Origin of the sequence: Allobrachymonas chironomi DSM 19884, from assembly GCF_000374625.1 — a bacterium.
In the GTDB taxonomy this organism is placed as follows: Bacteria; Pseudomonadota; Gammaproteobacteria; order Burkholderiales; family Burkholderiaceae_C; genus Brachymonas; species Brachymonas chironomi.
Window position 1 is genome coordinate 1 of sequence record NZ_KB894766.1, and the last position, 113,139, is coordinate 113,139.

General features: G+C 64.8%; 105 protein-coding genes, 4 tRNA genes and 2 pseudogenes (1 of these 111 only partly in view). 47 read left to right on the top strand and 64 right to left on the bottom strand.

Annotation, left to right across the window (positions count from 1 at the left end; translation table 11 throughout):
* From C513_RS0102525 to fahA, 4 genes and pseudogenes are all read left to right on the top strand, one after another.
* The coding region (locus C513_RS0102525; RefSeq protein WP_018714459.1) for an integrase core domain-containing protein at positions 1-253 on the top strand (253 nt) is incomplete at its 5' end.
* A gap of 66 nt (positions 254-319) precedes the next feature.
* Positions 320-559, top strand: coding sequence for a hypothetical protein (locus C513_RS0102530; RefSeq protein ID WP_026320470.1), 240 nt, complete (start codon positions 320-322; stop codon positions 557-559).
* Positions 560-570: 11 nt separating this feature from the next.
* On the top strand, positions 571-765 hold the full coding sequence (locus C513_RS0102535) for a hypothetical protein (RefSeq protein WP_018714461.1): 195 nt from the start codon (positions 571-573) through the stop codon (positions 763-765).
* Between the two features lie 147 nt (positions 766-912).
* A pseudogene (fahA, locus tag C513_RS0102540) lies at positions 913-2,234 on the top strand (fumarylacetoacetase).
* A gap of 170 nt (positions 2,235-2,404) precedes the next feature.
* Here fahA and C513_RS0102545 read toward each other — a convergent pair.
* Positions 2,405-2,479: transfer RNA gene (locus C513_RS0102545), tRNA-Arg, on the bottom strand.
* Positions 2,480-2,644: 165 nt separating this feature from the next.
* Entirely contained in the window at positions 2,645-4,780 is a 2,136-nt protein-coding gene (locus C513_RS0102550) for a heavy metal translocating P-type ATPase (RefSeq protein ID WP_018714463.1), read from the bottom strand.
* A gap of 346 nt (positions 4,781-5,126) precedes the next feature.
* Here C513_RS0102550 and C513_RS0102555 point away from each other — a divergent pair, with 346 nt between their 5' ends.
* Positions 5,127-6,323, top strand: a complete 1,197-nt coding sequence (locus tag C513_RS0102555; protein WP_018714464.1) for a YbfB/YjiJ family MFS transporter — start codon at positions 5,127-5,129, stop codon at positions 6,321-6,323.
* A 9-nt stretch (positions 6,324-6,332) separates the two neighbouring features.
* Here C513_RS0102555 and C513_RS0102560 read toward each other — a convergent pair whose 3' ends face one another.
* Entirely contained in the window at positions 6,333-6,644 is a 312-nt protein-coding gene (locus tag C513_RS0102560) for a YdhR family protein (RefSeq protein WP_018714465.1), read from the bottom strand.
* Positions 6,645-6,815: 171 nt separating this feature from the next.
* On the opposite strand from C513_RS0102560, the gene C513_RS0102565 reads away from it, so the two are divergent.
* On the top strand, positions 6,816-7,298 hold the full coding sequence (locus tag C513_RS0102565) for a DUF411 domain-containing protein (protein ID WP_018714466.1): 483 nt from the start codon (positions 6,816-6,818) through the stop codon (positions 7,296-7,298).
* A gap of 3 nt (positions 7,299-7,301) precedes the next feature.
* Here the strand turns inward: C513_RS0102565 and arsB are convergent, their stop codons facing one another.
* From arsB to C513_RS0102590, 5 genes are all read right to left on the bottom strand, one after another.
* Positions 7,302-8,321 (bottom strand): ACR3 family arsenite efflux transporter, encoded by a 1,020-nt coding sequence (arsB, locus tag C513_RS0102570; protein ID WP_018714467.1) that lies wholly within the window; start codon positions 8,319-8,321, stop codon positions 7,302-7,304.
* A gap of 108 nt (positions 8,322-8,429) precedes the next feature.
* A complete protein-coding gene (locus C513_RS0102575; RefSeq protein WP_018714468.1) occupies positions 8,430-8,951 on the bottom strand; it encodes an arsenate reductase ArsC in 522 nt (173 codons plus the stop codon).
* Entirely contained in the window at positions 8,948-10,717 is a 1,770-nt protein-coding gene (arsA, locus tag C513_RS0102580) for an arsenical pump-driving ATPase (protein ID WP_018714469.1), read from the bottom strand. Before arsA ends, C513_RS0102575 begins: the two co-directional genes overlap by 4 nt.
* A 9-nt stretch (positions 10,718-10,726) precedes the next feature.
* The gene (gene arsD / locus C513_RS0102585; protein ID WP_018714470.1) at positions 10,727-11,092 is read right to left on the bottom strand and encodes an arsenite efflux transporter metallochaperone ArsD; all 366 of its coding nucleotides are present in this window, start codon (positions 11,090-11,092) and stop codon (positions 10,727-10,729) included.
* 51 nt (positions 11,093-11,143) lie between these two features.
* The gene (locus C513_RS0102590) at positions 11,144-11,506 is read right to left on the bottom strand and encodes an ArsR/SmtB family transcription factor (protein ID WP_026320473.1); all 363 of its coding nucleotides are present in this window, start codon (positions 11,504-11,506) and stop codon (positions 11,144-11,146) included.
* 208 nt (positions 11,507-11,714) lie between these two features.
* Here C513_RS0102590 and C513_RS0102595 point away from each other — a divergent pair, with 208 nt between their 5' ends.
* Positions 11,715-14,453 carry a cation-transporting P-type ATPase gene (locus C513_RS0102595; protein ID WP_026320474.1) on the top strand — a complete coding sequence of 913 codons (2,739 nt, stop codon included), beginning with the start codon at positions 11,715-11,717 and terminating at the stop codon, positions 14,451-14,453.
* Positions 14,454-14,479: 26 nt separating this feature from the next.
* On the opposite strand, the gene C513_RS0102600 is transcribed toward C513_RS0102595, so the two are convergent.
* The 12 genes from C513_RS0102600 to pilM form a co-directional block, all read right to left on the bottom strand.
* On the bottom strand, positions 14,480-14,743 hold the full coding sequence (locus tag C513_RS0102600) for a DUF2789 domain-containing protein (protein WP_018714473.1): 264 nt from the start codon (positions 14,741-14,743) through the stop codon (positions 14,480-14,482).
* A 132-nt stretch (positions 14,744-14,875) separates the two neighbouring features.
* Positions 14,876-15,790, bottom strand: coding sequence for a class I SAM-dependent methyltransferase (locus C513_RS0102605; RefSeq protein ID WP_018714474.1), 915 nt, complete (start codon positions 15,788-15,790; stop codon positions 14,876-14,878).
* Entirely contained in the window at positions 15,771-16,430 is a 660-nt protein-coding gene (locus tag C513_RS0102610) for a DUF1415 family protein (protein ID WP_156816018.1), read from the bottom strand. Before C513_RS0102610 ends, C513_RS0102605 begins: the two co-directional genes overlap by 20 nt.
* A 25-nt stretch (positions 16,431-16,455) precedes the next feature.
* Entirely contained in the window at positions 16,456-17,640 is a 1,185-nt protein-coding gene (locus tag C513_RS0102615) for an MFS transporter (RefSeq protein ID WP_018714476.1), read from the bottom strand.
* Positions 17,641-17,663: 23 nt separating this feature from the next.
* Positions 17,664-18,842, bottom strand: coding sequence for a deoxyguanosinetriphosphate triphosphohydrolase (locus C513_RS0102620; protein ID WP_018714477.1), 1,179 nt, complete (start codon positions 18,840-18,842; stop codon positions 17,664-17,666).
* 1 nt (position 18,843) lies between these two features.
* The gene (gene aroB / locus C513_RS0102625) at positions 18,844-20,019 is read right to left on the bottom strand and encodes a 3-dehydroquinate synthase (protein ID WP_156816019.1); all 1,176 of its coding nucleotides are present in this window, start codon (positions 20,017-20,019) and stop codon (positions 18,844-18,846) included.
* A 73-nt stretch (positions 20,020-20,092) separates the two neighbouring features.
* The gene (locus C513_RS0102630) at positions 20,093-20,650 is read right to left on the bottom strand and encodes a shikimate kinase (protein WP_281167654.1); all 558 of its coding nucleotides are present in this window, start codon (positions 20,648-20,650) and stop codon (positions 20,093-20,095) included.
* A gap of 19 nt (positions 20,651-20,669) precedes the next feature.
* Entirely contained in the window at positions 20,670-22,223 is a 1,554-nt protein-coding gene (locus C513_RS12530) for a type IV pilus secretin PilQ (protein WP_018714480.1), read from the bottom strand.
* Positions 22,220-22,714 carry a pilus assembly protein PilP gene (locus C513_RS0102640; protein ID WP_018714481.1) on the bottom strand — a complete coding sequence of 165 codons (495 nt, stop codon included), beginning with the start codon at positions 22,712-22,714 and terminating at the stop codon, positions 22,220-22,222. Before C513_RS0102640 ends, C513_RS12530 begins: the two co-directional genes overlap by 4 nt.
* On the bottom strand, positions 22,711-23,367 hold the full coding sequence (locus tag C513_RS0102645) for a type 4a pilus biogenesis protein PilO (protein ID WP_018714482.1): 657 nt from the start codon (positions 23,365-23,367) through the stop codon (positions 22,711-22,713). Before C513_RS0102645 ends, C513_RS0102640 begins: the two co-directional genes overlap by 4 nt.
* Positions 23,364-23,984 carry a hypothetical protein gene (locus C513_RS14395; RefSeq protein ID WP_018714483.1) on the bottom strand — a complete coding sequence of 207 codons (621 nt, stop codon included), beginning with the start codon at positions 23,982-23,984 and terminating at the stop codon, positions 23,364-23,366. Before C513_RS14395 ends, C513_RS0102645 begins: the two co-directional genes overlap by 4 nt.
* Positions 23,972-24,901, bottom strand: a complete 930-nt coding sequence (gene pilM, locus C513_RS0102655) for a pilus assembly protein PilM (protein WP_018714484.1) — start codon at positions 24,899-24,901, stop codon at positions 23,972-23,974. Before pilM ends, C513_RS14395 begins: the two co-directional genes overlap by 13 nt.
* Before the next feature lie 192 nt (positions 24,902-25,093).
* Between pilM and C513_RS12535 the strand changes: the two genes are divergently transcribed.
* Positions 25,094-27,508, top strand: a complete 2,415-nt coding sequence (locus tag C513_RS12535) for a penicillin-binding protein 1A (protein WP_018714485.1) — start codon at positions 25,094-25,096, stop codon at positions 27,506-27,508.
* A gap of 45 nt (positions 27,509-27,553) precedes the next feature.
* On the opposite strand, the gene cyaY is transcribed toward C513_RS12535, so the two are convergent.
* Positions 27,554-27,880 carry an iron donor protein CyaY gene (gene cyaY / locus C513_RS0102665; protein WP_018714486.1) on the bottom strand — a complete coding sequence of 109 codons (327 nt, stop codon included), beginning with the start codon at positions 27,878-27,880 and terminating at the stop codon, positions 27,554-27,556.
* A gap of 49 nt (positions 27,881-27,929) precedes the next feature.
* Between cyaY and lptM the strand changes: the two genes are divergently transcribed.
* Positions 27,930-28,154 carry an LPS translocon maturation chaperone LptM gene (gene lptM / locus C513_RS0102670; RefSeq protein WP_245552799.1) on the top strand — a complete coding sequence of 75 codons (225 nt, stop codon included), beginning with the start codon at positions 27,930-27,932 and terminating at the stop codon, positions 28,152-28,154.
* Between the two features lie 26 nt (positions 28,155-28,180).
* Positions 28,181-29,452 (top strand): diaminopimelate decarboxylase, encoded by a 1,272-nt coding sequence (gene lysA / locus C513_RS0102675; protein ID WP_026320477.1) that lies wholly within the window; start codon positions 28,181-28,183, stop codon positions 29,450-29,452.
* A gap of 89 nt (positions 29,453-29,541) precedes the next feature.
* Here lysA and C513_RS0102680 read toward each other — a convergent pair whose 3' ends face one another.
* From C513_RS0102680 to C513_RS0102700, 5 genes are all read right to left on the bottom strand, one after another.
* Positions 29,542-30,171 carry a ferric reductase-like transmembrane domain-containing protein gene (locus C513_RS0102680; RefSeq protein ID WP_018714489.1) on the bottom strand — a complete coding sequence of 210 codons (630 nt, stop codon included), beginning with the start codon at positions 30,169-30,171 and terminating at the stop codon, positions 29,542-29,544.
* Positions 30,172-30,217: 46 nt separating this feature from the next.
* Positions 30,218-31,213 (bottom strand): protein-methionine-sulfoxide reductase catalytic subunit MsrP, encoded by a 996-nt coding sequence (gene msrP, locus C513_RS0102685; RefSeq protein ID WP_018714490.1) that lies wholly within the window; start codon positions 31,211-31,213, stop codon positions 30,218-30,220.
* 145 nt (positions 31,214-31,358) lie between these two features.
* Complete coding sequence (gene ccsB, locus C513_RS0102690) at positions 31,359-32,720, bottom strand: c-type cytochrome biogenesis protein CcsB (protein WP_018714491.1); 1,362 nt, start codon at positions 32,718-32,720, stop codon at positions 31,359-31,361.
* Between the two features lie 8 nt (positions 32,721-32,728).
* The gene (locus C513_RS0102695) at positions 32,729-34,894 is read right to left on the bottom strand and encodes a cytochrome c biogenesis protein ResB (RefSeq protein WP_026320479.1); all 2,166 of its coding nucleotides are present in this window, start codon (positions 34,892-34,894) and stop codon (positions 32,729-32,731) included.
* 172 nt (positions 34,895-35,066) lie between these two features.
* The gene (locus C513_RS0102700; RefSeq protein WP_018714493.1) at positions 35,067-35,702 is read right to left on the bottom strand and encodes a c-type cytochrome; all 636 of its coding nucleotides are present in this window, start codon (positions 35,700-35,702) and stop codon (positions 35,067-35,069) included.
* Positions 35,703-35,895: 193 nt separating this feature from the next.
* Here C513_RS0102700 and yihA point away from each other — a divergent pair, with 193 nt between their 5' ends.
* Positions 35,896-36,654, top strand: coding sequence for a ribosome biogenesis GTP-binding protein YihA/YsxC (gene yihA / locus C513_RS0102705; protein ID WP_018714494.1), 759 nt, complete (start codon positions 35,896-35,898; stop codon positions 36,652-36,654).
* Here yihA and C513_RS0102710 read toward each other — a convergent pair.
* Positions 36,617-37,453: a lysophospholipid acyltransferase family protein gene (locus C513_RS0102710; RefSeq protein ID WP_033394822.1), complete on the bottom strand. Its 837-nt coding sequence runs from the start codon at positions 37,451-37,453 to the stop codon at positions 36,617-36,619. The two genes, yihA and C513_RS0102710, sit on opposite strands and share 38 nt — an antisense overlap.
* Positions 37,454-37,536: 83 nt before the next feature.
* Positions 37,537-38,409: a lysophospholipid acyltransferase family protein gene (locus tag C513_RS0102715; RefSeq protein WP_018714496.1), complete on the bottom strand. Its 873-nt coding sequence runs from the start codon at positions 38,407-38,409 to the stop codon at positions 37,537-37,539.
* A gap of 250 nt (positions 38,410-38,659) precedes the next feature.
* Here C513_RS0102715 and metK point away from each other — a divergent pair, with 250 nt between their 5' ends.
* Entirely contained in the window at positions 38,660-39,841 is a 1,182-nt protein-coding gene (metK, locus tag C513_RS0102720; protein ID WP_018714497.1) for a methionine adenosyltransferase, read from the top strand.
* A gap of 124 nt (positions 39,842-39,965) precedes the next feature.
* On the opposite strand, the gene C513_RS0102725 is transcribed toward metK, so the two are convergent.
* Both C513_RS0102725 and C513_RS0102730 read right to left on the bottom strand, forming a co-directional pair.
* Positions 39,966-41,357 (bottom strand): OmpP1/FadL family transporter, encoded by a 1,392-nt coding sequence (locus C513_RS0102725; RefSeq protein WP_018714498.1) that lies wholly within the window; start codon positions 41,355-41,357, stop codon positions 39,966-39,968.
* Positions 41,358-41,670: 313 nt separating this feature from the next.
* Positions 41,671-42,645: a porin gene (locus C513_RS0102730; protein WP_018714499.1), complete on the bottom strand. Its 975-nt coding sequence runs from the start codon at positions 42,643-42,645 to the stop codon at positions 41,671-41,673.
* A gap of 543 nt (positions 42,646-43,188) precedes the next feature.
* Here C513_RS0102730 and coq7 point away from each other — a divergent pair.
* A complete protein-coding gene (gene coq7 / locus C513_RS0102735) occupies positions 43,189-43,845 on the top strand; it encodes a 2-polyprenyl-3-methyl-6-methoxy-1,4-benzoquinone monooxygenase (protein ID WP_018714500.1) in 657 nt (218 codons plus the stop codon).
* Between the two features lie 102 nt (positions 43,846-43,947).
* Here coq7 and C513_RS0102740 read toward each other — a convergent pair whose 3' ends face one another.
* The 7 genes from C513_RS0102740 to C513_RS0102770 all read right to left on the bottom strand — a co-directional run bounded on the left by C513_RS0102740 (position 43,948) and on the right by C513_RS0102770 (position 53,218).
* Entirely contained in the window at positions 43,948-45,144 is a 1,197-nt protein-coding gene (locus C513_RS0102740) for an acetyl-CoA C-acyltransferase (RefSeq protein ID WP_018714501.1), read from the bottom strand.
* 20 nt (positions 45,145-45,164) lie between these two features.
* Positions 45,165-47,564: a 3-hydroxyacyl-CoA dehydrogenase/enoyl-CoA hydratase family protein gene (locus C513_RS0102745; protein ID WP_026320481.1), complete on the bottom strand. Its 2,400-nt coding sequence runs from the start codon at positions 47,562-47,564 to the stop codon at positions 45,165-45,167.
* A gap of 54 nt (positions 47,565-47,618) precedes the next feature.
* Positions 47,619-48,056: a DUF2147 domain-containing protein gene (locus tag C513_RS0102750; protein ID WP_018714503.1), complete on the bottom strand. Its 438-nt coding sequence runs from the start codon at positions 48,054-48,056 to the stop codon at positions 47,619-47,621.
* A 106-nt stretch (positions 48,057-48,162) separates the two neighbouring features.
* Positions 48,163-49,956, bottom strand: a complete 1,794-nt coding sequence (locus C513_RS0102755) for an acyl-CoA dehydrogenase C-terminal domain-containing protein (RefSeq protein ID WP_018714504.1) — start codon at positions 49,954-49,956, stop codon at positions 48,163-48,165.
* Positions 49,957-50,008: 52 nt separating this feature from the next.
* Positions 50,009-50,683, bottom strand: a complete 675-nt coding sequence (locus C513_RS0102760; protein WP_018714505.1) for a TetR/AcrR family transcriptional regulator — start codon at positions 50,681-50,683, stop codon at positions 50,009-50,011.
* A gap of 196 nt (positions 50,684-50,879) precedes the next feature.
* Complete coding sequence (locus tag C513_RS12540; protein ID WP_083927340.1) at positions 50,880-52,547, bottom strand: sensor histidine kinase; 1,668 nt, start codon at positions 52,545-52,547, stop codon at positions 50,880-50,882.
* Positions 52,544-53,218, bottom strand: a complete 675-nt coding sequence (locus C513_RS0102770; RefSeq protein WP_018714507.1) for a response regulator — start codon at positions 53,216-53,218, stop codon at positions 52,544-52,546. Before C513_RS0102770 ends, C513_RS12540 begins: the two co-directional genes overlap by 4 nt.
* A 128-nt stretch (positions 53,219-53,346) precedes the next feature.
* Here C513_RS0102770 and C513_RS0102775 point away from each other — a divergent pair, with 128 nt between their 5' ends.
* The gene (locus C513_RS0102775; RefSeq protein ID WP_026320482.1) at positions 53,347-53,799 is read left to right on the top strand and encodes an OsmC family protein; all 453 of its coding nucleotides are present in this window, start codon (positions 53,347-53,349) and stop codon (positions 53,797-53,799) included.
* Between the two features lie 290 nt (positions 53,800-54,089).
* Here C513_RS0102775 and C513_RS0102780 read toward each other — a convergent pair whose 3' ends face one another.
* On the bottom strand, positions 54,090-54,341 hold the full coding sequence (locus C513_RS0102780; RefSeq protein WP_425386759.1) for a sulfurtransferase TusA family protein: 252 nt from the start codon (positions 54,339-54,341) through the stop codon (positions 54,090-54,092).
* Entirely contained in the window at positions 54,338-55,240 is a 903-nt protein-coding gene (cysM, locus tag C513_RS0102785) for a cysteine synthase CysM (protein ID WP_018714510.1), read from the bottom strand. The genes C513_RS0102780 and cysM overlap by 4 nt, the downstream gene beginning before the upstream one ends.
* A 165-nt stretch (positions 55,241-55,405) precedes the next feature.
* Here cysM and C513_RS0102790 point away from each other — a divergent pair.
* The 5 genes from C513_RS0102790 (at position 55,406) to C513_RS14230 (ending at position 59,562) form a co-directional block, all read left to right on the top strand.
* Positions 55,406-55,492, top strand: a tRNA-Leu gene (locus C513_RS0102790).
* A 180-nt stretch (positions 55,493-55,672) separates the two neighbouring features.
* Positions 55,673-57,553 carry an ATP-binding cassette domain-containing protein gene (locus tag C513_RS0102795; RefSeq protein ID WP_018714511.1) on the top strand — a complete coding sequence of 627 codons (1,881 nt, stop codon included), beginning with the start codon at positions 55,673-55,675 and terminating at the stop codon, positions 57,551-57,553.
* A 16-nt stretch (positions 57,554-57,569) separates the two neighbouring features.
* On the top strand, positions 57,570-59,165 hold the full coding sequence (locus tag C513_RS0102800; protein ID WP_018714512.1) for a phospholipase D-like domain-containing protein: 1,596 nt from the start codon (positions 57,570-57,572) through the stop codon (positions 59,163-59,165).
* A 63-nt stretch (positions 59,166-59,228) separates the two neighbouring features.
* Positions 59,229-59,304 (top strand) — tRNA-Thr (locus tag C513_RS0102805).
* A gap of 93 nt (positions 59,305-59,397) precedes the next feature.
* Positions 59,398-59,562 (top strand): hypothetical protein, encoded by a 165-nt coding sequence (locus C513_RS14230; RefSeq protein ID WP_018714513.1) that lies wholly within the window; start codon positions 59,398-59,400, stop codon positions 59,560-59,562.
* 97 nt (positions 59,563-59,659) lie between these two features.
* Here C513_RS14230 and C513_RS0102815 read toward each other — a convergent pair whose 3' ends face one another.
* Together C513_RS0102815 and C513_RS0102820 are read right to left on the bottom strand one after the other, a co-directional pair.
* Positions 59,660-60,121: a helix-turn-helix domain-containing protein gene (locus tag C513_RS0102815; protein WP_018714514.1), complete on the bottom strand. Its 462-nt coding sequence runs from the start codon at positions 60,119-60,121 to the stop codon at positions 59,660-59,662.
* 2 nt (positions 60,122-60,123) lie between these two features.
* The gene (locus tag C513_RS0102820; protein ID WP_156816021.1) at positions 60,124-60,432 is read right to left on the bottom strand and encodes a DUF4258 domain-containing protein; all 309 of its coding nucleotides are present in this window, start codon (positions 60,430-60,432) and stop codon (positions 60,124-60,126) included.
* Positions 60,433-60,901: 469 nt separating this feature from the next.
* Here C513_RS0102820 and C513_RS0102825 point away from each other — a divergent pair, with 469 nt between their 5' ends.
* On the top strand, positions 60,902-62,095 hold the full coding sequence (locus C513_RS0102825; RefSeq protein ID WP_018714516.1) for an aminotransferase-like domain-containing protein: 1,194 nt from the start codon (positions 60,902-60,904) through the stop codon (positions 62,093-62,095).
* Here the strand turns inward: C513_RS0102825 and C513_RS0102830 are convergent.
* Complete coding sequence (locus C513_RS0102830; RefSeq protein ID WP_018714517.1) at positions 62,084-62,911, bottom strand: creatininase family protein; 828 nt, start codon at positions 62,909-62,911, stop codon at positions 62,084-62,086. The two genes, C513_RS0102825 and C513_RS0102830, sit on opposite strands and share 12 nt — an antisense overlap.
* 134 nt (positions 62,912-63,045) lie before the next feature.
* On the opposite strand from C513_RS0102830, the gene C513_RS0102835 reads away from it, so the two are divergent.
* From C513_RS0102835 to C513_RS14565, 4 genes are all read left to right on the top strand, one after another.
* Positions 63,046-65,250, top strand: coding sequence for a protein-disulfide reductase DsbD family protein (locus C513_RS0102835; RefSeq protein WP_018714518.1), 2,205 nt, complete (start codon positions 63,046-63,048; stop codon positions 65,248-65,250).
* Between the two features lie 27 nt (positions 65,251-65,277).
* Positions 65,278-65,703: a CoA-binding protein gene (locus tag C513_RS0102840; protein WP_018714519.1), complete on the top strand. Its 426-nt coding sequence runs from the start codon at positions 65,278-65,280 to the stop codon at positions 65,701-65,703.
* Positions 65,704-65,705: 2 nt separating this feature from the next.
* The gene (locus C513_RS0102845; protein ID WP_018714520.1) at positions 65,706-66,398 is read left to right on the top strand and encodes a hypothetical protein; all 693 of its coding nucleotides are present in this window, start codon (positions 65,706-65,708) and stop codon (positions 66,396-66,398) included.
* 219 nt (positions 66,399-66,617) lie between these two features.
* Positions 66,618-67,058, top strand: coding sequence for a hypothetical protein (locus C513_RS14565; RefSeq protein ID WP_018714521.1), 441 nt, complete (start codon positions 66,618-66,620; stop codon positions 67,056-67,058).
* Positions 67,059-67,153: 95 nt separating this feature from the next.
* Here C513_RS14565 and C513_RS0102855 read toward each other — a convergent pair whose 3' ends face one another.
* The 7 genes from C513_RS0102855 to miaB all read right to left on the bottom strand — a co-directional run bounded on the left by C513_RS0102855 (position 67,154) and on the right by miaB (position 72,960).
* Entirely contained in the window at positions 67,154-67,432 is a 279-nt protein-coding gene (locus tag C513_RS0102855; RefSeq protein WP_026320483.1) for an STAS domain-containing protein, read from the bottom strand.
* A 25-nt stretch (positions 67,433-67,457) separates the two neighbouring features.
* Positions 67,458-68,102 (bottom strand): MlaC/ttg2D family ABC transporter substrate-binding protein, encoded by a 645-nt coding sequence (locus C513_RS0102860; protein ID WP_018714523.1) that lies wholly within the window; start codon positions 68,100-68,102, stop codon positions 67,458-67,460.
* Between the two features lie 186 nt (positions 68,103-68,288).
* A complete protein-coding gene (locus tag C513_RS12550; protein WP_018714524.1) occupies positions 68,289-69,287 on the bottom strand; it encodes an MlaA family lipoprotein in 999 nt (332 codons plus the stop codon).
* Positions 69,284-69,826, bottom strand: a complete 543-nt coding sequence (gene mlaD / locus C513_RS0102870) for an outer membrane lipid asymmetry maintenance protein MlaD (protein WP_018714525.1) — start codon at positions 69,824-69,826, stop codon at positions 69,284-69,286. The genes C513_RS12550 and mlaD overlap by 4 nt, the downstream gene beginning before the upstream one ends.
* 30 nt (positions 69,827-69,856) lie before the next feature.
* Positions 69,857-70,636 (bottom strand): lipid asymmetry maintenance ABC transporter permease subunit MlaE, encoded by a 780-nt coding sequence (mlaE, locus tag C513_RS0102875; RefSeq protein ID WP_018714526.1) that lies wholly within the window; start codon positions 70,634-70,636, stop codon positions 69,857-69,859.
* Complete coding sequence (locus tag C513_RS0102880) at positions 70,633-71,502, bottom strand: ABC transporter ATP-binding protein (protein ID WP_018714527.1); 870 nt, start codon at positions 71,500-71,502, stop codon at positions 70,633-70,635. The genes mlaE and C513_RS0102880 overlap by 4 nt, the downstream gene beginning before the upstream one ends.
* A gap of 105 nt (positions 71,503-71,607) precedes the next feature.
* Positions 71,608-72,960: a tRNA (N6-isopentenyl adenosine(37)-C2)-methylthiotransferase MiaB gene (gene miaB, locus C513_RS0102885; protein WP_018714528.1), complete on the bottom strand. Its 1,353-nt coding sequence runs from the start codon at positions 72,958-72,960 to the stop codon at positions 71,608-71,610.
* 142 nt (positions 72,961-73,102) lie between these two features.
* Here miaB and C513_RS12555 point away from each other — a divergent pair, with 142 nt between their 5' ends.
* Positions 73,103-74,050 carry an acyl-CoA thioesterase gene (locus C513_RS12555; RefSeq protein ID WP_018714529.1) on the top strand — a complete coding sequence of 316 codons (948 nt, stop codon included), beginning with the start codon at positions 73,103-73,105 and terminating at the stop codon, positions 74,048-74,050.
* Positions 74,051-74,071: 21 nt separating this feature from the next.
* On the opposite strand, the pseudogene C513_RS0102895 reads toward C513_RS12555, so the two are convergent.
* A pseudogene (locus C513_RS0102895) lies at positions 74,072-74,362 on the bottom strand (hypothetical protein); the annotation flags it as partial.
* Here C513_RS0102895 and C513_RS0102900 point away from each other — a divergent pair.
* On the top strand, positions 74,322-74,516 hold the full coding sequence (locus C513_RS0102900) for a LuxR C-terminal-related transcriptional regulator (protein WP_018714531.1): 195 nt from the start codon (positions 74,322-74,324) through the stop codon (positions 74,514-74,516). The pseudogene C513_RS0102895 and the gene C513_RS0102900 sit on opposite strands and share 41 nt — an antisense overlap.
* Before the next feature lie 529 nt (positions 74,517-75,045).
* Here C513_RS0102900 and C513_RS0102905 read toward each other — a convergent pair.
* Both C513_RS0102905 and C513_RS0102910 read right to left on the bottom strand, forming a co-directional pair.
* Positions 75,046-75,122: transfer RNA gene (locus C513_RS0102905), tRNA-Met, on the bottom strand.
* 67 nt (positions 75,123-75,189) lie between these two features.
* A complete protein-coding gene (locus tag C513_RS0102910) occupies positions 75,190-75,969 on the bottom strand; it encodes an enoyl-CoA hydratase (RefSeq protein ID WP_018714532.1) in 780 nt (259 codons plus the stop codon).
* Positions 75,970-76,097: 128 nt separating this feature from the next.
* Here C513_RS0102910 and rodA point away from each other — a divergent pair, with 128 nt between their 5' ends.
* The 15 genes from rodA (at position 76,098) to C513_RS0102990 (ending at position 91,269) form a co-directional block, all read left to right on the top strand.
* A complete protein-coding gene (rodA, locus tag C513_RS0102915) occupies positions 76,098-77,252 on the top strand; it encodes a rod shape-determining protein RodA (RefSeq protein WP_018714533.1) in 1,155 nt (384 codons plus the stop codon).
* Between the two features lie 141 nt (positions 77,253-77,393).
* Positions 77,394-77,735, top strand: a complete 342-nt coding sequence (locus tag C513_RS0102920; protein WP_018714534.1) for a YegP family protein — start codon at positions 77,394-77,396, stop codon at positions 77,733-77,735.
* 123 nt (positions 77,736-77,858) lie between these two features.
* On the top strand, positions 77,859-79,349 hold the full coding sequence (gene tldD / locus C513_RS0102925) for a metalloprotease TldD (RefSeq protein WP_026320485.1): 1,491 nt from the start codon (positions 77,859-77,861) through the stop codon (positions 79,347-79,349).
* Between the two features lie 248 nt (positions 79,350-79,597).
* The gene (locus C513_RS0102930) at positions 79,598-80,725 is read left to right on the top strand and encodes a 3-deoxy-7-phosphoheptulonate synthase (RefSeq protein WP_018714536.1); all 1,128 of its coding nucleotides are present in this window, start codon (positions 79,598-79,600) and stop codon (positions 80,723-80,725) included.
* Positions 80,726-80,833: 108 nt separating this feature from the next.
* Positions 80,834-81,145 (top strand): hypothetical protein, encoded by a 312-nt coding sequence (locus tag C513_RS12560; RefSeq protein WP_018714537.1) that lies wholly within the window; start codon positions 80,834-80,836, stop codon positions 81,143-81,145.
* Positions 81,146-81,302: 157 nt separating this feature from the next.
* Positions 81,303-82,823 carry an acetaldehyde dehydrogenase ExaC gene (exaC, locus tag C513_RS0102945; RefSeq protein WP_018714538.1) on the top strand — a complete coding sequence of 507 codons (1,521 nt, stop codon included), beginning with the start codon at positions 81,303-81,305 and terminating at the stop codon, positions 82,821-82,823.
* A 54-nt stretch (positions 82,824-82,877) separates the two neighbouring features.
* Positions 82,878-83,255: a DUF779 domain-containing protein gene (locus C513_RS0102950; RefSeq protein WP_026320487.1), complete on the top strand. Its 378-nt coding sequence runs from the start codon at positions 82,878-82,880 to the stop codon at positions 83,253-83,255.
* A gap of 53 nt (positions 83,256-83,308) precedes the next feature.
* A complete protein-coding gene (locus C513_RS0102955; RefSeq protein ID WP_026320488.1) occupies positions 83,309-84,529 on the top strand; it encodes a YbfB/YjiJ family MFS transporter in 1,221 nt (406 codons plus the stop codon).
* A gap of 35 nt (positions 84,530-84,564) precedes the next feature.
* The gene (gene mpl / locus C513_RS0102960; RefSeq protein ID WP_018714541.1) at positions 84,565-85,983 is read left to right on the top strand and encodes a UDP-N-acetylmuramate:L-alanyl-gamma-D-glutamyl-meso-diaminopimelate ligase; all 1,419 of its coding nucleotides are present in this window, start codon (positions 84,565-84,567) and stop codon (positions 85,981-85,983) included.
* A 3-nt stretch (positions 85,984-85,986) separates the two neighbouring features.
* Positions 85,987-86,577 carry a hypothetical protein gene (locus C513_RS0102965; protein ID WP_018714542.1) on the top strand — a complete coding sequence of 197 codons (591 nt, stop codon included), beginning with the start codon at positions 85,987-85,989 and terminating at the stop codon, positions 86,575-86,577.
* Positions 86,578-86,622: 45 nt separating this feature from the next.
* The gene (locus C513_RS12565; protein WP_076342700.1) at positions 86,623-87,210 is read left to right on the top strand and encodes a TlpA disulfide reductase family protein; all 588 of its coding nucleotides are present in this window, start codon (positions 86,623-86,625) and stop codon (positions 87,208-87,210) included.
* Positions 87,211-87,410: 200 nt separating this feature from the next.
* Positions 87,411-87,878 carry an acetyl-CoA carboxylase biotin carboxyl carrier protein gene (accB, locus tag C513_RS0102975; protein WP_018714544.1) on the top strand — a complete coding sequence of 156 codons (468 nt, stop codon included), beginning with the start codon at positions 87,411-87,413 and terminating at the stop codon, positions 87,876-87,878.
* Between the two features lie 93 nt (positions 87,879-87,971).
* The gene (gene accC / locus C513_RS0102980; RefSeq protein ID WP_018714545.1) at positions 87,972-89,321 is read left to right on the top strand and encodes an acetyl-CoA carboxylase biotin carboxylase subunit; all 1,350 of its coding nucleotides are present in this window, start codon (positions 87,972-87,974) and stop codon (positions 89,319-89,321) included.
* Positions 89,322-89,381: 60 nt separating this feature from the next.
* Complete coding sequence (prmA, locus tag C513_RS0102985) at positions 89,382-90,293, top strand: 50S ribosomal protein L11 methyltransferase (RefSeq protein ID WP_018714546.1); 912 nt, start codon at positions 89,382-89,384, stop codon at positions 90,291-90,293.
* 70 nt (positions 90,294-90,363) lie between these two features.
* Positions 90,364-91,269: a carbohydrate kinase family protein gene (locus C513_RS0102990; protein WP_018714547.1), complete on the top strand. Its 906-nt coding sequence runs from the start codon at positions 90,364-90,366 to the stop codon at positions 91,267-91,269.
* Between the two features lie 6 nt (positions 91,270-91,275).
* On the opposite strand, the gene C513_RS12570 is transcribed toward C513_RS0102990, so the two are convergent.
* The 4 genes from C513_RS12570 to C513_RS0103010 all read right to left on the bottom strand — a co-directional run bounded on the left by C513_RS12570 (position 91,276) and on the right by C513_RS0103010 (position 93,531).
* Entirely contained in the window at positions 91,276-91,713 is a 438-nt protein-coding gene (locus C513_RS12570) for a hypothetical protein (RefSeq protein ID WP_033394805.1), read from the bottom strand.
* Between the two features lie 133 nt (positions 91,714-91,846).
* Positions 91,847-92,440: a 1,6-anhydro-N-acetylmuramyl-L-alanine amidase AmpD gene (gene ampD, locus C513_RS0103000; RefSeq protein WP_018714549.1), complete on the bottom strand. Its 594-nt coding sequence runs from the start codon at positions 92,438-92,440 to the stop codon at positions 91,847-91,849.
* On the bottom strand, positions 92,437-92,685 hold the full coding sequence (locus tag C513_RS0103005; RefSeq protein WP_018714550.1) for a PP0621 family protein: 249 nt from the start codon (positions 92,683-92,685) through the stop codon (positions 92,437-92,439). The genes ampD and C513_RS0103005 overlap by 4 nt, the downstream gene beginning before the upstream one ends.
* Before the next feature lie 15 nt (positions 92,686-92,700).
* Positions 92,701-93,531 (bottom strand): cytochrome C assembly family protein, encoded by an 831-nt coding sequence (locus C513_RS0103010; protein ID WP_018714551.1) that lies wholly within the window; start codon positions 93,529-93,531, stop codon positions 92,701-92,703.
* Positions 93,532-93,641: 110 nt separating this feature from the next.
* Between C513_RS0103010 and ffh the strand changes: the two genes are divergently transcribed.
* On the top strand, positions 93,642-95,075 hold the full coding sequence (ffh, locus tag C513_RS12575) for a signal recognition particle protein (RefSeq protein WP_051084380.1): 1,434 nt from the start codon (positions 93,642-93,644) through the stop codon (positions 95,073-95,075).
* A 112-nt stretch (positions 95,076-95,187) separates the two neighbouring features.
* Here the strand turns inward: ffh and C513_RS14400 are convergent, their stop codons facing one another.
* The 4 genes from C513_RS14400 to C513_RS0103035 all read right to left on the bottom strand — a co-directional run bounded on the left by C513_RS14400 (position 95,188) and on the right by C513_RS0103035 (position 102,819).
* Positions 95,188-95,358 (bottom strand): hypothetical protein, encoded by a 171-nt coding sequence (locus C513_RS14400; RefSeq protein ID WP_018714553.1) that lies wholly within the window; start codon positions 95,356-95,358, stop codon positions 95,188-95,190.
* Between the two features lie 174 nt (positions 95,359-95,532).
* Positions 95,533-97,011, bottom strand: a complete 1,479-nt coding sequence (locus C513_RS0103025; RefSeq protein ID WP_026320489.1) for a glutamate synthase subunit beta — start codon at positions 97,009-97,011, stop codon at positions 95,533-95,535.
* Positions 97,012-97,046: 35 nt separating this feature from the next.
* The gene (locus C513_RS0103030; RefSeq protein WP_018714555.1) at positions 97,047-101,912 is read right to left on the bottom strand and encodes a glutamate synthase-related protein; all 4,866 of its coding nucleotides are present in this window, start codon (positions 101,910-101,912) and stop codon (positions 97,047-97,049) included.
* 208 nt (positions 101,913-102,120) lie between these two features.
* Positions 102,121-102,819 carry a transposase gene (locus C513_RS0103035; RefSeq protein WP_026320490.1) on the bottom strand — a complete coding sequence of 233 codons (699 nt, stop codon included), beginning with the start codon at positions 102,817-102,819 and terminating at the stop codon, positions 102,121-102,123.
* Positions 102,820-102,886: 67 nt separating this feature from the next.
* On the opposite strand from C513_RS0103035, the gene C513_RS12580 reads away from it, so the two are divergent.
* From C513_RS12580 to C513_RS12585, 3 genes are read left to right on the top strand one after another with little or no spacing between them, the layout of a single operon-like run.
* The gene (locus tag C513_RS12580; RefSeq protein ID WP_211215716.1) at positions 102,887-103,921 is read left to right on the top strand and encodes a diacylglycerol/lipid kinase family protein; all 1,035 of its coding nucleotides are present in this window, start codon (positions 102,887-102,889) and stop codon (positions 103,919-103,921) included.
* Complete coding sequence (locus C513_RS0103045; protein ID WP_018714558.1) at positions 103,918-104,763, top strand: metallophosphoesterase family protein; 846 nt, start codon at positions 103,918-103,920, stop codon at positions 104,761-104,763. Before C513_RS12580 ends, C513_RS0103045 begins: the two co-directional genes overlap by 4 nt.
* Complete coding sequence (locus C513_RS12585) at positions 104,760-105,587, top strand: phosphatase PAP2 family protein (protein WP_018714559.1); 828 nt, start codon at positions 104,760-104,762, stop codon at positions 105,585-105,587. Before C513_RS0103045 ends, C513_RS12585 begins: the two co-directional genes overlap by 4 nt.
* A 14-nt stretch (positions 105,588-105,601) precedes the next feature.
* Here C513_RS12585 and C513_RS0103055 read toward each other — a convergent pair whose 3' ends face one another.
* Complete coding sequence (locus C513_RS0103055; RefSeq protein WP_018714560.1) at positions 105,602-107,641, bottom strand: sigma-54-dependent Fis family transcriptional regulator; 2,040 nt, start codon at positions 107,639-107,641, stop codon at positions 105,602-105,604.
* 334 nt (positions 107,642-107,975) lie between these two features.
* On the opposite strand from C513_RS0103055, the gene exaC (C513_RS0103060) reads away from it, so the two are divergent.
* Together exaC (C513_RS0103060) and C513_RS0103065 are read left to right on the top strand one after the other, a co-directional pair.
* Positions 107,976-109,496, top strand: a complete 1,521-nt coding sequence (gene exaC, locus C513_RS0103060) for an acetaldehyde dehydrogenase ExaC (protein WP_018714561.1) — start codon at positions 107,976-107,978, stop codon at positions 109,494-109,496.
* A 52-nt stretch (positions 109,497-109,548) separates the two neighbouring features.
* Positions 109,549-110,697: an iron-containing alcohol dehydrogenase gene (locus C513_RS0103065; RefSeq protein ID WP_018714562.1), complete on the top strand. Its 1,149-nt coding sequence runs from the start codon at positions 109,549-109,551 to the stop codon at positions 110,695-110,697.
* Positions 110,698-110,819: 122 nt separating this feature from the next.
* Here C513_RS0103065 and C513_RS0103070 read toward each other — a convergent pair whose 3' ends face one another.
* The 3 genes in view from C513_RS0103070 to C513_RS0103080 are tightly spaced (at most 30 nt apart) and all read right to left on the bottom strand, a layout consistent with a single transcriptional unit that may run on beyond the window.
* The gene (locus C513_RS0103070; RefSeq protein WP_018714563.1) at positions 110,820-111,563 is read right to left on the bottom strand and encodes a lysophospholipid acyltransferase family protein; all 744 of its coding nucleotides are present in this window, start codon (positions 111,561-111,563) and stop codon (positions 110,820-110,822) included.
* A 30-nt stretch (positions 111,564-111,593) separates the two neighbouring features.
* Positions 111,594-112,913 carry a dihydroorotase gene (locus C513_RS0103075; RefSeq protein WP_018714564.1) on the bottom strand — a complete coding sequence of 440 codons (1,320 nt, stop codon included), beginning with the start codon at positions 112,911-112,913 and terminating at the stop codon, positions 111,594-111,596.
* A 12-nt stretch (positions 112,914-112,925) separates the two neighbouring features.
* A protein-coding gene (locus tag C513_RS0103080; RefSeq protein ID WP_018714565.1) for an aspartate carbamoyltransferase catalytic subunit crosses the window boundary here: on the bottom strand, positions 112,926-113,139 show its 3' end. Its footprint extends 749 nt past the window's final position; 214 of the gene's 963 nt are visible here — the last part of the coding sequence; the start codon falls outside the window, past its right edge; its stop codon occupies positions 112,926-112,928.

Genomic DNA, 113,139 nt, shown 5'->3' on the forward strand with positions numbered 1-113,139 from the left:
GGCACAGACCAAGGGCATCAGGCTCAATCACATCCAGCCCGGGAAACCCACCCAGAATGCCTATGTCGAGCGATTCAACAAGACCTATCGCACCGAAGTGCTGGACTGCTATGTGTTCGACTCACTGCATGAAGTACGGCAGATGACGCAGGACTGGCTGCACCGGTACAACCACCACCGGCCACACGAATCATTGGGTCGAATCCCGCCCGTCGAATACCGTGTGTCACAATTCCCCAACCTCTACTTCTGACTGGCTCAAGAATTCGAGGAGGCTACAACCACCGCCGATGCCGTTCCCGCCGCCCTGCAGGAAGTGGTGGCCAACTTCCGCGCCCGTGGTGCCCAATTGCGCGTCACGGCCATCGGTGCCGCCCAACCGGTGGCCGGTGCCGACCAGACCCTGGCCGATGCCGATGGCCACTTCCGCCAGCGCTACGGCGTGCGTGCCGATGGCGGCGCCTACCTGCTGCGCCCCGACCAGCACGTGTGCGCCCGCTGGGTCACGCTGGACGCCGTCCGCCTGCAAGCCGCCCTTGACACTGCCCTGCCCCAATAAGGAGATTCCCCATGACAACACCACAAGCCACCCTCACCAGCGGCGGTCTGGAAACCGTGTACGACCAGTTGGCCCAGGCCATCGACCAGGCCGGCAGCGACAAGACCGAGCTGTTTCTGGTCAAGCTGGCGCTGCTGAATGCCAACGCCCTGGCCGATGCCGAACAGTTTGGCCGCCACATCGCTGCCGCCCTGCAGGATCTGTAAGTCCCCTGCTGCGCGCGGGTATAAGTTGCATATGCAACTTGTTTCCGGGCGCGGCACTATGCTTGCCCATGGGCTGCCCGGTGCAGCCATGGACACCCTGCCGCTGCCCCACCGGTAGCCCCACCCATTGCAAGGAACCCCATCGACATGTATACCCTGAACGAAACCCAGACCCCGCCCTGCGCAGCTGGGTCAGCAGCGCCCAGGCCGAAGGCGCCGATTTCACCCTGCAGAACCTGCCGTTTGCCGCCTTCCGCCGCCAGGGCAGTGACGAAGCCTACCGGGGCGGCGTGGCGATTGGCGACCAGATCGTCGATCTGGCTGCCGTGGCACAAGCCGGCATCTTCAGCGGCCTGGCTGCCGAAGCCGTCCAGGCCGGCGCCCGGGAGCAGCTGAACGCGCTGATGGCCATGGGCCAGCCGGCCTGGTCGGCCCTGCGCCTGGCGCTGTCGCGCCCCCTGCGCGAAGGCGCTGCCGAACAGGCCGCGCTGCAGGCCTGTCTGGTAGCGCAAGCCGATGCCGAATACACCGTGCCGGCCCGCATCGGCGACTACACCGACTTCTATACCTCGGTCTACCATGCCACCAACATTGGCGCGCAATTCCGCCCGGACAACCCGCTGCTGCCCAACTACAAGTGGATTCCGATCGGCTACCACGGCCGTGCTTCCTGCATGAACGTGTCGGGCACCGATTTCCGCCGTCCGCAAGGCCAGACCCGCCCGCCCGAAGGCAGCCACACTCCCGGCTTCGGCCCCAGCCAGCGCCTGGACATCGAGCTGGAGCTGGGCATCTTCATCGGCAGCGGCAATGCCCAGGGCGAGCCCATCGCCATGGCCGATGCCGAACAGCACGTGTTTGGCCTGTGCCGGCTGAACGACTGGTCGGCACGCGACATCCAGCCCTGGGAATACCAGCCGCTGGGCCCTTTGCTGTCCAAGAACTTTGCCACCACCATCTCGCCGTGGATCGTGACCCTGGAAGCACTGGCCCACTACCGCACGGCCTTCACGCGCCCGGCGGACGATCCGCAGCCTCTGCCCTATCTGGACTCCCCGCAACTGTGGACCGAAGGTGCCGTGGATGTACAACTGGAAGTGCTGCTGCAGACGCCGCAGATGCGCGACCAGGGCGTGCCTGCCGAATCGCTGATCCAGACCAACTACCGCCACGCCTACTGGACGATTGCCCAGATGGTGGCGCACCACACGGTCAACGGCTGCAACCTGCAGTCGGGCGACCTGTTCGGCAGCGGCACCCTGTCCGGCCCCACGCTGGACCAGGCCGGTGCCCTGATCGAGCTGACCACCGGTGGCAAGCACCCGGTCACGCTGGCCAACGGCGAAAGCCGTACCTGGCTGCTGGACGGTGACAGCATCGTGCTGCGTGGCTGGTGCCAGAAGGCCGGCGCCGCCCGCATCGGCTTTGGCGAATGCGAGGCGACCATCCTGCCAGCACGCCAGGGCTAAAGTCCTTGACATCCTTCCAGATCACCGCTGTTCCAGCCTGTTCATGGAACAGCGGTGGCCCCTGGAAGTGAGGAAGCAGTACCCTGAAAACGACAACAGGTAGCATGTGGCTACCTGTTTTTTTATGCGCTGATGGATGCAGCGAGACTATCACCAGGAGCTGGCGATAGTGGCGTCCCCACCAGGAATCGAACCTGGATCTGATTCTTAGGAGGAACCTGTTCTATCCATTGAACTACAGGGACGCAAGCCCACAACTATAGCAGCAGCACAAGTTCCTGGACAAGAAAACGGCCATGAGATGCTGATCAGCAACTGTCTGATGATGTGCAGGAAAGCGCCAAAGGCAAGTTGTGGATGCCACCTGGACAGCTTGGCTGAAGACATGGGCATCCCCTCAAGACAACAGGTTAGCGGCCCCAGCGCAACATCCGCAAGCCGTTGAACACCACCAGCAGCGCCGCGCCCACATCGGCAAATACGGCCATCCACATGCTGGCATTGCCAAATACCGCCAGCAGCAGGAATACCGCCTTGATGCCCAGCGCCAGCGTGATGTTCTGCCAGAGCACGCCATGGGCGCGGCGTGACAGGCGGATGGTTTCGGGGACACGGCGCAAGTCGTCGTTCATGATGACGACATCGGCGGCTTCGGTGGCGGTATGGGTGCCGGCCTGGCCCATGGCAAAGCCGATGCGGGCCGCTGCCAGTGCCGGCGCATCGTTGATACCGTCTCCGACCATGCCGACCACCTGCTGCTGCTGTGCCGCCATGGCCCGGATCGCATCCAGCTTCTGCTGCGGCAACAGGCCGGCCTGCACTTGATCGATACCGGCTTCGGCGGCAATCGCCTGCGCCGTGGCCGGGTTGTCGCCGGTCAGCATCACCGGGGTGATGTCCAGATCACGCAGCTCCCGGATCGCCTGCCGTGCACCGGGCTTGATCGCGTCAGCCACGGCAAACAGGCCCAGCACGCCCTCCTCATCGGCCAGCAGGCTGATGCTGCGGCCCTGCTGCTCATGCAGCGCCAGCCGCCCGGCCAGTGCCGGCGTGAGCTGGCCGCGCTCCTCGATCCAGCGGCGGTTGCCCAGCACCAGCGCCCGGCCGTCGATCCGGCCCTGTGTGCCACGGCCCGGCTCGGCCGCAAAATCAGTCACCTCGGGCAGCCCGCCCGACAGCGCCAATCCCTGCACCAACGCTTTCGATACCGGATGGTCGGAGCGCGCCGCCATGGCCGCTGCCAGCCGCCAGACCTGCTCGGCATCGGTAGCAGCGCGCAGGTTTTCCTGCGCCACCAGCCGTGGCTTGCCTTCGGTGATGGTGCCGGTCTTGTCCAGCGCCATGTGCGTGATCTGGCGTGCCTCTTCCAGCCAGACACCGCCCTTGATCAGGATGCCGCGCCGTGCCGCCGCCGCCAGGCCGCTCACCACCGTCACCGGCGTGGAAATCACCAGCGCACACGGGCAGGCAATCACCAGCAGCACCAGCGCCTTGTAGAGCCCGGTCAGCCAGCTCCAGCCGGCCAGCCAGGGGCCGAGCAGCGCCACCAGAAGCGCGATGATGAACACCGCCGGCGTATACACCGCCGCAAAGCGGTCGACAAAACGCTGTGTCGGCGCACGCGAGCCCTGCGCCTGTTCCACGGCGTGGATGATGCGTGCCAGCACGGTATTGGTCGCCGGCGCCGTGACTTCAAATTCCAGCGCGCCATGCTGGTTGATGGTGCCGGCAAACACCTCGTCACCCGGGCCTTTTTCCACCGGCACGCTTTCGCCGGTCACGGGAGCCTGATCGATGGCGCTGTGGCCGGCCAGCACGCGGCCGTCCAGCGCCAGCCGCTCGCCCGGTTTCACGCGCACGATCGCGCCCACGCGGATCACGGCGGCCGGCTGGCTGTGCCAGCTGCCATCCGGCTGGCGCACCTCGGCAACGGACGGCGCCAGCTCCAGCAGGCTCTTGATGGCGTTGCGCGCCCGGTCCACCGCGCGCACCTCGATCAGTTCGGCCATCGCGTAGAGCGCCATCACCATCGCTGCCTCGGCCCACTGGCCGATCAGGAAGGCCCCCGTCACCGCCACCGTCATCAGCGCGGTGATATTGAGCTGGCCACGCAGCAGCGCTGCCAGCCCCTTGCGATACACGGCAAAGCCGGACAACGCAATCGCCAGGGCAGCCACCACCATGCTGGCGATTTCCCAACCCAACATCTCGGGCGCAAGAAAGTGGATCAGCTCGGCGGCCAGCGCCAACACCAGCGCCGCGCCCAGTTTCAGCATCTCGCGCTGCTGGCGACGCTGCGTCTCTTGCACCGATACCGCCTGGCTCAGGCGTTCGGTTTTCAGGCCAGCAGCCTGAATCGCCTGTTCGATACCGCCCCAGGCGCTTTCCGCAGCCTGCACCGTGACGGTGCGCGCCGACAGGTCAAAACGCAGGCTGCCGACCGCCATGCCCTCCAGGGCGCGGCGGATCATCGCCTCTTCGCTCGGGCAGTCCATGTCGGGGATGCGCAACTGCAGCGTGTCCGCCGCGTTGGTGCCAGGCTGCATCGGCGTGGCAGAACTGCTGCCACAACAGTCGGTTACGGTTGCCGCCGGACTCGCACACGGTGTGGCTGCGGCCGCCTCATGACCGCAGCAGCTGGCGGTTTCCGCAGCTGCCGCAGAACCGCGGCAAGCCGCCGTCGTGCTCACCGGCACCTCGGGTTTGGCCGCAGCGCAGCCACAGGCATGGCTCTGGCAGCCACCCACAACGTCATGGGAATGGGAATCATGCTTCATGCCCATCATGATGAACCCTGAAGTCACTTCAGGGTCAAACCCCTGTAACAACCAGGGTTGTCACCCGGGCCAGCTCCTCTGGCATGATCGTTGCGATCCCGCTTCTGGAGCCTCCATGCCCCACAGTTCCCGTCCTGCTTCCGACTTGCCCGACTGGCTGATCCTCGTGCTCGGCGCCATGGCCTTGGCGCTGGCCATGGGCATCGGCCGATTCGCCTTTACCCCGCTGATGCCACTGAAGTTGCGCGACGGCACACTGACCGCTGCCCAGGGAGCCGAATGGGCCATGCTCAACTATGTCGGCTATCTGCTGGGGGCCCTGACGGCAGCCCGGTTTTCGGCACAGCCGCTGCGCGGTCTGCAACTGGCCTTGTATGGCGTGGCCGCAACCACGCTGGCCGTCGCCTGGGTGGGCCAGGGCCTGCCCGTCTGGTCCGGCGCACTGCTGCGCACCGTGGCCGGCGTGTTCAGCGCCTGGGCGCTGGTATGTACCAGCAGCTGGTGCCTGGGAGAAATGGCGCGTCGGCATCTTTCGCACCGTGGCGCCTGGATTTACGTGGGCGTGGGTAAGGGGATTGCACTGGCCGGGGTGGTGGCCTGGCTCGGCGGCCACCAGCGCGCGCAGGCCTTGTGGCTGGAGTTTGGTGTGGTCACACTGCTGGGCGCACTGTTGCTGCACTTTCTGGCCAGGCCCTCGCCACCCGGCACCAGCACCACTGCCGCCCCGGCCACACCAAGCCAGACCACGCCGCCCGGCACGCTGGGCCTGATCGTCTGCTACGGCATTTTCGGTTTCGGCTACATCATGCCGGCCACTTTTCTGCCCACGCTGGCACGGCAGCAGATCAGCGATCCGATGGTGTTCGGCCTGACCTGGCCGCTGTTTGGTGCAGCCGCCGCGATCTCGGTCGCCGTGGCGGCGCTCTGGATGTCCGGCTGGAGCCGTCACCGGCTATGGGCCGTGGCGCAGGCCATCATGGCCATCGGCACACTGATGCCGCTGCTGCATCCGGCACTGTGGTCGCTGGCACTGTCGGCGGTGCTGGTCGGCGGCACTTTCCTGCTCACCAACATGGGCGGCCTGCAACTGGCGCGCGCCTACGCGCCCGACAACCCGACGCCCTTGCTGGCGCGCATGACGGTGGCTTTCGCCGCCGGCCAGATCCTGGGCCCGCTGCTGGTCCGGGCCATTGGCGAGCAGCGCTGGCTGGGCTGGGATGCGCTGGCCTGGGGCCACGCCTCGGCCACCGTGTTGCTGCTGCTCACCGCCGCCTGGCTGTGGCAGGCGTCGCGCCAGCCTGGTGCCGCCTGAGACAGCCGCTCAATCGGTCTCGATCCGGCCGCTCAGGTTATCAACCGATACCGGCACCTCGTAAAAGCGGATCTCCGGCGGCGCACCGTACTTGGCCGTGACCATCTCCTTCCAGGCATCGCTGTAGCAGGCCTCGGCAGCGGCGCGGCTGTCCCAGAAGTAGATGCCGCCAGCGCGATCGCCCTGCTCGGACAGGAAATAGTGCTTGCGGCGCAGGCCGGGCAGCTGCACATACTTGGGCGCGGTGGACTGGAACACGGCTGCGGCCTGCTCCACGGTCCAGGGCCGGGCCAGATGAAAGGTCACCATCGATACGAACATGGGGGTCTCCTGGTAAGGCAGGATCATGGCCTGCCGTTGGGTATGCGCCTATGCTAACCCCTGAGCCGCGCGCGACGCCGCACCGGGCTGCCACAGCGTAGTCGACAGTGCAGCATGGTCTTGCGCCGCATGGTAAGCTATCGTCTTTCACCACCCTGTTCCGAACACGCCATGCGATTCCCGCTCTCCTCCCGCCGCCACGCCCTGCGCCTGCTGGCGGCCGGCAGCGCCGCTGCCCTGAGTACCCCACTGTGGGCCCGCCCTGCTGCCAGCCCGATCCCGCTACAGGTCTGGAAAGACCCCAGCTGCGGCTGCTGCAAGGACTGGATCGCGCACATGGAAGCCAACGGTTTCCGCGTCACCAGCCACGACAGCGGCAACACCACGATGCGCGCGCGCCTGGGCTTGGCCAGCAAGTTCGGCTCCTGCCACACCGCCGTGGTGGGCGGCTACGTGATCGAGGGCCATGTGCATGCCGATGACGTCAAGCGTCTGCTGCGCGACAAGCCCAAGGCGCTGGGCCTGGCCGTACCCGGCATGCCGATCGGCTCGCCGGGCATGGACGGCCCGGTCTATGGCGGCCGCCGCGACCGCTACGACACCCTGCTGGTACAGCGCGACGGCAGCAGCCAGGTGTTCCGCCGCCACGCCTGATACTCAGGCCGCCCGCTGCCTCGGCGCCATGCGATTGAGCAGCGCGCACAATGACAGCATCACCGGCACTTCCACCAGCACCCCCACCACGGTCGCCAGTGCCGCGCCGGAATGCAGGCCGAACAGCGAAATCGCCACCGCCACGGCCAGTTCAAAGAAGTTGGAGGTGCCGATCAGGCAGGCCGGGCCGGCCACCTCATGCGGCAGCTTCAGCAGGCGCGCGCCAGCCAGGCTGAGGAAGAAGATGCCATACGTCTGCAGCAGCAGCGGAATCGCGATCAGCACGATCACCAGCGGCTTGGCCACGATGGTCTGTGCCTGCAGGCCGAACAGCAGCACCACGGTGCCAATCAGGCCGATCATGGACCAGGGCTTGAGCCTGGCCGTGAAGTCGGCTACGGCTGTGGGCGAGCGGCGCAGCAGCGCATGGCGCGTCAGCACGCCGGCCAGCAGCGGCAGGATCACGTACAGCACGGTCGACAGCAGCAAGGTCTCCCAGGGCACCGTCACGTCGGTCACGCCCAGCAGAAAGGCGGCAATCGGGGCAAAGGCAAAAATCATCACGATGTCGTTCACCGACACCTGCACCAGCGTGTAGTTGGCATCGCCCCTGACCAGCTGGCTCCAGACAAACACCATGGCGGTACACGGTGCCACGCCCAGCAGAATCATGCCGGCAATGTATTCGCTGGCCGATTGCGGATCGACCCAGTCGGCAAACAGGTACTTGAAAAACAGCACGCCCAGCGCCGCCATGGTGAACGGCTTGATCAGCCAGTTGATCACCAGCGTCAGCATCAGGCCCTTCGGCTTCTTGCCCACATCCCTGACCGATGACCAGTCCACCTGGATCATCATCGGATAAATCATGACCCAGATCAGCACCGCCACCACCAGGTTGACGTGGGCATACTCCAGCGCCGCCACCGCGGCAAACAGATCCGGCACCACCATGCCCAGCGCCACGCCGGCGGCAATTCCCAGACCCACCCAGAGGGTCAGATAACGTTCAAACAGTCCCATCTTGCTTCCAGAAAAACAAGGCCTGCCGTGGCAGGCCATGACAATGGCCGGAACCCTTCCGGCCACCGGGTTCAGGCGCGGGCGATTGAGGCCGCCGCGCCCGTTGGCTCAGCGCCTGTCAGTAGTATCGATGGCCTGCTGGCCGATCTTGTCCATCTCGTGCTTGAGTGCCAGCGCGTCCAGCGACGCCAACGGCAGGCTGGCAAATTCGCGGATGCGGTTGGCCATGCCATGCAGCGTGCTGTTGAAGGCGCGGCGCTTGTCGGCATCGCTACCCTCGACCGCCGCCGGATCCGGGAAGCCCCAATGGGCACTCACCGGAGAACCAGGCCAATACGGGCAGACTTCACCAGCTGCCTGGTCACACACGGTGATGATGAAATCCATTTTGGGCGCATCCGGGCCGGCAAATTCGTCCCAGCTCTTGCTGCGCAAGCCCTCTACCGGCAGATGTGAGGCCTGCAGCAGCTCCAGCGCAAACGGGTTCACCTGGCCCGCCGGATGGCTGCCGGCGCTGTAGGCCTTGAACTTGCCCTTGCCAATAAAGTTGAACAGGGCCTCGCCCATGATGCTGCGGGCAGAGTTGCCGGTGCACAGCACCAGCACATTGAAAACACGGTCGACGGTCATGGGAGATTCTCCTTGTGGGTATGGGATAGGGGCAACAGGCGCGCAATGCCCACCGGCTCCTGCGCCAGCAGGGGCACCACGGCATGGCGCTGGGCGTGACACTGGGCCACAGTGGCAATTTCGCGCATTTCGTTGACAGCACGTTGACGCAACAGCGGCGAGCGGGTCTGGCTGGCAGCCACACTGTTGTTCACCACCCAGGCCCAGGGCGTGATGCCGGCGCGCTGCAAGTCGGCCTGCAGGGCGGCCGCCTCCAGCACGGGCGTGGTTTCCGCCAGCGTGACAATCAGTACCTTGGTCTGTGCCGGATCCTGCAACTGCATCATGGGGGTGGTGTAGCGCATGCCACCGCCCCCCATCTGCCGCACGATATCGCGGTGATAGGCACCCGTGGCATCCAGCAGCAACAAGGTGTGGCCGGTCGGTGCCGTATCCATCACCACGAACTTGCGGCCAGCCTCGCGGATGGCACGCGAAAAAGCCTGGAATACGGCAATTTCCTCGGTACAGGGCGAGCGCAGGTCTTCCTCCAGCAGGGCACGGCCTTCCGCATCCAGCCCGGCCCCCCTGGTGGCCAGCACGTGCTGGCGGTAGCGTTCGGTTTCGGCATGCGAATCGATGCGGCCCAGCGTCAGGTGCTCCAGCGTGCCATCGAGCGTTTCTGCCAGATGTGCCGCCGGGTCCGAGGTGGTCAGGTGTACCGGCAACCCGCGTTGCGCCAGTTCCACCGCCACCGCGGCAGCCAGCGTGGTCTTGCCTACCCCGCCCTTGCCCATCAGCATGATCAGGCCGTGGCCTGCTGCTGCGATGTCATCCACCAGACTCGACAGGCTGGGAGCCTGCAGTCCAGGCAGCTCCGGCACCTCGGCCTTTGTCGCAGATCCTGATTGCAGCAACTGGCGCAGCGTCTCCAGTCCGACCAGGTTGAAGGGCTTGAGCGCCACTTGGTCGGTGGGCAGCGTATGCAGGGCATCGGGCCGGGCAGACAGTGCGGCTTGCTCGCGCTGCCGGATCGCGGCGGCCAGCGTGTCCTGCTCCGCCTCGGAAGCCGGAAGCACGCCATTGACCACCAGGTACTGCTGCGTCAGGCCGATATCAGCCAATTCCTGATGCGTGCGAGCCGCCTCGCGCAAGGCCGCCTGCTGGGCACGCGCCACCAGCACCAGCCGGGTCCGCTGCGGATCGGCCAGCGCATCGACCGCGGCCTTGTACTGGGTGCGCTGCTTGTCCAGCCCGGCCAACGGCCCCAGGCAGGAAGCATCGCCCTTGCCGGCTTCCAGAAAACCGGACCACGCCCCGGGCAATTGCAGCAGACGGATGGTGTGGCCGGTCGGGGCTGTATCAAACACGATGTGCGCAAAATCCTCCGTCAACGCGGCATCGGTCAACAGGGCGGTAAACTCGTCAAAGGCGGCAATCTCTGTGGTACAGGCACCGGACAACTGCTCCTCGATGCCCTTCACCACGGCATCCGGCAGCACCCCGCGCACCGGCCCGACAATGCGGTCCCGGTAACCTTGTGCCGCCTGTTGCGGATCGATTTCCAGGGCGGACAGGCCCGGCACGGCAGGTACCGGCACCACCCGGTTGCCAATCTCCAGGCCAAACACCTGCCCCACATTGGAAGCAGGATCAGTGCTCACCAGCAGCACGGAGCGGCCGCTCTCGGCCAGCTGCAGCGCCGTGGCACAGGCCAGCGAGGTCTTGCCCACCCCGCCCTTGCCGGTAAAGAACAGGTAGCGTGGTACGTCTTGCAGGAACTTCATGCTGCCCTCTCAGCAACAACGGCTGCCGGAGCAGCAGCCGGAGCCGGTATCCGTGGCAGGCGCTGCAGGCTGCGCCAGACCGGCCCAGCGCGCCAGCTCGGCACGCGCCGGATAGCGACCGGCCAGCGCCACTTCGCCACCCACCAGAATCAGTGGCAGCCCTTCCTGGCCGGAACGCTCCAGAAACGCCTTGACCACGGGCTGGCTGGCAAAAGCCAAGGGCTCCTGCGCCAGGTTGAAGCGGGTGATCTGCGCGCCCTGCTGCTGCGCCCACTCCACATCAGCCGCCAGGTTGACCAGCGTCTGGTCCACTTCGATACCACACACGCCACTGCTGCAGCACATGGCAGGATCATAAATCTGGATGGTTTTCATTTTAACTATTGATCTAAAGTTGAAATATTGATGCCAAAAATACCTGTCTCATTAGCAGGCCTTGTCCAGCGATGGCAGCAAAACCGCTGCGCAACCAGCCGCCTGCCGCATGTCGGCACACTGCTCGGGATGACCCGCACAGCACTCCTCGGTCAGATAGGCAATCAGATCCAGCATCAGCGGAATATTCGCCCGGTAGCGCTGAAAGCGCCCCTCCTGCTCCACGGTCAGCAAGCCGGACTGCAGCAAGGCCTTGAAATGAAAGGACAGATTGGCCGGCGGGATATCCAGCGCGGTGGCGATTTCACCCGCTACCATACCCTCCGGTCCGCGCTCCACCAGCAGGCGGAACACATCCAGCCGGACGCCGGATGACAGGGATTCGAAGATGGCCAGGGCAGAAGCTTGCAACATGCTTGAACTATACAACAACTCTCTAAACAATACACCTCTTCATCACCGCCGGCTGCAACAAACATGCAAATCTGCCTCTGATCACCGGAACCGGCCCGCTAGAATGGGATGAGCACATCCGCTTATCAGCCCCATGACAGCTGTCTTTCCCATTACATCCTGACCCGGCTGCCTCCTGCCGCCGGGCGGCATGGCATCGCATACCGGCATGAAGGATTCCCGCAGTACCTCCACCCCCACACCCCGCCCGTCCTGGCACACCCACAGCCCTGAACAGGTCTGCCAGCAACTCGACACCAGCCCGCAGGGTCTGGACAGCACGCAGGCCGACGCACGGCTGCAGCTCCATGGCCCCAACCGCCTGACGCCGCCCAAGCGGCGCAGCGCCCTGCAGCGCTTCCTGCTGCAATTCCACAACATCCTGCTCTACGTGATGATGGGCTCGGCCCTGATCACGGCCCTGCTGGGGCATTGGGTGGATACCGGCGTGCTGCTGGGCGCGGTGCTGATCAACGCCATCATCGGCTACATCCAGGAGGGCAAGGCCGAAAAGGCGCTGAATGCCATCCGCAACATGCTGTCGCCGCACTGCATCGTGCTGCGCGACGGCAGCTACCGCGAACTGGAAGCCGACCAGCTGGTGCCCGGCGATGTGGTGCTGCTGGCCTCGGGCGATCGCGTACCGGCCGATCTGCGCCTGTTGCAGGTGCACGAACTGCGGGTCGAAGAGGCAGCCCTGACCGGCGAATCGCTGCCGGTAGACAAGTCCCCCGAGGCCGTGGCCACCGATGCCCCGCTGGGTGATCGCTTCTGCATGGCCTATGCCGGCACCCTGGTGCTGTACGGCCAGGCCACCGGCGTGGTAGTGGCCACCGGCAGCCAGACCGAGCTGGGCCAGATCAACCAGATGCTGTCCGACATGGAGGCGCAGACTACACCGCTGCTGCGCCAGATCGACCGCTTTGGCAAGACGCTGGCCATCGGCGTGCTGACCATCTCGGCACTGACTTTTGCCCTCGGCACGCTGTGGCGTGGCCATCCGGCATCGGACATGTTCATGATGGTGGTGGCGCTGACCGCCTCTGCCATTCCGGAAGGGCTGCCCGCCATCATCACCGTGGCGTTGGCGCTGGGCGTGCAGCGCATGGCCAGGCGCAAGGCCATCGTGCGTCGCCTGCCGGCGGTGGAGGCGCTGGGCGCCGTCACCGTGATCTGCTCCGACAAGACCGGCACCCTGACCCGCAACGAAATGACGGTACAGCGCGTGGTCTGCGCCGACCACACGGTATTCCAGGTCACCGGCGTCGGCTATGCCCCGCAAGGGCACTTGCAGCTGGACGATGCCCCGGTGCAGGCCAACGACTTTCCGCCCCTGCAACTGGCCATCCAGGCCGGCGTGCTGTGCAACGATGCCAGCCTGATCGAGGAAGATGGCCAATGGCAGCTCACCGGCGATCCGACCGAAGGGGCCTTGCTGGCGCTGGGGGGCAAGACCGGCCTGCCCCAGTCGCAAGCCCGTGCCCGCTGGCCCCGCATGGACTCCATCCCCTTCGAGTCCGAGCACCGCTTCATGGCCAGCTTTCATGAAGATGCCGATGCGCAACCCTGGATCTTCGTCAAGGGCGCACCCGAGCGCATCCTGGACATGTGCGCCCACGAGATGGCGCTGGACGGCAGCCTGCAACCACTGCAGGTAGACACCTGGCGCCGCATGGCGACCGACACCGCCGCCCATGGCCTGCGCCTGCTGGGCTTGGCCATGCGCCGCGCCCGGCCACAGGGCGAACGCCTCACGCACGACGACCTGACGCAGGACTTTGTCATGCTGGCCCTGGTCGGCATCATCGATCCGCCGCGCACCGAAGCGATCCGCGCCGTGGCCGAATGCCATCAGGCCGGCATCCGCGTCAAGATGATCACTGGCGACCATGCCGAAACCGCGCGTGCCATCGGTGCCCAGCTCGGCATTGGCGTGGGCAAGCCCTCGCTCACCGGCAACGAAGTGGCGCTGCTGGACGACAGGGAGCTGCGCCGCGTGGTGATGGAAGTGGACGTGTTTGCCCGCGCCAGCCCCGAACACAAGTTGCGGCTGGTGCAGGCGCTGCAGGACAGCGGCCAGGTGGTGGCCATGACCGGCGATGGCGTCAACGATGCGCCCGCGCTCAAGCGCGCCGATGTCGGCGTGGCCATGGGCCTGAAAGGCACCGAAGCGGCCAAGGACGCCGCCTCGGTGGTGCTGGCCGATGACCACTTTGCCACCATTGCCGCCGCCGTGCGCGAAGGCCGCGCCGTCTACGACAACATCCGCAAGTTCATCCTGTTCATGCTGCCCACCAATGGCGGTGAGGCGCTGATCGTGATCGCCGCCATCCTGTTCCAGCTGGCCTTGCCGCTGACACCGGCACAGGTGCTGTGGATCAACATGGTCACCTCCAGTGCGCTGGGCATGGCGCTGGCGTTCGAGAAGGCCGAACCCGGCATCATGCAACGCGCGCCACGGCCGGCGCACCAGCCGCTGCTGTCAGGCTTCTTCATCTGGCGCCTGCTGCTGGTATCGGTACTGTTCATGATCGGCGGACTCGGCCTGTTCCTGTGGGAACTGCGCGCCGGCACCTCGCTGGAAGTGGCACGCACCATGACCGTGAATGCGGTAGTGGCCTGCGAGATGTTCTACCTGCTCAACAGCCGTTTCATCCTCAAGCCGGTGCTGACCCGCGAAGGCCTGACCGGCAATCCCTATGTGCTGGCTGCGCTGCTGGCCTGCATTCCACTGCAGCTGGCCTACACCTACCTGCCCTGGATGCAGGGCATTTTCGGCTCTGCCGGCCTGAGCGCAGGCGAATGGCTCAAGGTGCTGGCGGCCGGCCTGCTGGTGTTTCTGGGAGCCGAACTGGAAAAATGGCTGCTGCGCGTCACCGGGCTGGCCCGGCGCCTGCGACTGGGCTGAACGACCGCCGTGCCCGGACACTCCCCTCAGGGCACCGGGCAGGCATCCGGCGGATCGCCCTGCAGCCGCGCCGCCAGGTCATCCACCACCACGGCCCAGTTGGCATCGCGTGCCAGCTCCTCCTTCAGGAAGTGCGCCTGGCTTTCGTTCCAGAACGGCGCATCGCACAGGTTCACACAGCTGGCATCCAGACGGTGGGTTTTCACGAACTCGGCGATCGCCTGCTCGTCATTGGGCAGACCGAGCTGGCTGAACAGCTCTTCCATGGTGTAGCCGGAAGTGGGATACATGATGCTTTCCTCCTTGCAAGTCGATGGCATGTCGTCATGCCTGCAACCATTCTGGCCTGCCGCACAGCACTTGCGTGTAGGCATTGTTCCCTAGTTGCCAGCTGGCAGCCTCTGCCGCCCGGCACGGCCCGTTCAGGCAGCCACCAGCGGATAGCGCAGTGCCAGCAGCTCCTGCAAGCCGAATTCGGCAGCCATGGCCTGCATGCGCTCGGTCGCGCTGCGCTTTTTCTGGCCGGTATGACGCGCCAGAATCAACTCGTTCTTCAGGCTGTGCTCCCAGCCCACCAGTTCGGTCACGGTAACGCTGTAGCCTTGCGACTCCAGATACAGGCAGCGCAGCACATTGGTGATCTGGCTGCCCATTTCGCGCGTATGCAGCGGATGGCGCCACAGCTCGGCCAGGGGCGTGCGCGACAGGTTGAAGGCCTTGTTCTGACGCAAAAAACCGGCCGTTTCCGCCTGGCAGCACGGCACCAGCACCATGTGGCCGGCCTGCTTCTGCAGGCCGAAGGCGATGGCATCGTCGGTGGCGGTATCGCAGGCGTGCAGCGCGGTCACCACATCGATGCGTTGCGGCAAGTCGGCGCTGTGCGCCGATTCCGCCACGGTCAACGGCAGGAATTGCATGCGATCAAAACCCAGCTGCTGCGCCAGCGCCCGCGAGCGCTGCACCAGCTCCTCGCGGGTTTCGATGCCGAAAATCGTGCCCTCGGCACGCTGGCGGAAAAACAGGTCGTAGATGATGAAGCCCAGATAGGACTTGCCCGCACCGTGGTCGGCCAGCGTGATGTTGCTGCGGCCTGCGGCTTCCAGCTCCAGCAGAATCTTCTCGATAAAGCCGAACAGGTGGTAGACCTGCTTGAGCTTGCGCCGCGAATCCTGGTTGAGTGCGCCATCACGCGTCAGGATGTGCAGCTCCTTGAGCAGTGCGATTGACTGGCCGGGGCGGATGGCTTCCTGCACCTGGCGTGCCATGGCCTCGGCTTTGGACGGGCCGCGTGCCGGGCGTTCGCGGCGGCCAGCCGGCTTATTCGCCGCCGTCGCCATCGCCAGCCTCGTCGCGCTCACCGCCATCGCCAGGCTGCGGCTTGCGCCCGCCGGCCGGGCAGCGGCGCACCCATTCTTCGCCGCTGACACGGGTCTGGATGCCCAGCTGTTCCCAGCCGGCACGGCCCATGGCCTCCAGCCGCTCGATATTGTGTTCGGGAATGGCATCCACATCCGGATAGCTCTCGACCGCACGGTCGATGCTGGCCTCGCGCAGCAGGTGCAGCGTGGGGTACGGTGCCCAGTTGGTGGCGTTGCTGATGTCGTCCGGCTCGGTGTCCAGGAACTGGTAGCGCGGGTGGAAGCTGGCAATCTGCAGCTCGCCCTCCAGCCCCAGATCGGCCAGGATGTCCTCGGCGGCACCGGCAAAGTCGTTGAAATACAGGAAATCGTCGAACATGGCCGGGAACATCAGCAGCGTGGTTTCGCGCTCGTCCATGGGGCGCTCGGCCAGTGCCACCAGCTCGTCGTGCACCGCCTGCAAGGCGTCGTCCTCGGTCAGCGCGCCGGCCACGGCATAGTGCACCAGCTCCTTGGTGTAGGTCGCCTTGGCAAAGGGGCACAGGTTCAGGCCGATCACGGCCTGCTCCAGCCAGTGGCGGGTATCGGCCACGACGGTGTTTGCAAGATCTGTAGTCATGCGCGCCATTGTGCCACGCAGGGCCTCAGCGGGCTACGGCATGCGTGGTCTGCAGGCGGGCAAGCTGCAGCGCCAGCACGCAGCCCAGCACACAGGCCATGCCGGTGGCAACCCAGGTCCAGTGCCAGCCGCCCGCCACGCCGGACAGCCAGGCGACCGCGGGCGGACCAAAGAACTGGCCGATCGACGAGCCCTGCTGCATCCAGCCCACGGTGGTGGAAATCAGGCCGGCATTGGGTGCCAGGCGCGGCACCAGCACGAACATGGTGCCCGGAATCAGCCCGCCCACCAGCGAGAACAGCAACATGCCGGCATAACGCAGCTGCGGCGCAAAGTCGAAGGCGGCAAATGCCAGAAAACCGCCTATCGCCATCGCGACAAAGCCGGTGATCAGCAGCCCGGTCGGGCGCGCACCACGGTGCAGCAGGTTGCCCGCCACGATGTTGCCGATGATGTTCATCGCCGGCACGAGCGCCGTCAGCGCTCCCAGCAGCCAGCCGCTGATGCCGGCCTGGGCATAGATCGAGGGCAGGAAGCCGATCACCGCCAGCCACTGCGCGGAGTAGGCGCAAAAGGTCAGGAACAGCAACCAGGGCCCGGCGCTGGTCAGCGTCAGGCGCAGCTTGTCCACCCAGCCGCCCGACGCCGCTGCCGCTGCGGCATGTGGCGGATCTGCCGGCACCCAGAGCCAGGCCGCCAGCAGGCACAACGCGCACAGCAGGCCGATCAGCCACCACCAGCCGGCCCAGCCGCTGGCCTGCATCACGACCGGGCCGAACAGCATCGCCAGCGCCGTGCCAAACGGCATGTACGAGCCCCAGACTCCCATCATCCGGGTGACCTGGCTTGGCGGCACGACGCGCCGGATCAGCGCCGGCGCCGCCAGCGTGGTCAGCAGAAAGCCCAGGCCCTCGACCGCGCGCAGCACCAGCAGCAGGGATGCGCTGTCTGCCCAGCCGCCCGCCAGGCTGGCTCCCGTCATCAAAGCCAGACCGCAGAGCATGGCACGGCGCAGGCCGAAGCGGTCTGTCGCCAGCCCCAGAAACAGGCCCGTGGTCAGCGTGGCCACCTGCACCAGCGACAGCAGAAAGCCGGCCTCTACCAGCGTCACGCCCAGATCACGTTGCAACACCGGCAGCGCCGGTGGCAGCTTGCCCACGATCAGCGCCGCGCACACGCCGGCCGCCATGACGATCCACGCGGCACGCATGCCGCCCTCCGGTCCGCTCACATTCACATCAGCACCTGCCGGCCGGTCAGACGCACATGCTCGCGCAGCGCGAAGCGGTCCGTCATGCCGGCAATATAGTCGGCCACGGCACGCTCGGTATCGGCACGCGTGGCGAAATCGGGTTTCATCTGCTGCGGCTGCTGCAGGTAGATGGCAAACAGATCACGCACCACCTGCTGCGCCAGCTCCATGGTCTGCATCACCTGCGGATGGCGGTACAGCGCCTTCAGCAACAGCTGCTTGAGCTGCAGCGATTCGGCCCGCATGGCGGCACTGAAGCTCACCAGCGGCGGGCACTGCCGCACCTCGTCCACGCTCTGCGGTTGCTGCTGCTCCAGCGCCGCGCGCGTTGCCGCGATCACGTCGTAGACCTGCTCGCTCAGCATGCGGCGAATGGTTTCGTAAATCACGCGCCGGCCGGTCAGCTGCGGCCAGTCGCGCAGTGTGCCGGCATGGTGGCGCGCCACCAGCGGCACGCTCAGCACCTGCTCCCACTGCAGCAGACCGGAGCGCAGGCCATCATCGATATCGTGTGCGTTATAGGCAATCTCGTCGGCGATATTGCACAGCTGCGCCTCCAGGCTGGGCTGCTGCCCGAGCAGAAAGCGCCGGCCGACACCGCCCGGCTCCTGCTGCTCCAGCCAGTGGGCGTTGCGCGCCGAGCAGTGCTTGAGAATGCCTTCGCGCGTCTCGAAACACAGGTTCAGGCCATCAAACGCCGGATAGCGCTGCTCCAGCACATCCACCACACGCAGGCTCTGCAGGTTGTGCTCGAAGCCGCCGTGCTCCTGCATGCAGCCGTTGAGCGCATCCTGCCCGGCATGGCCGAACGGCGTGTGGCCCAGATCGTGTGCCAGCGCAATCGCTTCCACCAGATCCTCATCCAGCCCCAGCGCACGCGCCACGCTGCAGCCGAGCTGTGCCACCTCCAGCGAATGCGTCAGCCGGGTGCGGTACAAATCGCCCTCGTGGTTCAGGAACACCTGCGTCTTGTAGACCAGCCGACGGAACGCCGAGCTGTGCACGATGCGATCACGGTCGCGCTGAAACGATCCGCGCGTGGGGGCATCCGCCTCCGGATGACGCCGACCGCGCGACTGCCAGGGCAAGGCGGCCCAGGCGGCGTGGCTGTGCTGGCCGCTGTCCGGAACGCCTGGCAGCGGTGCGCTGTAGATCGCCATCTCAGCCCTGGCTGCAGGCGGTGATCACCTCGGCCACCAGACTGTCCGGGGCCCTGGCCAGCGCCGCTTCGCCCGCTTGTGCAATCACCACGAAGCGGATCTCGCCGGCTTCGGCCTTCTTGTCCACGCGCATGTGGTGCAGCCATTCTTCCACATTGGCCGCATCGTCTGCGGCCAGGCGCGGTGCCACCACCGGCAGGCCGGCGCGCTGCACCAGCGCGCGCACCCGTTGCACGAAAGCGCCATCGACCAGTTCGAGCCGCGCCGACAGCTCGGACGCCATCACCATGCCGCAACCAACCGCCTCGCCATGCAGCCAGCTGCCGAAGCCCAGACCGGCCTCGATCGCGTGACCAAAGGTATGACCATAGTTGAGGATGGCGCGCATGCCACTTTCCTGCTCGTCCTGTCCCACCACCCAGGCCTTGATCTGGCAGCTGCGGCGCACCGCCACCGCCAGTGCCTGCGGATCACGCGCACGCAGGGCATCGACATGCTGTTCCAGCCAGTCAAAAAAGCCCATATCGGCAATCGGACCGTACTTGATGACCTCGGCCAGACCGGCGCTGAGTTCGCGATCCGGCAGCGTGGCAAAGGTATCCATGTCACAGACCACGCGGCGCGGCTGGTAGAAGGCCCCGATCATGTTCTTGCCCAGCGGGTGGTTGATCGCGGTCTTGCCACCCACCGAGGAATCCACCTGCGCCAGCAGCGTCGTCGGCACCTGCACGAAAGGCACGCCGCGCATGTAGCAGGCGGCGGCAAAGCCGGTCATGTCGCCGATCACGCCACCACCGAGCGCGTACAGCACGGTCTTGCGGTCGCACTGCCGGCCCAGCAGGCCATCAAAAATCAGATTCAGCGATTCCCAGGTCTTGTACTCCTCGCCGTCGGGCAAGGCCACCACATGCACCTGGGGGTAAAGCGGCTGCAAGGCCTGCTGCAGCTGCGCTGCGTAAAGCGGCTGCACCGTGGTGTTGGTCACGATCACGGCACTGCGCGCAGCCGGCAGACCCTGCCAGCTGCTCCCCTGCGCCAGCAGACCACTGCCGATATGGATGTCGTAGCTGCGCGTATCCAGCGCAATGGACACACGCTCCTCGCCGTCCGCCGGCACGGCGTCAAACGGAACCAGGGGAGCGGTGATATCGAATCGGGTCAGGGCAGTGGCATTCATGTCCGTATTGTCGCCCAAGTCGGAAAACTGCATGGCCTGCAGGCCCGCTTGCCGACTCCCGCCAGCAGCGCCATCAGGAGCCCGGATGTTTCCTGGCCGGACGCTGTGGCGACGGCTGCACCAGCCCGGCCATCTCCAGCTGCATGGCAATATGGCTGACCAGCACCTGGATCGAGGAACGGCCGGTATCGATCACGTAGTGCGCGGCTTTCAGGTAAAGCGGATCACGCGTCTGAAACAGCTCCTGCAGCTTCTGCCGCGGGTCCGCCACCTGCAGCAGCGGACGCTTGGTGTCATGGCGCAGGCGACGGTAGATTTCCTCGGGCGAGGCACGCAGGTAGAGCACCGTGCCGTGCTGGCGCAGGATCTCGCGGTTTTCCTCGCGCAGCAGCGCACCGCCGCCGGTGGACAGCACGATCTGCTCGCCGCTTTCGGCCACGCGGCGCAGCAGCGCCGTTTCCAGATCGCGGAAGGCCTGCTCGCCCTGCGTCTCGAAGTATTCCCGGATGCTCATGCCGATCTGCTGCTCGATTTCATGGTCGCTGTCCACGAAGGGCAAGCCGAAACGGCGCGCCACCTGGCGCCCTGCCGACGATTTGCCCGAGCCGGGCATGCCTACCAATACGATCACCTTGCTGTCTCCTGTGTGCTCAGCGCAGGGCCATGCGCCGGCTTTCCACGATTGTAGGCGTGATGAAGACCAGCATCTCCTTCTTTTCCGTCACCTGGCTGCGCGAGCGGAACAGCCCTCCCAGCCAGGGAATATCGCCCAGCAGCGGTACTCTGGTCACGTCCTCGCGCTCGCTGATCTCGAAAATCCCGCCAATCACCAGCGTGCCGCCGTTTTCCACCTCCACCTGGGTCTGGATGTGCTTGGTATCAACGGCAAAGCCATTCAGCGTGGTGCGCCCGACCGAATCCTTGTTCACATCCAGCTCCAGCGCAATCTGGCCCTCGGGCGTGATCTGCGGTGTCACCTCCAGCTTCAGATTGGCCTTGCGGAACGCCAGCGAAGTCGCCCCGCTGGCGGTGGCCACCTGGTAGGGCAGTTCGGTGCCCTGCTCGATCAGCGCCCGGGTCTGGTCCGCCGTAACCACACGCGGGCTGGACACCAACCGCCCCTTGCCATCGGCCTGCAGCGCCGAAATCTCCAGTGTCACCAAGCGCGAGGCACCGGCACTGAACAGCGACAGGCCCAGGGCTGCCGGCGCAAAGCCGTTCTGTCCCAGGGCTGGCAGCTGGTACAGCGGGGTGGCGGCCTGCCCCGGAGCCGCCGCCACGCCCAGCCGGTGGTCGTGGCCCAGCGCCATGCCCGACGGCCCGTTCGGCTGCCCCAGCACCGACAGCCGCGCGCCCAGGGACTGGCCCCAGTTCTCGCCGGCCTCGACGATGCGCGCCTCGATCATCACCTGCCGCACCGGAATATCCAGCCGCTGGATCAGATCCCCGATCTGTGCCTGCACCGCCGCCACATCCTGCACCACCAGCTGGTTGGTGCGGGCATCGGCAAATGCCGAGCCACGTGCACTCAGCATACGCCCGGTCTGGGTACCACCACCATGCACCTGCTGCGCCAGATCGGTGGCACGCGCATAGCTGAGCCGGTAGCTGCGCGATTCGAGCACGCCATCGGCAGGTTCCGATTGCGCCTGCTGCTGCAGCGTCGTCAGCTCCTGCTGCGGCGCCACCCAGATCACCAGGCCATTGCGCTGCATCGCCAGCCCGCGCGTCTGCAGGATCACATCGAGCGCCTGCTCCCAGGGCACGTCCTTCAGGCGCAGGCTCATGCGCCCCTGCACGCTATCAGCCGCGACGATATTGATGCCGGTGAAGTCGGCCAGCACCTGCAGCAGCGCCCGCACCTCGATGTCCTGGAACTGCAGCGACAGGCGCTTGCCGCGATAGCGCACCGGGTTGCGTGGCGTGGGCGATCCCGGCTGCGCGTAGCGGGTTGCCTCGGCAGGTGCCTGCACCGCGGCCGGCTTCAGCACATCGGCAGCGGCCGCCACGGGGGGCGTCGCGCTTCCCGCCACCACGGTAGCGAGTCGCTGCGGCGGCAGCACGGCATTTCCGGCGGTGCCTACCAGCGCCCCGGTCTGCGGCGGCGGCATGGCCGGGGCCGGTTGCAGCAGCTGTGCGCCACACCACACGGGCCACAGCAGCCCGGCCGGCAGCAAGCGTCGGATCAACCCATCGGCCTTCATGGCTGCTCCTGCTGCAGTGCCAGGCGCTGCACGCCCGCTCCGTCGGGCAGGCGCAACAGCAATTGCGTGTCATCCATGGACAGCACCCTGGCCTGTTCAGCCCCAAGCGCCTCGCCGGCGCGCACCAGATGCAGCAGACTGCCGGCCTGCACCAGCGCCACCCGCCGCGAGTCCTGCTGCATCCAGCCCTGGTAACGCATCTGCTCCAGCGGCAGCGCCTGCGCATCGCCCGTGCTGGCCACGGCATGCCCCGACAGCGGCCGGAACGGATCACGCCCCACCGTCCCTCGCTCTGTTGCCGATGCCGATGCCGCCAGCTCGGCCTGCAGCAGCCCGGCATATTGCTGCGCCGGCTCCTGTAGCGCCAGGCCTTGCTGCGGCACCGCGGCACTGGCCGGCAACTGCGGCAATTCCCCTGCCACCGGCTCGCTGCACCCCTGCAGGCACAGCACCAGCAGCGCCCCGCCCCATCCTGTCTGACCCCTGTTCATGCTGCCTCTCCCTGATTGCGCTTGCTCTTGCCGCGCTTGCCCTGTTGTTGTTCCTGCGGGCTGGCCAGCCGATAGCCCACCAGACGCAGCTTCAGCCGCAGTTCGCCTGTCGCCGTTCTGCTCCTGCCGGTTTCGGCTGCCAGCTGCCAGCGCCGCACCACCGTCACCGGCTCCAGTTGCGCCAGCGCAACGGCCAGTGCCTGCATCGCGGCGAAGCTGCCACTGCACTCCAGCTCCACTGGCTGCTCCATCAGCCCGCCTTCCAGCCGCTTCGGCTTCATCGGCTTGAAGCGTCGCAGCTGCAGTCCCGGCACGGCAAACTGCAAGCGCGCCTGCCAGACCGATTCCTGCCAATCCTGCGGCAGCTCACGCTGCAGCTGCTCCTGCAGGCCGGTCAGCTGCTGGCGGATGCGGACAACCTCCGGCTGACGCTGCAACTGGCGCTGCAAGCTCTCGCGCTGCTGCTGCAGGCTCAGCTGCTCTGCCATGGCCAGCTGGCGCTGCTGCTCCAGCGGCTGCAACAACAGCAGCCAGCCCGCTCCCGCGGTCAACACCGCCGCCAGCAAGCAGGACAGCAGGCGCAGCTGCCAGGACCAGTCCTGCGGCGGGCGCGAGCGCCATCCACTCCAGTCGATCGCTGACAGGCGGCTCATGGCATGTCCTCCGTCGCAGCCGATGCCGATGACGACGCCCCGGCCGGCATGGCCGGCAACGGACGCAAATCCGGCAGCATGCGCTGACCCCACTCCCAGCGCAGCAGCCAGGTTCCCTGCCCACCGGATCCTGGCGTCACGCCATGCTCCTGCTGCAACAGCCGTCCATCGAGCCCGGCCTCGGCCACCGCATCCCCGAGTGCCGGCAAGGCATCGGCACGGGCGGTTTCTCCCTGCAGGCTCCAGCCCGCCTCCTGCCATTCGAGTTGCCGCAGTTGCACGCCTTCCGGCATGCCGGTCGCCAGCCATTGCATCAGCAGCTGCGGCCATTCACGCAAGGGCTGCAAGGCCTGCCGCCATTGCCATTGCTGTTGCAACTGGTGCAGCGCTGCTTCCTCGGTGTGCAACTGCTGCATCGCCTGCCGGGCCTGTTGCAGCTGCTGTCGTTCCTGCTCCGCGCGCGTCTGTTCGCGCTGCAAGGCCTGCTGCAAGCCGGTATACACCATGACATTCAGCGCCAGCCCGGACAGCACGGCCAGCGCCAACCCCAGTTGCCAGAAGCGCAAGCGCCGTTGCCGTGCCTGCGCGCGCCAGGGCAGAAAGTTCAGGGCGTCCATGTCGGCTCCTGCTGCCAGGCCAGACCATAGGCCGTCAGCCAAGCGGGCGACAAACCGGCGGCCGGCTCCAGACAACGCCAGGCCCTGCCAGTCTGTGCCTGTAGCGATGACAGGACATGCTCCGCATCCACATCCGTACCCGCCACCCAGGCCTCGGCCGCCAGCAGCCAGCCTGGATCCGGCAAGGCCGACAACAAGGCCGGCACCAGATCCAGCCAGGCTCCGTCCGTACCTGCACGCTGCTGTGGCAGGCGCTGCTGCCACCAGGGCCGCCCCTGCTGCAACACCTGCAGCAGCAACTGGCCCGATCCCGCATGCAACAGCAGCAACTGCAAGGCGGCCGGCTGTTGCCGCAGGCCATGTATCGCCGCCCGGTGCGCGGCATGCGAGGCGGCATCGACCGACAACAGTTGCAATCCCGCCACACGTGCAGCCTGCTGCAGCTGTTCCAGCCGCTGCCGGTCTGCCGCCACCACCAGCACCTCCTGCCGCGTGGCACCAGCTTCGCCCGGCAGCAGCTGGAAGTCCAGCGCCGGCAGCTCCAGCTGATCCGCCCCGGCCTGGCGTTGCCATTCGGCCTGCACCAGCGCCTCCAGCTCGGAGGCGGACACGCCCGCCGGCAGGCGCAGCCAGCGCCGTTGCAACATCGATTCCGGCAATGCCGCACGCACACGGCGCGGCAACCCGTCCCCCTGCTGCCAGAGCTGCTGCAGGCAATCTGCCAGTTGCTGCGCCCCGGCACTACCGGCCGGCATGGCTGTCAGCGGCCAGTCCAGCTGATGGTGCTGCACTGTCTGCCGGCCGGCAGCGGCCTGCACCAGACGCAAGCCGGCATCGGACCAGTCCAGTCCGACATGGGCCTGTGCGCGCCGGAAACGGCCCGCCAGAGGCCGGGAGGAGAAAAAAGGATATCGCATGATTTAGTATTTTAGTATTAAATCGTGCGGTTTGCATCCAGACGATCCCGTTGCTGCCGCGCAGCCTTGTTACAGCCTTTGCACGCCCGGATCACCCCACAAGCGCCGCCTTGATGCACAATGCGGGATGACTTTTTTGGGGCAAGGGGTGGTTGCGCCTGCAGCCGGCTCCTGCCCGTACCCGTGTCCGCCATGAGCCCATCCAACGATTCTTCCCAGACCCCTGCCCAGCCGCCCCGGCAGAAACGCCACTGGCTGGTCCGCCTGTTCCTGTGGCTGATCGGCCTGCTGGCTGCCGGTGCCGCCACCGTGGCCCTGCTGGCCGCCGTGGCCCTGTCCGTCGCCTACCCCAACCTGCCGGATGTCTCCAGCCTGCAGAACTACCAGCCCAAGCTGCCGCTGCGCATCTACTCGTCCGAAGGCAATCTGATCAACGAATTCGGTGAAGAACGCCGCAGTTACGTGCCGTTCGACGAAATTCCGGCCATCATGAAGAACGCCGTGCTGGCGATCGAGGACGCCCGCTTCTACGAACACAACGGCATCGACTATGTCGGCGTGATGCGTGCCGGCCTGGCCAACTTCAGCAAGGCACGCAGTCAGGGCGCTTCCACCATCACCATGCAGGTGGCGCGCAACGTCTACCTCTCTTCCGAAAAGACCTTCACGCGCAAGATCTACGAGATGATGCTGGCGTTCAAGCTGGAGCGCAATCTCAGCAAGGACCAGATCCTCGAGATCTACATGAACCAGATCTTCCTGGGCAACCGCGCCTACGGCTTTGCTGCCGCTTCCGAAGCCTACTTCGGCAAGCCGCTGCAGCAGATCAACCTGGCCGAAGCCGCCATGCTGGCCGGCCTGCCCAAGGCCCCCTCGCTCTACAACCCGATCGTGAACCCGAGCCGGGCCCGCGTGCGCCAGCTCTACATCCTGGACCGCATGGTCGAGACCGGCTTCATCACGCAGCAACAGGCTGACGAAGCCAAAAACACCGAACTCGTGCTGCAGCGCGCCACCTACGGTGACAACGTGCACGCCGAATACGTGGGGGAAATGGTGCGCCAGCTGATTTATGACCAGTACGGTGCCGATACCTACACGCGCGGCCTGAACGTTTACACCACCATCTCCACCGAAGAGCAGCACGCCGCCTACAAGGCGGTGCGCACCGGCATCCTGAACTACGATACAGGCCGCAGCTACCGCGGCCCCGAGCACTTCATCACCCTGCCGACCGATCCGGACCTGCTCGAGGAAGCGATTTCCGATGCGCTGATCGAATACCCGGATGCCGGTGAAATGAAGGCCGCCGTCGTCACCGAGGCCTCGCCCCGCAAGGTCGTGGTACGCCGCAGCGACAACGATCCCATCAGCATCACCGGCAACGGCCTGCGCTTCGTCAGCTTCTCGCTGTCGAACAAGGCCAACGACAAGCAGAAGATCCGCCCCGGTGCCATCGTGCGCGTGGTCGAGAACAAGGGCAGCTGGACCATCCGCCAACTGCCTGAAGTGGAAGCCGCGCTGGTGTCCCTGGATCCGCAAAGCGGTGCCATCAAGGCCCTGGTCGGCGGTTTCGACTTCAACAAGAGCAAGTTCAACCACGTGACGCAGGCCTTCCGCCAGCCGGGCTCCAGCTTCAAGCCCTTCATCTACTCGGCCGGTCTGGAAGAAGGCATCATGCCGAGCACCGTGGTGAGCGACTCCGAGCTGGTGTTCGATTCCAGCGTCACCGGTGGCAAGCCCTGGTCGCCGAAAAACTATGATGGCCGCTTCGGCCCGCCGCTGACGGTACGCCAGGCCCTGGCCAAGTCGCGCAACATGGTCTCGATCCGCATCCTGCAGTCGGTCGGCACCCAGAAGACCCAGGACTGGGTGGGCCGCTTCGGCTTCCCGGCAGACCGCACACCGCCCTATCTGACGATGGCGCTCGGCGCCAACTCCACCACACCGCTGGAAATGGCGGTCGGCATGTCGGTGTTCGCCAATGGCGGTCATGGTGTCAGCCCCTACGTGATCTCGATGATCAAGGACCAGCGCGGCAACGTGCTGTCCGAGGTGCAGCCGGCCGAGCTGACCGAGCAGCGCCGCGTGATCCCGGCGCGCAACGCCTTCATCATGAACAGCCTGCTGAACGAGGTCACCACCACCGGTACCGCGGCCAAGGCCAGTGGCCAGCTCGGCCGCCGTGACCTGTTCGGCAAGACCGGTACCACCAACGACTCCAAGGACGCCTGGTTCGCCGGCTACCAGCCGACCCGCACCGCCGTGGTCTGGATGGGCTTCGACAACCCGCGCAACCTGGGCGACCGCGAAACCGGTGGCGGCCTGAGCCTGCCGATCTGGATCGATTACATGAAGGTCGCACTCAAGGGCGTGCCGCTGGCCAAGGCGCCCAACCCGCCGGAAGGCGTGACGCGCCAGGGCGACTGGGTCTACACCGAATATGCCGGTGGTCGCGGCATTGCACGCATTGGCGTGGCCAGCAACTACAGCGCGGCACCGGCAGCACGCAGGAACGGCGGCAGTCCCAGTGGCGGCAGCGACAGCGCTCCGCCACCTGCCGACAATGTCGGCGCACACTCCACCGATCCGTTCGGCGGCAACTAAACGTCATCAGCGGCAGGCATCCCCTGCCGCTGCCGGTTTTCAGGGTCAGGCAAACTGCAGTGGCAGACCGGACTGCTCGCTGGCCAGCTGGCTCAGGTGGGCAAAAAACTCGCCATGGCCCTTGGTGTCCTGCCAGGCCTGGCCATCAAAGGTATAGTGGTAACCACCCGCCTTGGCCGCCATCCAGATTTCGTGCAGGGGCTTTTGCAGGTTGATCACGATCTGGCTGCGGTTCGGAAACACCAGCGTGATCATGCCGCCCACGCGCTGGTTGTCGATATCGGCATCGGTCTCGTCATTGATACGGTCGCAGCAGGCCTCGACGCGGCGCAATACCTGCTCGGCAGCCTCAAGATATTCCAGGTCAGTCATTACAATTCCAGCTATGGTGAAAGTCCGAAACATTGTACGCATCGCCCTGTTGCCCTTGACTGCAGCAGTGCTATCGGCCTGCGGCCAAACCGGCGATCTCTACCTGCCCACGGAACCCGGGGCAGCGCAGCGCGCACGCCTGCACGAGCTGATCATTCCGGGGCTGAAGCGCGGCAACCCGGCTGCCGTTGCAGATACGGAACCCGCACCGCCACCAGTCCCCACCGAAGCGGACCGCATCCAGAGCACCATTCCCTCCAACCCCGGCCTGTAAACCGGCCGGCACTGCCCTTTCTGCCCATGACCTCCCTCCCCGGATCCCCTTTCCTGGCCCGTGACGCCGCCGGCTCCCTGACTGTCGATGGCGTCTCCGTGGCCGAGCTGGCACGCGAACACGCGACCCCGCTGTTCATCTACTCTAGGGCCGCCATGCTGCACGCGCTGGCCGCCTACCAGCGTGGCTTCGAGGGCCGCAACGCCCAGATCTGCTACGCCATGAAGGCCAACTCCACGCTGGCCGTGCTGCAGGTATTCGCCCAGGCCGGCTGCGGCTTCGACATCGTTTCCGGTGGCGAGCTGGAGCGTGCGCTGGCCGCCGGTGGCGATCCGGCCAAAATCATTTTCTCCGGCGTCGGCAAGACACGCGCCGAGATGCGCCAGGCGCTGCAGGCCGGCATCGGCTGCTTCAACATCGAAAGCCTGCCCGAGCTGGACGTGCTGTCCGAAGTTGCCGCCGGCATGGGCCTGCGCGCCCCCATCAGCATCCGCGTCAACCCCAACGTCGATGCCAAAACCCACCCCTACATCTCCACCGGCCTCAAGGGCAACAAGTTCGGCATCGCGCACGAAGATGCGCTGCAGGCCTACCAGCACGCCGCCAGCCTGCCCGGCCTGCGCGTGGTCGGCATCGACTGCCACATCGGCTCGCAGATCACCGAGATGGATCCCTATCTCGATGCCATGGAGCGCATGCTGGACCTGTTCCAGCAGATCGAGGCTGCCGGCATCCCGCTGGAGCATTTCGACTTTGGCGGCGGTCTGGGCATCACCTACACCGACGAGCAGCCGCCGGCCGCCGATGCACTGTGGCAGCAGTTGCTGGCACGCATGGACGCACGCGGCCTGGGCCAGCGCAAGCTGATGATCGAACCCGGCCGCTCGCTGGTCGGCAACGCCGGCATCTGCCTGACCGAAGTGCTCTATCTCAAGGATGGCGAAGAGAAGAACTTCTGCGTCGTCGATGCCGCCATGAACGACCTGCCGCGCCCCGCCATGTACGAAGCCTTCCACCAGATCGTGCCGGTGCAGCAGCGCCCTGCCAGCCCGGTCACCTACGACGTGGTCGGACCGATCTGCGAAAGCGGTGACTGGCTGGGCCGCGACCGCGATCTGGCCGTGCAGCCGGGCGATCTGCTGGCAGTACTGTCTGCCGGCGCCTACTGCATGAGCATGGCCAGCACCTACAACAGCCGTGGCCGCGCCGCCGAAGTGCTGATCGCTGACGGCCAGGCGCACCTGGTAGCGCCGCGCGAATCGGTCCGGGACATCTACCAGCGCGAACGCCTGCTGTAAGCCGCTGCCGGGCCGGGTGCCCTACCCGACTTTCCCGACACACAGGGGCTGCCACGGCAGCCCCTGTTGCATGCATGCTGCCGGCGCGCTCAGTGGTGACCGCAGGAGCCGCCGCTGCTGCCGCGGTTCCAGTACCACAGCCGCCAGCCCAGCAAAGCCGTCAGGATCAGCGCATAGATCCAGACCTCCAGCACATCATTCTTGCTGCCACGCATCCACAGGAAATGCACGATGGCAAAGCCTGCCGCCAGATAAATAATGCGATGCAGCGCCTGCCAGTTGGCACCGCCCAGCCGGCGAATCGCGGCATTGTTCGACGTCAGCGCCAGCGGCAGCAACAGCGCATAGGCCAACATTCCCATCAGGATGAAGGCGCGATCCGCCACGTCCGCCAGCAGCTCCGACAGGCTGAAGCCCATTTGCAGCCAGACATACAGCAGCAGGTGCACGCTGGCATAAAGGAAAACCGACAGACCGAACACGCGCCGGAAACGCAGCAGCTGCGGCAAGCTGAAGGTGACGCGCAGCGGCGTGACCGCCAGTGTCAGGCACAGCATGCGCAAGGCCCAGTCGCCGGCACCACGCACCAGCGCCTCCTCCGGGTTCACATAGGCTCCGCTGGCGGCCTGCCACCACAGCCACAGCAGGGGCAGCAGGCACAGCAGCCAGACCAGGGGACGGGTCCAGGACTGGACCAGCAGGCGTTTCAGCGATTCCATTTTCTTTCCGTTCTGCCCCGCAGGGCGGTTTGTCATCGATTCCGTTTCAGTAATAGGTGGCCAGATCCATGCCCTGGTACAGGCTGGCGACCTGCTCGCCATAGCCATTGAACAGCTGCGTCTGGCGACGCGGGCTGCGCAGACTGTCGCCAATGCGACGCTCAGTTGCCTGGCTCCAGCGCGGATGCGCCACCTCCGGGTTCACATTGGCATAAAAGCCGTATTCGTTGGGTACGGCGCGCATCCAGGCCGAGACCGGCAGCTGCTCGGTCAGGCGAATGCGTACCAGGGACTTGGCACTCTTGAAGCCGTATTTCCAGGGCACTACCAGCCGCAGCGGCGCGCCGTTCTGCTTCGGCAGCACCTCGTCATACATGCCAAACGCCAGCAGGGTCAGCGGGTGCATGGCCTCGTCCAGCCGCAGACCTTCCACATAGGGCCAGTCCAGGATCCGGCTGCGCAAACCGGGCATCTGCTGCGCATCGGCCAGCGTGCTGAACTCGACATAGCGCGCACTGCCCATCGGTTCCACCTGCTTCAGCAGCGCCGACAGCGAATAGCCGATCCAGGGAATCACCATGCTCCAGCCCTCGACACAGCGCAAGCGGTAGACGCGCTGCTCCATCGGGGCCAGTTGCAGCAGCTCCTCCAGCCCGAGCGTGACAGGCTTGTGCACCAGACCTTCGATGCGCACGCTCCAGGGCGTGGTCTGCAGGCTGCCGGCATGCTGGACCGGATCACTCTTGCCGGTACCGAACTCGTAGAAATTATTGTAATGCGTGGCATCGTGCTGCGTGGTCAGCACCTCCTCGCTCGTGGCACCGGCAACGTCCGATGGCACGGCCGACAGCGCCACGCCCGGCTGCGGCTGCAGCGCCGGCTGCTGCCAGCGCCGGTACAGGGGGAACGCCGCCACGCCGGCCGCTCCTGCCGCCGCCAGCCCCATCAGCTGCAGCCAGCGTCGCCGAGCCGCGTAGGCCTGCGGCGGCGTGATCTCGCTCGGGACAGGATGTTCATAGCCGCGATCGCGGTGGTGGTGCATGGTGCGTGCCTCTCCAGACAGGGCCGGAATGCCCCTGCAACGATCCTAACGCAAAGCGCATATCCCCGGGCCGGTCAGTGCCGTCCACGAAAAAGGCGCATGACCGGTTGGCCATGCGCCTCATGCGGGCGATCCCGCCGGGGGATCAAAGCGTACCGTAGCTGTGCAGGCCGCTCAGGAACATGTTCACGCCGATAAAGGCGAAGGTGGTGATGGCCAGACCCACCAGCGCCCACCAGGCCGCCACGGTACCGCGCAGCCCCTTCATCAGGCGCATGTGCAGCCAGGCCGCATAGTTCAACCAGACGATCAGCGCCCAGGTCTCCTTCGGGTCCCAGCTCCAGTAGCCACCCCAGGCCTCGGCGGCCCACAGCGCCCCCAGCACGGTGGCAATGGTGAAGAAGGCAAAGCCGACCGCAATCGACTTGTACATCACGTCATCCAGCACTTCCAGGGCCGGCAGGCGTGCGGCAATCGTCTTGCGGCCCAGGATGATGGTGGCCACGATCAGCGCCGAGACGCCAAAGTACACCGCCCAGTAGCTGCTCATGCCGCTTACGCTGCTGCGGAACACGATCGGCTCGAAACACAGCACGATACCCAGCAGCCACAACGGAGCCAGCTTGTACCACCTGGTCTCGGTCGCCTGCTTCTTGATCAGGTAGGCAAAAGCCACCATGGCGGCCAGCGCAAACGTTCCGTAGCCGACGAAGTTGGCCGGCACGTGCAGCTTCATCCACCAGCTCTGCAGCGCCGGTACCAGCGGCTGGATCGCCTGCGCCTCGCGTACCAGCGTGTACCAGAGCAGGAAGCCGACTGCGGCACTCACCACCAGCATCACGAACGCGCCCAGGGCACGCGTGCGGTACTGCATCTCGTAGTACAGGTAGAACAGCGCCGTCATCCAGCAGAACAGCACGAACACCTCGTACAGGTTGCTTACCGGAATGTGGCCAATGCCGGCGCCGATATGGTGACTCTCGTACCAGCGCACCATGGTGCCGATCAGCGCCAGCGCCACACCGGCCCAGGCCAGACGCGATCCCAGCAGCTCCAGCGCATTGCCGCTGTAACGGTCGGCCTCGTCCTTGCCGCCCGTGAACATGCCGATCCAGTAGAACAGCGTGCTCATGAAGAACAGCATGCACATCCAGAGGATGGCCGACTGGCTGGAGATGAAGTACTTCAGCAGGAACACATCCTCGGAACGCTGCAGGTCGCCGCCATACAGCCAGATCGCCAGCAGCGAAACGACCGCCACGCCCAGCATCAGGCGTGCCGCCGGACGCCAGAACCAGCCCAGCCAGATCACGCAGGGAATGGTGCCGATCAGGATCGCCTTTTCATAAACGTCCATGGCGTGGTTGTAATGCATCAGCGCATACACCCCGCCCACCACGGCGAGCAGCGCAAACAGCCAGTCGAACAGGCTGCGCCGGCTGAAGAAACCCTCGTTCAGGGTGATGTTCTGCACCTCGTGCGAGGGCAGCTTGGTAGTGGAACTCATGGACGTGCTCATGACGGGCGTTCTCCCAGCAGGTACTGCTTCAATGCGTCAAATTCCTTGTCGCTGTCCAGGTTGCGACGATTGCTCGAAAGCGCCATGGTAGCGCCCGAGGCCTCCGGCTGTCCATCTTCGTGTGCGGCCGGACGCACCCAGACCCAGATGCGGCGCTCGGTGATGTACAACATGGCAAACACGCCCAGGATCAGGAACAGGCAGCCCAGATAGACCACCCACTTGCCCGGCGCGCGCGTGACCTGGAACACGCTGGCCTGCACCTGGGTGAAGGTCTCCAGCTGGAACAGCACCGGCTCCGGGTACAGCGGGGCATCGCTCAATGCCACCACGGCCTGGGCCAGCCAGGCACGATGCCGCTCCTCGTCCATGTCCAGCGCCGGCAGCTTGCTGCGTTCGCGCGACAGTTGCAGCAGCTCCACCATGGAACCATTCAGCATGCGCAGCAGCACATCGCCAAAACGCTGCTGGTCTTCCGGCGGGATGGTCTGCTCGATAAAGCGGGCCACCGCCTGCAGGCCGAAGCTGCGCGCCGCCTCGCTATTGCTGTCGCGGCGAGCCGCGTCCAGGTTGGCCGGATCACCGGCAAACAGGTCCAGCACACGGCCGGCCGACAGGGCCAGCTGTTCCTGCACCTGCTGGTTCGCCACCCCGGTGGCCTGTGTCACATAGCGGCGCACCGCCTCGGCACGCAGCGCCGGATCATTCAGGGCCAGGCGCAAACGCTGGAATTCGTCGAGCGATCCGTTGTCATCGGCCGGAATGCGCAGGTAGCGGAAGTTCTCGTCCGTGTCATTGCGCACGCCGAACAGGAATTCGGCCGGGCTGCCATCCCCTGCCGCAACCGGCAGCATGTAGTTGACAAATTCACGCGCCTGTCCGGCACTGTCGCGCAGCTTGTAGACCACGCTCGGGCCAACGTTGCGCAGCTCATGCGCCTTGCGGTTCTGCGCCGATCCCAGGTTGTCGTGCAGCTTCTGCTGCAGATCCACGCCACGCACATCGACAGCACCGGAATTCAGGTTGCTGAAGTTCTCGACGTTGATGGTGCGCAGATCCGTCACTTCCAGCGTGCGCTTGTCCTGGCCATTGGTGATCTCCACGGCGCGGCCGACCGCCGTATCCACCGAGAACGGAGCAACCTGCCCCCCCATGGCCACGGCCTTCAGCTTCACCGGCGAACCGCCATCCTCGAAACTGGACTGGTAGATCTGGATGCCCTTGTAGCTGGCCGGGTGGTTGACCTCGATGCGCTGCGGAATCGCTTCGCCGGTTTCCTTGTCGTGGATGACGACTTCACTGGCAAACACGCGCGGCATGCCGGTGGGGTAATACTCGACGATGAACTTCTTCAGCTCCAGGCCAAACGGCAGCTCCTGGATCAGCACGCCATCCTTCTGCAACAGGATGGCGGCATCGGCGGTGCTGCCCTCGGGCACGAACAGGTTGCCGCGGAAAGTCGGGTTGCGCACGCTCAGGCGATGCTGCTCGGGCACATCAGCCACCATGCCGGCCCCGCTGAACGGCTGCTTGCCATTGAACCAGGTCTGCATGCGCACCATCAGGTCGCCATCCAGCAGGCCGCCCAGACAGATCAGCACGATGGCGCTGTGCGCCGCCAGATAGCCGATCTTGTTGGCGCCCCCCTTCTTGGCGGCCACCATCCAGCCACCCTGCGCGCCCTGGCGCTGCTGCAGCCTGACCTTCCAGCCCTTGCCGGCGAGTTTCTCGCCCAGGCTGCGTGCGGCCTGTGCCGGCTCCTGCGGCAGCGTGGCTTCGGCCTTGTAGCCAAAAGCCTGCAGCGCACGCACGTGGATGTTTTCCTTGTAGCTCTTGAGATCCGCCAGGATCTTGGGCGTATGGCGCGCAATGCACAGCGAGGTGCTGATCACCAGAAACGCCAGAATCAGCAGAAACCACCAGGCGCTGTACACCGAGTACAGGTTCAGCTGCTCGAATACGCGGGCCCAGAATGGCCCGAACTGGTTGATGTAGTTGTTGAACGGCTGGTGCTGGGTGATGACCGTGCCGATCACCGAGGCAATGCAGATGACGGTCAGCAGCGCAATCGCAAAGCGCATCGAGGACAGCAGCTCGACGGCAGCACGCATCCAGCGACCGCCCCGGCGAACCTCGTAACCTTGTGTGGAAAATGTTGTCATGCAGGATGGGCCCGGCATACGGGCTGCTGGTGCGGGGGCGTCACCCGCCTGGCGTCTGTGGACTGGAATCCGTCATCATAACGCGCACGAAAAAGGCGGGTACGCAACCCGCCTTTTATGGTGCCGGACGGGAGGCAGCGCAAACTGGCGAGCTGCACACTCGATGGCAGGATCAGCGCAGACCCTGGATGTAGTCTGCCACAGCCTTGATCTGGGCATCGTTCATGCCGTTGACGACATGCGGCATGACCAGGTCGTTCTTGCGGACGCCGTCACGGAAATCCTTGAGCTGCAGCTCGGTGTAGTCGGCCTTCTGGCCTGCCAGGCGCGGGTACTTGATCGGCATGCCGGCACCGTTGGGAGCGTGGCAGGCGGCACAGGCCGGCACGGCACGGCTGGCAATGCCACCGCGCCAGATCTTTTCGCCCAGTGCCAGGCTTTCCTGGTTGGTTGCGGCCAGCTTGTTGGCCTTCTGGGAGGCAAAATAGTAGGCCACGTCAACCATGTCCTGATCGCTCAGGGCGGCAGCATAACCGTTCATGACGGTACCCTTGCGGGCGTTGCTCTTGAATTCCTTGAGCTGCTTGATCATGTACTCGGGATGCTGCTGCGCCACCACCGGGTAACCGGCGATCACGGAGTTGCCATCGGCGTTGTGGCAGGCAATACACACACTGTTCACGATGGCCTTGCCCTTGGCCAGGTCAGGCTTCGGCTTGGCCGTCGGCGTGGCTGCCACGGCAGCACCTGCAGCCGTGAACAGCAGAGCGGAAATCAGGGAAGCGGCAATAGTGGATACGGGCTTCATAGTCGGCATCAGTCTGGGGTGAACGGAACAACCGGTGCTGCGCAATCCGGGTAAACTTGGCCATTCTACAACGGCCCGTAACCAAAATTGACAGATTCACCGTAACTGTCGCGGATCGTAGTCAACAATTGGCCGGATTTCCCCTGCACTGGCTGCTGCCACGGCAAGAACCGGCCCCTGCCCGAGACCCGCCATGGCCGCGTCCAAACGCCCTCCCCGCAAGCCTGCTGCCGCACCGGCCAAGCCGCCCAAGACCCCGACGCCACTCGGCTGGATGCACACCGCCCGCTTTCTGACCACCGCCGCCCAGCTCGACCAGCTGCCGGCGCTGGACGTACCGGAAATCGCCTTTGTCGGCCGCTCCAACGCCGGCAAGTCCACCTGCATCAACACCCTGACGCAGCAGCGCCAACTGGCCTTTGCCTCCAAGACACCAGGACGCACCCAGCACATCAACCTGTTTGCCCTGGGTCGCCAGAACCAGACCGATGCCGTGCTGGCCGACCTGCCCGGCTACGGTTACGCCCAGGTGCCGCTGGCCGACAAGCTGCGCTGGCAGCGCGTCATGGCCAACTACCTGATGACGCGCGAAAACCTGGTCGGCGTGGTGCTGCTGTGCGATCCCCGCCACGGCCTCACCGAGCTGGATGAACTGCTGTTGGAAGCGATCCGCCCACGCGTGGAAGACGGCCTGGAGTTCCTGCTGCTGCTGACCAAGTCCGACAAGCTGACGCGTGCCGAAGGCGCCAAGGCGCTGTCCATCGCACGGCTGAATGCCGGCGGCGGCGAAGCCATGCTGTTCTCGGCGCTCAAGAAACAGGGCATGGAACAGGTGGCGCAACTCCTGTGGGACTGGACCCACCCGCCGCAGGAAGACAGCGCCGCAGACGATGCCGAAGCGGCAGACGACGGCCTCAGTACACCTCCGGCAAGCCCTCCGGACGCGTCTTGAAGCGCTTGTGCACCCAGAAATACTCCTCGGGGCGACGCGCCACCCAGCCTTCGAGGTAGTCGTTCATGCGCTGGGTGTCGGCCACCACATCCTCGGTCGGGAAATCCTGCCACGGGCCTTCCACATGCAGGGTGTAGCCATGCGATTCCATATAGGTGATGGTGGTCACCACCTGCGCGCGACCCAGTCGGGCAAAGCGTGACAGCGAGGGCACGGTGGCTGCCGGCACACCAAAAAAGGTGACAAAAATCGATTCCTGCGGGCCAAAGTTCATGTCCGGCAGCAGGTAGAGCAGGCCCTGCTTGCGCAGCTTGGCAATGATGGGCTTGACGCCATCGCGCCGCCACACCACCTGCGCGTTCGGAAAGCGCGTACGGCCACGGCGCACCCAGGCATCAATCGTCTTGTTGCTCTGCGGCGTGTAAATGGAAATGAAGATGCGCTCCAGCAATTGGCCCGACAAGGCCATGCCGCCGGCATCGAGTCCGACAAAGTGCGGTGCAAACAGGATGGTCGACTTGCCGTCCCGCAGCGCATCGACATCGCCCACCATGCGCAGGCGCTTGCCCAACAGCGCCGGGCTGCCATGCCAGATCCAGATGCGATCCAGGAAAGTCTGCATGAAACGCACGAAATGCAGGCGCGCGATGCGCTCGCGCTCGGCCTCGGTCTTGTCCGGGAAGCACAGCCGCAGGTTGACCAGCGCCACATGGCGGCGGCGCGGCACCAGCTGCCAGGCCAGCTTGCCCAGCAGCCAGCCCAGGCCACGCCAGACCCACAGCGGCAGCCAGGCCAGCATGCCAAACACGAGGTTGATCAGGCGCACCTGCCAACTCCATGCCTCATCCGCTTGCGCTGTCGTATTGTCCGGGGTGTTCTCGCTCACGGTGCAGATTCCTCCTGTGCCGCCTGTTTGGCCACGTAATCCTTCCAGCCATAGGGCTCACGGTAGCGCGCATAGCCCCACATGTACTGCTGCGGGCAGTTCAGGATCACGCGCTCCATCTCGCGGTTGATCTGCGCCACGGCGGGCTCCAGCTCCTGCGGCAGCGGCGCGCTCAAGGGGCTGCAGTGCAAGCGGTAGCCGCGGCCCCAGGACAGGCGCTCACCCCAGATCACGATCACGGCGGCCTGCGTCTGGTGCATCAGCTTGGCGGCCAGCGTCATGGTGTAGGCGTCCTTGCCGAAGAACGGCACCCAGACGCCCTGCCCCGGTGGCGGCACATGGTCGGGCAGCAGGCCAACGGCCTCGTTGTGGCGCAAGGCCTTGATCATCTGGCGAATGCCGCTGATATTGGTGGGCACGGAGCGCAGGCCGGGGCGCTCACGCACGGTCTCCATCATCTCGGCCAGCCAGGGCTGGCTGGCGGGACGGTAGAGCACGGTGAGGTTGCCGTACTGCTGGTGGAAACGTTCGGCCATGGCCTGTGCCGTGATCTCGAAACAGCCCATGTGCGGCGTCAGGAAGATGATGCCCTTGCCCGCGCCATAAGCCTGCTCCACGTGCTCCAGCCCGCGCCACTCGCAATGCACCGGCTTGCCCAGCCACAGCCGTGGCAGCTCGGACAGCATGCGGCCATTGTGGGCGATGGACGGGCGCACATCGGCCAGCGTCAGACCGGCCAGCGCAGCGTTGTCACGCACGCGGCGGCGATAGGACGCAGCAGCGAACCAGCCCAGCCAGCCCAGCACGGCACCCATGCCATGCAGCAGCCAGAGCGGGAACCAGGAAAGGATTCGGAACAGGAATGCCATTGACACAAGGTAAATGGTGTCTCTCGGCCCGGCTTGGGCAGATTTGACAGAATTGCTACAATGTACGGATCGCCGAGTTAAACGAGCAACTTGCAGGGCGATACCTTCATGCGATTGTCGCATGGATGTGGCGTATTCACCACGAATACCCGGACGGGCCGCCTTTCTGGCACACCGGCTCCACTGCTAAAGCGTTCGCCATCGTTCTTTTGGCAACGCGTTCCGTGCCACTACAAGGACTTTTACAAGCATGGCGAACGATTACCTCTTCACCTCCGAATCCGTTTCCGAAGGCCACCCCGACAAGGTGTCCGACCAGATCTCCGATGCCATCCTGGACGCCTGCCTGGCGCAGGATCCGCTCAGCCGCGTGGCCGCCGAGACCCTGACCAACACCGGTCTGGTCGTGCTGGCCGGCGAGATCACCACCGATGCCACGGTCGACTATATCGATGTGGCACGCGAAACCATCAAGCGCATCGGCTACGACAACTCCGAATTCGGCATTGACCACAAGGGCTGCGCCGTGCTGGTCGCCTACGACAAGCAGAGCCAGGACATTGCCCAGGGCGTGGATGCCGCCTATGACGACCCGCTCAACATCGGCGCTGGTGACCAGGGTCTGATGTTCGGCTTTGCCTGCGACGAAACGCCCGAGCTGATGCCCGCGCCCATCCATTACGCGCACCGTCTGATGGAGCGCCAGGCGCAGCTGCGCAAGAGCGGCAAGCTGCCCTTTCTGCGCCCGGACGCCAAGGCGCAGGTCACCATGCGCTATGTGGACGGCAAGCCGACCACGGTGCAGACCGTGGTCGTGTCCAGCCAGCACAGCCCCGAGATGAGCCTGGACGAAAAGACCATGAAGCCGGCCTTTATCGAGGCGGTGATCGAGGAAATCATCAAGCCGGTGATTCCGGCCGAGCTGCTGCAAGGCACCGAGTACCTGATCAACCCGACCGGCCGCTTTGTCGTGGGTGGCCCGCAGGGCGACTGCGGCCTGACCGGCCGCAAGATCATTGTCGATACCTACGGCGGCGCCTGCCCGCACGGCGGTGGTGCCTTCAGCGGCAAGGACCCGACCAAGGTGGACCGCTCTGCCGCCTACGCGGCACGCTACGTGGCCAAGAACATCGTGGCGGCTGGCCTGGCCAGCACCTGCGAGGTGCAAGTGTCCTACGCGATTGGCGTGGCACGCCCGATCAACATCACGGTCTATACCAAGGGCACCGGCGTGATCGACGACCACCGCATCGAGGCACTGGTGCAGGAGCACTTTGACCTGCGTCCGCGCGGCATCATCCAGATGCTGGACCTGCAGCGCCCGATCTACGCCAAGACTGCCGCCTACGGCCACTTTGGCCGCAATGAGCCGGAGTTCAGCTGGGAGCAGACCGATCGCGCGGCGGTGCTGCGTGCGGCGGCTGGGCTGTAAGCTGACGGGCTGGGCCTGACATGACTAGGAGCGCTGCGGCGCTCCTTTTTTGTGGGTCCATTGCCTGTCGCACAACAACAAGGGGCGCCGAAGCGCCCCCTGCTGACTCACACTGACTTGACGATCAGAAGCGGTAGCCCACTTTCACGCCGACGGCCACGGCGTTGTTATCCTTGAAGTCGCCGTCATAGTCGGGGGTGCCCATCTTGGAGCTGACCTGGGCCTTGGCATCACCCAGCCACAGGTACTTGGCACCCACGCCCACGTAGAAATTCTTGGTGGGGCTGTATTGCACGCCGGCACCGATGTTCCAGTTGCCATCAACCGGGCCCAGGGTGGTGGCGTATTCGCCGGTACCGCTGTCCCAGCCCAGGGAGACGCTGCCGGTCCACTGCTCATTGAACTTGCGGCCCACGCCTACAGTAGCGCTGTACTGATCCTTGTCATAGCTCACCAGATCAAAGCCGTTGGGCTTGCCCACGGCCGGGCCCACGGTCTTGGAGACGGCACCAAACTGGCCCGGACGAATGGCAAAGCTGGACCAGTCCACCCAGCGCAAGTTGGCAAATGCCAGCGTATTGGGAGCAATACCGCTCTGCACATCCAGGTTGATGGACTGCGGGGTCTCGATCTTGGTAGTGCCATTGACCGGGGCACCCGGGAAGTTGACGAAGTTTTCCTTGGTGTCCACATCATGGCTGATGGCCGAGCGATAGGTCATGGCCGCACGGAAGGCGATATCCGGAATCTCGTAGGCTGCACCTGCCAGCACACCCCAGCCCCCAGTAGTCTTGAGGCTGGCGTCATAGCCATTGAAAATCGAATAGGCTGCGCCGCGCAGGTGTACATCGCCCTTGATGGTCTGATAGACTGGGCCGCCATACACCGTCCAGTTATCGTTGGGCTGGTAAGCGGCCAGCAGCGAGAAACTTTGCGTGTTGACCGTCACATTGGTGTTGTGCGAACCCGCAGCCTGAGGCGTCAGGGCCGCCGCCCCGGCTGCTGCACCTGCAGCCATTTGTGCCTGCACATCCGGCGAAGCCAGCACGGTGGGCAACATGGCATCAATTTGCGCCTGATTCATGCCCATGCCGGCCAGCTGCTGGGTCGCCTTGGCGGTAGCAGTGGCCAAGGCTTGCTGGCCTGCCAGGGCCTTGGCCACGGTGCCATAGGCCTGGGGTGTGGTGGTGAAGTTGTTCACGCCACTATACGCGGCAGCAGCACCAAACGGATGGTCATACAGCAGTGCAAACGACAGCTTGTCATTGGCCTGGTACTTGATGGCTGCAGACGGGAAGTCGTAGCTGCTGCCCATGTCCGGGATATCACGCTTCAGGCCACCACTTTCCGTGCCTTCCACCGTAGGGCTGATCCAGGTATAGCCAAACTCCACCAGGTTGCCCGGCTGGAACAGCGGGGCCACGGACTGACCGGAACGATCCAGCGCGGCGGCAAAGGCACCAGAGGCGGGCAGCATGGCCAGAAGGACGGCGGTGCTGATCAGTTTGCGTTTCATCTTGTCTCCTGAGGTTATCCAAATGGCGCATCCAGCGATACGTTGCTGTTGATTGTAAAAATTGCGACATATCTCCCCCATAGGGATAATCCAGAACGGTCGTTCTATTTGTCGTTTTTATGCCTCAACCAGCAGAAAACCGTGTATTTATCACGGCTTAGGCTTGGCCCCTTGTTGCCGCTTATCCACAACAGGATGCTGAACTGTTCATTACCCTGACGGACAGAACGGACACTACCAGACGCAAAAAAGCCACCCCGAAGGGTGGCTTTCGCTTAAGTGCTAAGCAGTACTGGCAGAAGCCAGTGCTGGATTAGAACTTGTGACGCAGACCAACAGCGTACTTGGTGTCGTGGCCAGAGCCAGCGTTGTTGTCCAGGTCGTAGTCGTTGATACGAGCGTAACGGACATAAGCGTCAGTGCGCTTGCTGAAAGCGTAGTTAGCGCCGACGTTGTAGTCGATGCCGTCGTAGCCTTCGCCGTCGTTGTAACCAACTTCAGCCACCAGGGAAGCGGCGCCGAACGGAACCTTCACGCCAACGTTGGCTTCCTTGTCCTTGCCAGCAGCGAAGTCGTCGTCGGACACCAGGTAGTTAGCGTACACCTTGGCAGCGGTGAAGTCATAGGTACCACCGATACCGTAGTTGGTGACATCCTTGGTCTTGGCGCCAGTGTAGGGAGGGTTCTCAACTTCAGCCGTTTCGCCAGCGATGCCAACCATGAACGGGCCGGTGCTGTAGCTCAGGCCCAGACCGTAGGTCGTGCTTTGCTTGTCGTTAGCGCCGACCTGGATGTCGTCGTGACGGTCGTAGCCAACAGCTGCGGACACGCCCACGCCAGCGAAGTTGCCAGCGTAGTGGATACCGTTAGTGCGCTTTTCGCCCACCAGGTTGGTGGTGGAGAAGTCGGAGATGCTGTCAGCAGACGTATCTTCGGTCAGGCGGTACAGCGGCAGCTTGTCGCGGCCCAGCAGCACGGAGCCGAAACCACCTTGCAGACCCACCACAGCGCGGCGAGCCTCACCACCGGCGAACTCGCCGTTGGCAGAGTTGAAGCCGTGCTCGTAGTTGAACACTGCCTTCAGGCCATTACCCAGGTCCTCAGAGCCCTTGATACCCACGCGAGATTGCTGCAGGTTGGCCTTGTTGAAGCCGGTGTCGCGGCTAACGCCGTCCACTTCGGAAACGCCAGCAGAGATGTCAGCGATACCGTACAGAGTCACGGAAGATTGAGCGGAAGCAGCACCCACAGCAGCCAGAGCGGCCAGTGCGATCAGAGATTTTTTCATTGCAAGTTTCTCCAAGGTTAAACATGGGGCTCCGGTGAGTGGGTTGGCGTCGGCTTTGAGCCTTGTTGTGCCAGCCCCCGGTTCCCCGGGCCAACCTCCTTTTCGGAAGTTGTCTCTATTGCACCAGAGCTTGGACCGGTCTGCAAAGGGAAAGCAGGTTTTATCTTGATTTTGTAGCGCATCCGCCACAAACCTGTTGCGATCAGGCCACAAAACCACGGGCCCTCCCCCTGCCAGGGGCCGCTGGTGCGCCTGCTGCCAGCTGACTGGTGACGCGCTGGCCAAGTCCAGTTGTCAGCGTTTGCCGGGTGCAGTTGAGAAACTACTTGAAGTTGTACCGGCTGTTGCATGGCAGCTACAGGCCGGATGCATCTGTTGCATGCACACCACTCAGGCCCTGCCAACCGCGCTGGCCTGACCGATTCAGGCGATGCCGGCGAAGGCCGCAACTTCTGCGCTGGCGCAAGGCCGGCAAAATGCGGCTGGCTACAATGCCCCATGGCCCTGCTGCCGCCTGGCGCAGGGAATTTGTCAGGAGAAACTATGCGTACCCCTTCCCCGCTGGACGCCTGGATCGAGGCGGCCGACAACACCTTGCGCACGCTGTTTGCGCCCACGCATGCGAGCCAGCCCTCACCGGCCAATCGCCTGGGCCATGCCCAGATTGCCATGGACGATGCGGCGCTGTCGGATGATGAAAAGAAACTGTCGGGCGCGCTGATGCGCGTGAACCATGTGGGCGAGATCTGTGCGCAGGCACTGTACCAGTCGCAGGCGCTGGCCACACGCAACCCGGAGTTGCGCGCCCACTTCGAGGAAGCCGCGCGCGAGGAAATCGACCACCTGGCCTGGACCGCCGATCGGCTCAAGGAACTAGGTGACCGCACTTCGCTGCTGAACCCGTTCTGGTATGCCGGCTCGTTTGCGTTGGGCCTGGCGATGGGCCGCGTGAGTGACAGCAACAGCCTGGGCTTTGTGGTGGAAACTGAACGCCAGGTCGAATCGCACCTGCAGGAGCACCTGGGCCGCCTGCCCATGGCCGACCAGGCATCGCGCCTGATCGTGGCACAGATGAAGGAAGATGAAGACCGCCATGCCAACAACGCGCTGGAAGCCGGTGCCACGCCGCTGCCGCCGCCGGTGCAGGGGCTGATGCGCCTGATGGCGAAGGTAATGACCACGGTGGCGCACCGGATCTGACGCGCCCTGCCGCACAACCGACGTGAAACAGGGGCCATGATGGCCCCTGTTCTGTTTTTGCGCGCTACGCCTGCCTGGACAGGCGCAGCCGTTCCGAATCGCTCAAACGCGCTCGAAAATGCCCGCGGCGCCCTGCCCCATGCCAACGCACATGGTGACCATGCCGTACTTGAGCTTGTGGCGGCGCAGCGCATGCACCACGGTGGCCGAGCGGATGGCACCGGTGGCGCCCAGCGGGTGGCCCAGTGCAATCGCGCCGCCCATCGGGTTGACCTTGCTCTGGTCCAGGCCCAGCGTATTGACCACGGCGAGTGATTGCGCGGCAAAGGCCTCGTTCAGCTCGTACCAGTCGATATCTTCCTGCTTCAGGCCGGCGTAACGCAGCGCGGCCGGAATCGCCTCGATCGGGCCGATGCCCATGATGGCCGGCGGTACGCCCTTGCTGGCGAAGCTGACGAAGCGCGCCAGCGGCTGCAGGTTGTACTTCTTGATCGCGGCTTCGCTGGCCAGGATCAGCGCGCCTGCGCCATCACTGGTCTGCGAGCTGTTGCCGGCGGTGACGGAGCCACGCGCGGCAAACACGGTGCGCAGCCTGGCCAGGCCTTCCATGGTGGTGTCCGGGCGGGCACCCTCGTCCAGATCAACGATGCGCTTGCTGATATTGACCTTGCCGGTCTCCAGGTCCAGCTGGCGTTCCTCGATCTCGACCGGGGTGATCTCGTCCTTGAACTCGCCGGCCTGCATGGCGGCAATGGCGCGGCGGTGCGATTCGACGGCGAAGGCATCCTGCGCCTCGCGGCTGACCTTCCACTGCTGCGCGACCTTTTCGGCGGTCAGGCCCATGCCGTAGGCAATGCCCACGTCCTGGTTGCCGCTGAAGATATCGGGGTGCAGCGAGGGATTGTTGCCCATCATGGGCACCATGCTCATGCTTTCCACGCCAGCCGCGATCATGATGTCGGCTTCACCGACACGGATGCGGTCTGCTGCCATGGCGACCGCGCTCAGGCCGGAGGCGCAGAAGCGGTTGACGGTGATGCCGCCGACGCTGTTGGGCAGGCCGGCCAGCACGGCACCAATGCGCGCCACGTTCAGGCCCTGCTGGGCCTCAGGGATGGCACAGCCACAGATCACGTCCTCGATCGCCTGCGGATCCAGGCCGGGAGCCTGGGCCATGGCCGACTGGATCGCCTTGACCAGCAGGGTCTCGGGGCGGGTGTGCTTGAAAAAGCCCTTGTGCGAGCGCCCGATCGGGGTGCGGGTCGCGGCAACAATGTAGGCGTCTTGCAGTTGTTTCATGAATCGGTGTCCTTCCGTCCTCAGTTGCGCAGCGGCTTGCCGGTGTTCATCATGTGCAGCAGGCGATCCTGCGTCTTGGGATGCGCGACCAGCGCGGTGAAGGCTTCACGTTCCAGCTGCATCAGGTACTCTTCGCTGACCAGCGTGCCGGGATCGACATCACCGCCACAGGCAATGTGGGCGATATGGCTGGCAATATCAAAGTCGTGCGCGCTGATGAAGCCGCCATCGCGCATGTTCACCAGCGAACCCTGGATGGTGGCCTTGCCGTCACGGCCGGCCACCGGGAACAGGCGGCGCAGCGGCGGACGGTAGCCGCACTGGAACATGGCACGGGCGCGCTGGATGGCGACATACAGCAACTCGTCCTTGTTGGCGACGATGGTGTCGCTGTGCAGGATGTAGTCCAGGTCACGGCTTTCCAGTGCGCTGGTGCCGACCTTGGCCATGGCCGCGGCGGTAAAGCCTTCGGTCAGGAAAGGCAGCAGATCGGTACCGGTGCTGTAGGAAGCCTTTTCGGCAGCGCGACGGGCGATGTAGGTCATGCCACCGCCACCGGGGATCACGCCCACGCCCATTTCCACCAGGCCGATATAGCTTTCCATGGCGGCCACGCGGGCGCTGCAGTAGACCGACAGCTCGCAGCCGCCGCCCAGCGCCAGGCCACGGATGGCGGCGATGGTGGGCACCTGGGCATAGCGCAGGCGCAGCATCAGCATCTGCAGCTCTTCTTCCATGCCGCCCACGGTGATGGCACCGCCGGCCACATAGCCCTGCATCACGGTCTGCAGATCGGCACCGGCGCTGAACCATTCGTCATTGGACCAGATCACCAGGCCCTGGAAATCGCGCTCGGCCAGATCGACGGCGTGCATCAGGCCCTCGCCCACGGCGGGGCTGATGGTATGCATCTTGGTCTTGATGCTGGCAATCAGCACCTCGTTGTCCAGCGTCCACAGGCGCAGACCATCGTCTTCGTGGACGGTGGTGCCGGCAGTGGCGGGATCGGGCGCCTGGCTGCCCAGCACGTCCTCGCGGAAGTACTGGCGCTGGTAGACCGGCAGATTGGACAGTGCCTCGAACTGGCCAGTGGTCGGGTTGAACGAGCCCTGCGGCGTGTGCACGCCACCGGCTTCGGCCACCGGGCCGTTGAAGACCCAATCGGGCAGCGGTGCGCTGCTCAGGGCTTCGCCCTTGTCGATGTCTTCCTGGATCATCTTCGCCACGTCGAGCCAGCCGGCTTCCTGCCACAGCTCGAACGGGCCCTGCTTGCTGCCGTAGCCCCAGCGCATGGCAAAGTCCACGTCGCGGGCGGTATGGGCAATGTCCTTCAGGTGGACGGCAGCATAGTGCATCTGGTCACGCAGCACCGCCCAGACGAAGCGGCCCTGCGCGCCCTGGCTGTCACGCAGCAGGCGCAGGCGCTCGGCGGCGGGACGCTTGAGCATGCGGCCATAGACATCGTCGGACTTCTGGCCGGCCGGCACGTACTCGTCGCTTTCCAGCTCGTAGCGCATGATGTCGCGGCCCACCTTCTTGTAGAAGCCGGCCTTGGTCTTCTGGCCGAGTTGACCTTTCTCGATCAGGCGTGCCACCACCGGCGGCGTGGCAAAGTGCGGGTAGAACGGATCGGTCTCGACCGACAGGTTCTCCTGCATGGTGCGGATCACGTGGGCCATGGTGTCCAGGCCCACCACATCGGCGGTGCGGAAGGTGCCGGAGCTGGCACGGCCCAGCTTCTTGCCGGTCAGGTCATCGACCACATCGAAAGTCAGGCCGAACTTGTCGGCTTCGACCATGGTCGCCAGCATGCCGGCAATGCCGATGCGGTTGGCGATGAAGTTGGGCGTGTCCTTGGCGCGCACCACGCCCTTGCCCAGCACGCTGACGGCAAAGGTTTCGAGATCGTCCAGGATCTGCGGCTGCGTGGCCGGCGTGGCGATCAGCTCCACCAGATACATGTAGCGCGGCGGGTTGAAGAAGTGGATGCCGCAGAAGCGTGGGCGCAGCTGCTCGGGCAGCGCTTCGCTCAGTTTGGTGATGCTCAGGCCGGAGGTGTTGGAAGCCAGGATGGCGTGCGGCGCGACGTGGGCGGCGATCTTGTGGTACAGATCGGATTTCCAGTCCATGCGTTCGGCAATCGCCTCGATCACCAGATCGCACTCCTTGAGCAGATGCAGGTGTTCCTCGTAGTTGGCCGGCTGGATCAGCCCGGCATCACGCGTGGAGCCCAGCGGCGAGGGCTTGAGCTTTTTCAGGTTGTCGATGGCCTTGAGGGCGATGCCGCTCTTCGGGCCTTCCTTGGCCGGCAGATCGAACAGCACCACAGGCACTTTCACGTTCACCAGGTGGGCGGCAATCTGCGCGCCCATGACGCCGGCACCCAGGACGGCGACTTTCTTGACTTGGAATCGGGACATGGTGGTCTTTACTAAGGGCCGGCCCGCAGGCCGGCCGGGTTACTGAAGGCGTGCTTACTGCACGCGCACCCAGGTTTGCGTGCGGCCGATGCCCATCACCGAACCGCGCACTTCGAGCTTGCTGCCATTGGCCACCGGCGTCAGGCGCAGGGTGTAGTTGCGGCCGCTTTCGGGATCGAGAATCTTGCCGCCTTCCCAGACATCCTTGCCATCCGCCTTCTTGGCGCCGCGGATGATTTCCAGGCCGACCATGGGCTTGTCCTTGCGGTCGTCGCTGCACTTGTCGCACACGGCCGCCGGATCGGCGCCCTTGCGCAACAGTTTCTCGATGCGGCCATTGAGGACTCCGCCGCGCTCGCTGATGACGATCTGGGCCTTGGCCTGGCCGGTGGCGTCATCGATGCTGCGCCAGGTACCGACCGGCGTCATGCCGGAAGCGAAGCTGCCGCCTGCCAGCAGCAGGCCGAGGGCGAAAGTGGTGGTCTTTTTCATCCTTGTCTCCTGAGTGTGGCCCTGTCTTTATCTGTATGCAGGGGGATGGAAAGGCAATAGAGGGAAGGCTCCGCAGGCAGACCAGGCCGCCTGCGGCAGTCACCGATCAGGCCAGGGCCGCGTCGGTATCAAGCAGTACCTTGACGCCGTTGCGCGCTGTCTTCATCAGCGTCAGCGTTTCCGGGAACAGCTTGGCAAAGTAGAAGCGCGCGGTTTGCAGCTTGCCCAGGTAGAACGGGTCATTGCTGCCTTCGGCGATCTTCTGCTGCGCCACTTGCGCCATGCGGGCGAACATGTAGGCAAACACCAGATGGCCGGCGACCTTCATGTAATCGAAGGCGGCACCCCCCACTTCATCGGGATTCTGGAAGCCGCGGAAGCCCAGTTCGGTGGTGAACTTGGTCATCTGGTCAGCCAGCATGGCCAGCGGGTTGATGAACTCGGCCATCTGCTCGTTCACGCCTTCGGCGGCGATGAAGGCCCCAATCTCCTTGCCGAACTTCTTCAGCGTGGCACCCTGGTTGCCCAGCACCTTGCGGCCCAGCAGGTCCAGCGCCTGGACGGTGTTGGTGCCTTCGTAGATCATGTTGATGCGGGCATCGCGCACAAACTGCTCCATGCCCCATTCCTTGATGTAGCCGTGGCCGCCAAACACCTGCTGGCATTCCACCGTGGCCTTGAAGCCGTTTTCGGTCAGGAAGGCCTTGACGATCGGGGTCAGCAGGGCCAGGATTTCGCCCGATTCCTTGCGCACCTTCTCGTCAGGGTGGTTGTGCTCCTTGTCCAGCAGCAGGCCGGCGTACACGCTCAGGGCGCGACCGCCTTCGGCATAGGCCTTGGCCGTCAGCAGCATGCGGCGCACGTCGGGGTGCACGATGATGGGATCGGCCGGCTTGTCCTTGGCCTTGACGCCGGACAGGCTGCGCATCTGCAGGCGATCCTTGGCATAGGCCAGCGCATTCTGGTAGGCCACTTCGGTCAGACCGAGCGACTGGTTGCCCACGCCCAGACGGGCTGCGTTCATCATCACGAACATGGCTTGCAGGCCCTTGTTGGGCTGGCCGATCAGGGTGCCGCGCGCCTTGTCCAGCACCAGCTGGGCGGTGGCGTTGGAATGGATGCCCATCTTGTGCTCCAGCGCGCCGCAGTAGATGCCATTGCGCTCGCCGATATTGCCATCGGCATCGACGTTGAACTTGGGCACGGCAAACAGACTGATGCCCTTGCTGCCGGCCGGGGCGTCAGGCAGGCGCGCCAGCACCAGGTGCACGATGTTGTCCACCATGTTGTGTTCGCCGGCGCTGATGAAGATTTTCTCGCCGCTGATCAGGTAGCTGTCGCCATCGGGTTCGGCCTTGCTGCGCAGCAGGCCCAGATCGGTGCCGCAGTGCGGCTCGGTCAGGCACATGGTACCGGTCCACTCGCCGCTGATCAGCTTGGGCAGGTAGACCTTCTTCTGCCAGTCGGTGCCGTGGGCCAGCAGGGCCTCGTAGGCGCCGTGGCTCAGGCCGGGGTACATGGTCCAGGCCTGGTTGGCGGCGTTCAGCATTTCGTAGAAGCAGCCGTTGATGGTGGCAGGCAGTCCCTGGCCGCCGTATTCGGGATCGCAGCTCAGCGCCGGCCAGCCGCCTTGGATGTACTGCTGGTAGGCTTCCTTGTAGCCCTTGGGCGGCGTGACTTCGTGCGTAGTCTTGTCCAGCGTGCAGCCCTCGGTGTCACCGCTGACGTTGAGCGGCTGGATCACCTCGGCAGCGAACTTGCCACCCTCTTCCAGGATCGCATCAATGGTGGCGCGATCCACATCGGCGTGGGCCGGCATCTCGCCGAATGCGCTGGTCACATCGAACACTTCGTGCAGTACGAACTGCATGTCGCGCAGCGGAGGGGTGTAGCTGGGCATGAATGTCTCCTAGGTAGTTGCCGGCGGCACGGGCCGCTCTGTGTGGCGGGGTTCAGGAACAGCCCGGCGTGCCGGGCGGGGTCTTGTAAAACGAGAGCACACGCTCGAAGCTGGTGTGGATGCGTTCGATCGCCTGCGGCTTGTGCAGGAAACGTGCCTCGTAGTGCACGGACAGGATCAGTCCGTGGATCTCGAAAATCATCTGGTGGGCATCGGTACCGGAGGCGAGATGCCCCTCCGTACGCGCCTGCTCCACGGCCCGTCCCAGCGCGGCCATCCAGGTCTGGATCGCCTTGCGCAGGGCGTCGCTGACCGGGCCTTCCCGGTCGTCGTATTCGACCGCGCCACTGATGAAGATGCAGCCCGAGTGGACTTCCTCTTCGGTGACACGGCGAATCCAGTTTTCGAACATGGCGCGCAGGCGCGGCAAGCCGCGCGGCTGCTGCAGCGCCGGGTGGAACACCTCTTCCTCGAAACGCTGGTAGTACTCGTCAATGATGGCAATCTGCAGATCCTCGCGCGAACCGAAATGAGCGAACACGCCGGACTTGCTCATGCTGACGATGTCGGCCAGGGCACCAATGGTGATACCCTCCAGCCCGAAACGGCTGGCCAGCCCCAGACCGGCATCCAGCAGGACGCCACGCGTGTGCTGTCCCTTGTGCAGGTTGCGGCGACCCTTGCCGGAAGGGGCGTTGATAGAAGAATTGCTGGTGGTGGCAGACATGGTGCGGACTATAGCAAAAAATATCGAACGGTCGTTCTATTTTTCTCATGAAACGAGGAAGATTCCGGGTAAATCCCGATAGGACTGTGACACACGCCGCCAGGACGCTACCACCGGAATGAGGGCATGGTAACGTCCGCACGACCGTGCTGATACTGGTGCATACCCACAAGCACCAGAACTGGTGAGTCCACCTTCAGAGCGAGACGTCAGGGGCCGGTGCATCCTGGCTGGCCGGGCTGCGCCAGGGCGATGGCGAACTGCCGGGTTGCAGCAGCAGATGCGGGGCCAGCAGCAGCGTCACGCGCAGGCCACAGCCCTGGCCATCGGCATGCGGCACGCCGTCCGACAGGTTCAGCTGGCTCTGGTGCCGATGCGCGATCTCGCGCGCGATGGCGAGCCCGAGGCCGGTGCCCTCGCCGCGGGTGCCGGGCATGCGATAGAAGCGCTCGAAGACCTGCTCGCGATGCTCTGGCGGAATGCCGGGGCCGTTGTCCTCGACCTCGACAAAGGCCTGTGGCAAGGCCCGCCCGGCGCTGCTGGCGGCCCAGCGAGTGCGCGGCGGCTGGCGGATGCCGCAGCGCAGCGTGATCTCACCGCCTTCGGGCGTGTAATGCAGCGCATTGACCAGCAGGTTGGACAGCAGCTCGCGCAGCCACAGCGCATGCGCCTGGACCGTGACCGGCTGCTGCAGATCCAGTCCGAAGTCGATATTCTTGTCGAGGGCGGCATCGATGTACTGCTCGAGCAGGCTTTCGCACAGATCCTGCAGGTCGACCGGAGCCAGATGGCCGGCTTCCATGGCATCGGAATCGGCACGCGACAGCGACAGCAGCTGGTGCACCAGCTGCGAGGTACGGTGCGTGGCGGCACGCAGGCGGTAGAAATCGTGCAGCGGCAGCTGCACCATGTCCTTTTGTAGCGCCTCGTTCCAGACCAGCTGCGCATGGTTGCCGGCAAGGGCATCGGCCGGATGTGCCACCGCCTGCCCGGCTGCCGCCGGCTTGCCGGACGACGGCGACTTGAGCGACTCGCTCCAGGCATCGATCTGCGCCTGCAGGCCGGCCAGCGGCGTGCGCATCTGGTGTGCGGCATCGGCGATGAAGCGGCGCTGCGTCTCGGCCTGGGTGTTGACCAGGCCGAACAGGCGGTTGAGCGCCTTCACCAGCGGGCGGATTTCCTCGGGCGTGCTGCGCACATCGATGCTGCTCAGGTCACGCGGGGAGCGCTTTTCGACCGCCATGATGAGCAGCCGCAACGGCCGGAAAGCGCGCCGCACCGCCCAGCTGATCAGCAGCGAGAACAGCACGATCAGCACCAGGTTGGGAAACACCACCTTGAAGAACACCTGTGACAGCCAGCGCTTGAGCGGGTTGGAGGCATCGGCCACCTCGACGATGACGTCACCGGCCACGCTGGGCATGCGCTGCGCGACGATGCGGTAGTTGATGCCGTTGACTTCCTGGTTGAAGAATTCGGGTTCCTGCGTCAGCGGCATCACCGCCGGCAGGTTGTCGTTGCCGTGCAGCAGCCGCCGTTGCGGGGTGTAGATCTTGTAGGTCACCAGGCCTTCACGCTCGCGCAGGAACTCCTCTACCGGCGCGGCCAGTACCAGCACCGGCGGGTCATCGGAATGCACGCCGACGGCAATGATGGAATCGGCCAGCAGCGGCACCAGGCGCAGCAGCTGCTGGTCCTGCTCGCCCGCCAGGCTGTCGGCCGAACGGTAGTCGACCCAGGCGTTGATCAGCCCGAGCAGCACCAGCGGCAGGATCAGCATGTACAGCAGGCGGCGCTGGATGCGGACGGTATCGACCTTGACCAGCCCCTCCTGCGCCGGCAACCAGCGGGATCTCCAGCTCATTCGGGACGCTGTTCGATGCGGTAGCCAAAGCCCCGGATGGAGCGCAGGGCGATGCCATAGGGATCCAGCTTGGCACGCAGGCGCGAGATATAGACCTCGACCGCGTTGAGCGTGATTTCCTTGTCCCAGCCGGTGAGTGCCTGCAGCAGCTTTTCCTTGCTGACCGGCTTGGGCGCGTGCAGCATCAGGTACTGCAGCACGGTCCATTCGCGCGGACCGACATCGAGCGGCTGATCGTCGGCCATGACCTGGCGTGCGGCGGTATCGAGCGAGATGCGGCCCAGCGTCAGGACGGAGCTGGTGGCCGCCTGCGAGCGGCGCAGCAGCGCACGCAGGCGCGCCAGCAGCTCGGGCAGTTCGAAGGGCTTGACCATGTAATCGTCGGCACCGGCATCCAGTCCCTGCACGCGGTCATCCAGCGAATCGCGCGCCGTCAGCATCAGCACCGGAATCGACAGGCCGCGCTCGCGCATGCGCTGGGTCAGCGCCATGCCGTCCATCTGCGGCAGACCGACGTCGATGATGGCCGCATCAAAGGTATCGGAGGTGAGCGCGTCCAGCGCCGATTCGGCACTGCCAACGGCATCAACCACATAGCCGCCGGCCGAGGTCAGGCCCTGCTTGATGCCGTCGGCCAGCATCTGATCATCTTCTACCAGTAACAATCGCATGGGATGGACTCCGTATGGCCGCAGGAACAGGCTTCCATTGTGCCTGCGGCGGGAATGTGCAGCAGCATCAGCAGGGTGATCTGTTCTGCTCCTACAATCTGCCAGATTTACCCAGGGGAGGCAAGACGATGGAATGTACCGTAAGCTGGACCGGCGGTCTGGATACCCGTTCGGGCATGGGCTTTGTGGCCGAAACCGGCAGTGGCCACATGGTGATGATGGATGGCGCGCCCGATGCTGCCAAGCCGGAGAATGGCGGCCGCAATCTGGCCCCGCGCCCGATGGAGCTGCTGCTGAGCGGCCTGGGCGGCTGTGCCGCCTACGATGTGGTGCTGATCCTCAAGCGTGGCCGCCACCAGGTGGAAGGCTGCAGCGTGGCCATCGAGGCCGAGCGCGCCGACACCGACCCCAAGGTGTTCACGCGCATCCACATGCAGTTCACGATTCGCGGCAAGGGCATCCCGGCCAGCGCCGCCGAACGCGCGGTGGCCATGAGCCACGACAAGTACTGTTCTGCCAGCCAGATGCTGGGCAAGACCGCCACTATCACGACCGGACTGACACTGGACGACAACTCATGAATTTTTCATGACACATCCGTGAAAACCATGTCTTTCTTACGGAAAAGCAGGTGCCATCGTTGTCTTTTGCAGACAAATATCAGCGGGATATCGTGAATTTTGACGCGATGCAGCAAACTTTTAACGAACGCCCGTGCACAAAACTGCAATTGTGGCTACACTCGAGTGCGTTGCATATTCAGTTTCATGCAATAGTTGTCTCCTCCACCCTCTTATCAGGTGGATTCACCCCAAGTCCCCGGACTTGGGGTTTTTTTTCGCCCCGCGGCAGTGGGCAGCGGCGTGCGGCCTCAGCGGCGCTTCAGGTAATGGGTGCAGCCGGCATCCGCTTCCTGCTGTCCAAGCAGCGCGTTGCCAGTCTGCACGGCAAAGGCCTGGAAATCGCGCGGCGCGCCGGGATCGGTGGTGACCACCTTGAGCACCTGCCCGCTGGCTAGCGCGTTCAGCGCCTTCTTGGTCTTGAGAATGGGCAGCGGACAGGTCAGGCCGCTGGCGTCGAGTTCGGCGTCAAAGGGAATGTCGGTCGTCATGATCAGGCTCAGGCCGGGAACACCCCGGTAGAAAGATAGCGGTCGCCGCGGTCACAGACCACGAACACGATGGTGGCATCACGCACGGTGGCAGCCACCTGCTGCGCCACCCACAGCGCACCGGCGGCGGAGATGCCGGCAAAAATGCCCTCTTCACGCGCCAGCTGGCGGCACATGTCCTCGGCATCGGCCTGGGTCACGGCGATCTGCTCGTCCACCAGGCTGGCATCGTAGATGCCGGGCATGTATTCTTCCGGCCACTTGCGGATGCCGGGAATGCGCGAGCCTTCTGCCGGCTGCGCACCGATGATGCGCACCTCCGGATTCTGCTCCTTCAGGTAGCGCCCGACGCCGGTGATGGTGCCGGTGGTGCCCATGGCGCTGACAAAGTGCGTGACGCGGCCAGCAGTATCACGCCAGATTTCCGGGCCGGTAGTCTGGTAGTGCATCAGCGGGTTGTCGTGGTTGCCGAACTGGTCCAGCACCCTGCCTTTGCCGTCGGCCTGCATTTGCAGCGCCAGATCGCGCGCGTATTCCATGCCACCGCTCTTGGGCGTGAGAATCAGCTCGGCACCGTAGGCGCGCATGCTTTGCGCACGCTCGATGCTCAGGTCCTCGGGCATGATCAACAGCATGCGGTAGCCACGGATGGCTGCCACCATCGCCAGCGCGATGCCGGTATTGCCGCTAGTCGCCTCGATCAGGGTATCGCCGGGGCGGATCTCGCCACGCGCCTCGGCCTGCAGGATCATGGACAGCGCTGCGCGGTCCTTGACCGAGCCGGCCGGGTTATTGCCCTCCAGCTTGCCCAGAATAACGTTGCCGCGGGCGGCATTCTCTTGTGCGTTGATGCGCTGCAGCGCCACCAGCGGGGTAGCGCCGATGAACTGCTCAATGGTGGGATAGGTCATGGGAGTTGGCCTGATAAGAGGTATCAATTACTGCTTCCGATTCTACTTCCGTCCCCGGAACCGCACGCCGGATAGGTCTACCGCACCCACTGGCGCAAGCCGGACTGCCAACGCAATTTCCCTGGAAGCTGGCGCACACCTATGGCACAATGGAGAGCTTTCCAGGCCCCGGTGGTGGAATTGGTAGACACAGGGGATTCAAAATCCCCCGCTAGCGATAGCTTGTCGGTTCGAGTCCGACCCGGGGCACCAAACGCAAGGCCTGCATCCAGGCACAGCGGCACCACCTCCCTGCATGTCCTGCGCCGGCACTTGCCGCGCTCCATGCCCCCTCTCCCACCCCGTTGTATTCCCCTGCCCAGCTGCCGGGTGGCACGGCTGTGGGTGGAAGTCCTTCTACCGTCTGTCGGCCACAGGCCGCATAATTCCGCCATGGCTTTGATTACCCTGTTGAACGCGCATCTGGCTTTCGGCCATGTGGCCCTGCTCGATGGCGCAGATTTTTCCCTGGAACCCGGTGAGCGTGTCGGTCTGATTGGCCGCAACGGTGCCGGCAAGTCCTCGCTGCTGCGCATTCTGGGCGGGCTGGAGCAGGCCGATGATGGCCAGCTGCAGCTGCAACAGGGCGTGCGCGTGGTGTACGTGGCGCAGGAGCCGCTGCTGGATCCGCAGCACACGGTGTTCGAAGCGGTCAGCGCCGGCCTGGCCGAAGTGCTGGAGCTGCGCGAACGCTATCTGCAAACCACCGACACCCACACGCTGGACCAGCTGCAGGGCCGCATCGAGGCGCTGGACGGCTGGACCTGGGAGCAGCGTGTGGAAGAAACCCTGCAACGCCTGCGCCTCGACGGTGCCGCCACCGTGGGCGATCTTTCCGGCGGTACGCGCAAGCGCGTGGCGCTGGCGCAGGCGCTGGTGACACGTCCCGACGTGCTGCTGCTGGACGAGCCGACCAACCACCTGGACATGGATTCCATCCTCTGGCTGGAAGATCTGCTGAAGAATTTCCGCGGCAGCGTAGTCACCATCAGCCACGACCGCGCCTTTCTCGATGCCGTCTGTACCCGCATCATCGAGCTGGATCGCGGCCACTTGACCAGCTACCCCGGCAACTTCGCCCAGTACCAGTTGCTCAAGGAAGAGCAGCTGGCGCAGGAAGCCGTGATCAACGCCCGTGCCGACAAGCTGCTGGCACAGGAAGAAGTCTGGATCCGCAAGGGAGTGGAAGCGCGCCGCACGCGCAGCCAGAGCCGCGTGTCCCGCCTGCACCAGCTGCGCGATGCGCGGGCCCAGCGACGCGAGGCCGTGGGCCGCGTGCGGCTGGACGTGGACAGCGGCATGCCCAGCGGCAAGATCGTGGCCGAGCTGAAGCAGGTCGGCAAGTCCTATGGCGATCGCGTCATCGTGCGTGATTTCAGCGCCACCATCCTGCGCGGCGACAAGGTCGGCCTGATCGGTGCCAATGGTGCCGGCAAGACCACGCTGCTGAAGCTGATCCTGGGCGAGATCGCGCCGGACACCGGCAGCGTGCGCCAGGGGGCCAATCTGCAGGTCGCCTACTTTGACCAGATGCGCGCCAGCATCGACCTGGATGCCACGCTGGAAGATTTCATCAGCCCCGGCAGCGAATGGATCGAGATCGGCAGCCGCAAGCAGCACGTCAAAAGCTATCTGGGCGATTTCCTGTTCAGTCCGGCGCGCGCCGCCTCGCCGGTGCGCAGCCTGTCCGGCGGCGAACGCAACCGCCTGCTGCTGGCACGCCTGTTTGCGCGCCCGGCCAACGTGCTGGTGCTGGACGAGCCGACCAACGACCTCGATATCGATACGCTGGAGCTGCTGGAAGAGCTGCTGCAGAGTTACGAGGGCACGGTGTTCCTGGTCAGCCACGACCGCGAATTCCTGGACAACGTGGTCACCAGCACCATCGTCAGCGAGGGCGATGGCCGCTGGCGCGAATACGAAGGCAGCGTGCAGGACTGGCTGACGCAATCCCAGCGCGCGGCCGAACTGAACCGTCCCCCCGAAGCCAAAACGGCCCCGAAGCCGGCCACCACCGAAGCGGCTGCCCCTGCCGCACCGCGCGGCGGCAAGCGCAAGCTCAGCTACAAGGAGCAGCGCGAGCTCGACGCCCTGCCGGCGCTGATCGAATCGCTGGAATCCGAGCAAGCCACGATCCAGGCCGAACTGGCCGATGGCACGCTCTACAGCAGCAATCTGGAACGCGCGCTGGCGCTGCAGGCACGGGATACCGAAATCGAGGACGCCCTGATGACCGCGCTGGAGCGCTGGGAAATCCTCGGCGAGATCGGCTGATACACGGAGCACAGCCATGCCGCCGCGCCCGCACCTCCGGACATCACGCCAGCCGCGCTGGCTGCTGGCGCTGCTGCTCGGCCTGTTGCTGGCACTGGGCGGTTGTGGCTCGCTGCCGGCCAATGACCAGCAGTCGCCCTCCCATGCCCTGCCGATCAGCCAGGCCACCACGCTGGGACGGCTCGCCAGCCAGTTGCGCCAGCAGTCCGGTAGCCGACAGGACACCGGCTTCCGCCTGCTCGGCAGTGCCGATACCGCCTTTGCCGCCCGGCTTGCGCTGACCCGGCAGGCCGAACGCACGCTGGACCTGCAGTATTACGCCATCCATGCCGATGCCTCGACGCGCGAATTGCTGGCGGCTGTACGCGATGCTGCCGAACGCGGCGTGCGGGTGCGCATCCTGCTGGACGACTTCAACACCCAGGGCCCGGATGCCCGGGTGCTGCAGCTGGTCTTCGTGCCCGGCGTGGAAATCCGCCTGTTCAACCCGATCCGCGGTCCGCGCAGCAACGGCTTTCTGCGCATCCTCAGTTCGCTGCACGATTTCAAGCGCATGCAGCACCGCATGCACAACAAGCTGTTCCTGGCCGACAATGCCTTCGGCATCACCGGCGGCCGCAATCTGGGCGATGTCTATTTCGGCCAGGGGGATCGCAGCAATTTCATCGACCTCGACGTGATAGCCACCGGCCGGCAGGTACGCGCCATGTCGGCCAGTTTCGACAAGTACTGGAACAATCCGCTGGCCTACCCGGTGGAAACGCTGTTGAGCAAGAAGGAGATTGCCGCCCTGACGCCAGCCTCCGACGCTGATCCGGTACCGGACAACCACGGCGTCGGCCCGTTGACGCCGGAACCGGCTGCGCGCCATTTCCCGGCCCCCATGAATCTGGCCGCGCAGAACTGGATCTGGGCACCCAGCGTACTGCTGAGCGACAGCCCGGCCAAGCTGGACCCGGAAGACGAGAGCAGCAACGACAGCCCGACCGTGGTCGAGGGCCTGCTGGACATGATGCAGCAGGCACGCCAACGGGTCGTGATTGTGTCACCCTATTTCGTGCCCGGCGACAAGATGATGGAGCGCTTTGCCGAACTGCGCCAGCGTGGCGTGGAGATCGTGGTACTGACCAATTCGCTGTCGTCCACCGATGCGGCCTTTGCGCATATCGGCTATGCACGCTACCGCAAACGCCTGCTGCAGCTGGGCGTGCAACTCTACGAGATGAAAGCCCTGCAGGAAAGCTCGGTGCGCTCGGCCTTCGGCTCCTCCGGTTCGCCCAGCCGTGCCAGCCTGCACTCCAAGCTGGTGATCGTTGATGGCCGCATCCTGAGCATCGGCTCCATGAACCTGGACCTGCGCTCCAAGCTGCAGAACACCGAGGTGGCCCTGATCATCCGCAGCCGTGCGCTGTCGGAACAGATCATCCAGCGCATGCAGCCGCTGCTCGACAACGGCACCTGGAAAGTGCTGCAGCAGCCCGATGGCAGCCTGCTGTGGCAGATGCAGCCCCCCGGCAGCGGACCCGACCAATTCCAGGATCCCGACTCCAGCGTACTTTTGCGCTCCATTCTGTGGATTATTTCCCCTTTGGCACCCGACGAACTGCTCTGAACCCTGCGAAAAGCATGTCGAATGCGCTAGAATGATGGCTTCACTGCACGGCAAGTGCAGTACGCCGACTTAGCTCAGTTGGTAGAGCAACGCACTCGTAACGCGTAGGTCGCCAGTTCGATCCCGGCAGTCGGCACCAGGCAACGGTTTTTGATATCCAACAATGACCGCAAAAAGGCCACTTCCCACTAGGAAGTGGCCTTTTTTTGTCCAAAGTGGTCCGGTAAGCCACATGAACACCAGCACCATTCTGCATGAAGCGGACTTCCATACCGACCACATCAATGCCCAGCTGGCGCACCAGAAGCAGCGGGTGAAGCTCATGAACTGGTGGGGCAACTACGTGGACAACTGCACCAGGGACAAGAGCATCTCACTGCCCAGGCGCACGGCCTGAAATCGGTTTGTACCCTGACCATTGTTAAAACAGGCGACACAAGGTGCACATGGCGCAGGCGGGATCAGGACGATCCTTGCCAATCGACATTGAGCACTCAGGCAGGCAATTCGTCGCAATCTTCAATGGTGCTTTCCCAGCCTTTATTTGATTCCTGGATGATGATCTTCTGGTTTGCCAGCCGTTCGACTTGATTGGTACGCTCCATGGCGCGGCGAATCGGCACATTCCCATCGGCATGAGCCGCATAGAGCAGACGCACCAACTTGTCCGCCCAGCGGGGCACCTTGCCGCTTTTTTCCCATCGGGCAACACTTTGTGCATCAACCCCCAGATGATGGCCAAGCGCAGCTTGTGAAGCCAGCATGCCCGCACTGCGCACAAAGCGGAATTCCACGCCTGTCAGATGACTGTGCTTGCGGGTGAGCGCCAGACAGACGGCTTTGGTCAGTCCCTCCTGATCGTGAATGGCCACAGCTTCGCCAAAGCGCGTCTGACGCACTTCGTATCCATTGGCAAGCCACACATTGCGCAGGCCGCCGTCCTTGTACTGCATCATGGCTATTCCTTCGTAATGTCGATCACGGTCACGATGACCAAATCAGGTGCGGGATACTCCACGTTCACCACCACCGCCACGTTCATGCCTGCCACATAGCGAACCATCCGGCAGTTGAGCCCAGCGTGCTTGATGTCCGGTTCTGGCTGGATGGCTATCTTCCCCCTCAGTAGCACGTCAAACGCCATGGAGCGGTTCACATGCCGCTTGCGCATCTGCTTTTCTGCATGGCCGGTAAACACCACATTGGCGCTATCTGCGGCCATCCTGCGGATGTGCTTTTCAAGTTGGGAGATGCTGGGATCGGCCACTCTTTACCTATCATTTTGATAGATGATCATACCGGATAAGGTACACCATGGCAATCTTCGTGGCGTCCCATTGGCCCTCTTTGGGCATTCCACTACACTGGAAAACATGCAGACAGTCCATGCGCAATGCATGGACGACGATCTGCCAGCCCCAGCCGGGAAGTAGCTATCCCGGCCATGGCAACCTGTTGCAGACCATCTACAGGGTACAAATAGGGGCAGCGACAAGATTTGTTGGAAGATGACAAATGCAGCACCCATCATCAATAAAATCAATAACTTATTTAACTGTCTCTATCCCGGCAGTCGGCCAGTTTCCCACCAGGAGCTGGCCTTTTTGTTGCCTGAAAAACAGGCGCCCGTCCCGCACTTATTCGCCTTTGTGACATCCTGATGGCTGTCACGATCCCGCGGCGCAGCCTACAATCATTGCAACAAGCGCCCCGCAGCAGGAACACAAGGAGCCCCCATGAAGAGCTGGCAATTCGCCAACCGCGCAGCCGCCATGACGCCGTCCATCATCCGCGAGATTCTCAAGGTGACGGAGCGTCCGGACATCATCAGCTTTGCTGGCGGGCTGCCCTCGCCCCAGGCGTTTCCGGTGCAGGAGTTCCGCGAGGCCTTCGACAAGGTGATGAGCGAGCATCCGCGTGCAGCCTTGCAGTACTCTTCCAGCGAAGGCTACGCCCCGTTGCGCGAATGGGTGGCGGCCTCGCTGCCCTGGCCGGTGCATCCGGATCAGGTGCTGATCACCACCGGCAGCCAGCAGGCGCTGGACCTGGTCGGCAAGGTCATGCTCGACATGGGCAGCCGCGTCATGACGCAGACCCCGACCTATCTGGGCGCGCTGCAGGCTTTCTCCGTATTCGAGCCGGAAGTGATCGGCCTGCCCAACGATGACCAGGGCGTGCAGATTGCCACGCTGGAACGCGAACAACTGCGCTACGGCGCGCGCTTTCTCTACCTGCTGCCGACCTTCCAGAACCCGACCGGCCTGACGCTGCCGACCAGCCGCCGCGAGGAGCTGGCCAGTTCGCTGCACGCGCTCGGGCTGCCGCTGGTGGAAGACAACCCCTACGGCGAACTCTGGTTCGACAACCCGCCGCCTGCCCCCATCAGCAGCCTGCTGCCGGAACAAAGCCTGTACCTGGGCTCGTTCTCCAAGGTGCTGGCACCGGGCCTGCGTCTGGGTTTTATCGTCGCTCCGGCGCATGTCTACCCCAAACTGCTGCAAGCCAAACAGGCTGCCGACCTGCACAGTCCGACGCTGAACCAGCGCCTAGCCTACGAAGTGCTGGCCCGCCCCGGCTTTCTGGACGGCCATCTGCAACGCACGCGCCAGCTCTATCGTGACCAGTGCCAGGCGATGCTGGACGCGCTGCGTCGCCACATGCCCGAAGGCGTGACCTGGAACGTGCCGCGCGGTGGCATGTTCCTGTGGCTGCGCCTGCCCGAAGGCCTGGACAGCACGCACATGCTGCCGCTGGCAGTGCAGCACGGCGTGGCCTATGTGCCCGGCGCGGCGTTCTACGACACCGGTGCCGATGTGCGCACCCTGCGCCTGAGCTTTGTCACGGCCAGCATGGAAGAGATCGATCAGGGCATCGCCCAGCTGGCACGTACCGTGAACGAGGCGCTGGAGACGCGCCGCTCAGCCAGCTGAATCGCGCAGGGTATCGGCCGGCAGCCGGTCGATTTCCTGCAGCAGGCTGGCCAGGCCCTGGCCGACCGCTTCCAGCAGCGCCTGCCCCTTGGCGGCGCTGGCCTGCGTGGCCTTGCCAGCCGCGCCGTCTGGGTGGTAGTCCTGCATTTGCCAGGCCAGCTTGGCGCTGCGGCCATTGCCCAGAATCGGAAAATGCCCGGCGCGGTATTCGGAGCTGCTGGCAAAATCGCGGATCGCCTCATTGCGCACCAGCTCCGGGTGCAGCGCCTGCATCAGGCTGGTTTCGGTCGCGCCGGCATGGATGCCGAAGCGGTGCTCGTGATCGTCAAATGCGGCACCGGCCGAACCCAGCGGCAGGTTGAACCAGCTGCAGCTGTAGACCAGCATGCCAAGACGCGCCCGCAGGTCGCGCGCCACCACATCGAGCAGGCCGACATTGCCGCCGTGCGTGTTGAACAGCACCAGCTTGCGCACACCGCTGGCGTGCACGCACTCGGCGATTTCGGTCCAGAGCCGGATCACGGTCTCGGCCCTGAGCGTGAGCGTGCCGGCAAATGCCGTGTGTTCCGGGCTGTAGCCGATCGCCTGCGTGGGCAGGAACAGCGCCGGCAAGTCCTGCGGCAGCCAGGGCAGCGTGGCCTGCAGCATGCCGTCGGCCAGCGCCGTATCCACGCACAGCGGCAGATGCGGCCCATGCTGCTCAATCGCCGCTACCGGCAACACGGCGATGGCGCGGTCCTTGTCGAGCCGGGCAAAATCGGCACTGACCCAATCGGCCCAGAAGCGGGGAAATGCGGAAATGGCGGGAACTTGCATGCCTGCATGATACCGAAAGCGCTATCGCTGCACAGGCCTTTGTCGGCCGGTTGCCTGCCGCAGCATGCCAGACGCGATAATGGTTTGCCCGATACCCGGCCTGTCCCCGGACCGGCTGTGACTACCCAGATTCCATGCCCCTGTTTTCTTCCGATTTTTCCCGCAGCCTGCGCCGGCTGGCCACGACCGGCCTGGCCGCTGCCGGCCTGCTGGCAGGCGTCAGCCAGGCCCAGACCCCGCTGCCCGGCGGCAACACCGAAGTTCATACCGACCAGATCCAGGCGCGCCTGCTGGCCCATGCGCCCGAGGGTGTGGCCGCCGGCAAGCCGGTCTGGCTCGGCCTGCAGCTGACACACCAGCCCGACTGGCACACCTACTGGAAAAATCCCGGCGACAGCGGCCAGGCCACCACGCTGAGCTGGAACCTGCCTGCCGGGGTCAGCGCCGGTGAGATCCAGTGGCCGATGCCAAGCAAGTTCCCGATCGGTCATCTGGCCAACTACGGCTACGATGCCAGCGTGCTGCTGCCGGTGCCGCTGACGCTGTCCGAAACACCGCAACAGGCCTTGCGCGTGCAACTGGAAGCCTCCTGGCTGGTGTGCCGCGTCGAGTGCATTCCGCAAAGCGGCCAGTTCGAGATCACGCTGCCGGTCCGGCAATCGATCGCCAGCCACGCCGCCCTGTTCGACGCGGCCCTGAAGCAGGTACCGCAAGCGCATCCGCAAGCCCGGGTGCAGGCCCATGTGCAGGACAACATGCTGCGTTTCGAGGCCAGCCAGCTGCCGGCGGACTGGCAGGGTCGCGCGCTCAACCTGTATCCGGAAGATCACGGCATCACCCAGCCGGCCGCTGCCGGCGAGCAGGCCTGGAACCAGGGCCAGTGGAGTCTGAGCGTGCCGCTGCAGTCCTATCGCACGGCCAGCCCGGAAACGCTGTCCGTGGTGCTGGTGCCGCAGGCCGGAGCCGATGCGCACGGCGTGATCCGCAATCTGCCCAATGCCGCAGGCATACTGGCCAGCGCCCCGGTGCAGGGCAGCTGGCCGGCGGCACAGCCCGTCAGCGGCCTGTCCCCCGAGCTGACGGCAGCACTGCAGGCGGGCAACGCGCCGCCAGACTCCGGCAATGCTCCGGTTTCACTGCTGCTGGCCCTGGGCGGCGCGCTGCTGGGCGGCCTGCTGCTCAACCTGATGCCTTGCGTCTTCCCGGTGCTGGCAATCAAGGTGATGGGTTTTGCGCGTCACGCCCACAGTCCGGCAGCGCTGCGCGCAAGCGGTATCGCCTATACGCTGGGCGTGCTGGCCAGCGTGCTGCTGCTGGGCGTGCTGCTGCTGGCGCTGCGCGCTGCCGGCGAGCAGCTGGGCTGGGGCTTCCAGCTGCAGAATCCGTGGATGGTGGCCGGCCTGGCCGCGCTCTTCACGCTGATTGCCCTCAATCTGTCCGGCCTGTTCGAGTTTGGCAACCTGTGGTCCTCCGGCCAGTACCGCAGCGACAAGGAACACCATCCGGTGCTGGATGCGCTGCTGTCCGGCGTACTGGCGGTGATCGTCGCCTCACCCTGTACCGCGCCCTTCATGGGGGCCTCCATGGGCCTGGCGATCAGCCTGCCGGCCTGGCAGGCGATGCTGCTGTTCCTGCTGCTCGGCCTCGGCCTGGCGTTGCCGGTGCTGCTGCTGTGCCTGTTCCCCGCGCTGCTGCGCTGGCTGCCGCGCCCTGGTGCCTGGATGCAGACCTTTCGCCAGCTGCTGGCCTTCCCGATGCTGGCCACAGTGCTCTGGCTGGTCTGGGTGCTGGGGCAGCAAAGCGGCATCAACGGTGCCGTCACGCTGCTGGCGCTGCTGCTGGCCGGCAGTGCGCTGATCTGGGCGCTGACGCTGCCGGGCCGCAGCCGCTGGTGGCTGGCGGCCATCTTTGCGCTGTTGCTGGCCTGGCTCGGCTGGCAGCATGGCGCACGTCTGGCAACACCGGTGGCCAGCACCAGCACAACGGCCGATGCGAACTGGCAGCCCTGGTCGGAACAGCGCGTACAGCAGGCGCTGGCGGCAGGCCAGCCGGTGTTCGTGGACTACACCGCCGCCTGGTGCATCACCTGCCAGTTCAACAAGCAGACCGTGCTGTCCAGCCCGGAATTCCTGCAGGCGGCACAGCAGAAGCAGCTGCTGTTGCTGCGTGCCGACTGGACCCGCAACGATCCGGCCATCACCGCCTCGCTGAATGCCCTGGGCCGCAACGGCGTGCCGGTGTATGTGCTGCATGACCCGGCCAAACCGCGGCAACCGCTGGTCCTGACCGAAATCCTGCGCTTGGAAAACGTGCAACAGGCCTTATCTGCCTTGTCATGACCACATAAGCACCAAGGAGACCACCTCATGTCCGACCGCATCCGCCAGATCCTGGAAAGCAACCGCACCATCGCCATCGTCGGCATGTCCGACAAACCGAACCGGGCCAGCCACGAAGTCGGGCATTACCTGCAGAAGCACGGCTACCGCATCGTGCCGGTCAACCCGCTGCTGGCCGGCCAGCAGGTGCTGGGCGAAACCGTCCATGCCGATCTGCCCACTGCGGCAGCGGCACTGCAGGCTGCCGGCGAAGCCCCGATCGACATGGTCGATGTCTTCCGCAAGAGCGAGGATGTGCCGCCGGTTGCCGACCAGGCCATTGCCATCGGTGCCAGGACCCTGTGGCTGCAACTGGCCATCACGCACCCGGAGGCCGAGCAAAAGGCGGCCGACGCCGGGCTGCAGGTGGTGCATGACAAGTGCACCAAGATCGAACACGCCCTGCTGGCCTGAACATGGGCACCGGCACCGGTCGCAAGCGCTGGCTACTGGCAGGGCCGGTAGCGCTCGCGCTGCTGGCCGGTGCCGGCCTGAGCTGGTGGTGGATGGACCGCCAGCTGGACCAGCGTACCCTGCAGGCGCAGATTCTGGCCCAGGAAATCACGCGCCAACAGAAAGAGCTGCTGGGCTACTCGCGCTACACCAGCTACCTGACGGTCAGCAAGCAGACGCTGGAAGCCCAGGTCAAGCTGCTCACCGCCACCATGGTGCGCGCCGAAGGTGTGACACAGGTGCTGGAGCGCAACATCCTCGGCATCCCGTCCAGTGGCACGGTCGCCATCTGGTACACCGCCGAATACCCGTTCGGCTTTGACCTGCAACCCGGTCAATACGATATCCGCCCCACCTCCACCGACATCGAGGTGCGGGTAAAACGGCCGCGCCTGGTGGCCACGCCGGCAGTGCGCGACCTGCGCTACCAGATCCTGTCAGGCGGCCTGTTTACCGATGAAAAAGCCGCCGTGATCAATCTCTATGCCCAGGCGGCACGTCAGGCACAGGCGCAAGGAGAACGGCTGGCATCGGATCCGGCCGTCATGGCCCTGTGCGAGAAGAAACTGACGGAATTCCTGCGTGACTTTCTGGCCAAACAGCCGGGTGTTGTTGCGGTACCGCATATCCGCATCGCCTATACCGATGCCGGGTGAAAACCCGTAGCCTCCAAGGTTTTGCACACATTCACGAATCTGTCATATTCAAGCCCTAGCATGCCTGTAACACAGTGCAACGCCGGGGCATTATCATGTCTGCGAAAGTGAAATGACACATTCATGACAGCCCCTGCCGCAAATCGGGTCACCCCGGTAGAATTCTTGCATCTGCAACATGACCCCGGGTAGCACAACTATCCGGAAAAGGAAAAAACCATGCGTGCCATCAAGGAAGCGCGAAAATTCATCAAAGCCAATCCGTCTGATCCCAGTGCCGTCACCCTGTCCCGTCTGGTACTGGCGCTCGAATCCGAAGCCGACTTCCCGATTGCCGACATCTACCTGCTGGACTACAGCAACTTCAAGATTGCCCTGCAGATCCTGGAAGAATGGCGTCTGGACCGCCACTATGCCGGCAAGTCCAAGCTGCTGGACACCTCGCGTCAGGCTGCCGATGCCAACTTGGGCAAACCGGCTGCCGCCAGCGAGTCCGCTGCCGCCCCCGCCAAGGCCAAGAACGGCAAGAGCACTGACGACAAGACCGACAGCAAGCCGGAAGCCGTGGCGGCTCCCGCCAAGACCGAAGCTGCTGCCGACAAGAAGCAGCCAGCCAAGACCAAGGCCGCCAGCAAGCGCGGCAAGTCTGACGCCAGCTAAACACGGCACCGCCTGACGAAACGGCCACAAAAAAGCGACCTGGTGGAAACACAGGTCGCTTTTTCTTGCGCATCCAGCCGTCAGGACATGAACCGTCAGGCCGCTGCCACTGCCGAATCCGGCCACAGCAGCGCATCCACGCCGTACAGCTGCGCCAGCGATTCGAGGCGCTGCGGTACCTGCTCCAGCTGCAGGCGGCCGGTGGTACGCTCCAGCTCCAGCAGCACGGCCAGCACCGAGGAGTCGAAGCGCTGCAGGCCTCCTGCGTGCACGCGCACCACCTCACTGCCCGACAGCTGGCGACACTGCGCCAGCAAGTCCTGCTGCACCTGACGGGCCGTGCCCATGGTCACTTCGGCGGGCAGTACCAGCATGGCGGCTTGATCCGGCTGCGCCATCTTACTTGCGCGCCAGTTCGCGGTTCTGCTGCTGCAGGGAGGCGATCAGGCCGTCAATCCCCCTGGAGCGCACGATGGGAGCAAATTGCTGCTGGTAGGAGTTGACCTGCCAGATGCCTTCAATGGCGATGTTGTAGACACGCCAGCCGAGTGCGCTGTTGGGGGCCTTCTCCAGGCGATAGTCGATCTTGGCCGGGCTGGAGCCGCCCAGCAGTTCGCTGCGCACCAGCACGTCGTTGCTGGCTGCACGCACCGGCAGCACCTTCAGAGAACGATTGCCGGCCATCTTGAAGGCACCGGCGTAGGTGCGCACCAGCAGCTTCTTGAATTCGTCCTGCACCTGCTTCTTCTGGGCAGGCGTGGCCTGACGCCAGGCCGGACCCACGGCGGTACCCATCATGCGCTCGAAGTTCACGTGCGGCATGACACGGCTGTCGACCAGCGCCATGATGCGGTTGACATCACCGCCCTGCACCGACTTGTCAGCCTTGATGGCAGACAGGATGTCACCAGCCACCTTCTCGACCATGGCCTGCGGACCCAGGTCGGCAGCCAGCACGCTGGTGGGCAGCACCATGGCACCACCGGCCAGCAGGGCACCCGCCACTGCGCCCAGGGACTTGTTCAGGGTACGACGATTCATCATGCAATATTCTCCTTGTTCGTTGCTACCATGGTCCGGGCATTCGCCCTCCCTCCATGGCTCAGGTATGTCTTGGATGTGTCATGGTGCCGCAGGTTCCGTCTGTCTGGCAGAACAGATGCAACAAGCTGCAAGCCGAATACGCCTGCCTGTCACATCTGGTCGCGCCTGTTGCGCCTGCGCCACGCCTCAGGGCTGCGCGGATACCGGCGCACCTGCCGGCAGCGGCTCCACCGTCATGCGGATGACACTGCCGGGAGCAGCGGCCACAGGCAGCAGTTCGGTACGGACACCAGCTGTCGGCAAGGCGGCCGTTGCTTCAGCCGCCACTGGCACGGCTGCTTCCGCAGCAACGCTATCAGCCGCAGCCGCAGCGGCGCTGTCCGCACCGTCATCTGTCGGGGGGATATAACCGGCACCCTCATCGCCGTCTACCGGCGGCAGGTAGCCATCATCCTCGCCCCCTTCCCCACCAGCTGCATCAGCGCCGGTGACGCGGGAATCGCGGTTCTGCAGGTAGGCATCCCGCGTGAAGACATAGGGATCCAGCGCGATCTGGTCGCGCAGATCGCTGACTTCCATGTACTTGTCACGCGTGCTGACCACATCCAGACCGAGCAGTGCATTGCGTGCACCCACATCGTCCAGGTGGCCCACCGGATTGCCAAAGGAATCCACCGGACGCGCAATCGTATCGCGCAGGGTGGACGGGCCGAGCAGCGGCAGCACCACGTACGGGCCGGACTGGACGCCGTAGTGCGCCAATGTCAGGCCGAAATCCTGCTTGACGCGCGGGATCTGGGCTTCGGTCGCAATGTCCAGCAGGCCACCCAGGCCGAACGTGGAGTTGATGGTGAAGCGCCAGAAGCTGTTCATGGCCTCCTGACCCTTGAACTGCATCAGGCTGTTGACCGTGGACCAGGCATCCGACAGGTTGTTGAAGAAGTTGTTCACGCCGGTCTGCACCGGGGTGGGCGTGACAAAGTCATAGGCCTGGGCGGCCGGCTTCAACACGGCACGATCCACGGCATCGTTGAACTTGTAGACGCCGCGGTTCCACGGCTCCATCGGGTCACGCGGATGGGCATCGGGGCCGGTGGCACAACCAGCCAGCACGGCCGTGGCCGACAGGCTGAGCGTCAACAGCAGACGGCCGGACGCGGGAGGAGTTGTACGGGGGGTATTCATTGGCTGGCTCCGGAGGCAGGTTCTTCGGCCGGCGGCAGGCTGCCATCGGCTTCGGCACCGCCCTTGGCGGCATCTTCCTTGGCCGAATCCAGCGCCGTGCTGTTGATCAGCTGGCCGATCAGGTTTTCCAGCACCACCGCCGACTGGGTGTTGGCAATGACCGCGCCATCCGCCCACTGCTTGTCGGAATAGCCGGCCTCGATGCCGATGTACTGGTCGCCCAGCAGGCCGCTGGTCATGATCTTCAGCATGCTGTCATCGGGAAAGTGGTATTTCTGGTCCATGTCGAGCACGGCAACCGCCTGGTAGCTCGTGTTGTCGAACTCGATGCGGTTGACCCGGCCAACCACCACGCCGGAGCTCTTGACCGCAGCCTGCGGCTTCAGGCCACCAATGTCCTGGAACTCGGCGCGCACCTGGTAGGCATCACGCGGAGCCACCGTCAGCAAATTACCGGCCTGCAGCGCCAGAAACAGCAGCGCCGCCGCCCCCAGCATCACGAACAGGCCTACCCAGATATCGATTTTTGAACGTTGCATGTGCACGCTTCCTTTGCTTGTCTTGTCCAGTTACGCGCCGAACATCATCGCCGTGAGCAGGAAATCCAGCCCCAGCACGGTCAGCGAAGCGACCACCACGGTACGCGTGGTGGCGCGGGAAACCCCTTCGGGCGTGGCGCGGGCGGTGTAGCCCTCGAGCAGCGCGATGAAGGTCACGGCCACGCCGAACACCACGCTCTTGATCACGCCATTGGCGATGTCATCCCAGATGTCGACGCCAGCCTGCATCTGGCCCCAGAAGGCACCGGCATCGAGGCCGATCAGCGGCACCGCCACCAGCCAGCCGCCCATGATGCCGACGGCACTGAAAATCAGCGCCAGCACCGGCATCGCGATGATGCCGCCCCAGAATCGCGGGGCCAGGATGCGCTTGACCGGGTTGACCGCCATCATCTCCATGGCATCGAGCTGCTCGCCAGCCTTCATCAGGCCGATCTCGGCGGTGAGCGAGGTACCGGCACGGCCGGCAAACAGCAGCCCGGTCACCACCGGACCGAGTTCACGCAGCAGGCTCAGCGCCACCATCAGGCCAACGGTTTCCGCCGAGCCGAAGCTCTTGAGGATGTAGTAGCCCTGCAGCCCCAGCACAAAGCCGACGAACAGGCCGGACACCGCGATGATGGACAGCGAATAGTTACCCAGAAAGAACACCTGGTCGCGAATCAGGCCGGGGCGTTTCCAGGCATCGAGCGAAAGCAGCAGGCGCGCGAACAGGCGCGCTCCGGTGCCGAGTCGTACCAGTTGCTGGCGCAGGGCAAAGCCGATATCGGCAGGATTGAACAGGCTCATGGCTGCTCCTTCCGGCCGGACAGGCCCAGATCGGCCGCCAAATCGGGGCCGGGGTAGTGGAAACGCACCGGGCCTTCCGGCTCGGCGTGCACGAACTGGTGTACCAGCGGATCGCTGCTGTTGCGGATCTCTTGCGGCGTACCCTGGGCAGCGATGCCGCCATTGGCCAGGATCACCAGGTGGTCGGCAATGTGGAAGGTTTCTTCCAGATCATGCGACACGATGATGCTGGTCAGGCCCATGGAGTCGTTCAGCCGGCGGATCAGGCGCGCGATGGTCCCCAGCGAGATCGGGTCCAGGCCGGCGAAGGGCTCGTCGTACATGACCAGTTCGGGATCGAGCGCAATGGCGCGTGCCAGCGCGACACGCCGCGCCATGCCGCCGGAAATCTCGCTCGGCATCAGGTCACGCGCACCACGCAGGCCGACGGCATGCAGCTTCATCAGCACGATGTCGCGGATCATGGATTCGGACAGGCGGGCGTGTTCGCGCAGCGGGAAGGCCACGTTGTCGAACACGCTCATGTCGGTGAACAGGGCACCAAACTGGAACAGCATGCCCATGCGGCGGCGCAGCGCGTACAACTCCTGTTGCGACAACTGGCCGACATCCTGGCCGCCGAGCAGCACCTGGCCCTGCTGGGCACGCTGCTGGCCGCCAATCAGGCGCAGCACCGTGGTCTTGCCACCACCGGATGCCCCCATGATGGCCGTGACCTTGCCGCGTGGCACCTCGAGCGACACGTCATCCAGGATCTTGCGCCCGCCGTCATAGCCGAAATGCACATGCCGCAGCGCGACCAGCGCCGTGGACGGCGCAGCCGACTCCGTTCCCGCCTGCGGGGAAAGTTGCGAAGTTTCTTGCATCGGACGATTCTAGTGGTTTTACCGATTGGCAGTTCACGTCATGACTTGACCTGTTGCGCCAATGGTCCATTTCCGGACGTGATTCACAGTCGGCTGACGGCTGACTCAGCCCACCAGCACCTCGCCTCGCAGCGAGTGCGGCAGCGCCTCGGTGATGCGCACATCGATCATCTGGCCGAGCAGACGGTCGCGGCCGGGCCCGGCGGCAAAGTTGACGATGCGGTTGCAGGCGGTGCGGCCCATCAGCTCTTCGGGGTTCTTGCGCGAGGGGCCTTCGACCAGGATGCGCTGCACGGTGCCGACACGGCTGGCACTGATGGCGCGCACGTTCTGCTCGATGGTGGCCTGCAGGTGCTGCAGGCGCTTGAGCTTGACTTCGTGCGGGGTGTCATCATGCAGGTTGGCGGCCGGCGTGCCGGGGCGCGGGCTGAAGATGAAGCTGAAGGAGGTGTCGTAGCCAACGTCGCCGATCAGGCGCATCATCTTCTGGAAGTCCTCTTCGGTCTCGCCAGGGAAGCCGACGATGAAGTCGCTGCTCATGGACATGTCCGGACGCACGGCGCGCAGCTTGCGAATGATGCTCTTGTACTCCATGGCGGTGTAGCCGCGCTTCATCGCCATCAGGATGCGGTCGGAGCCGTGCTGCACCGGCAGGTGCAGGTGGCTGACCAGCTGCGGCACCTTGGCGTACACGTCGATCAGGCGCTGGGTGAACTCGTTCGGGTGGCTGGTGGTGTAGCGGATGCGCTCGATGCCGGGGATATCGGCCACGTACTCGATCAGCAGGGCAAAGTCGGCGATTTCGCCGCTGTCGCCCATGGCGCCGCGGTAGGCGTTGACGTTCTGCCCCAGCAAGGTGATTTCCTTCACGCCCTGCTCGGCCAAGCCGGCCACCTCGATCAGCACTTCCTCGAACGGGCGGCTGAACTCCTCGCCGCGCGTGTAGGGCACGACGCAATAGCTGCAGTACTTGCTGCAGCCTTCCATGATGGAAACAAAGGCCGATGCGCCCTCGACACGCGCCGGCGGCAGGTGGTCGAACTTCTCGATTTCGGGAAAGCTGATGTCGACCTGCGGCTTGTGCTGGGCGTTGCTGCTGTCGAGCAGCTCCGGCAGGCGGTGCAGGGTTTGCGGGCCGAACACCACATCCACGAACGGCGCACGCTTGATGATCTCGGCACCTTCCTGGCTGGCGACACAGCCGCCCACGCCAATCTTCACGCCCCGGGCCTTCAGGTGCTTGACGCGGCCCAGGTCACTGAACACCTTTTCCTGCGCCTTTTCGCGCACCGAGCAGGTGTTGAACAGGATCAGGTCGGCCTCTTCGGGGTTGTCGGTCTTCTCGTAACCCTGGGCAGCGCCCAGCACATCGGCCATCTTGTCCGAGTCGTACTCGTTCATCTGGCAGCCAAAGGTTTTGATAAAGACTTTCTTGGGGGCGGTGGTGGTATCGGTCATGGTGCTGCAGCGGTTCGTGGTGTTGATCCAGAGGCTGGGAGAAAATAAGGGAACTGCGCATTTTAATGCGAGGCCTGCAAAGGTCCAAACTTCGCATTACCATGTGGATACACCCTGTGACGTTTCTGGTAATTCCCGCCTCATGTCTTCCCCCTCCCCCGATACCCCGACTTTCCTGCCGCACCAGCACAAGGTGCTGGGCGAACTGCTGCGCCTGCAACGCGATCCCGACGGCCTGCTGAGCAACGCGATTCCGGATGTGAACATCAACGGCATGCTGTTTGGCGGCCAGCTGATCGGCCAGTCCCTGATGGCCGCCTGCCAGGATCTGCCGGAAGACCTGATTGCGCACCAGATGCAGCTGAGCTTCCTGATGCCGGGCCGCCCGGGCGCGCCGATGCGCTACGAGGTGCTGTCGCTGATGCATGGCCGCAACTTCTCGGTGCAGCAGGTGACCGGCTGGCAGAATGAGCGCCGCATCATCGTGGCCACGGTGTCCTTCCACCGCGGCGAGCTGGGCCCGACGCACCAGGTCAGGATGCCGCAGAACGTGCCCGATCCCGAATCGCTGCCGACCATGCGCGACATGGTGCTGACCGACGAAAGCGGCCTGGTGCCAGGCCACGTGAAAGGCGCGCTGCGCCATGCCTCGATCGTGGATCTGCGCCCGCTGGACGGGCTGGATTTCCTGTTGCAGCACGTGGAAACGCACTCGTTCCGCTACTGGGTGCGCATCCGTGACACGCTGCCGGACGATCCGCAACTGCATCTGGCCGCACTCGGCTACATGTCGGACTACTGGTTCCCGTTTACCGCCCTGTCGCCGCACTTGGACAACAAGTTCACCTCCGGCCTGTTCCTGGCCAGCCTGAACCACGGCATCTGGTTCCACAACGCCGTGCGGGCCGACCAGTGGCTGCTGGTGGACGCGCGTTGCCCGGCCACCGGCCATGGCCGGGGCCTGACCGTGGGCAATATCTTCACCCAGGACGGCACGCTGGTGGCCTCGCTGGCGCAGGAAGGCCTGCAGCGCGGCTGGGTGGCGCTGGGTAGCGACATTCTGCCGCCGGGAATGCAGACGGCAGGATGAGGCTCAGGCAACACGCCTGACTCAGGCGCGCTCCACGCGCACCGGCAGGCCCTGGCGCACCACGCCGCCCGACACCGTCTCCACCCAGGTGTTGACGTGGCCGTTGCGGGTGGCATCGGCAAAGCCCAGCGTGTTCAGGCAGACGCCGGTAGCCAGCTCCGGGTTGGTCGCCATGGGCTTGCCATCGACATGGTGCTCGCGCGCACCCAGTTCCCAGTGACCATAGCCATGCTCGATGGCAATCGCGCCTTGCCGGATACCGTCACGCACGATGGCCACACCGACCAGGCTGCCGCCCGGGCTGGTGGCGCGCGGCCTGCCCAACAAGCTGGTCGCGCGCGAACTCGACATCAGCGAAAAAACCGTGCATATCCACCGCCAGCACGTGATGGAAAAAACCGGCCTGAGCAGCGCCGCCGAACTGGCGCGGCTGATCCTGCAGGCGGATCCGCGCGGGCTGGATTGAATGCGCGCCCGTCAGGCGAGCTCTGCCTGTCGTCGTGGCGACACGCCGCGCGCGCTGCACGGATCAGCATCATGGCAGCGCCCGGCCGCCGGCAATTCCCACTGCCGGGCCGTGACGGCCTGGACACGCAGCCATTGCTGGTGGCTGCAGTGGTTGGTAGAAGTCACTTGGACATGTGTATGCATCATGGGCATCATGGATATATCTCCTGGTTATCGTTATGGAAGCAGGCAAGGCTGCGCCCTGCCCGCAGTAGCGGGTGCGTCATGGAAACGGGAATGGCGGGGTGTCCGGCGCAGGCCAGGCGGGCGGACACGACAGCATCAGGGCTGTCCCACAGATCGGCATACAGGCAACAAGGCCTGCACAGGCCAGACGCACACCCGGAACAGGAAGCCGCAGGCCTCCGGTGTGCAGGGCACTCGGGCCCGCGACATGCCGCCCCTGGCCCGGGACGGCAGCTGCCCCGCATGGCGAGGGGCAAACAAAAAGGGTTTAGCCGCCTGAGCAGCTAAACCCTTGACATGTCTGGTGGCGCTTCACGGATTCGAACCGCGGACCTGTGGATTATGATTCCATCGCTCTAACCGACTGAGCTAAAGCGCCGAAGATCGACATTGTAGCAGTATTTTGGCCGGCGTGTCACAAAAATGTGCTGCCGACCCAAAAAAAATCAGTTGTTGGTGAAGTTCGCCGGACGCTTCTCGACGAAGGCGGCCATGCCTTCCTTCTGGTCGTTGGTGGCAAACAGGCTGTGGAACAGGCGACGCTCGAACCACACGCCGTCGTTCAGCGAGCCTTCAAAGGCGCGGTTCACGGCTTCCTTGGCAGCGTACACGGTCAGGCGTGGCATGCTGGCGATCAGCAGGGCGGCACCCAGGGTTTCTTCCATCAGCTTGTCCAGCGGCACCACGCGGCTCACCAGGCTGGCGCGCTCGGCTTCCTCGGCGTTCATCATGCGCGCGGTCAGGCACATGTCCATGGCCTTGCTCTTGCCCACGGCGCGCGGGAGGCGCTGCGTACCGCCGGCACCGGGAATCACGCCCAGCTTGATTTCCGGCTGGCCGAACTTGGCATTGTCGGCAGCGATGATGAAGTCGCACATCATGGCCAGCTCACAGCCGCCACCCAGGGCGTAGCCACTCACGGCAGCAATCACCGGCTTGCGGATGGTGCGGATGCCTTCCCAGTTGCGGGTGATGTAGTCACCGCCGTAGGCATCGGCAAAGTTGTAGGAAGCCATGGCACCGATGTCGGCACCTGCGGCAAACGCCTTTTCGCTGCCGGTCACGACGATACAGCCGATCTTGTCGTCAGCGTCAAACGCCTTCAGCGCCGCGCCCAGCTCGTCCATCAGGGTGTCGTTCAGGGCGTTCAGGGCCTTGGGGCGGTTCAGCGTGACAATGCCGACCTTCTCGCCTTCCACGCGGGTTTCAATGCAGGTATAGCTCATGGGGGTGTCTCTCCTCTAGATCATGGGGGGATATCGATGATTCCACCTGCACTATAAACGACAACGGTGACGTATACGTCAGTTGCGCACGCGGCAGACGGCCACAATAGCTGGGATAATCTTGCGCCATGTCTGCTGTCATCGACAAGCCCCCTTTCTGGCGTACCGCCCTGTCCCTGTTCAAGGGCTTTGACGGCTGGCTTGCGCTGGCCATTCTGCTGCTGATGGGCATCGGCCTGACGGCCATGTACTCCTCCGGTTTCGACCATGGCACGCGCTTTGTCGACCACGGCCGCAACATGCTGCTGGCCTGGGGCATCATCCTGACCGTGGCCATGGTGCCGCAACAGCGGCTGCAGCAGCTGGCGCTGCCGCTCTACACCCTGGGCGCGGTGCTGCTGGTCGCGGTGCTGCTGTTCGGCATTACCAAGAAGGGCGCCACGCGCTGGATCAATATCGGCATCGTGATCCAGCCCAGCGAGCTGCTCAAGATTGCTGCGCCGATGATGCTGGCCTGGTGGTTCCAGCGCCGCGAAGGCACACCGCAGACCATGGATTACGTGATCGCCTTCGGCCTGCTGCTGCTGCCGGTCGGCCTGATCATGAAACAGCCTGACCTGGGCACCGCCCTGCTGGTGCTGATGACCGGCGCCTCGGTGATCTTCTTTGCCGGCCTGAGCTGGAAACTGGTACTGCCGCCCATCATGCTGGGCGCCATCGCCATCACCCTGCTGGTCTGGAATGGCGATGCCCTGTGCCAGCCCGGGGTCGACTGGCATGTGCTGCACGAATACCAGCGCCAGCGCGTCTGCACCCTGCTCGACCCGACGCGCGACCCGCTCGGCAAGGGCTTCCACATCCTGCAGGGCATGATCGCCATCGGCTCCGGCGGCGTCTGGGGCAAGGGTTTCATGCAGGGCACGCAAACCCATCTGGAATTCATTCCGGAGCGCACCACCGACTTCATCTTTGCCGCCTATTCGGAGGAGTTCGGCTTTCTCGGCAACATCGTGCTGCTGCTGGCCTTCATCTTCCTGGTGGCGCGCATCTTCATCATCGCCGCCCAGGCCAGCACGCGCTTTGGCCGGCTGATGGCCGGCTCCATCGGCGTGATGTTCTTCACCTACAGCTTTGTCAATATGGGCATGGTCAGCGGCATTCTGCCGGTGGTGGGCGTGCCGCTGCCCTTCATCAGCTATGGCGGTACCGCCATGGTCACGCTGGGGCTGTCACTCGGCATCCTGTTCTCGATTGCGCGTGACCGGCGCACCTTCCACAGCTGAACCGCACTTGTCTGCCAGCTTGCGTGACATATGCACGCAAGTACCTGTTCCACTGCCGATTTTTTCGTCTTACCATAGGCGCGCAGACCTGTCTGGCAGGGGCCGGACACAGGTGTCTGCACCTTCCCACAGGAGACGCACATGGCAGGCCAGTTCGATCTGAAAAAATCCAGCAACGGCAAGTTCTTCTTCACGCTCAAGGCCAGCAACGGCCAGGCCATCCTGAGCAGCGAGATGTACGAAACCCGTGCCAGCGCCAGCAAGGGCATCGCCTCGGTGCAGAAGAATGCGGCCGATGCCGCGCGCTTCCAGCGTCTGGAAGGCAAGGATGGTTCGCCCTACTTCGTGCTCAAGGCCGCCAACCACCAGATCATCGGGCAAAGCCAGATGTACAAGAGTGAAGCCTCGCGCGACAACGGCATCGAATCGGTGATGAAGCACGCCCCCGATGCCAGCGTCAACGACCTGACCGTCGCGGACTGATTCGCCCGGCCCCGCACGCCATCCCCCCGGCTGGCGTCGGATATCCGCTCCACACTGCTGGAGCGGTGGTGCATCTGCGCCTACAATCCGCCCATGAACCTGACCAGCGTCCAGTCTGCGGCCATGCCCGCGCCTACATCCAAGAACACCCGCCAGCCCCTGGAGATTGCCGAATCACTGCTGCTGGCTCCCTTTGATCTGAGCCCGGCACAGCTGCACAAGGTGCTGGCCAGCATGCGCTCGCGCGGCGTCGATGATGCCGACCTGTATTTCCAGTACACCTGCAGCGAAGGCTGGAGTCTGGAAGAAGGCATCGTCAAGACCGGCAGTTTCAGCATCGACCAGGGTGTCGGTGTGCGTGCCGTGGCGGGCGAAAAAACCGCTTTTGCCTATTCCGATGACATTTCCCTGGCCTCGCTGAAAGATGCCGCACGCACCGTGCGCACCATCGGTTCGGCCGGCCAGAACGGCCGCATCAAGGTTGCCCCGGCGAGCAAGATCGGCAAGCTGTCCAGGAGCCGCCGCCTCTACACGCCCGAGAATCCGATCCTGACGCTGGACAGCAGCGCCAAGATCCAGCTGCTGGAGCGCATCGAGGGCATGGCACGCGCCAAGGATGCGCGCGTCAAGCAGGTGATGGCCGGTCTGGCCGGCGAATACGACGTGGTCCTGGTGGCACGTGCCGACGGCAAGCTGGCCGCCGATGTCCGCCCGCTGATCCGGCTGAGCCTGACGGTGATCGTGGAGCAGAAGATTGGCGGTACGGTGCGCCGCGAAGTCGGTTCGGCCGGCGGCGGTGGCCGTCTGGGCATGGACTATTTCGATGATGTCCTGCTGCAGCAGTACGTGGATGAAGCCGTGGGTGCCGCGCTGACCAACCTGGAAGCGCGCCCGGCCCCGGCCGGCCAGATGGACGTGGTGCTCGGCTCCGGCTGGCCCGGCGTGCTGATCCACGAAGCCGTCGGCCACGGCCTGGAAGGCGACTTCAACCGCAAGGGCAGCAGCGCCTTTGCCGGCCGCATCGGCGAGCGCGTGGCAGCCAAGGGCGTGACGGTGCTGGACGATGGCACCCTGCCCGACCGCCGCGGCAGCCTGAACGTGGATGACGAAGGCCACGCCACGCGCCAGACCGTGCTGATCGAGGACGGCATTCTCAAGGGCTACCTGCAGGACCGCATGAACGCACGCCTGATGGGCGGCAAATCCACCGGCAACGGCCGCCGCGAAAGCTACGCCCATCTGCCAATGCCGCGCATGACCAATACCTACATGCTGGACGGTCAGGAAGAGCCCGAAGCCATTATCGGCAGCCTCAAGCGCGGCCTGTATGCAACCAACTTCGGCGGCGGCCAGGTGGATATCACCAGCGGCAAGTTCGTGTTCTCGGCCAGCCAGGCCTGGTGGGTGGAAGACGGCAAGCTGCAGTATCCGGTCAAGGGGGCCACGCTGATCGGCAACGGCCCGGACGCCCTGACCCGCGTCAGCATGATCGGCAACGACATGCGGCTGGACAGCGGTGTCGGCACCTGCGGCAAGGAAGGCCAGAGCGTGCCGGTTGGCGTTGGCCAGCCGACCATGCGCATCAACGGTCTGACGGTTGGCGGCACGGCGTGACCGAATCCACATGTCAGGCCGGAAATTGCATTTCCGACCTTGACATGCGGGAATAGGGTCATGGTATAGTCAGCTCCATGCAAGTTTCACGCGCTTTCTATTTTGGCTTTTGGTTCTCAGTCTTTGGCGGACGAGAAGCTTGAGCACACCTGCAAAGCGTAACCCTCCTGAACCGCCCGGAAACCCCTGGCGGTTTTTTTTCGCCCCCGCTTTTTGACCAGTCACTTTACCTACACAGGAGCTCTCCGATGACCCCGCCCAAGACCAGCGACACGACTCTGTATGCGCAGCCGGCCGACAAGACTGGAACGACTGACAACGCCCGCATCAAGAGCCTGACCATGCTGCCCCCTCCCGAACACCTGATCCGCTTCTTCCCGATCAAGGGCTCCCCGGTTGAAAAACTGGTGAGCAACACCCGCAAGACGATTCACCAGATCCTGCGCGGCAAGGACGACCGCCTGCTGGTCATCGTCGGTCCCTGCTCGATCCACGATCCCAAGGCCGCCCTGGACTACGCCCTGCGCCTGAAGCAGCAGCGTGACCATTACGCCGACACGCTGGAAATCGTGATGCGCGTCTACTTCGAGAAGCCGCGTACCACCGTGGGCTGGAAAGGCCTGATCAACGATCCCTACCTGGACGAAAGCTGCCGCATCGACGAGGGTCTGCGCATTGCCCGCCAGCTGCTGATCGACATCAACCGCCTGGATCTGCCGGCCGGCAGCGAATTCCTGGACGTGATCTCGCCGCAATACATCGGCGACCTGATTTCCTGGGGCGCGATTGGTGCCCGCACCACCGAAAGCCAGATTCACCGCGAACTGGCCAGCGGCCTGTCGGCCCCGATCGGCTTCAAGAATGGTACCGACGGCAACCTGAAGATTGCTACCGACGCGATCCAGGCGGCATCGCGCGGCCACCACTTCCTGTCGGTGCACAAGAGCGGCCATGTCGCCATCGTGCACACCGAAGGCAACCCGGACTGCCACGTGATCCTGCGTGGCGGCAAGCAGCCCAACTACGACGAGGCCAACGTCGATGCCGCCTGCAACGACCTGAAGGAAGCCGGCCTGCGCCCGACCGTGATGGTGGACTGCAGCCACGCCAACAGCAGCAAGAAGCACGAGAAGCAGCTCGACGTGACGCGCGAAATCGCCCGCCAGCTGGCTGCCGGCTCCGACAAGGTGTTCGGCGTGATGCTGGAAAGCAATATCAGCGCCGGTGCGCAGAAGTTCACCCCGGGCAAGGATTCGCTGGACCAGCTGGAGTACGGCAAGAGCATTACCGATGCCTGCCTGGGCTGGGATGACACGCTGCAGGCGCTGGAACTGCTGTCCGAAGGGGTCAAGGCGCGCCGCAAGCAGGCGAAATAAGCGCCTAGTGCTTTCCCTGATTCGGGTTCCGTTCACGTCAAGTCTTTCTAAAATGTCTGGATGCCGGTCGCCTGCTGCGACTGGCTCCAGTCAACGGAGACACGCGACATGCAAAGCGAACTGATCGTCAAATTCAGCCCCACCCAGGAATTCATCATCCCGCTCGAATCGGTACCAGACATGGACGCCCAGGAGGCGCGCAGCTGGCTCGACCAGGAATTCGTGCGCCTCGACTGCGAGCCGATCCGTTCCTCGGGCAAGGTGCTGAATGCCGACAAGGTGGTACGCATCGCCCAGAGCGCCGGCCCCTCCGGCTTCGAGAACCAGGAATGGGCAACCCACTTCGCCAGCGCCGCCAAGACGGCCCTGGCCAAGCAGATCATCAGCATCGATGCCGAAAACACCATGATCTCGTTCTGAGATTCATCGCTCCCCGCAAACGCCAGCCTCGTGCTGGCGTTTTGCTGTCCGCACCTCCTGTCCGCACAGGGTTTTCCCCGGTGCGTAGCGCCTGCAGCCTGCCCCTATGATGATTCTGCCGTCTGCAGGCGGCTCCCATAACGACAGGAGACAGCACATGATCTATCCCGCACCTGGCCAGGCCGATGCCCCCGTGCAGTTCAAGGCCCGTTACGACAACTTCATCGGCGGCCAGTGGACTCCGCCGGTCAAGGGCCAGTACTTCGACAACGTCACCCCGATTACCGGCCAGGTCTATACCCAGGCGGCCCGCTCCACCGCCGAAGACGTGGAGCTGGCGCTGGATGCCGCCCACGCTGCAGCCGCCGGCTGGGGCAGCAGCTCGGCGCAGGAGCGTGCCGGCATCCTGCTGAAGATCGCCGACCGCATCGATGCCCACCTGGACAAGCTGGCTTATGCCGAAACCGTGGACAACGGCAAACCGATCCGCGAGACGCTGAATGCCGACGTGCCCCTGGCGGCCGACCACTTCCGCTACTTTGCCGGCGCCGTACGCACGCAGGAAGGAGCCATCTCCCAGATCGACGCCACCACCGTGGCCTACCATTTCCACGAACCGCTCGGCGTGGTCGGGCAGATCATCCCGTGGAACTTCCCGCTGCTGATGGCGGCCTGGAAGCTGGCGCCGGCGCTGGCGGCCGGCAACTGCATCGTGCTCAAGCCGGCGGAGCAGACACCGACCAGCATCCTGGTGTTCATGGAGCTGATCGCCGACCTGCTGCCCCCTGGCGTGCTCAACATCGTCAACGGCTTTGGCCGCGAAGCCGGCATGCCGCTGGCCAGCAGCAAGCGCATTGCCAAGATCGCCTTCACCGGCAGTACCAGCACCGGCCGCGTGATTGCCCAGGCCGCCGCCAACAGCCTGATTCCGGCCACGCTGGAGCTGGGTGGCAAGTCGCCCAACATCTTCTTCCCCGACGTGATGGACCACGACGACAGCTACCTGGACAAGGCGATCGAGGGCCTGGTGCTGTTTGCCTTCAACCAGGGCGAGGTCTGCACCTGCCCGAGCCGTGCGCTGGTCCATGAGTCGATCTACGAGAAATTCATGGAACGCTGCCTGCCGCGCATTGCCGCCATCCGCCAGGGCAACCCGCTCGATACCGACACCATGATCGGCGCCCAGGCCTCGCAGGAACAGCTGACCAAGATCACCAGCTACCTGGACCTGGGCAAGCAGGAAGGGGCCGAGGTGCTCATCGGCGGCGCCCAGGCGCAGCTGGATGGCGACCTGGCCGGTGGCTACTATGTGCAGCCGACCGTGTTCAAGGGCCACAACAAGATGCGCATCTTCCAGGAGGAAATCTTCGGCCCGGTGCTGGCCCTGACCACCTTCAGGGACGAGGCCGAGGCACTGGAACTGGCCAACGACACCCTGTACGGCCTCGGCGCCGGTGTCTGGAGCCGCAACGGCAATATCGCCTACCGCATGGGGCGCGCCATCAAGGCCGGCCGCGTCTGGACCAACTGCTATCACCATTACCCGGCACACGCCGCCTTTGGTGGCTACAAGGAATCCGGCATCGGCCGTGAAAACCACAAGATGATGCTCGCCCACTACCAGCAGACCAAAAACCTGCTGGTCAGCTACAGCGAGCAGAAACTCGGCTTCTTCTGAAGCGCCAACGGCCAGCCGGGCAAGCGGCTGGCCGCTTTTTAAAGGAAGATCATGATGGTTGAGCGCGTGATAGCGACACCTGCCGCACTGGAGCTGATTGCACAGCTGCAGGCAGAGCATGGCGAGCTGATGTTCCACCAGTCTGGCGGTTGCTGCGACAACAGCGCCGCCAACTGCTATCTGCCCACCGACCTCGGTATTGGTGCCCATGACGTGAAGCTCGGCGAGGTGGGCGGCGTCCCCTTCTACATGAGCAAGTCCCAGTTCGAGACCTGGCAGCATACCCAGCTGATCCTGGACGTGATCGACGGCCATGGCGGCACCTTCTCGCTCGAAGGCAGCACCGGCAAGGCGTTCCATACCCGTTCGCGCGTCTTTACCGACGAGGAGCTGGCCCACTTGCCGCCAGCCATTCCCGGTGATCAGCTCTGAAACTGCCGCATCATTCACCATCTTTCGTCTTTTTGCCGCTTCCCATTCTTTTCGTGACTGCCCAACCTGCCCCATCCCTCCTCGCCGAGCGCCGCCGCGTCATCATCGCCGGCATCTGCGCCCTGATCCTGACTGTCGGCATGGGCCGCTTTGCCTATACGCCAATGCTGCCCATCATGAACGAACAGGCCGGCCTGTCGATCCTGGCAGGTGGCTGGCTGGCAACGCTGAACTATGCCGGCTACATGAGCGGCGTGCTGCTGGCGGCCACCGTCGGTGACCTGCAGCAGAAATACCGGCTGTATCGGCACGGCCTGTTGCTGGCACTGGTCAGCACCGTCGGCATGGGGCTGACCGACAATGTCTACCTGTGGGCCCTGCTGCGCTATCTGGCCGGTTTTTCCAATATCGCCGGTCTGCTGCTGGCTTCCGGCCTGGTACTGAACTGGCTGATCCGCCATGGCTTCAAGCCGGAGCTGGGGCTGCACTTCATGGGCATGGGCCTGGGCCTGGTGATCACCGGCGTGGCCGTTGCCAGCATGGTGGACCAGCTCTCCTGGCAAGGGCAATGGTTCTGGCTGACCGTGCTCGGCCTGCTGTTCTTCGTGCCAGCCTGGTGGTGGATGCCGGCCCCGGCCAGCATGCCGGCAGCTCCTGCGGGCACGACGGCAGCCACCAACGCCAGTCCGGGCGGCCGCTGGATGCGCCTGATGACGGGAGCCTATTTCTGTGCCGGTTTCGGCTATGTCGTTACCGCCACCTTCATCGTCGCCATCCTGGCGGAACTGCCGCTGCTGGCCGGCAAGGGCAACTGGATCTGGGTGATTGCCGGTGTTGCCGCGGCGCCGTCCTGCTTTCTCTGGGACCGTATCGCCGCCGCCACCGGCCAGGTGCAGGCACTGCTGCTGGCCTACGCGCTGCAAACCGTGTCCATCATTCTGCCGGTGCTGACCGGTAGTGCCACGCTCAACGTGATCGGCGCCATTCTGTATGGCATCACCTTTGTCGGCATCGTCAGCCTGACGCTGACGCTTACCGGACGCCATTTCCCGGCCAATCCCGCCAAGGCCATGGCCCGCATGACGCTGAGCTATGGCGTGGCCCAGATTGTCGCGCCGGCCATGGCCGGCTACATCGCCAATGCCACCGGCAGCTACCACGGTGCCCTGATCGTCACCGCCCTGGTGATGGTGCTCGGCATGGGCCTGCTGCTGGCCCTGCTGCAGGAAGAAAAGCGTCATGCCGTCCGCGGCACGATGCACGTGGTGCCCTGACGCGGCAAGCGGCAGTCAGACCGTACAATCAGCGCATGCACATCCATATTCTCGGTATCTGCGGCACCTTCATGGGAGGTGTTGCCGCGCTGGCACGCGAGGCCGGCCACAAGGTCACCGGCTGCGACGCCGGTGTGTATCCCCCCATGAGCGACCAGCTGCGTGCGCTCGGCATCGACCTGATCGAAGGCTTTGGCGCAGAACAGACCGCGCTGCGGCCCGACATGTACGTGGTTGGCAACGTGGTCAGCCGCGCCCGCCTGGAGGACGGCAGCCCCAAGTTCCCGCTGATGGAAGAAATCCTGGAACAGGGCCTGCCCTACACCAGCGGCCCGCAATGGCTGGCCGAGCATGTGCTGCAGGGCAAGCACGTGCTGGCGCTGGCCGGCACCCACGGCAAGACCAGCACCTCCTCCATGCTGGCCTGGGTGCTGGAACATGCCGGCCTGCAACCCGGCTTCCTGATTGGCGGCGTGCCGCTGAACTTCGGCATTTCGGCGCGCCTGGGCCAGGTGGCAGCCGGCCATGCGCGCGGCTACTTCGTGATCGAGGCTGACGAGTACGACACCGCCTTCTTCGACAAGCGCAGCAAGTTCGTGCACTACCGTCCGCGCACCGCCGTACTCAACAACCTCGAGTACGATCATGCCGACATCTTCCCCGATCTTGCTGCCATCGAACGTCAATTCCACCATCTGGTGCGTACCGTTCCGAGCAGCGGCTGCATCGTCGCCAACGGTCTGGAAGAAAGCATCACGCGCGTGCTGCACCAGGGCTGCTGGAGCCAGGTACAGACCTTTGGCGCGGCCGTCAGCGACTATGTGGCCGAAGGCGAACCGCACGACTTTGCCGTGCTGCACCAGGGCCGCCAGGTCGCGCAGGTACGCTGGGGCCTGACCGGCACCCACAACCAGCTCAACGCGCTGGCCACCATCGCGGCTGCCGCCCATGTCGGCGTGGCACCTGAAGTCGCCGCCGAGGCCCTGGCCAGCTTTGTCAACGCGCGCCGCCGCATGGAAGTGCGCGGCACGGTAACGCATGACGCTGGCGACATCACCGTCTACGACGATTTTGCCCACCACCCCACCGCCATCCGCACCACGCTGGACGGCCTGCGCCGCAAGCTCGACAGCGATGGCCGCCAGGCGGAACGCATCCTGGCCATCTTCGAGCCGCGCAGCAACACCATGAAGCTGGGCACCATGAAGGCCCAGCTGCCCTGGAGCCTGGAGCAGGCCGACCTTTCCTTCTGCCACTCCGGCGGTCTGGACTGGGACGCTGCCGAAGCACTGGCCCCGATGGGCGCACGCGCCAGCGTGGCCGGCGACGTCGATACGCTGATCGCCCAGGTGCTGGCTGCCGTCCGTCCCGGCGACCACCTGCTGTGCATGAGCAACGGCGGTTTTGGCGGCATCCACGGCAAGCTGCTCGACGCGCTGCAGGTCCGGAGCTGAGCCGTGGCCGGCAGTTTCGACGAAGAACTGGCCCAGGCAGCCGCCCGGCTGGTGGTCGAGGAAGGGCTGGAATTCGGTCCGGCCAAGCAGCGCGCCCTGAAGCAGCTCAAGCTGCCGGCGCGCACGGCCCTGCCCGCCAACGATCTGGTCGAAGCCGCCGTGCGCGAGTATCTGGCAGTGTTCTGCACCGATACCCAGCCGGCCGAGCTGCTGGCCCTGCGCCAACTGGCACTGCAGTGGATGGACCGGCTGCAGGCCTTCCAGCCGCTGCTGTCCGGTGCCGTCTGGCACGGCACGGCCACACGCCTGAGCGATATCTATCTGCACCTGTTCAGCGATGACCCGAAGGCGGTGGAAATTGCCCTGATCAACGAAGGCGTGGCCTACGAAGCCACCCGCGTCGCCGGGCTGCGCGGTGCCGAGGCCGATGCACTGAGCATCCACGCCTGGAGCGATACCCTGGGCGAAGATATCGGCGTGCATCTGCTGGTACATGACACGCTGGCGCAGCGCGGCTCACTGCAGCCGGACCAGCAGCAGCGCAAGCCGCGTGGCACCGCCAAGCAGCTGCGCGAGCTGATCGAACAGGCCTGAAATCAGCCTATCTTTCAGCAACTTCCTGCTTCTCAGCCTATTTTCATGCAAACACCCCTCCCCGACACCCCTCCCCAGCCCCCCATGAACCGCCGGCGCTGGCTGGCCTGGACGCTGGCTTCGGTGGCGCTGGGCGCCTCCGGCGTGGCGGCATGGCGGCAATTCGGGCCGCGCCAGGCCCCGGTGCCCACCTCCATCAACGAGGTGCCCGAACGCTGGTGGACACACGCGTTTGCGCAGCCCGGCCAGGACAGCACACGCACGCTGCAAAGCTTCCGTGGCCAACCGCTGCTGATCAACCTGTGGGCCACCTGGTGCCCGCCCTGCATCGAGGAAATGCCGCTTCTTGACGCCTTCTACCGGCAAAATGCAGCAAAAGGCTGGCAAACCGTGGGAATTGCCGTAGACAAGCCGGAAGCCGTGGAACGCTTCCTGCAACGCACGCCGGTGCAGTTTCCGGTGCTGCTGGCCGGCAACCGCCTGGGCATGGAGCTGGCCGCCGACCTGGGCAATACGGCGCGCGGCCTGCCTTTCAGCCTGCTGCTGGATGCCCGTGGCCAGCCGCTCGAGGCCCATACCGGCCAGCTGGATTTGCCCCGCCTGCTGAAATGGCACCAGCGTGCTTTTTCGTGAAATACGCACAGTTGACGGATTTTTACGTAAAATCAATACATTCCACACTTCTTTTGAGGTGTCTTCCAGCCTGGACCACGATTATCCAGGCTCAGCCACATAAAGGTAGTTAACGCTACTTTCCTTGCATTTAGGCGCAAATCAGCCAAAATTACTGACTGTTGCCAGCAAACAAGGGCCCTGCCCTGAGAAAGGCCACTATGGATCTCCGCAAACTCAAAACCCTGATTGATCTGGTATCCGACTCCAATGTCGCGGAACTGGAAATCACGGAAGCCGAAGGCAAAGTCCGCATCGTCAAGGGCGGCCCCGAAATGGCAGCAGGCTATGTGCCTGCCATGATGCCCGTCGCCGCCCCGGCCCAGATGCCGGCCGCCGTTCCGGCTGCCGCACAGGCCGCTGCCCCCGCCGTTGAAGCAGCACCGGTCGAAACCGGCTTCCAGGTGAAATCCCCCATGGTCGGCACCTTCTACCGTGCCAGCAGCCCTGGTGCCAAGCCTTTTGTCGAAATCGGCAGCACGGTCAAGGAAGGCGAGACCCTGTGCATCGTCGAGGCCATGAAGATCCTGAACGAGATCGAATCCGAAAAGGCCGGAACCGTGACCAGCATCCTGTGCGACAACGGCGACGCCGTCGAATTCGGCCAGCCCCTGTTCGTGATCGAGTGATGCATGCCGTGCCGACACTGAGCTGGCGGCACCCCTGCACGATCCCTTTCCGCGCAGCCTGTTGCGCGGCCCCTGAACAGTGAGGACACGACGATGTTCAAGAAAATCCTGATCGCCAACCGAGGCGAGATCGCCCTGCGCATCCAGCGCGCCTGCCGCGAAATGGGCATCAAGGCGGTCATGGTCTACTCCGAGGCCGACCGCGATGCCATGTACGTGAAGATGGCCGACGAGGCCATCTGCATCGGCCCGGCCCCTTCGGCGCAAAGCTACCTCAACATGACGGCCATCATCGCCGCCGCCGAAGTCACCGATGCCGAAGCCATCCACCCGGGTTACGGCTTCCTGTCCGAAAACGCCGACTTCTCCGAGCGTGTCGAGCAAAGCGGCTTCGTCTTCATCGGCCCGACCGCCGAATCGATCCGTCTGATGGGCGACAAGGTCTCGGCCAAGGCGGCCATGATCAAGGCTGGCGTGCCCTGCGTGCCCGGCTCCGATGGCGAGCTGCCGAATGATCCGGCCGCCATCCGGGCCATTGCCAAGCGCATCGGCTACCCGGTGATCATCAAGGCCGCCGGTGGTGGCGGTGGTCGCGGCATGCGCGTGGTGCACACCGAGGCGGCGCTGATCAACGCGGTCGCCATGACCAAGGCCGAAGCCGGCACCGCTTTCGGCAACCCCGCGGTCTACATGGAAAAATTCCTGGAGAACCCGCGCCACATCGAGATTCAGGTACTGGCCGACACGCACCGCAACGCGGTGTTCCTGGGCGAGCGCGACTGCTCCATGCAGCGTCGCCACCAGAAGATCATCGAGGAAGCACCGGCTCCCGGCCTGCTGCGCCGCGCCGTCGAGCGTATCGGCGAACGCTGCGCCCAGGCCTGCCGCAAGATCGGCTACCGTGGCGCCGGCACCTTCGAGTTCCTCTACGAGAACGGCGAGTTCTACTTCATCGAGATGAACACGCGCCTGCAGGTCGAGCACCCGGTGACGGAAATGGTAACCGGCATTGACCTGGTGCGTGCCCAGATCGAGGTGGCTGCGGGCCAGAAGCTGCCGTTCACGCAGCGCCAGATCCAGATGAAGGGCCACGCCATCGAGTGCCGCATCAACGCCGAGGATCCGTACAAGTTCTACCCCTCGCCGGGTCGCATCACGCACTGGCACCCGGCCGGTGGCCCGGGCGTGCGCGTGGACAGCCATGTCTACACCAACTACTTTGTGCCGCCCACCTACGACTCCATGATCGGCAAGCTGATCGTGCACGGCGACACGCGCGAACAGGCGCTGGCGCGCATGCACAACGCCCTGAACGAGACCGTGGTGGAAGGCATCAACACCAATATCCCGCTGCACCGCGAGCTGGTGGTGGATGCCAAGTTCTGCGAAGGCGGCACCAACATCCATTACCTGGAAGAGTGGCTGCACCAGCGCGGACGCTGATCGCCCGAGACCAGACCCGCCGCGTGCGGGTCTTTTTCCTGTTGCCCCGGATTCATCACCATGTACGAACTGCGCCTGCTCTGCCCGGAAACCCACATTGAAACCCTGTGCGATGCACTGGATGCGCTGGATGCGCTCAGCGTCTCGGTCGAGGATGCCGATGCCCATACCGATGCCGAACAGCCGCTGTTTGGCGAACCCGGCATGCCGGCCCCGCGTGAAGGCTGGCAGCGTTCGCTGCTGGTGGCCCTGTTTCCGGCCGAGGCCGCTGCCCAGGAGGCGGCACGCCTGCTGGCGCTGCAGGACTTCTTTGCCGATTCCCGCATCATCGGCGTACAACATGTGCCGGACCAGGACTGGGTGCGCCTGACGCAGTCCCAGTTCGCGCCGGTGGACATCACACCAAGCTTCTGGATCGTGCCGAGTTGGCATGAACCGCCGGCCGAAGCCGAACAGCTGATCCGCCTGGATCCGGGCCTGGCCTTTGGCACCGGTACCCACCCGACCACGCGCATGTGCCTGCGCTGGATTGCGCAGCACGGCATCCCCGGCGATCCGCAGCCATTGGGACGCGTGCTGGACTACGGCTGCGGCTCCGGCATTCTGGCGATTGGCGCCGGCAAGTTCGGCGCGGTAGACATCGACGCCGTCGATATCGATCCGGCTGCCGTCGAAGCCACGCGCATCAATGCCGAAACCAACCATGTGCAGCTCAACGCCGGCCTGCCGGAGCTGGTCGATCCTGCCGCGGGCCGCTACCAGACCGTGCTGGCCAACATCCTGGCCACGCCGCTCAAGGTGCTGGCACCGCTGCTGGTTGCCCATGTGGCAGCAGGCGGCCATCTGGTACTGGCCGGCATCCTGGAGCGCCAGGCCGATGAACTCAAGGCGGCCTACGCGCCCTACATCCCGCTGGAGGTCGCCGACAGCGAGGACGGCTGGATCCTGATGACCGGCCACAAGGCGGCCTGATCACGCCCTCCTCTCCTGGCCGCTGACGTTGTCAGCGGCCTTTCCGTACCCGATTCCCGCACGCATTCCCATGTCCATCCTGATTTCCGGCTCCGTGGCCATCGACATCATTCTCGAATTTGGCGGCCGTTTTGCCGACCATATCCTGCCCGAACAGATCGACAAGCTCAGCGTCTCCTTCCTCGCCCCGCAGATGCGCAGTGACTACGGTGGCTGCGCCGGCAATATCGCCTACGCGCTGAAGCAGCTGGGCGGCACGCCGCTGCCGCTGGCCTCGGTGGGTCGCGATGGCGGCCATTATCTGGACCGCCTGCGCCAGCTCGGCATCAGCACGGCGCATGTGGCGGTGCTGCAGGACTGCTACACGGCACAGTGCACCATCGTGACCGACCAGCAGCAGAACCAGATCACCGCCTTTCACCCCGGAGCCATGTCGCAGGCGCACCTGAACCCGGTGCCAACCGACACGCCGATCACGCTGGCGATGGTTTCGCCCAATGGCAAGGAAGCGATGCAGCAGCACGCACGGCAGCTGCATGCCGCCGGCATTCCCTTTGTCTTCGATCCGGGCCAGGGCCTGCCGCTGTTCAACGGCGAGGAACTGCAGCAGCTGGTCGATCTGGCCACCTGGGTCACGGTCAACGACTACGAGGCCCACCTGCTGTGCGAGCGTCTGGGCTATGACCGCGCCGCGCTGTCACGCCAGCTGCGCGGCCTGGCCGTGACACTGGGTGAACACGGCTGTGAAGTATGGGTGGACGGCGCCTGCCGCGAAGTGCCGCCGGTAGCAGCTGCTGCCGTGGTAGATCCGACCGGGTGCGGCGATGCCTGGCGTGGTGCCCTGCTGTACGGGCTGGAACAGGGTTGGGATCTGGTACGTTGCGCGAAGCTGGGCAACTACCTGGGCGCACTCAAGATTGCCCACCGTGGCCCGCAAAACTACCAGCCTGATCCGCAGGTAGTGGCCGGCTACTGAGCCGGCTCAGGGCTTGGGACCGGTCGGAAACGGCCAGTTGCCCAGCGGGCTGATGCGGGTACGCGCAACCGGTGCTGTGGCCGTGCTGACGGCAGCGACCTTGCCATTGGCATTGGGTTTGCTGGCGGCACTGGCGCGCTTGCGCGTGGCCGTGGTGGGCCTGGCGACAGCGGGAGCGCTTGCAGATTCGGCCGCCGGCTTGGCGGCCGTCTTGCGGGTGGCCGTTGCCCTGGTCGCCGTTGTCTTGGCTGCAGTGGTTTTGGCAGCAGCCGTTTTTGCCGCCGCCGTGCGGGTGCGGCTGGCTGGTGCTGCTGCAGTGCTGGCAGCTTCCGGTGCAGTCACGGCAACAGTCGCCGACTTGGCGGCCGGCTTCTTGCGCGGCGCAGCGGGGGCGGACGGACTTGTTGCAGTTGCGGATGCGGCCGGTTTCTTGGCGCTAGCCATGGGACTCTCCTGAGCAGCAGGTTTAATTTTGTATTATGGAACCAAGTGCTGTCAGATGCAATGGTTTCAAGCAGTTCACCTGCTGTACACGCCAGAATTGCGGTATGGCTGCCACACACCGCATGACCGCAACTCAGGACTGACGATCTGCGTCCAGTACGCCGGGCGGAAAGACCGCCTCCGGCCAGCCGCTCAGGCGCGCCAGCAGCGGCCAGTCAAAACCGGCACCGGGATCGCACTTGCGACCGGGCGCAATATGCTCGTGGCCGGCCACATGCGCCAGCGGGTAATGCTGGCGGATCGCCTGTGCCAGCTCGGCCAGCGCAACGTATTGCGCCAGCTCGAAGCGCTCGCCCTCCAGCCCCTCCAGCTCGATGCCGATGGAATCGTCATTGCAGTTGCTGCGGCCGCGCCAGCAGGAGGTGCCGGCATGCCAGGCCCGGTCATCGCAGCTGACAAACTGCCAGATCTGGCCATCGCGCCGGATCAGGAAATGGGCCGATACCTCCAGGCCACGGATCTGCTGGAAATACGGGTGCGCATCCCAGTCCAGCGTGTTGGCGAACAGCTGCAGGATTTCCGGGCCGCCATACCGGCCCGGCGGCAGGCTGATGGAATGCACCACCAGCAAGTCGATCTGCGCCCCTGCCGGACGCGGCCCGAAATTGGGCGATGGCTGCTGCTGCGCCAGACGGCACCAGCCATCCTGCCACAAGGGGGTTGTCATGCCGTGTCCTTGCGCGCGGCCTGACGGGCCTGCTGCGCGTGTTCCTGGCCGCAGTACCACTGTCCGCCCTGCTGCAAGGCATCCTGGCGCGCCAGATGCACGCCGCAGTGGGCGCAGCGCACCATGGCTTGCGGCACGCGCGGTGCCTGCTGCTGCGCCTGCGCCTCGCGGATGTCCTGCCGGCGGTTGTGCCGCCAGAGCCAGAATACCGCGCCAATGACGAGAAGAACGACCAGATATTTCATGATGGGAGACGTGTCTCAGGACAGGCGGCGCAACAGCACCTCGAGCACGAAGTGGTAGCCCACATAGCTCAACAGCAGCAGGCCGGCCCCGGCATAGACCATGCGCACGGCCCGGCTGCCACGCCAGCCGAGTCGCCAGCGGCCCCAGAGCAGGGCCGCAAACACCAGCCAGGACAGCAGCGAGAAAATGGTCTTGTGGCTCCAGCGCCAACCGCCGGTCAGGCCATAGAGCTGCTCGCCAAACAGCCAGCCCTGCACGATGGTGATGGTGAGCAAAATGAAGCCGAGCGTGACGAAACGGAAAGTCAGCCGTTCCAGCGTCAGCAGCGGCAGCATCGGAGTGCTGGTGGCGGCATCTTCCTGCAGCAGCGCCGGGCCGTCACGCATGCGCAGTTCGGCACGCGACATCAGCCAGGCGTGCAGCACGGCTACGGCAAACAGGCCATAGGACGCCACACCGAGCGCCAGGTGCAGCGGCAGCCACTCGGATGCCGGCGACTGCAACAGCGGGCCGGGGAACAGCCAGGCCAGCAGCACCGTCACCGCGCCGATCAGGGCCAGCCGCCAGCGCAGCTGCTGCAGCGCGTAGTTGCGGCTTTCGATGGCATAGGCCAGCAGTGCCAGCAGTGCCGTCATGGACAGCGCCGGACCGAAACCGAAGCGCAGCGGGTGGGTCAGGCCGAGCGCGATCACCAGCGCATGCAGCACGGCGGCGGTACCCAGCAGCACGCTGCCGCCATGCCCGAGACGCTGGCGCGCATGGCTGACGCCGGCCGCTGCCAGGTAGGCCAGCACACTGGCAAGCGACAGCAGGGGGACGGCGGACTGGGCACTGGCTACAATCATGGCTAAAGTGTATCCCTTCCGCTGCACCGCATGCGTCCGGCGGGATGTTTTCTGCATGCGCCGCTGCTGCGCCTGCCTGTTTCCCCTTTTCTGAAAGCGAAAGCGCCGCCATGGCCTCTGCCCTTACCGACAAACTCTCGCGCCTCGTCAAGAACCTGAGCGGCCAGGCGCGCATTACCGAAAGCAACGTCTCCGACATGCTGCGCGAGGTGCGCATGGCCCTGCTGGAGGCCGACGTGGCGCTGCCGGTGGTGAAGGATTTCATCGCCCGCGTCAAGGACAAGGCCATGGGCCAGGAGGTGCTGGGATCGCTCAAGCCCGGCCAGGCCCTGGTGGGCATCGTCAACCGCGAGCTGGCCGCCACCATGGGCGAAGGCATCAGCGATCTGAACCTGTCGGTGCAGCCGCCGGCGGTGATCCTGATGGCCGGCCTGCAGGGCGCGGGCAAGACCACCACCACCGCCAAGCTGGCCAAGCACCTGATCGAGAAGCGCAAGAAGAAGGTGCTGACGGTATCGGGCGACGTGTACCGCCCTGCTGCCATCGAGCAGCTCAAGACGGTGACGCAGCAGGTGGGGGCCGAATGGTTCCCGAGTGCGCCCGACCAGAAGCCGGTGGACATCGCCCGGGCTGCGCTCGACTATGCGCGCAAGCACTATATCGACGTGCTGTTGGTGGACACGGCCGGCCGTCTGGCGATCGACGAAGCGATGATGGCGGAGATCAAGGCGCTGCACGAGGCCATCAACCCGGTGGAAACGCTGCTGGTGGTGGATGCCATGCAGGGTCAGGACGCGGCCAATACGGCGCGTGCCTTCAAGGAGGTGCTGCCGCTGACCGGCGTGGTGCTGACCAAGCTCGACGGTGATGCGCGCGGTGGTGCGGCGCTGTCGGTGCGCCAGATTGCGCAGGCCCCGATCAAGTTTGCCGGTGTCAGCGAGAAGATGGACGGCCTGGAGCAGTTCGATGCCGAACGCCACGCTGGTCGCATTCTGGGCATGGGCGACATCGTGGCGCTGGTCGAGCAGGTCACCTCCGGCGTCGACATGGAGGCCGCGCAGAAGCTGGCGGCCAAGGTCAAGAAGGGTGATACCTTCGACCTGAACGATTTCCTCGGCCAGCTGCAGCAGATGAAGCAGATGGGCGGCCTGTCCAGCCTGATGGACAAGCTGCCGACCCAGCTCACCGCCAAGGCCACGCAGACCGACATGGATCGTGCCGAGAAGGACATCAAGCGCAAGGAAGGCATCATCTGCAGCATGACGGCGCAGGAGCGCAAGAAGCCCGAGCTGATCAAGGCCACACGCAAGCGCCGCATTGCGGCGGGCGCCGGCGTGCAGGTGCAGGAAGTGAACCGTCTGCTCAAGGAGTTCGAGCAGATGCAGGACATGATGAAGAAGATGAAGGGCGGCGGCCTGATGAAGATGATGCGCCGCATGGGCGGCATGAAGGGCATGGGCGGCATGTTCGGTGGCGGCGGTGGCCTGCCTCCGGGCGGCTTCCCGCCGGGGGGCTTCCCTCCGGGTGGCGGCCTGCCACGCTAAGCCGGCCTGCCCGCTGGCCCGTCATGCAAATGGCTCCGTCGATGCGGAGCCATTTGTCTTTTTGCAGCCTGCTTCTGGCGGCAAGCGTACACCCTGAATGTGGAGCGCTGGCTTAATTGGGGTCCTTGGCGCGGGTCCGGGCCACGGCGGACAGGATGCCCAGACCGAACAGGGTCACGGCACCGATGATGATGTACATCTCCGGCACGCCGGCCACGGACGCACCCCAGGCCAGGCCGCCAATGAAGATCAGGAAACCGATCATGTAGAGAACGAAAGACATGGCAACCTCCTCATGTGTGTTTGTTGCATGGCCTCCATTCTGATGGGCAGCCTGCCGGCCAGCCATCGGCGCAGCGCTGATCCACGTGTCGGAACAGGCCGACAGCTGAGCCGAAAAACAGCCCCCATCTCCTGGCGGAGCGGGGGCTGCAGGCACGGGCGCTGAGCGGCCGGATCAGCGCGGCAGCACGCTGGAACCCATCAGGTACTGGTCCACCGCACGTGCCGCCTGGCGGCCTTCGCGGATGGCCCAGACCACCAGCGACTGGCCACGGCGCACGTCACCGGCAGCGAACACGCCGGGTACGCTGGTGGCATAGCCGCCCTGCTCCTCGGTCGTGGCACGGGCGTTGTGGCGTGCATCGGCCTCGACACCAAAGGCCTGGAGCACGGCAGGCACCGGGTGCACAAAGCCCATGGCCAGCAGCACCAGATCTGCCGGCAGGGTTTCCTCGCTGCCGGGCACCTCGGTCGGCTTGCCGTCCTGCCATTCCAGGCGCACGGTCTTGACCGCCACGACACGGCCCTTGTCCTTGCCGGTACCGGCCACGAATTCCTTGGTGGCGATGGCAAATTCACGCGTGCAGCCCTCGTCGTGGCTGGAGCTGGTGCGCAGCTTGAGCGGCCAGTAGGGCCAGGTCAGCGGACGGTTTTCTTCCTCGGGCGGCTGCGGCAGCAGTTCGAACTGGGTCACGCTGGCCGCGCCGTGGCGGTTGCTGGTACCGACACAGTCACTGCCGGTGTCGCCACCGCCGATGACGATCACGTGCTTGCCGTCGGCACGCAGCTGCTTGGGCAGCTTGTCGCCGGCGTTGACCTTGTTCTGCTGCGGCAGGAACTCCATGGCAAAGTGCACGCCATCCAGCGCGCGGCCCGGCACCGGCAGGTCACGGCTCTGCTCGCTGCCGGTAGTCAGCAGCACGGCATCGAAATCCTTCTGCAGCTGTCTGGCACTGATGCTGTCCCTGGCCCAGTTGGTGACCTTGCTGTCTGCCGGCCAGTCGCCCACCACCACGCCGGTGCGGAATTCCACGCCTTCGGCCTGCATCTGCTCGATGCGGCGATCGATATGGGATTTTTCCAGCTTGAAATCGGGGATGCCGTAGCGCAGCAGGCCGCCGACACGGTCATTCTTCTCGAACACGGTAACGCTGTGACCGGCACGGGCCAGCTGCTGGGCCGCTGCCATGCCAGCCGGGCCACCGCCCACCACGGCCACCTTCTTGCCGGTTTTCTGCGCTGCCACCTGCGGCTTGACCCAGCCATTTTCCCAGCCGCGATCGATGATGGCGTGCTCGATCGACTTGATGCCGACCGGAGACTTGTCGATGTTCAGCGTGCAGGCCGCCTCGCACGGGGCCGGGCAGATGCGGCCGGTGAAGTCGGGAAAGTTGTTGGTGCTGTGCAGCACCTCCAGCGCATCCTGCCAGTCCTGGGCATAGACCAGGTTGTTGAAGTCCGGAATGATGTTGTTGACCGGGCAACCGTTGTTGCAGAACGGCGTGCCGCAGTCCATGCAGCGTGCCGCCTGCACCTTGGCCTGTGCGTCGTCCAGGCCAATGACGAATTCGCGGTAGTGCTTGAGGCGTTCCCTGACCGGACGGTAACCCTCTTCCAGCCGCTCGTATTCCATGAATCCAGTGATTTTTCCCATGATCGTCTTCCCTTGTCTGATGAAGGTTGCGGGGCTTATTCGGTCTTGCTGCCGGTCTTGCCGGAGCTCTTCCGGCCGGCAGCCGGCTTGCGTGCGGCGGGCTTGCGGGCCGCCGGCTTCTTGGCCGGGCCACCAGCCGACTTCATCTCGACGGCAGTGGCTGCCACCTGCTGGGTGATGTCGGCAATCGGGCTTTCGCCGGCACCGGTCCTGCCACGTGCATGGATTTCGGCCAGGGCACGGCGGTACTCGTGCGGGAACACCTTGACGAACTTCTTCAGGCTGGTGTCCCAGTTTTCCAGGATGTCGCGGGCGCGGCGGCTGCCGGTCCAGCGGCTGTGGTCCTGCAGCAGCTTCTTCAGCTGCTCCTCGTCGCTCTGGCCACGATGCCAGATGCCGGCATCGATGCGGGTGTGCTGTTCTTCGGCCTTGAGCACCGGCTCCAGCGTCACCATGGCGGTATTGCAGCGCGTGGCGAACTGGCCATCTTCATCATAGACATAGGCCACGCCGCCACTCATGCCGGCAGCAAAGTTGCGGCCGGTCTTGCCGAGCACGGCCACGGTGCCGCCCGTCATGTATTCGCAGCCATGGTCGCCAGTCCCTTCCACCACGGCGGTGGCACCGGACAGGCGCACGGCAAAGCGTTCGCCACCAACACCGGCAAAGAAGGCTTCACCGGTCGTCGCACCGTAGAGCACGGTGTTGCCGACGATGATGTTGTCTGCCGCCACGCCGGGGAAATCCAGGCTCGGGCGCACCACCACACGGCCGCCGCTCAGGCCCTTGCCGGTGTAATCGTTGGCCTCGCCGATCAGGCTCAGCGTGATGCCCTTGCACAGGAAGGCACCAAAGGACTGGCCACCCGTGCCTTCCAGCTGGATGTGGATGGTGTCATCCGGCAGGCCCTCGGGGTGCAGCTTGGTCACGGCGCCGGACAGCATGGCACCGACGGTGCGGTTGACGTTGCGGGCATGCTCGATGAACTTGACCTTCTCGCCCTTCTCGATGGCCGGACGGCACTTGTGGATCAGGGTCTGGTCGAGCGCCTTTTCCAGGCCGTGCTCCTGCGTATCGACGTGCAGGCGCGCCACCTCGGCGGCCACCTGCGGCTGGGCAAACAGGCGGCTGAAGTCCAGGCCACCCGCCTTCCAGTGCGCCAGCCCCTTCTGCATGTCCAGCAGATCACTGCGGCCGACCAGCTCGTCGAACTTGCGGATACCCAGCTGCGCCATCAGCTGACGCACTTCCTCGGCCACGAAGAAGAAGTAGTTGACCACATGCTCGGGCTGGCCGGTGAATTTGGCGCGCAGCGTCGGGTCCTGCGTGGCCACGCCCACCGGGCAGGTGTTGAGGTGGCACTTGCGCATCATGATGCAGCCCTCGACCACCAGCGGTGCCGTGGCAAAGCCGACCTCGTCGGCGCCCAGCAAGGCGGCAATCACCACGTCGCGACCGGTCTTCATCTGGCCGTCGGCCTGCACGCGCACACGGCCACGCAGGCGGTTCAGCACCAGCGTCTGCTGGGTTTCGGCCAGGCCGATTTCCCACGGGCTGCCGGCATGCTTGATGGAGGACCAGGGCGAGGCACCGGTACCGCCGTCATGGCCGGCGATCACGATGTGATCGGCCTTGCACTTGGTGACGCCGGCGGCAATCGTGCCAACACCGACCTCGGACACCAGCTTGACGCTGATATCGGCATGCGGCGCAACGTTCTTCAGGTCGTGGATCAGCTGCGCCAGATCCTCGATCGAATAGATGTCGTGGTGCGGCGGCGGCGACACCAGCGTCACGCCCGGCACGCTGTGGCGCAGGAAGCCGATGTAATCGCTCACCTTGCCGCCCGGCAGCTGGCCGCCCTCGCCCGGCTTGGCACCCTGGGCCATCTTGATCTGGATCTGGTCGGCGCTGCTCAGGTACTCGGCGGTGACACCGAAGCGGCCCGAGGCGACCTGCTTGATCTTGCTGCGCAGGCTGTCACCGGCCTGCACGGCGATATCGGCGGCCACCTTGTCCGTGCCGATGATGGCGGCCAGCGTGGTTTGCTGCTGGATCGGGATGCCCTTGAGCTCGTTGCGATAACGCGCCGGATCCTCGCCGCCCTCGCCGGTGTTGCTCTTGCCGCCAATGCGGTTCATGGCCAGCGCCAGCGTGGCATGCGCCTCGGTGGAGATCGAGCCCAGTGACATGGCACCGGTGGCAAAGCGCTTGACGATCTCGGCAGCCGGCTCGACCTCTTCCAGCGGCACGGCGGCAGACGGGTCGAAGCGGAACTCGAACAGGCCGCGCAGCGTCATGTGGCGACGGCTCTGGTCGTTGATGATCTGGGCGTATTCCTTGTAGGTGTTGAAGTTGTTGGCCCGCGTGCTGTGCTGCAGCTTGGCGATCGCGTCCGGCGTCCACATGTGCTGTTCGCCACGCACCCGCCAGGCATATTCGCCACCGGCATCGAGCGCCTTTGCCAGCACCGGATCGTTGCCGAACGCCGCCTGGTGCAGGCGCAGGGCCTCTTCGGCGATCTCGAACACGCCGATACCTTCCACGCGGCTGGCCGTGCCGGTGAAGTACTTCTGCACGGTGGCCGTGTTCAGGCCGATGGCCTCGAACAGCTGGGCACCGCAATAGCTCATGTAGGTGCTCACGCCCATCTTGGACATGATCTTGCTCAGGCCCTTGCCGATCGCCTTGACGTAGTTGGCGATCGCCTTTGCAGCGCTCAGGTCACCCGGCAGTTCCTTGTGGATGTTCTGCAGGGTTTCCATCGCCAGATAGGGGTGCACGGCTTCGGCACCGTAACCGGCCAGCACGGCGAAGTGGTGCACTTCGCGGGCGGAACCGGTTTCCACCACCAGGCCGGTGGTGGTACGCAGGCCGGAGCGCACCAGGTGCTGGTGAATGGCGGACAGCGCCAGCAGGGCCGGCACTGCCACGCGGCCCGGGCCCATGGCACGGTCGCTGATGATCAGGATGTTGTGGATGCCGCGCACGTTGTTGTTGCCGGCCGTAATGGCATCAACCGCTTCGGCGCACAGCGAAGCCAGCTTGGCCTCGACGCCGTCAGCGCCCCACTCCACCGGGTAGGTGATGTCCAGCGTATAGCTGCTGAACTTGCGCTGGGTCTGCTCGGCAATGTTGCGCAGGCGCGCCATGTCATCGAAATCGAGGATCGGCTGGGCCACCTCGAGACGCATCGGCGGGTTCACCTGGTTGATGTCCAGCAGGTTGGGCTTGGGGCCGATGAAGGACACCAGCGACATCACGATGGCTTCGCGGATCGGATCGATCGGCGGGTTGGTGACCTGGGCAAACAGCTGGCGGAAGTAGTTGTACAGCGGCTTGCTGCGATCCGACAGCACCGCCAGCGGGCTGTCGTTGCCCATGGAGCCCACGCCTTCCTCGCCTTGCGCTGCCATCGGGGCCATCAGGAACTTGATGTCCTCCTGGCTGTAGCCGAAGGCCTGCTGCGCATCCAGCAGCGACACGCCGACATTGCTCTGGCCGCGCACCACGTTCTGCACCGGCAGGTCATGCAGGCCGATGCGCAGGTTCTCGATCCACTGCTTGTAGGGCTTGCTGTTCGACATCTGGGCCTTGATTTCCTCGTCGTCGATCATGCGGCCCTGCTCGAAATCGATCAGGAACATCTTGCCCGGCTGCAGACGCCACTTCTTGACGATCTTGTGCTCGGGCACCGGCAGCACGCCGGATTCGGAACCCATGATGACAAAGCCGTCATCGGTGACGCAGTAGCGCGCCGGACGCAGGCCGTTGCGGTCCAGCGTGGCGCCGATCTGGCGGCCATCGGTGAACACCAGCGAGGCCGGACCGTCCCAGGGCTCGAGCATGGCGGCGTGGTATTCATAGAAGGCGCGGCGGCGCGGATCCATCGACTCGTGCTGCTCCCAGGGCTCGGGAATCATCATCATCACGGCCTGGCTGATCGGGTAGCCGGCCATGGTCAGCAGCTCCAGGCAGTTGTCGAAGGTGGCGGTATCGGACTGGCTGGCAAAGCTGATCGGGTACAGCTTCTGCAGGTCTTCACCCAGCACCGGGGAAGACATCACGCCTTCGCGCGCCAACATCCAGTTGTAGTTGCCCTTGACGGTGTTGATCTCGCCGTTGTGCGCCACGTAGCGGTAGGGGTGGGACAGCGGCCACTCGGGGAAGGTGTTGGTGGAGAAACGCTGGTGCACCAGGCCCAGCGCGGAGACGCAGCGCTCATCTGCCAGATCGTCGTAGTAGACGCCGACCTGATCCGCCAGCAGCAGGCCCTTGTACACCACGGTACGGCTGCTCATGCTGGGCACATAGTATTCCTTGCTGTACTTCAGCTGCAGCTTCTGGATGTTGGCGCTGGCGGTCTTGCGGATCACGTACAGCTTGCGCTCCAGCGCATCCTGCACGATGACATCGGCACCACGTCCGACGAACACCTGGCGGATCACCGGCTCCTTCTCGCGCACGGCCGGAGACATCGGCATTTCCGCATTCACCGGCACATCGCGCCAGCCCAGCACCACCTGGCCTTCGGCCTTGATGGCGCGTTCCATTTCCTGCTCGCAGGCCAGACGGCTGGCATGCTCCTTGGGCAGGAAGATCATGCCCACGCCGTACTCGCCCACCGGCGGCAGTTCCACGCCCTGCTGGCCCATTTCCTCGCGATACAGCGCATCGGGCAACTGGATCAGGATGCCGGCACCATCACCCATCAGCTTGTCGGCACCCACGGCACCGCGGTGATCCAGGTTTTCCAGGATCTTCAGGGCCTGGGTGACGATGGCATGGCTTTTCTCGCCACGGATATGGGCCACAAAGCCCACGCCACAGGCGTCATGTTCCTGGCTGGCCGCATACAGGCCGTGCTGTTCCAGATGGTTTTTTTCTGCCGTAGAGCTCATACGAAATATCCCGTTCAGAGAGTGGAGGGATGGTGCATCCCTTGACAGATCGGAGAATACGGCAAAAAAAGCGGGATTGCATCAAGAATAAATGGGGTCAGATACCCATTAATTTCCTTGAAGAACCATCAGGCAATTTAATTGGGGGCATATTCAATTCATTGTTTTTAAAAAGAAAACCGCTTTTTCCAATACCCCGATGACCCCTTCACCCGGCCTCAGGAGCCTTTCTGGCCGGCCTTCCAGCCTGTGACTTCTGCAATCTGCGTCCGGTCAGCTGTTGCAGCTGCAGCACGAAATCGGGCGATCCATGCGCCCAGCCCCCCAGCGCCGCCTCCTGAAACTGCGCGCAACCATGCCCCGACTCGTGCTCGTGCAGCAGCGCTCGGTAGGCATCCTCGCGTGCAAACGGCGTGTTGCCGAGCTGCCAGATCTGCGTGGGCGGCGTCACCATGCGTTCGCTGCGTTCGCCGGTGTAATGGGCGCTGCTGCTCCAGGCGTAGCCTTGCGGCGAGCGGGCCAGTTGCTCACGCACCGGCAGGCTGTCGAGGCAGGCCATGGCGTGCAGCAGCAGGTCGGGGTCCACCACCGTGTTGCGATAGCGCCCTTCCCACAAGGTGCCGCTGCGCAAGTGGCGGTTGTTGAAGGTGCGCACATAGGCGCGGCCCACGTCCTGCATCATGCGCGGCAGGCCGTCGGCGTCCTGCGGGGTGGCGAGCAACTGCATCTGGCCGGGCAGCAGCACCCAGGCATGCAGTCCTACACGGTGTCGCGCACTCGCCTCGCGCAACAGCTGCAGCATGCGCTCATAATCAGTCTCATCCAGAAAGATGGCCTGGCGGTTGTTGCCCCGCTGGATGACGTGATGCGGATAGCCCGCCACACTCAGCCTTACCAATCGCGCCATGCCTGTCACTCCGTTTCTGGATGAATTGCCACAAGAACAAGATGCAGTGTATCGCCCGGGTCTGCCCATGACACCTGTCCCCGACGCTCCCTTGCTGGTTCTTTTCAACGCGGGCGCCGGGCGCCATGCGGAGGAAGATGCAGCCCAACCCATCCGCGCCGCGCTGGAGGCCTCCGGCCGCGCGTTCCGCCTGATTCCGCTGCAGCCCGGGCGCTCCCTGCCCCAGCAGATCCGCGCCGCCGTGCAGCAGGCCTGCGAGCAGGGCGCCATCGTGGTGGCGGCGGGTGGTGACGGCACCATCAGCACGGTGGCGCATGAGGTGGCCGGCAGCGGCTGCGTGCTGGGCGTGATTCCCCAGGGCACCTTCAATTATTTCTGCCGTGCCTACGGCATCTCCCCCGACCCGGCCGAAGCCGTGCAGCAGATGCTGGATGGCGTGGTGCGCCCGGTGCAGGCCGGGCGCGTGAATGGCCGCCTGTTCCTGGTCAACGCCAGCCTGGGGCTGTATCCGCAGGTGCTGGAAGACCGCGAGAGCTTCAAGGCCACGCTGGGCCGCAGCCGCTTCGTGGCCGGCCTGGCCGCCCTGTTCAGCCTGCTGCGCCGCCCGGTGCAACTGACGCTGCGCCTGAGCGGCGAAGGCCATGACGGCGTGCGCAAGACCCCCACCCTGTTCGTGGCCAACAATGCGCTGCAGCTGCAGCAGACCGGGCTGATGCCCGCACCCGAAGACGGGGAGCAGCCCTCCGAACTCGACGGCCGCCTGCATGCCGTGCTGCTGGCCCCCGTCAGCACGCCGCGCCTGATCGGCCTGGCACTGCGCGGCGCCTTCGGCACGCTGGGCGATGCGGAAGATGCCGTGCGGCATTTCCCGTTCCGCCAGCTGGACGTGCAGGCGCGCGGCTATCTGGGCGGACGCCGCATCAAGGTGGCAACCGACGGCGAGGTCCACTGGATGCGCGCGCCACTGCGCTTCGAGGTGGACAACGACGCCCTGCAGCTGATCGTGCCGACTCCGCTACGCGTGCCCGCCGAACCCGCAGCCGAAGAGCCTTCGCTGCTCGAATCCCTGCTCTCGCCACTGCCCCAGGGAGCTCCCGCATGAGCCGCCTGCTGCAGATCTCCGACACGCATTTCGGCACCGAGCAACCTGCCGTGGCCGATGCCCTGCGCGCACTGGTGCAGGCCGAGCAGGTGGAGCATGTGCTGCTGGCCGGCGACATCACCATGCGCGCCCGCCGCGGCCAGTTTGCCGCCGCACGCGCCTTCATGGACGGCCTGCCGGTGCAGACGCGCATGGCCCTGCCTGGCAACCACGACATTTCGCTCTGGTTGCCCTGGCGCCGCTTTCTGTGGCCGTACCGTCTGTACCAGCAATACTTCCCCACCGCCTTCGATGCCGATGGCGTGATCCACTGGGATCTGGGCCCCATCCAGCTGATCGGCGTTCGCACCACGCGGCGCTACCGGCATATCCAGGGCGAAGCCTCGCCCGCGCAGATTGCCAACGTCAGCCGGCGCCTGCAGGCCCTCCCCAGCGATGCGCTCAAGCTCGTCGCCGTGCATCAGCCCGCACTCGTGATCGAGGAGGAAGAGCGCAAGAACCTGCTCCGCGGCGCCGTGCAAGCCAACGCCAGCTGGCGCGCTGCCGGTGCCGCCGGGGTGCTGGGCGGCCACATCCATGAACCCTATGTGGAGCTGATTCCGCTGGGGCCGCAGGACGCCCCCACCCCGCTGTGGGCGCTGCAATCCGGCACCGCCCTTTCCGACCGCATCCGCGACAACTACCCGAACTCCGTGAACCTGATCCGACCCGCCACCGCCGCGCCCCAGGGGCATCTGCACAACCCGCTGCAACTGCGCAACCCGCAATGGCAGGTGGAGCGCTGGGATTTCGACGCCAGCCTGCAGGCCTTTGCCTGCGTCGCCACCACCTGGCTGCGATGAGCGGCGTTCCGATACCGGCCAGCCCCGACGCACTGGCCACGCACAGCGCTTTCTGGACTTCCGTGGCGCAGCATTGGGGACAGGCACCGGGCAATGTTTTCGTGCTGTGGCTGCTGACGGTGGTGACCATCGCCCTGCCCCTGGGCAGCTACATGCAGCGCGACAGTGCCATCCGTCGCCCCCTTTACGCGCCACTCGGCAACTCGGCTACTGCGTGGATGCTCCTCGCCGCGACGCTCTGGAGCGTGCTGGCCTGGCAGGTGGTGCACAACGGCCCGGTGACCCGACTCGACACCACTCTGGCGCATACGCTCAGCCTGCATGTGCATCCTACCCTGCTCCACCTGTTTGGCAGCGTGAGCCATCTGGCCGATACGCCCGTGCTGACAGCCGCCTGCATCGCGGGTGCCCTGTTCTGGATCTGGCGCGGAGAACGGCCCATGGCCATCGGCTGGGTCTGGGCCATTGCCGGCAACGCGCTGCTGAATACCGGCCTCAAGCAATGGGTGGGCCGCGTGCGGCCGGAGCATCTGGAGGGCTACACCATGGCCGGTGGCCTGAGCTTTCCCAGCGGCCACAGCTCGGGTTCGCTGGTGGCCTACGGCATGCTGGCGTGGATCCTGCTGCACCAGCATCCGCACTGGCCACGGGGCTTGCGTGCCGCACTGATCACCCTGGCCGCGCTCGCCGTCGCCGCCGTGGGCTATAGCCGCATCGGCCTGCAGGTGCACTATCTCACCGATGTGCTGGGCGGCTGGTTGTCGGGCAGCATCTGGCTGCTGGGGAGCATCGGGCTGGTGCGGGCGCTGGAACGGCGCACCTGACCTTCTAGGCCTGCTCAGGCGTCCGGCCGCTTGCGCATGATGCGACGGTAGAAGGTGTTGCGGCTAATACCGAGCCGGCGCGCCGCCAGGGAAAGATTGCCCTCCGCCTCGCGCAGGGCCTGCTCCATCACGTCGCGCGTGTATTGAGCCAGCGGCACGCAGCCCGAACGCAGGCGGGACAGCCCACCCTCCGCCTGGACTCCCGCTTGCGTTCCAGCATCCCCCTCAGCGACGCGTTGGCCTTGACTATAGGACACACCCGGTAAGCGATCTGCGCTTGAAGCTTGCCGTGCCTCCTGCAGTTCCTGCACCAGGTCATCCGGCAGGTGCTCCATGCCAATCACACAGGCATCGTCCAGCAGTGCCACGGTGGTGCGCAAGGTGTTGTCCAGCTGGCGCAAATTACCGGGCCAGGGATGCTGCCGCAGCACGCGCGCCAGCGCCGGATCCAGCTCGATGGCACGATGTGGCGCATGCCGCTGCAGCATGCGCTGCACCAGCGTGTCCCAGTCACTGCGCTCGCGCAGGGCTGGCAGTCGCAACGTCAGGCCATTCAGGCGCCAGTACAGGTCGGCACGGAAACGGCCAGCAGCCACCTCTTCCTTCAGGTCCCGGTGGGTGGCGCAGACCAGCGCAAAATCCACCGCCACGGGCTGCCCGCCGCCCAGCGGCACCACCTGGCGCTCCTGCAGCACACGCAGCAAGCGGGTCTGCATGGCCAGCGGCATGTCGCCGATCTCGTCCAGAAACAGGGTTCCGCCGTGCGCCTGGCGGATGCTACCGGGGGCCCCCTCGCGCCGTGCCCCGGTATAGGCACCGGGCGCGTATCCAAACAGTTCCGCCTCGATCAGGTTTTCCGGAAGGGCGGCGCAGTTCACCGCCACAAAGGCTTGCCCGCGACGCTGGCTGCTGGCATGGATGGCCTTGGCCAGCACCTCCTTGCCCGAGCCGGATTCCCCATGCAGCAGCACTGCAATCGGCTTGTCCAGCACCTTGCGTGCTTTCTCGAGCACGCAGTGCCAGGCAGCATCGCCGGTATCAAGCGCCTGCAGCGCATCGGGTTCGCGGATCGTGGCGCGTGCCGGCATGTCCAGCGTGCTGGCGCGCGACCAGCCCTGCTCCACCCGCACATGCAACTCCGGCACGGCTGGCGCACTCAGGCAGCGCACGCGCATGGGCGCAGGATTGCGGTAGCTGGCGCGCAGCAATTGTTCGCGGTCCACATCCACTACCTGGTCCAGTCGTACCCTTCCCAGCTGGCTGGCACGCAAGTTGAGCAAGGCCAGTGCTGCCTGGTTGGCTCCCACCAGCACGCCCGCTTCCGACAGGGCCAGCACCCCCTCGGCCAGCGTGCCGATTCCTTCCGCCAGCGGATGCACGTGCAGCCGCATATGCCGCCCGTGGCACGCCTCGAACAGCCGGTTCTCGATCATCTGCGTGGCTGCGCGCACCATGCTGAAGGTATGCGGATGCCGGCTGCTGCGCTCGCCGGACATGTTGAGCACGCCCAGCACGCTGCCATCGGGCGCCACCACCGGCGCCGCAGCGCAGGTGAGAAAGCTGTTGCACTCCAGAAAGTGTTCGCCTCCATGCACGACAACCGGCACGCCCTCGGCCAGCGCCGTGCCCACGGCATTGGTGCCGCGGTGCTGCTCATGCCAGGAAGCTCCCGGCATCAGTGCCACACGCTCGGCACGCGTCATGAAGCCCGGATCACCCAAGGCATGCAGCAGCAGACCATCGGCATCAGCCAGCAGCAGAACGCTGCCGCTGCCACGCGTCTGCCCGTGCAGGTATTCCATCACCGGGCGTGCATGGGCGAGCAGTTCGTGCTGGCGCTCGGTGGCGCGCTCCACCTCGAAACGCGAGAGGTGCGGCACATGCGGGCGGGCGGTGAAGGCATCCACACCAGCGTCCAGGCTGCGCCGCCACGAGCGCGTTACATGCGCCAGCGATGCGGGCAACAAATCCTCGGGCAATGCGTCCCGCTCGTAAAGCGCATGGCGGGCGCGGCGCAGCAGGGCCTCTGATTCGACAGTGCCAAGTGCGTTCATGGCTGTCTCCTTGTGCAGGACGGGGAAAGGGTTCCTGCCTCTTTGTCTGTCATCGATCGGACGATGCTAGCACGGCGGCTTCCGGTCCCGTCTTGGCGTTTGCACTGTGCCAAAACGGAACAACTGGTACAGATCCGGCACACCCGCGCTGGTACAGCTGGCACAGCCTGGCACAACAAATCCCGTTGCGTACAGGTCATGCAGCACTGTGCAGGCCACTTCATCTCCGGACAAACCCGCATTCCGGCCAACCTGGCACACCCCTTGCATCGGAAAGGGCGACGGCGTGCTTCAAGCCGTTGCAAACCACAACCGATATCCAAGGAGACACCCCATGATCTATCCCGCACCCGGCCAGGCTGGCGCCCCTCTTCAATTCAAGGCCAAGTACGACAACTTCATCAACGGCCAGTGGACACCGCCGGTGAAGGGCGCGTACTACGACAACATCACGCCGATCAACGGCCAGGCCTACTGCCAGGCAGCCCGCTCCACCGCCGAGGATATCGAACTCGCGCTGGACGCCGCCCACACCGCCGCCGACGCCTGGGGCAGGACCTCGGCTGGCGAGCGCAGCAACATCCTGCTGAAGATTGCCGACCGCATCGAAGCCAATCTGGAAAAGCTGGCCTATGCCGAAACCGTGGACAACGGCAAGCCGATACGCGAAACGCTGAATGCCGACATTCCGCTGGCCGCAGACCACTTCCGCTACTTCGCCGGCTGCCTGCGCGCGCAGGAAGGCCACATGTCGGAGATCGACGCCAACACGGTCGCCTACCACTTCCAGGAACCGCTGGGCGTGGTCGGCCAGATCATCCCCTGGAACTTCCCGATCCTGATGGCCGCCTGGAAACTGGCCCCTGCCCTGGGCGCCGGCAACTGCGTGGTGCTCAAGCCGGCCGAGTCGACCCCTACCAGCATTCTGGTGCTGACCGAGCTGATCGCCGACCTGCTGCCACCCGGCGTGCTCAACGTGGTGAACGGCTTCGGCCGCGAGGCCGGCATGCCGCTGGCCACCAGCCGCCGCATTGCCAAGATCGCCTTCACCGGCTCCACGGCCACCGGCCGGGTGATTGCCCAGGCCGCTGCCAACAACCTGATTCCCGCGACGCTGGAGCTGGGCGGCAAGTCCCCCAACATCTTCTTTGCCGACATCATGGACAAGGACGATGCCTTCCTCGACAAGGCGATCGAAGGCCTGGTGCTGTTCGCCTTCAACCAGGGCGAGGTCTGCACCTGTCCCTCGCGCGCCGTGATCCAGGAATCGATCTACGACCGCTTCATCGAGCGCTGCCTGCAGCGCGTGGCCGCCATCAAGCAGGGCAACCCGCTGGATACCGACACCATGCTGGGCGCACAGGCGAGCAAGGTCCAGCTGGAAAAAATCAGCAGCTATCTGGAGCTGGGCAAGCAGGAAGGCGCGCAGGTGCTGATCGGCGGCGCTCCGGCCCAACTGGAAGGCGACCTGGCTGGCGGCTACTACGTGCAGCCCACGCTGTTCAAGGGCCACAACAGGATGCGCATCTTCCAGGAGGAAATCTTCGGCCCGGTGCTGGCCGTGACCACCTTCAAGGACGAAGCCGAGGCGCTGGAAATCGCCAACGACACGCTGTACGGCCTGGGCGCCGGCGTGTGGAGCCGCAACGGCAACGTCGCCTACCGCATGGGCCGTGGCATCAAGGCCGGCCGCGTATGGACCAACTGTTACCACGCCTATCCGGCGCACGCTGCCTTCGGCGGCTACAAGGAATCCGGCATCGGCCGTGAAAACCACAAGATGATGCTCGACCACTACCAGCAGACCAAGAACCTGCTGGTCAGCTACAGCGAAAACAAGCTGGGCTTCTTCTGACCCCTGCAGTTCCCATCCTCTGGCTTTTTTCCATACCTACAAGGAGACTCCCATGTCCGTATCCCATTTCTTCATGCCCGTGCAGAACATCATCGGCCCCGGCGCACTCGACGAGGCGCTGCAGATCGTCGGCAAGATGGGCTTTCGCAAGGCCCTGATCGTGACCGACCCCGGCCTGAGCAAGATCGGTGTGGCCAACACCGTGTCCGACAAGCTGGCAGCCCAGGGCATTCCCGCCACCGTGTTTGACGGTGCCCAGCCCAACCCGACCGTGAGCAACGTCAATGCCGGCCTGGAAGCACTGAAGGCGGCGCAGGCCGATCTGGTGGTGTCGCTGGGCGGCGGCTCCTCGCATGACTGCGCCAAGGGCATTGCGCTGGTCGCGGCCAACGGCGGCAAGATCGAGGACTACGAGGGCGTGGACAAGTCCGCCAAGCCGCAGCTGCCACTGCTGGCGGTCAACACCACGGCCGGCACGGCATCCGAGATGACGCGCTTCACCATCATCACCGACGAGACGCGCCACGTGAAAATGGCCATTGTCGACAAGCACGTCACCCCCTTCCTGTCGGTAAACGACTCCAGCATGATGGAAGGCATGCCGGCCTCGCTGACCGCCGCCACCGGCATGGATGCGCTGACGCACGCGGTCGAATCCTATGTCTCCACCGCCGCCACGCCGCTGACCGATGCCTGCGCCGTCAAGGCCATCGAACTGATCGCACGCTACCTGCCCACCGCCGTGAGCGAGCCGAAGAACCAGGAAGCGCGCGAGAAGATGGCCTATGCGCAGTTCCTGGCCGGCATGGCCTTCAACAACGCCTCGCTTGGTTACGTGCATGCCATGGCGCACCAGCTCGGCGGCTTCTACGACCTGCCGCACGGCGTCTGCAACGCGCTGCTGCTGCCGCATGTCGAGGCCTTCAACATGAGCGCTGCTTCCGGCAAGCTCAACGAAGTCGGCGCCATTCTGCAGGCCAACAACCCGCAACTGGCGGGTCTGGATCCGGTGGCGGCCATCAAGAAGCTGGCCGATATCGTCGGCATTCCGAAATCGCTGGAAGAGCTGGGCGTGAAGCGCGAGGACTTCGACGTGCTGGCCGCAAACGCGCTCAAGGACGTGTGCGGATTCACCAACCCGGTGCAGGCCAGCCACGCCGAGATCGTCGGCATCTTTGCCGAGGCCTACGGTCCGCGCTGATCGTCCTGGCTCCTGTTGCGCTGGCCTGGATGCCAGCGTTTGCCCCCGCTGCCCTGCGTCCTGACGCAGCACGCGGGGGCGTTTTTTATAGCGGCAGAACTTGGGGCGCCCTTATCGCTCGCTCAGCGCCGCAATTCCGCCACCGTCCGCTGCAAATCCTGCGCCCACTGCTGCCGGCTGCGCCCCTGCGCCCGCTCCGGCTCGCCAAAGGTCACGCGTGCCACCACGCCCTCGGCGCGCACCGTGCGCCAGAGTGATTCCAGCAGCGTGTCGTCCCCGATGTAGCACGGCGCCTGGCTCAGCCTTCCCTGCGCATCCAGAAACTGCAGCGCCACCGGCTGCACCGGCGCATCCACGCTGATGGCGGCCTGCAGCAGGTTGGCGTGGAAGGGCAGCAGATCGACACCGTCGCTGGTCGTCCCTTCGGGGAAGAAGGCCAGCACATCGCCCTGCTGCAGCCGCTCCGCCATGGTGTGCAGCACGCGGTGTGCATCACGGCGCGAGGTGCGCTGCAGGTACAGCGTATCGGCCGAGTCCGCCAGACGACCGACCACCGGCCAGTGCTTCACTTCCGACTTGGAAATGAAACGGCAGAAGCGGATCGCATGGATGGTCGGGATGTCCACCCAGGAAATGTGATTGGCCACCAGCATCAGGCCATCCGGCCCGGCCTCGGCCGGAGTGCCACGCACCTGCAGCGTGATGCCGCAGCGGCGCACCGCCTCGGCCGCCCAGCGCTGCACGGTGGCCCGGCGCTCGGCCTCGCCCAGGCGCGGAAAGCGCGTATAGACGATCCAGAAGCCCGCAAGAATGTGGGCCAGCAGACGCCACAGGCGCCCCAGGCCACGCCAGGTGTTTGTCTCCATTTTTTTCTTCCCGGACTCTGGCTGCGGAAATCAGGCCGGCTGCGCCACCTTGCTGCGTTCTGCTTCGAAGGCGATCTGGCCATCCACCACGGTCGCACGCACGCGACCCTGCAGTTCGAAGCCCTGGAACGGCGTGAACTTGCCCTGGCTGCGCAGCGCCTGCGGCGTCACCTGCCAGAGCTGCTCCGGATCCCAGATGCAGATATCGGCCATGCCGCCCACCACCAGTTGGCCGGCACTGGCCGACAGCGTGCCGAGCGACTGGCCCAGCACCTGGGCAGAACGGTGGGTCACGGTAGCCAGCGTCTGCAACGGGCTCAGGCCGTCTTCTGCGGCCCACTTGAGCGCCAGTGCCAGCAGCAGTTCGACGCCGGTGGCACCGGGCGCGGCTTCGGCAAACGGCAGCACCTTGGCATCGGCCTCCATTGGCGTGTGGTCGCTGACCAGCGCATCGATCGTGCCATCGGCCAGACCGGCACGCAGCGCCGCACGGTCGGACGGCTGGCGCAGCGGCGGACACAGGCGCGCGCGGCTGTCGAAATAGCCGATATCGGCTTCGGCCAGATGCAGCGAGTTGATGCTGATGTCGCAGCTCAGCGGCAGGCCGGCCGCCTTGGCCTGACGCACCAGCTCCACGGCTGCCGCACTGGACAGGCGGCACAGGTGCACGCGCGCGCCGGTGACCTTCATCAGCTCGACGATGGTCATGATGGCAATGGTTTCGGCCAGCACCGGCACGCCGGACAGGCCCATGCGCGTGGCCAGCGCACCGGCCGCGGCCACGCCGCCGCCAAGCCAGGCATCTTCGGGACGCAGCCAGACGGTATAGCCAAAGGTGGCGGCGTACTGGAAGGCACGCTGCAGCACCTGGGTGTTGCGCACCACCACATCGGCCTGCGAGAAGCCGACACAGCCGGACTCGGTCAGCGAAGCCATCTCGGTCAGCACCTCGCCCTGCAGGTTGCGCGTCAGCGCCCCCAGCGGAAAGACCCGGCTCTGGCGCAGGCGCGACGCGCGGAAGCGCAGCATCTCGACCAGGCCGGGCTCGTCCAGTACCGGATCGGTATCGGGCGGGCAGACCAGGCTGGTCACGCCGCCAGCCACGGCGGCAGCCAGTTCGCTTTCGAGCATGTGGGCATGCTCCTGGCCGGGCTCGCGCAGGCGCACGCCCAGATCGACCAGCCCCGGCAACACCCAGCAGCCGCTGGCATCCAGGGTGCGCTGCGGCGCAAAGTCCTGCGGCAGGCGCCCGATCCCGATGATGCGACCGGAGGCAATGGCGATATCGGCCAGCTGGTCGGTTCCGTCTGCCGGGTTGAGGACCCGGCCACCCTGAATGCGGATTTTCATGCGTTGTCTCTCTCAGGCGTCATGGCTGGCGACGATGCTCATCACGGCCATGCGCACGGCAATACCGAAAGTCACCTGCGGCAGGATCACGCTTTGCGCGCCATCGACCACGGCAGAATCGATTTCCACGCCGCGGTTGATCGGGCCCGGGTGCATCACGATGGCATCGGGCTTGGCGCGCAGCAGTTTCTCGTGCGTCAGGCCGAAACTGTGGAAGTATTCCTGG

Coding starts and splice junctions, on each gene's coding strand:
- C513_RS0102535 (WP_018714461.1), top strand. CDS start 571: ATGACAACACCACAAGCCACCCTCACCAGCGGCGGTCTGGAAACCGTG.
- C513_RS0102550 (WP_018714463.1), bottom strand. CDS start 4,780: ATGCAGCCTGGCACCAACGCGGCGGACACGCTGCAGTTGCGCATCCCC.
- C513_RS0102555 (WP_018714464.1), top strand. CDS start 5,127: ATGCCCCACAGTTCCCGTCCTGCTTCCGACTTGCCCGACTGGCTGATC.
- C513_RS0102560 (WP_018714465.1), bottom strand. CDS start 6,644: ATGTTCGTATCGATGGTGACCTTTCATCTGGCCCGGCCCTGGACCGTG.
- C513_RS0102565 (WP_018714466.1), top strand. CDS start 6,816: ATGCGATTCCCGCTCTCCTCCCGCCGCCACGCCCTGCGCCTGCTGGCG.
- arsB (WP_018714467.1), bottom strand. CDS start 8,321: ATGGGACTGTTTGAACGTTATCTGACCCTCTGGGTGGGTCTGGGAATT.
- C513_RS0102575 (WP_018714468.1), bottom strand. CDS start 8,951: ATGACCGTCGACCGTGTTTTCAATGTGCTGGTGCTGTGCACCGGCAAC.
- arsA (WP_018714469.1), bottom strand. CDS start 10,717: ATGAAGTTCCTGCAAGACGTACCACGCTACCTGTTCTTTACCGGCAAG.
- arsD (WP_018714470.1), bottom strand. CDS start 11,092: ATGAAAACCATCCAGATTTATGATCCTGCCATGTGCTGCAGCAGTGGC.
- C513_RS0102590 (WP_026320473.1), bottom strand. CDS start 11,506: ATGTTGCAAGCTTCTGCCCTGGCCATCTTCGAATCCCTGTCATCCGGC.
- C513_RS0102595 (WP_026320474.1), top strand. CDS start 11,715: ATGAAGGATTCCCGCAGTACCTCCACCCCCACACCCCGCCCGTCCTGG.
- C513_RS0102600 (WP_018714473.1), bottom strand. CDS start 14,743: ATGTATCCCACTTCCGGCTACACCATGGAAGAGCTGTTCAGCCAGCTC.
- C513_RS0102605 (WP_018714474.1), bottom strand. CDS start 15,790: ATGGCGACGGCGGCGAATAAGCCGGCTGGCCGCCGCGAACGCCCGGCA.
- C513_RS0102610 (WP_156816018.1), bottom strand. CDS start 16,430: ATGACTACAGATCTTGCAAACACCGTCGTGGCCGATACCCGCCACTGG.
- C513_RS0102615 (WP_018714476.1), bottom strand. CDS start 17,640: ATGCGTGCCGCGTGGATCGTCATGGCGGCCGGCGTGTGCGCGGCGCTG.
- C513_RS0102620 (WP_018714477.1), bottom strand. CDS start 18,842: ATGGCGATCTACAGCGCACCGCTGCCAGGCGTTCCGGACAGCGGCCAG.
- aroB (WP_156816019.1), bottom strand. CDS start 20,019: ATGAATGCCACTGCCCTGACCCGATTCGATATCACCGCTCCCCTGGTT.
- C513_RS12530 (WP_018714480.1), bottom strand. CDS start 22,223: ATGAAGGCCGATGGGTTGATCCGACGCTTGCTGCCGGCCGGGCTGCTG.
- C513_RS0102640 (WP_018714481.1), bottom strand. CDS start 22,714: ATGAACAGGGGTCAGACAGGATGGGGCGGGGCGCTGCTGGTGCTGTGC.
- C513_RS0102645 (WP_018714482.1), bottom strand. CDS start 23,367: ATGAGCCGCCTGTCAGCGATCGACTGGAGTGGATGGCGCTCGCGCCCG.
- C513_RS14395 (WP_018714483.1), bottom strand. CDS start 23,984: ATGGACGCCCTGAACTTTCTGCCCTGGCGCGCGCAGGCACGGCAACGG.
- pilM (WP_018714484.1), bottom strand. CDS start 24,901: ATGCGATATCCTTTTTTCTCCTCCCGGCCTCTGGCGGGCCGTTTCCGG.
- C513_RS12535 (WP_018714485.1), top strand. CDS start 25,094: ATGAGCCCATCCAACGATTCTTCCCAGACCCCTGCCCAGCCGCCCCGG.
- cyaY (WP_018714486.1), bottom strand. CDS start 27,880: ATGACTGACCTGGAATATCTTGAGGCTGCCGAGCAGGTATTGCGCCGC.
- lysA (WP_026320477.1), top strand. CDS start 28,181: ATGACCTCCCTCCCCGGATCCCCTTTCCTGGCCCGTGACGCCGCCGGC.
- C513_RS0102680 (WP_018714489.1), bottom strand. CDS start 30,171: ATGGAATCGCTGAAACGCCTGCTGGTCCAGTCCTGGACCCGTCCCCTG.
- msrP (WP_018714490.1), bottom strand. CDS start 31,213: ATGCACCACCACCGCGATCGCGGCTATGAACATCCTGTCCCGAGCGAG.
- ccsB (WP_018714491.1), bottom strand. CDS start 32,720: ATGAGTTCCACTACCAAGCTGCCCTCGCACGAGGTGCAGAACATCACC.
- C513_RS0102695 (WP_026320479.1), bottom strand. CDS start 34,894: ATGACAACATTTTCCACACAAGGTTACGAGGTTCGCCGGGGCGGTCGC.
- C513_RS0102700 (WP_018714493.1), bottom strand. CDS start 35,702: ATGAAGCCCGTATCCACTATTGCCGCTTCCCTGATTTCCGCTCTGCTG.
- yihA (WP_018714494.1), top strand. CDS start 35,896: ATGGCCGCGTCCAAACGCCCTCCCCGCAAGCCTGCTGCCGCACCGGCC.
- C513_RS0102710 (WP_033394822.1), bottom strand. CDS start 37,453: ATGCTGGCCTGGCTGCCGCTGTGGGTCTGGCGTGGCCTGGGCTGGCTG.
- C513_RS0102715 (WP_018714496.1), bottom strand. CDS start 38,409: ATGGCATTCCTGTTCCGAATCCTTTCCTGGTTCCCGCTCTGGCTGCTG.
- metK (WP_018714497.1), top strand. CDS start 38,660: ATGGCGAACGATTACCTCTTCACCTCCGAATCCGTTTCCGAAGGCCAC.
- C513_RS0102725 (WP_018714498.1), bottom strand. CDS start 41,357: ATGAAACGCAAACTGATCAGCACCGCCGTCCTTCTGGCCATGCTGCCC.
- C513_RS0102730 (WP_018714499.1), bottom strand. CDS start 42,645: ATGAAAAAATCTCTGATCGCACTGGCCGCTCTGGCTGCTGTGGGTGCT.
- coq7 (WP_018714500.1), top strand. CDS start 43,189: ATGCGTACCCCTTCCCCGCTGGACGCCTGGATCGAGGCGGCCGACAAC.
- C513_RS0102740 (WP_018714501.1), bottom strand. CDS start 45,144: ATGAAACAACTGCAAGACGCCTACATTGTTGCCGCGACCCGCACCCCG.
- C513_RS0102745 (WP_026320481.1), bottom strand. CDS start 47,564: ATGTCCCGATTCCAAGTCAAGAAAGTCGCCGTCCTGGGTGCCGGCGTC.
- C513_RS0102750 (WP_018714503.1), bottom strand. CDS start 48,056: ATGAAAAAGACCACCACTTTCGCCCTCGGCCTGCTGCTGGCAGGCGGC.
- C513_RS0102755 (WP_018714504.1), bottom strand. CDS start 49,956: ATGCCCAGCTACACCCCTCCGCTGCGCGACATGCAGTTCGTACTGCAC.
- C513_RS0102760 (WP_018714505.1), bottom strand. CDS start 50,683: ATGTCTGCCACCACCAGCAATTCTTCTATCAACGCCCCTTCCGGCAAG.
- C513_RS12540 (WP_083927340.1), bottom strand. CDS start 52,547: ATGAGCTGGAGATCCCGCTGGTTGCCGGCGCAGGAGGGGCTGGTCAAG.
- C513_RS0102770 (WP_018714507.1), bottom strand. CDS start 53,218: ATGCGATTGTTACTGGTAGAAGATGATCAGATGCTGGCCGACGGCATC.
- C513_RS0102775 (WP_026320482.1), top strand. CDS start 53,347: ATGGAATGTACCGTAAGCTGGACCGGCGGTCTGGATACCCGTTCGGGC.
- cysM (WP_018714510.1), bottom strand. CDS start 55,240: ATGACCTATCCCACCATTGAGCAGTTCATCGGCGCTACCCCGCTGGTG.
- C513_RS0102795 (WP_018714511.1), top strand. CDS start 55,673: ATGGCTTTGATTACCCTGTTGAACGCGCATCTGGCTTTCGGCCATGTG.
- C513_RS0102800 (WP_018714512.1), top strand. CDS start 57,570: ATGCCGCCGCGCCCGCACCTCCGGACATCACGCCAGCCGCGCTGGCTG.
- C513_RS14230 (WP_018714513.1), top strand. CDS start 59,398: ATGAACACCAGCACCATTCTGCATGAAGCGGACTTCCATACCGACCAC.
- C513_RS0102815 (WP_018714514.1), bottom strand. CDS start 60,121: ATGATGCAGTACAAGGACGGCGGCCTGCGCAATGTGTGGCTTGCCAAT.
- C513_RS0102825 (WP_018714516.1), top strand. CDS start 60,902: ATGAAGAGCTGGCAATTCGCCAACCGCGCAGCCGCCATGACGCCGTCC.
- C513_RS0102830 (WP_018714517.1), bottom strand. CDS start 62,911: ATGCAAGTTCCCGCCATTTCCGCATTTCCCCGCTTCTGGGCCGATTGG.
- C513_RS0102835 (WP_018714518.1), top strand. CDS start 63,046: ATGCCCCTGTTTTCTTCCGATTTTTCCCGCAGCCTGCGCCGGCTGGCC.
- C513_RS0102840 (WP_018714519.1), top strand. CDS start 65,278: ATGTCCGACCGCATCCGCCAGATCCTGGAAAGCAACCGCACCATCGCC.
- C513_RS0102845 (WP_018714520.1), top strand. CDS start 65,706: ATGGGCACCGGCACCGGTCGCAAGCGCTGGCTACTGGCAGGGCCGGTA.
- C513_RS14565 (WP_018714521.1), top strand. CDS start 66,618: ATGCGTGCCATCAAGGAAGCGCGAAAATTCATCAAAGCCAATCCGTCT.
- C513_RS0102855 (WP_026320483.1), bottom strand. CDS start 67,432: ATGCTGGTACTGCCCGCCGAAGTGACCATGGGCACGGCCCGTCAGGTG.
- C513_RS0102860 (WP_018714523.1), bottom strand. CDS start 68,102: ATGATGAATCGTCGTACCCTGAACAAGTCCCTGGGCGCAGTGGCGGGT.
- C513_RS12550 (WP_018714524.1), bottom strand. CDS start 69,287: ATGAATACCCCCCGTACAACTCCTCCCGCGTCCGGCCGTCTGCTGTTG.
- mlaD (WP_018714525.1), bottom strand. CDS start 69,826: ATGCAACGTTCAAAAATCGATATCTGGGTAGGCCTGTTCGTGATGCTG.
- mlaE (WP_018714526.1), bottom strand. CDS start 70,636: ATGAGCCTGTTCAATCCTGCCGATATCGGCTTTGCCCTGCGCCAGCAA.
- C513_RS0102880 (WP_018714527.1), bottom strand. CDS start 71,502: ATGCAAGAAACTTCGCAACTTTCCCCGCAGGCGGGAACGGAGTCGGCT.
- miaB (WP_018714528.1), bottom strand. CDS start 72,960: ATGACCGATACCACCACCGCCCCCAAGAAAGTCTTTATCAAAACCTTT.
- C513_RS12555 (WP_018714529.1), top strand. CDS start 73,103: ATGTCTTCCCCCTCCCCCGATACCCCGACTTTCCTGCCGCACCAGCAC.
- C513_RS0102900 (WP_018714531.1), top strand. CDS start 74,322: ATGGCCACACCGACCAGGCTGCCGCCCGGGCTGGTGGCGCGCGGCCTG.
- C513_RS0102910 (WP_018714532.1), bottom strand. CDS start 75,969: ATGAGCTATACCTGCATTGAAACCCGCGTGGAAGGCGAGAAGGTCGGC.
- rodA (WP_018714533.1), top strand. CDS start 76,098: ATGTCTGCTGTCATCGACAAGCCCCCTTTCTGGCGTACCGCCCTGTCC.
- C513_RS0102920 (WP_018714534.1), top strand. CDS start 77,394: ATGGCAGGCCAGTTCGATCTGAAAAAATCCAGCAACGGCAAGTTCTTC.
- tldD (WP_026320485.1), top strand. CDS start 77,859: ATGCCCGCGCCTACATCCAAGAACACCCGCCAGCCCCTGGAGATTGCC.
- C513_RS0102930 (WP_018714536.1), top strand. CDS start 79,598: ATGACCCCGCCCAAGACCAGCGACACGACTCTGTATGCGCAGCCGGCC.
- C513_RS12560 (WP_018714537.1), top strand. CDS start 80,834: ATGCAAAGCGAACTGATCGTCAAATTCAGCCCCACCCAGGAATTCATC.
- exaC (WP_018714538.1), top strand. CDS start 81,303: ATGATCTATCCCGCACCTGGCCAGGCCGATGCCCCCGTGCAGTTCAAG.
- C513_RS0102950 (WP_026320487.1), top strand. CDS start 82,878: ATGGTTGAGCGCGTGATAGCGACACCTGCCGCACTGGAGCTGATTGCA.
- mpl (WP_018714541.1), top strand. CDS start 84,565: ATGCACATCCATATTCTCGGTATCTGCGGCACCTTCATGGGAGGTGTT.
- C513_RS12565 (WP_076342700.1), top strand. CDS start 86,623: ATGCAAACACCCCTCCCCGACACCCCTCCCCAGCCCCCCATGAACCGC.
- accB (WP_018714544.1), top strand. CDS start 87,411: ATGGATCTCCGCAAACTCAAAACCCTGATTGATCTGGTATCCGACTCC.
- accC (WP_018714545.1), top strand. CDS start 87,972: ATGTTCAAGAAAATCCTGATCGCCAACCGAGGCGAGATCGCCCTGCGC.
- prmA (WP_018714546.1), top strand. CDS start 89,382: ATGTACGAACTGCGCCTGCTCTGCCCGGAAACCCACATTGAAACCCTG.
- C513_RS0102990 (WP_018714547.1), top strand. CDS start 90,364: ATGTCCATCCTGATTTCCGGCTCCGTGGCCATCGACATCATTCTCGAA.
- C513_RS12570 (WP_033394805.1), bottom strand. CDS start 91,713: ATGGCTAGCGCCAAGAAACCGGCCGCATCCGCAACTGCAACAAGTCCG.
- ampD (WP_018714549.1), bottom strand. CDS start 92,440: ATGACAACCCCCTTGTGGCAGGATGGCTGGTGCCGTCTGGCGCAGCAG.
- C513_RS0103005 (WP_018714550.1), bottom strand. CDS start 92,685: ATGAAATATCTGGTCGTTCTTCTCGTCATTGGCGCGGTATTCTGGCTC.
- C513_RS0103010 (WP_018714551.1), bottom strand. CDS start 93,531: ATGATTGTAGCCAGTGCCCAGTCCGCCGTCCCCCTGCTGTCGCTTGCC.
- ffh (WP_051084380.1), top strand. CDS start 93,642: ATGGCCTCTGCCCTTACCGACAAACTCTCGCGCCTCGTCAAGAACCTG.
- C513_RS14400 (WP_018714553.1), bottom strand. CDS start 95,358: ATGTCTTTCGTTCTCTACATGATCGGTTTCCTGATCTTCATTGGCGGC.
- C513_RS0103025 (WP_026320489.1), bottom strand. CDS start 97,011: ATGGGAAAAATCACTGGATTCATGGAATACGAGCGGCTGGAAGAGGGT.
- C513_RS0103030 (WP_018714555.1), bottom strand. CDS start 101,912: ATGAGCTCTACGGCAGAAAAAAACCATCTGGAACAGCACGGCCTGTAT.
- C513_RS0103035 (WP_026320490.1), bottom strand. CDS start 102,819: ATGGCGCGATTGGTAAGGCTGAGTGTGGCGGGCTATCCGCATCACGTC.
- C513_RS12580 (WP_211215716.1), top strand. CDS start 102,887: ATGACACCTGTCCCCGACGCTCCCTTGCTGGTTCTTTTCAACGCGGGC.
- C513_RS0103045 (WP_018714558.1), top strand. CDS start 103,918: ATGAGCCGCCTGCTGCAGATCTCCGACACGCATTTCGGCACCGAGCAA.
- C513_RS12585 (WP_018714559.1), top strand. CDS start 104,760: ATGAGCGGCGTTCCGATACCGGCCAGCCCCGACGCACTGGCCACGCAC.
- C513_RS0103055 (WP_018714560.1), bottom strand. CDS start 107,641: ATGAACGCACTTGGCACTGTCGAATCAGAGGCCCTGCTGCGCCGCGCC.
- exaC (WP_018714561.1), top strand. CDS start 107,976: ATGATCTATCCCGCACCCGGCCAGGCTGGCGCCCCTCTTCAATTCAAG.
- C513_RS0103065 (WP_018714562.1), top strand. CDS start 109,549: ATGTCCGTATCCCATTTCTTCATGCCCGTGCAGAACATCATCGGCCCC.
- C513_RS0103070 (WP_018714563.1), bottom strand. CDS start 111,563: ATGGAGACAAACACCTGGCGTGGCCTGGGGCGCCTGTGGCGTCTGCTG.
- C513_RS0103075 (WP_018714564.1), bottom strand. CDS start 112,913: ATGAAAATCCGCATTCAGGGTGGCCGGGTCCTCAACCCGGCAGACGGA.